Source organism: Dactylosporangium sp. CA-139114 (genome assembly GCF_050955725.1).
Taxonomy (GTDB): domain Bacteria; phylum Actinomycetota; class Actinomycetes; order Mycobacteriales; family Micromonosporaceae; genus Dactylosporangium.
In genome coordinates this window covers 5,807,660-5,915,594 of record NZ_CP192080.1, presented here as the reverse complement: position 1 = coordinate 5,915,594, position 107,935 = coordinate 5,807,660, and the positions used below count along the sequence as shown (strand labels likewise).

The window sequence follows — 107,935 nt, the reverse complement described above, 5'->3', positions numbered from 1 at the left end:
GCAGTGCACCCCGCTGGCCACGAACACCCTGCACGCGGTCGGCCTCGGGCACGCCGCGCGGCTCAAGGGCGAGGACCAGGTCGCCGTGGTGCTGCTCGGCGACGGCGCGACCAGCGAGGGCGACACGCACGAGGCGCTGAACTTCGCCGCGGTGTGGAAGGCGCCCGTGGTGTTCCTGGTGCAGAACAACGGCTACGCGATCAGTGTGCCGCTGGAGAAGCAGACCGCCGCGCCCCGGCTGGCGTACAAGGGCGTCGGGTACGGCATGCGCTCCCGCCTGGTCGACGGCAACGACGCGGCCGCCGTGCACGCCGTGGTCAGCGAGGCGATCGCGCACGCCGCGGCGGGGGAGGGCCCGACGCTGATCGAGGCCCTGACGTACCGCATCGAGGCCCACACCAACGCCGACGACGCGACCCGCTACCGGGAGGCCGAGGAGGTCCAGGCCTGGCTGCGGCGGGACCCGCTGAGCCGCCTCGACGCGTACCTGCGCGCCGCCGGCATCCTCGACGACGCCGTCGCGTCCGACTTCGCCGAGCAGGCCGAGCGGTTCGCCACGACGGTCCGCGAGCAGATGAACGCCGACGCGGTGCTCGACCCCGCCGAGCTGTTCGAGCACGTCTACGCGCAGCCGACCCCGGCGCTGGTCGCGCAGCGGGACGAGCTGCTGGGTGAACTGGCCGAGATCGCGCGGGAGGCGGCATGACCGGCATGGTGGAGCGGCCGACGGAGGTCAGCCTGGCCGGGGCGCTCAACGCCGCCCTGGCCGACGCGCTCGCCGACGATCCCCGGGTGCTCGTCTTCGGCGAGGACGTCGGCACCCTCGGCGGCGTCTTCCGGGTCACCGACGGGCTCGCGGCCAAGTTCGGCGACGGCCGGGTCTTCGACACCCCGCTGGCCGAGTCCGGGATCGTCGGCACCGCGATCGGCATGGCGATGAACGGGATGATCCCCGTCGTGGAGATGCAGTTCGACGCGTTCGCGTACCCGGCCTTCGAGCAGATCACCAGCCACCTCGCGAAGCTGCGCAACCGGACCCGCGGCAAGGTGGAGCTGCCGATCGTCATCCGGGTGCCGTACGGCGGCGGGATCGGCGGCGTCGAGCACCACTGCGACTCGTCCGAGGCGTACTACACGCACACCCCCGGGCTGCGGGTCGTCACGCCCGGCACGGCGTCGGACGCGTACCGGCTCCTGCGCCAGGCGATCGCCTGCCCCGACCCGGTCGTCTTCCTGGAGCCCAAGCGGCGGTACTGGGCCAAGGAGACCGAGCCCCTCACGGCCGACGGCCCCGCGATCGACCGGGCGCTCGTGCGCCGCCCCGGCCGCGACGCCACCGTCATCACCTACGGCGGCACGGTCGCCACCGCGCTCGAGGCGGCCGACGCCGCCGTCGAGGAGGGCTGGGACCTCGAGGTGATCGACCTGCGCAGCCTCTCGCCGTTCGACGACGCCACCGTCAGCGCCTCCGTGCGCCGGACCGGCCGCGCCGTCGTGGTGCACGAGGCCGCGCGGTTCGGCGGGTACGGCGCCGAGGTCGTCGCCCGCCTGCAGGAGCAGTGCTTCCACCACCTCGAGGCCCCGATCCTGCGCGTGACCGGCCTCGACATCCCGTATCCGCCGCCGCACCTCGAGCACCATCACCTGCCCAACGCCGACCGCATCCTCGACGCCGTCGCCAAACTGCAGTGGGACGACCATGCCTGACTTCCGCCTGCCCGACCTGGGCGAGGGCCTGACCGAGGCCGAGGTGCTGTCCTGGATGGTGCGCGTCGGCGACACCGTGCGCGTCGACCAGCCCGTCGTCGAGGTCGAGACGGCCAAGGCGTCGGTCGAGGTGCCGGTTCCCTTCGCCGGTACCGTCACCGCCCTGCACGCCGCCCCCGGCACCATGGTCCGGGTCGGCGCGCCGCTGATCACGGTCACGCCGGTGGAGGGGCTGCAGGAGCCGGGTGTCGTCAGCGGCAACGTGCTCATCGGCTACGGCACCACCACCGAGACCCGCCGCCGGCGCGGGAGCCGCCGCGCCGCGGCCGCCGTGCCGCACCGCGGGCCCGTGCGGGTCATCTCGCCGCTGGTGCGCCGGCTCGCCCGCGAGGGCGGCCTGGACCTGAAGACCGTGGTGGGCACCGGCCCCGAGGGTCTGATCCGCCGGGCCGACGTCGAGAAGGCGCTTGCCGGGCCGGTCGCCGTGGGCGAGCGGCGGGTGGCGCTGCGCAAGACCGCGGCCGAGAAGCTCAGCCGGTCGCGGCGGGAGATCCCCGAGGCGACCGTGTGGGTCGACGTCGACGCGACCGGGTTCCTCGCGGCCCGGGCCGTGCTCAACGCGCGCGACCCCGAGCGGCCGGTCAGCCTGCTCGGGCTGCTGTCCCGCTTCGCGCTGCTCGGCCTGCAGCGTCATCCCGAGCTCAACGCCCGCGTCGAGCGGGACGAGATCGTCATACCGGGGCACGTACACCTGGGATTCGCCGCGCAGACCGAGCGGGGCCTCGTGGTCCCGGTCGTCCGCGACGCGCACCGCCTGGCGACCCGCGCCCTCTCGGCGGCGATGGCCGAGCGCACCCGGGCCGCGCGCGAGGGCACCCTGGCCCCGGCCGACCTGACCGGGGGCACGTTCACGGTGAACAACTACGGCGTCTTCGGCGTCGACGGCTCGGCCGCGATCATCAACCACCCCGAGGTCGCGATCCTCGGCATCGGCCGGATCATCGACCGGCCGTGGGTCGTCGACGGGCAGCTCACCGTGCGCAAGGTGAGCCAGCTGACCCTCGCCTTCGACCACCGCGTGTGCGACGGCGGGGCGGCGGGCGGCTTCCTGCGTTACGTCGCCGACTGCGTCGAGTCGCCCCTGACCGCCCTCGGAGACCTGTGACGCGGGTGTCTTGACACATCGGCACGCATCGCTGAGACTGGCCAGCATTCCGCCAACCCGTCTCCCGGCGCTCACCTCGCCGCCATGATGTGAGCGCTAACAACGGAGGATTCGTGCTGACCTCTCCCATCAGCCGCCGTGCCGTCATGCGCGCGAGCGGCGCCTCGCTGGTCGCGGCCGGCGCCGCCGCGGGCCTCGCCGGGGCGCCCGCCGCCGCGGCGCTCGCGCCCGCCCGAGCCGACATCGGCGTCGCGGCCTACCCGTTCGACCTGAGCCAGGTGCGGCTCACCGCCGGGCGGTTCTTCGACAACCAGAGCCGGACGCTGGCGTACCTGCGGTTCCTCGACGTCGACCGGATGCTCTACAACTTCCGGTCCAACCACCGGCTGTCCACGAACGGCGCGGCGGCGACGGGCGGCTGGGACGCGCCGACGTTCCCGTTCCGCACCCACATGCAGGGCCACCTGCTCAGCGCCTGGGCCCAGGCCTACGCGACGCTGGGCGACACCACCTGCCGGGACAAGGCGAACGCGATGGTCGCGGGCCTGGCCGCCTGCCAGGGCAACAACGCGGCCGCGGGATTCGCCGCCGGATACCTGTCGGGCTTCCCCGAGTCGGACTTCACCGCGCTGGAGTCGGGCACGCTGAGCAACGGCAACGTCCCCTGGTACTGCATCCACAAGACGCTCGCGGGGTTGCTCGACGTGTGGCGGTACATCGGCAGCACCCAGGCCAGGGATGTGCTGCTGGCGCTGTGCGGCTGGGTGGACACCCGCACCGGGCGGCTCAGCGCGAGCCAGATGCAGGCGGTGCTCGGCACCGAGTTCGGCGGCATGAACGCCGTGCTCACCGACGTCTACCAGCAGACCGGCGACGCCCGCTGGCTCACCGCCGCCCAGCGCTTCGACCACGCGGCGGTGTTCAACCCGCTCGCGTCCAACACCGACCAGCTCAACGGCCTGCACGCCAACACGCAGGTGCCGAAGTGGATCGGGGCCGCGCGGGAGTACAAGGCGACCGGCACGACCCGCTACCGGGACATCGCCGTCAACGCCTGGGCGATCACGACGGGCGCGCACTCGTACGTCATCGGCGGCAACAGCCAGGCCGAGCACTTCCGCGCCCCGAACGCCATCGCCGGCTACCTGACGAACGACACCTGCGAGCACTGCAACAGCTACAACATGCTCAAGCTCACCCGCGAGCTGTGGCTGCTGCAGCCCGACCAGGCCGCCTACTTCGACTTCTTCGAACGCGCCCTGCTCAACCACGTGATCGGCGCGCAGAACCCGGCCGACGCCCACGGCCACGTCACCTACTTCACCCCGCTCAAGCCCGGCGGCCGCCGCGGGGTCGGGCCGGCGTGGGGCGGCGGCACGTGGAGCACCGACTACAACTCCTTCTGGTGCTGCCAGGGCACCGGCGTGGAGGTGAACACGAAGCTCGCCGACTCGATCTACTTCTACAACGGCACCACGCTGACGGTGAACCTGTTCGTCCCGTCGGTGCTGACCTGGACCCAGCGCGGCATCACGGTCACGCAGTCCACGTCCTACCCGGCGAGCGACACCACCACCCTGACGGTCACCGGCACCGCGAGCGGCTCGTGGACCATGCGCGTGCGCATCCCCGCCTGGGCCGCCAATGCCACGATCAGCGTCAACGGCACCGCCCAGTCCGTCGCGACCACGCCCGGCACCTACGCCTCGCTGACCCGCACCTGGACCTCCGGCGACACGGTCACCGTGCGGCTGCCCATGGCCGTGGCGGTCCGCCCGGCCAACGACAACGCCAACGTCGTCGCGCTCACCTACGGCCCGGTCGTCCTGGCCGGCAACTACGGCACCACCGCCCTGTCCGCCCTGCCGGCGCTGACCCCGTCGTCGGTCACCCGCACGAGCACGACGGCGCTCACGTTCACCGCCACGGCGAACAACGCCACGGTGGCCCTGGGCCCGTTCCACGACGCCCAGGGCTTCAACTACACCGTCTACTGGAGCACCGGCGCCGCGGCGTCCACGTTCCGGCTCGCCAACGCCGCCAGCGGCCTGGTGCTCGGCGTGCGGGACATGTCCACCGCGGACGGCGGCCTCGCCCTGCAGTGGGGCGACACCGGCACGCCCGACCACAGCTGGGAGCTGGTCCTCGACGGCACCGCGGTCCGGCTGCGCAACCTCAACAGCGGCAAGGTCCTCGGCGTCACCGGCATGTCCACCGCGGACGACGCGAACGTGCTGCAGTGGACGGACAACGGCACCGCCGATCACCGGTGGACCATCGTCGACAACGGCGACGGCACCCACGGGCTGCGCAACGTCAACAGCGGCAAGGTGCTGGCGATCCTCGGCGGCTCGACGGCGCAGGGCGCGCAGGCGGTCCAGTCGCCCGACGACGGCTCGGCGGACAACCGGTGGCGCTTCCTGCCCGACGGCACGCGCCGCATCCAGAACCTGCGCAGCGGCCTTGTCCTCGGCGTCACGAACATGTCCACGGCGGACGGTGCCCTGCTCGTGCAGTGGGGCGACACCGGCACGAGCGACCACCTGTGGACGGCGATCGTGGACACCGGTGGCTACCTGCGCCTGCGCAACGGCAACAGCGGCAAGGTCCTGGGTGTCGAGAACAACGGCACCGCGAACGGGACCCGGGCCGTCCAGCTGCCGGACACCGGCGCGAACGACCGCCGCTGGCGGCTGCGCTACGGCGCGAACGGCTGCTTCCGCATCCAGTCCGCCAACGGCGGCCGGGTGCTGGGTGTCAACGGCGCCTCGACGGCCCAGGGCGCCCAGGTGCTGCTCTGGGACGACAACGGCACCGACGACCACCTGTGGCGGTTCGTGTGAGCGCCGCCGGCCAGTGACGGCGAACCACCATCGCTCGTGTTGGGCGCACGAGCGGTTGCAACCGCAACCAGCGGGGGCCGTGCCGAGTGGTGAGATCCAGCAACGGGTGCGGCGGCACATCGATTCGCTGGTCGGCACCGGTGCGGCGACCGGCTCCTCCGGCCCGGCCACCGGGCGCCCACGCACCTCCGGCGCACCCGTCGTCAGCTTCTCCGCCGGCCGGGCCCGGGATGACGGTGGAGACGTTGGCGAAGCCGGCGTCGTCGCCGGTGGGGGGACGCCGGCCAGAGCCCGGTGCAGCCGGGCCCTGGCTCAGCGGTGGCCGGGGCGGCGGTTCAGGGCGCGGGTCGCCAGCCGCCGCAGCTTCTCCTGGTTGGCCGGCTTGGACAGCTCCCGCCGCCCCAGCTCGACCACGCGGCGACCGTTGGGGCTGTTGAGGAAGCGCATCACGCGCTGCACGATCGACGGCATACGTTCTGGTGTACCCGCGCGGTGAACATGCAATCCCCGGCAGTCGCGCGGGCGCGGCCCGCCCGGTCGCGGCGATGCGGAACGGCCGTGGCCGCCGGAGCGGCCACGGGCCGGACGATGACCCGCGTCGATCGGCTGGTGCACGACGCCGGCGCTGCCCCGTGCCGCGAGGCCGGGCCGTGGCCGGTGGCTACCTGTGCCTGCGCAACGGCAATGCGCACCCGGTCCGCCGACGCGTCTGAGCACCGCCGGGCAGTGATTGCGAACCGCCACCACTCGCCTTAGGCTCACTAGCGGTTGCAAACTGCAATCAGCGGGAGGGGTCGTGCCGAGTGGTGAGATCCAGCAACGGGTGCAGCGGCACATCGATTCGCTGGTCGGCACCGGCGCGGAGACCGGCGTGCAGGTCGCCGTCTACCGCGACGGCGCGCTCGTCGTCGACGCGGTGGCCGGCTCGGCCGACCCGGCCGCCGGGCGGGCCCTCACCTCCGGCACACCCGTCTTCAGCTTCTCCACCGGCAAGAACATGGCGACCACGATCGCGCACGCGCTCGTCGCGCGCGGGTACCTCGGCTACGACACCCGGGTCGCGGACCTCTGGCCCGAGTTCGGCGAGCACGGCAAGGCCGCGACGACCCTGCGGCACGTGCTGACCCACACGGCCGGTCTTCCGGCGATGCCGCGCGAGATCACCCCGGCCGACCTGCCCGACCGGTCCAGGGTGTGTGCCGCGCTGGCCGGCGCCGAGCCGCGCTGGCCGCCGGGCACCGCAGTCGGCTACCACGCCTACACCTTCGGCTTCCTCGTCGGCGAACTGGCCCGCCGCGCGACCGGGCGGCCCATGCGCGAGCTGCTGCGCGAGTGGGTCACGGCGCCGCTCGGCATCGACGGGCAGCTGTACTTCGGCGCTCCCGCGGAGGCGCTGCCGGGCTTCGCGCGCCTGGAGCAGCCGGCGCGGGACCGGCCCGGCGGCCCGGCGGATGACGATGCGATCCTCGCGCCGTGGGAGCGCCGGCCCGGCGCCGAGCTCGGCAACGACGACGAGATCCTGCGCGCGGACATCCCGTCGGTCGGTTCCGCGACCGCGCATGGTCTGGCCGCCATGTTCGACGCGCTGCTGCGGGCCCGGCTCGTGGACCCCGCGCAACTGGCGCAGCTGTCCGCGCTCGCGTTCGAGGGGACCGACCGGGTGTTCGGCACGCCGGCGCGGATGGCGCTCGGCTTCCCGCTCGGCCGGGCCGGCGCCCCGGCCGAGGAGCGCTCGGCGGCCTTCGGCTGGCCGGGCGGCGGCGGCAGTTATGCCTACGCGGACCCCGCGCGGGGCGTAGCCTTCGCGCTGACGAAGACCCGGCTCCGCCCGGACTTCGACACCGCCCTGTCGGTCACCGCGATCCTGGCCGACCATCTCGCCCGAGACGAGGAGCGACCATGACCGGCGACCCGGCACCGCCGCGGACCAGCCTCGGCCCGTACTCCTCCGCCGGCGCCGCCCCGGCGCCGTGGGAGGCGACGGAGTGGGCGCTGCGGCGGATCCAGAAGTTCCAGCTGTGCACCGTGCGCCCCGACGGGCGGCCCCACGTGACGCCGTTGCTGGCGATCTGGGCGTCCGGCGCGATGTGGTTCACCACCGGCGAGGACGAGCAGAAGGCCCGCAACCTCGCCATCAACCGGCACTGCGTGCTGAGCGCCGGCACCGGGACCCTGACCGGCGTGGACTACGTCATCGAGGGCACCGCGAGCCCGGTCACCGACGAGGACGCCCGCGAGGCTGTGGCGACCGCGTTCGAGGAGGCCTACGGCTGGCAGATCACCCGCGAGGACGGGACCTGGCACCATCTGGCCGACGCCGTGCGGGCCGGGACCGTGCGGCTCTACCGGGTCCGGCCGGACAAGGCGTTCGCCTTCGCCGCCGGCCCCGAGGCCTCCGAGACCCGCTACCGGTGGACCTGAACCCCGGCTACTGTACGTGTCGTGACCGCCGCCGAGCCGGGAGCTGACTGGCTGGCCGCCGTGCCCCGCTGGGCGGCCCGGGGCGGCCCGCCGGTGCACGCCCAGATCGAGCGGTGGCTCGCCGGCGTCATCGGGCGCGGGCAGCTCGTGCCCGGGGACCGGCTGCCGCGGGAGGAGGACCTCGCGGCGCGGCTCGGGGTCAGCCGGATGACGCTGCGGCAGGCGCTGGCCTCGCTCGAGGCGCTCGGAACGGTCGTGCGCAAGGCCGGGCGGTCCGGGGGCACGTTCGTCAGCGAGCCGCGCATCGAGTGCGACCTCACCGGGCTCGCCGGCTTCACCGAGCAGATGCGCCGCGCCAACGTGCGCGCCGGGGCGCGGATGGTCTCGGCCGCGACCGTGCCGGCCGGTGCCGCCGTCGCCGCCGCGCTCGGGGTCCGGCCGAACGCCCCGGTGCACGAGATCGTGCGGGTCCGAACGGCCCGGCGCGTGCCGCTCGCGCTCGAGCGCTCCTACTTCCCGGTGCCGCCGTTTCCCGACCTGCTGGAGCAGCGACTGACCGGCTCGCTCTACGAGCTGCTGCGCCGCCGCTACGGGCAGCACCCGCACACCGCGCGCGAGTCGCTGGAGCCGGTCGTCGCCGGGCCGCAGGAGGCCCGGCTGCTCGGGGTGGCCGCGCAGAGCCCGCTCATGCGCATCGAGCGGACCGTGCACACCGCGGCCGGGCTGGCCGTCGAACACGCCACCGACCTGTTCCGCCCCGACCGGGTCCGCATTTCGCTCCGCGTTAATGTCTAGACCTTTTCAGGCCGGGGTAGCGCTGCTAGCGTCGCGGGCATGAGCAGCGCCCTGCCGTCCCGCGCCCGCGTCGTCGTGATCGGCGGTGGCGTCATCGGGGCCAGCGTCGCCTACCACCTGACCAAGCTCGGCTGGACCGACCTGGTGCTCGTCGAGCAGGGGCGGCTCTCCAGCGGCACGACCTGGCACGCGGCCGGGCTCGTCGGGCAGCTGCGCGCAACGGAGAGCGGGACGCGGCTGGTGCAGTACTCCGCCCGGCTCTACAGCGAGCTGGAGCAGGAGACCGGGCTCGGCACCGGCTTCAAGCGCTGCGGCGGCGTCACCGTCGCCCGCACCCCCGACCGGATGGTGCAGCTGCAGCGCACCGCGGCGTCGGCGGCCGCCTACGACCTCGAGTGCGAGCTGATCAGCCCGGATCGGGCGAAGGAGCTCTACCCGATCCTCGCCACCGAGGACCTGGTGGGCGCGATCTGGCTGCCGGGCGACGGCACCGCCAACCCCACCGACGTCACGAACTCCCTCGCGAAGGGCGCCCGCGACCGCGGCGCGACCATCGCGCAGGGCGTGCGCGTGATCGGCGTCGACGTGCGCGACGGCGTCGTCACCGGTGTGCGCACCGACGCCGGCGACATCGAGGCCGAGGTCGTCGTCAACTGCGCCGGGCAGTGGGCCAAGGCCGTCGGCGCGCTCGCCGGGGTCAACGTGCCGCTGCACTCGGCCGAGCACTTCTACGTCGTCACCGAGGCGATCGAGGGCGTGCACCGGATGCTGCCGATCCTGCGCGACCCCGACGGGTACACCTACTGCAAGGAGGAGGTGGGCGGGCTCGTCGTCGGCGGGTTCGAGCCCGAGGCCAAGCCCTGGGTCGCGCCCGACCGGTTGCCGTACCCCTTCGAGTTCCAGCTCCTCGACGAGGACTGGGAGCACTTCGCCATCCTCATGGACAACGCCCAGCGGCGCATCCCGGCGCTGCTGGACACCGGCATCAAGAAGTTCTACAACGGTCCCGAGTCGTTCACGCCCGACAACCAGTTCATCCTCGGCGAGGCGCCGGAGGTCAGGAACTTCTTCGTCGGGGCCGGGTTCAACTCCGTCGGCATCGCCTCGGCCGGCGGGGCCGGGCGCGCGCTGGCGGAGTGGATCGTCAGCGGGGGGCCGACCAGCGACCTGTCCAGTGTGGACATCCGCCGGTTCGCGCCGTTCCACGGCAACAACCAGTGGCTGCACGACCGGGTGGCGGAGGTCCTGGGCCTGCACTACGAGGTGCCGTGGCCCAACCGGGAGCTGACCTCGGCCCGGCCGTTCCGCCGCTCGCCCGCCTACCACCTGCAGGCGGCCGCGGGCGCCGTCTTCGGCTCGAAGATGGGCTGGGAACGGGTGAACGTGTTCGCGCCCGCGGACGCGGGCGCCGAGGTGGAGTACACCTGGGGCAAGCCGAACTGGCTGGACTGGTCGGCCGCCGAGCAGCGGGCGACCCGCGAGTCGGTGGCCGTGTTCGACCAGACCTCGTTCGGCAAGCTGCTCATCGCCGGGCGCGACGCCGAGGACCTGCTGCAGTGGCTGTGCACCGCCGACGTCGCGGTGCCGACCGGCCGCGCCGTCTACACCGGGATGCTCAACGCCCGCGGCGGCTACGAGTCCGACGTCACCGTCACCCGGCTGGCCCGCGACGAGTACCTGCTCGTCACCAGCTCCGCCTCGGTGCAGCGCGACCGCGACTGGCTCCGCCGGCACATCGGCGACCGGCACGTCACCGTCGCCGACGTCACCTCCGCCTACGCCGTCTACGGCGTGATGGGGCCGGACTCGCGCGCCCTGCTGCAGGCGCTGACCCGGGCCGACCTCTCCGGCGCCGCGTTCCCGTTCGCGACCAGCCGCGAGATCGACCTCGGCCACGCCACCGTGCGCGCGACCCGGATCACCTACGTCGGGGAGCTGGGCTGGGAGCTGTACGTCCCGTCGGAGTTCGCCGCCGGCGTCTACGAGCAGCTGGTGGGGGCCGGCGCCACCCAGGCCGGCTACTACACGATCAACTCGCTGCGGCTGGAGAAGGGCTACCGCGCCTGGGGCTCCGACCTGCGCCCGGACACGAACCCCGTCGAGGCCGGCCTGCTGTTCGCGTGCAAGCTCGGCTCGGACATCCCGTTCCTCGGCCGCGAGGCCGTCGAGCGCGCCCGGGCGGACGGCCCGCGGCAGCGCCTGGTGTCGCTCGTCGCCGGCGACCCGGACGTGATGATGTGGGGCGGCGAGCTGGTCCTGTGCGACGGCGAGCCGGCGGGGCAGGTGACGTCCGCGGCGTGGGGCGAGACCCTGGGCGCGTGCGTCGCCCTCGCCTACGTGCGGCCCGGCGACGGCGGCGCCTGGCAGGTCAACGTCGGCGGCACCCTCGTGCCGGTCGCCGTGCACCGGCGCCCGCCGTTCGACCCCGCGGGGGAGCGCGTCAAGCGGTGAGCAGGGCGCGGCCGGCGATCCGGCCGCCTACGCGCGGGCGAGGAGCTCCGCCGTCGCGGCCCACAGCCGCCGCTCCCGGTCCCGGTCGTGCGCGATCGGCCGCACCTCGGTCACCTTGCCGCGCACCACGAACGCGCCGTCGCGCAGGTGCGACCAGCGCTCGTCGAGCGCGATCGACGCGAGCTGCGGACCCGAGCGCCGCGGGGTGGCGACGCCGGGCAGGCGGCCGAGGGCGCGGCCGACGGCCTGGAACGCCGCGGGCGCGTCGCGGCTCAGGGCGGTGCCGGGCATCCAGCCGGGCTCGTACACGGACACCGCGATGCCGGGGCCGGCCTGGCGTTGCAGCTCGTGGGCGTAGTACAGCAGGGCCAGCTTGGCGTTGGAGTACGCGGTGCCGCTCGCCCGCATCCCCGGGTTCTGCCCGCCGGTCGCCGGGCGGGCGATGTCGACGGGGTCGGCCCAGCTCGCCGGGGCCACGCCCAGCAGCCGGCGCCAGAAGTTCTGGTGGTACGTGTTCGAGCCGAGCAGCACGATCCGCGCGGGCTCGGTGAGCGAGCCGAGCAGGTCGCCGATGAGCTGCGCGTGCGCGAGGTAGTTCACGGCGAACGTGAGCTCGTAGCCGTCGGCGGACGCGGTGCGGGTGTCGGCCGACATGGCCCCGGCGTTGGCGACCAGGGCGCGCAGCGGGCCGGCCGCGCCGGAGTCCAGCAGCCCGCGCACCGTCGCGGCGGCGGCCCGCACGTCGGCGAGGCGGGCCAGGTCGACGCCGACCTCGTGCACGGTGACGCCGAGCGCGCGCGCCTCGCGGGCGACCCGCGACAGGGCCGTACCGCCGCGGCCCAGCAGGATGAGATCGGAGCCCTTGGCGGCCAGGGCAAGGGTCGCGGCCCGGCCGAGGCCCCGCGTCGGTCCGGTGATCAGCGTGGTGGTCATGCCCCGACGGTGCGGCCCCGGCGGGGCGTCAGCCAGCCGTCGCGTTGTCGTAGGACTGCCAGGGCCAGGACAGCGGAGGCGTCCGCGCGCAGACTGGACCCATGCAGTCGTGGGAGTTCGGCGCGATGGTGCGCCGCTGCCGGGACCGGGTGACGCCCGAGGCCGTCGGCGTGCCCGTGGGCCGGCGCCGGCGCGCGGCCGGGCTGCGCCGCGAGGAGCTGGCCGCGCTCGCCGGGATCTCGGCCGACTACCTGACGCGGCTGGAGCAGGGCCGGGCGACCGCGCCCTCGGCCCAGGTCGTCGAGGCCCTCGCGCGGGCCCTGCGGCTCGGCGACCCAGAGCGGGATCTGTTGTACCGTCTCGCCGGCCACGCCACCCCCGGGCTGGACGTGGTGCCGTCGCGCGTCACGGCCAGCGTGCAGCGGCTGCTCGACCGGCTCTCGCACACGCCGGTTGTCGTCTACGACGCCACCTGGACGCTCGTGCTGGCCAACGCGGCCTACGACGCGCTGATGGGGGAGACGACGACGTGGCGCGGCCTGGAGCGCAACGCCGTCTGGCGCAACCTCGCCGGCCCGCGCAACCGGGTCGTGCACACGCCGCGGGAGCAGGCCGAGCACGAGGCCCGGCTCGTCGCGGACCTGCGGCTGACCGCATCGCGCTACCCGGCCGACCGCTCCCTGCGCCGGCTCGTCGGCGAGCTCGCCGACGCCTGCCCGCGCTTCGGCGAGCTGTGGAACGCCGAGGCGCCGCCCCCGCCGCCGGACCCCTCCAGGCGCAAGGTCGTCGAGCACCCGGCGGTGGGCCGGGTCACGCTGGACTGCGACACGCTCATCGTCGCCCAGGACGACCTGCGGATCACCGTCTAAACCGCCGAGCCCGGCACCGAGGACGCCGAGCGCCTCGCGCTCGCGATCGTCCTCGGCACCCAGTCCCTCGTGGACTGACGCCCCGGCCCGGTGCTGACGGACACCGCCGACACGGGCTCGACGCCGAACGACTTCAGTGCTCGACGGTGTACCGCAGGTGCGTCACCAGCGACGTCTGCCGGGCCGACACCTGGGTGAGCCCGATCCGGCCGATGCCCTCGAAGAGCCGCTCGCCCCGGCCGAGCAGCACCGGCGCCACGTGCAGCCGCAGCTCGTCCAGCAGGCCCGCGGCCAGGAACTGGTTGACGGTCGAGGCCCCGCCGGCGACGGAGATGTCCCGCTCGCCGGCGACCTTGCGGGCCCGCTCCAGCGCCGACTCGATCCCGTCGGTGACGAAGTGGAACGTGGTGCCGCCGTCCATCTCCAGCGACTCGCGCGGGTGGTGGGTGAGGACGTAGACGGGGGCGTGGTACGGCGGCTCCTCGCCCCACCAGCCGCGCCAGGCGAGGTCCCACGCACCCCGGCCCGGCCCGAACATGTTGCGGCCCATGATGAAGGCGCCCGCGTCGGTGATCTCGGCGAGCTCCGCCGCGTTCTCCTCGCGCGCCTCGAACATCCACGTGTGCAGCACGCTCTGCGGGCCCCCGATGACGTCGTCGCCCATCGGGTGCTCGAGGGTCTGGTTGAGCCCGGCGACGTAGCCGTCCAGCGACGCCGCGATGCTCGTGAAGACCTTGCTCATCCGCGTGGTTCCTCTCCTTGCTGAGTGCCGGTTCACCGTGTGGTCGGAGCCGTTGGCCGATCCTCGACATGCTCGCGCGGCTGTTTTCCGGGCGGCAACTCGGGGCCGGGGGTGGATGAGTTGCACAGGTGAACTGCGCAGGTAGACTGCGGATATGGCCGACGATCATCCCTCGCCATCCGCCCTGGAGGCCTCGCGGGCCGTGCGGGCGGTCGTCGGGCGGCTGCGGCGCCGCATCCGGGCCGCGGGCGACACCGGCGACATCAGTCTCACCCAGGCCACGGTCCTCGCCCGGCTCCTGGACCGTGACGGCCTCGCGAACAGCGACCTCGCCGCCGCCGAGGGCATGCGGCACCAGTCGATGGCGGCCCAGGTCGCGGCGCTGGCCGACCTCGGCCTGGTCGAGCGGCGGCCCGACCCCGGCGACGGGCGCCGCCAGCTCATCGCGCTCACCCCCGCGGGCCGGCAGCGGGCCGAGGCCGGCCGGCAGGCCCGCGGCGAGTGGCTGGCCGCGGAGTTCGAGCGCCGCTGCACCGAGCAGGAGCGCCGGACCGTCATCGCGGCCATGGCCGTGCTGGAGCGGCTCGCCGATGCGTGAGCCGGGCAGCGGGCTCGACCGCCGGCTCGTCCCGCTGATGATGCTCGGCTCGATCCTCAATCCGATCAACTCGACCATCATCGCCGTGGCGCTCATCCCGATCGGCGCCGCGTTCGGGGCCCCGCCGTCGCGGACCGCCTGGCTCGTCTCGGCCCTCTACCTGGCCACCGCGCTCGGCCAGCCGATCGTTGGCCGGCTCATCGACCTCTACGGCCCCCGCCGCCTGTTCCTCGTCAGCACCGGCCTCGTCGGCGTCGCGGGCATCGCCGGCACCCTGGCCCCGGACTTCGGCGTGCTCGTCGCCGCGCGGGTCGTGCTCGGCTTCGGCACCTGCGCCGGCTACCCCGCGGCGATGGCCCTGCTGCGCCGCGAGGCCGAGCGCACCGGCCGGGACAGCCCGGCGGGCGTGCTCGCCGCCCTCGCCGTGGCCAACCAGACCATCGCCGTGATCGGCCCGCTGCTCGGCGGCCTGCTCATCGGCCTGGGCGGCTGGCGGGCCACGTTCGCGGTCAACATCCCGCTGTCGGTCCTCGCGGTGACCCTCGGCGCGCTGCGGCTGCCGAAGGAGCGCGGCACCGGCCGCGAGGCGCCCGGCGCCGACCGAGCCTCGCCCGCCGCCCGGATCGACCTGGCCGGGATGGGCCTGTTCGCGGCCATGCTCGTCGCGCTGCTGCTGTTCCTCATGGACCCGCACCCCGCGGCCTGGTACCTCCCGGTGCTCACCGTCGCCCTCGGCGCCGCGTTCACGGTGCGGGAGCTGCGCGCGCGGACCCCGTTCATCGACCTTCGGGTGCTCGGCGGCAACCTGCCCCTGGTCGCCACCTACGGCCGGTCGCTCGTGGCCTACGTCGTGTCCTACGCCTTCCTCTACGGCTTCACCCAGTGGACGGAGGAGGGCTACGGGCTCTCCCCGCTCGGCGCCGGCCTGGTGCAGATCCCGATGTTCCTCGTCGGCATCGGCTTCTCGGTCACCATCGGACGGCGCCCGGGCGTGCGGTCGAAGCTGCTGCTCGGCGGGGCCGGCCAGGTCGCCGCCTGCGCGCTGATGCTCGCCCTCACCGCGGCGAGCCCGCTGTGGATGCTCGTCGCCGTCTCGGTGCTCTTCGGCGTCCCGCAGGGCGCCAACAGCCTGGGCCTGCAGAACGCCGTCTACTTCCAGGCCGCCCCGGAGCGGATCGGCTCGTCGGCGGGGCTGCTGCGCACGTTCGGCTACCTCGGCTCGATGGTCGCCTCGGCCGCCACCGCCGCGTCGTTCGGCCGGCACGCGAGCACCGGCGGCATGCACCACCTGGCCTGGATCATGCTGGGCGCGGCGGTGCTGTTCCTGATCGTCACGGTGTTCGACCGGAGCCTGCGCCGGGTGACGGCGGCGTAGCGGCAGCCGCCCGTCACAGGCGCCACTGTCGCCCGACGTGACGCGCCGGCGCCATCGGGTAACCGGCCCGACTCGCGGCAACCGCATCGCACCGTCGCGCGAACTGCGGTGCGCCGCGCCTGTCCGACGGTTGGTGAGTCCACACACCGACCGGCCGACAGGAGTCGCCCATGTTCCCCGGAATCCGGCGTACGCTCGCCACCGCCCTCGCGGCGACGTTCGTCTCGCTGGCCGTGGGGGCCGGCGTCGCCGCGGCCGCGCCCGCCGACGGCCCGATGTTCTCGTGCCGCTCGCGCAGCGGCGACTGCCGCCAGCCGGGCTCGCCGCCGGTGATCCTGCCGGAGCCGAACGGCGCCATGGGCCAGGAGGAGTTCATCGCCGCGTCGGTGCCGGGCGCGCAGCAGAGCCAGCGCGAGCACGGCGTGCCGTCGTCGGTGACCCTGGCCCAGGCCATCCTCGAGTCCGGCTGGGGCAAGAGCGCCCTGTCCACTGTGGACAAGAACTTCTTCGGCATGAAGTGCAACGGCCAGGGTTCGTACGCGATCGGCTGCGTGAGCCACAACACGAGCGAGTGCACCACGGCCGGGCAGTGCTTCCCGACCACGGCGTCGTTCCGCAAGTACGGCAGCGCCGCCGACTCGTTCCGTGACCACGGCGCTACGCTCGCGTCGCTGAGCCGCTACGCCGTCGCGTTCCAGTTCAAGAACGACCCGAACCGCTTCGTGGCCGAGATGCACAAGGCCGGCTACGCGACCGACCCGCAGTACACGGTCAAGCTGACCGGGGTGATGGCGAAGTACGACCTCTACCAGTACGATCTCGCGGCCTGACCTGCCGAAGCCTGGCTACCGACGTGGTGGCCAGGCTTCACCGCGAGCGTCACCGCGGGGTGAGGGATCTACTGACGCCGGCCCGCGAGGTCGTCTTCGTCGGACCACTCGCCGGAGTCCTCCGCCGGCTGTGCGGCGGAGTGCGGCTCACCGCTCAACTCGTGCTCCAGCGCCGCGAAGTCGGTCGGCATGCTGAAGTATTTCAGCTCGCGCGCGATCTTCGTCTGCTTGGCCTTGGCCCGTCCGCGTCCCATGGCTGCCCCCATGTGCACAAGTCTCGAAGTCCATTCGTGCCCGCAACAATAGCGCGCCGCTCGCAACCAGGCGACCCGCTCGGGCCGCCCTGCCCACATGCCGGTCGCCCGGACGTCTTTCGCGGTGTGTGCGGAGGTCCGCCCGGGCGGCCGGGGCGCCGCCGGGGCGCGGTAGGGTCGCCGATGGTGATCAACCGGGTGAAAGGACGGGCGATGGGCTGGCTGGGACGCCGGCGGGGCGAGAACGGGGCGGTACACCACGCGCCGGGGGCCTTCGCCGGGCTGCGCGCGATCGAGATCAAGGTGCGGCCCGACTTCCGCAGGACGATCGTGTTCGGGGCGCTCGCGCTCGCCTTCCTCGTCACCGGGCATGACATCGGCGGCGTGCACGCCGCCGAGCTGCGGGTACGGCTGATCGCCTACGGGTGCGCGCTGCTGACGGCGATCTTCGGGGTGGCCGCCAGCCGTACCGCCGCCCGCGAGGTGCAGCGCGTCGCCGTCGCCCGCGCCGGGAACGCCGCCGGCACGCCGCTGCGCCTGTTCGTCCTGCTCGCCGGCTACCTCATCGCCGTCCTGGCGGTGTGCGACCTGCTCGGGGTGCAGCTGCGGCAGGTGCTCGTCGGCGGCGCGATCACCGGCATCGTCGTCGGGCTCGCGGCCCAGCCGATCCTCGGGAACCTGTTCGCGGGGCTGGTGCTGCTCTTCGCCCGCCCGTACGTGCCGGGCCAGCAGGTGCGGGTCATGTCCGGCGCGCTCAACGGGCCGCACCAGGGCATGATCGTGTCGGCGGGGTTGCTCTACACGGTCCTGGAGACCAAGGACGGCCCGCTCAACATCCCGAACTCGGCGCTGCTGGCCTCGGCGGTCGGCCCGGCCCCGGCCGCTGACGAGGACGAGGACGAGCCGCCCGCCGGCGTCTCCGAGCCCGCCCTGGACGGCGCCGCGCTCGCCACCGTCGTCGCCGGGGCGGAGTCCGGCGGCGCCGACGAGCGCAAGCCTCCGGGGACCTGATGACCGTGTTGTGGGAGCAGCACTGCTGCCTGCCGCTGACGGTCGGGGCGGACGTCGGCGAACTTGCCCGCTACGCGCGGCCGGGCGGCAGCTTCGTGTCCGTGAACGTCGGGTACGCGCCGCACAGCGCGGAGCTGGTGTTCGCGATCCTGGACGACTGGCGGCGGCGGATCGCGGCCGACGACCGGCTGCGGCTCGTGTCGGGGGTCGGCGACATCGGCTCCGACGGGGTCTCGGTCGCGTTCGACCTCGAGGACTCCGGGCCGCTGGAGGGCGATCTGAGTCGGGTGCGGCAGTACTACGACCTCGGCGTCCGCACGCTGCTGCCCACGTACAACGAGCGCAACGCGGCCGGCTGCGGGTGCCTCGACGCGACCGACGACGGGCTGAGCGCCTACGGCCGGGACCTGGTCCGGGAGATGAACGCCGTCGGCATGGTCCCCGACGGCTCGCACTGCAGCGTCCGGACCGGCCTCGACCTGTGCGAGGTCTCGGCGCTGCCGGTGGTGTACAGCCACTCGTGCATGCGCGCGCTCTGGGACCATCCGCGCAACATCACCGACGAGCAGGCCCGCGCGTGCGCGGCGACCGGCGGCGTCGTGGGCATCGCGGGCGTCGGGATCTTCCTCGGCCCGAACGACCCCTCGATGGAGGCGCTGGTCCGGCACATCGACTACGCCGTGGCACTCGTCGGCCCCGAGCACGTGGGGCTCGCGACCGACTACTCCTTCGACCACGCGGACCTGAACGCGGAGATGGTCGCGAACCCGTCGCTGTTCCCGGAGTGCTACACCCGCTGGGGCCCGATCAGGTTCATGCCGCCGGAGGGGCTGCTCGGCGTCGAGGCGGCGCTGCTGGAGCGGGGGTATCCGGCGGAGGCGGTCGCCGGGATCCTGGGCGGCAACTTCCGGCGCGTGGCGGCGCTCAGCTGGCGCTAGGCCACGGGATCCGCGGCGAGCGGCAGAAGGTGCTGCCCTGGGCCCGCCGGCGCGGCCCATCCACGGCGCCGGCACCGGCGCCGGGGTCGCGGTGCGCGCGGCGTCAGCCGTAGTAGAGGCTGTCGGCCTCGGCGGTCCTGTTCTTGGCCGGTCGCTTGGCGGCGAGCGCCTGGCCGTGGCCGGCGAACGTGGTCGTCGCGACGAACGTGGGCTTGTCCGTCAGCTCCATCTCGATGTGGATGGAGGTCACGTTGCCCCGGTCGTCGGTCTCCAGCGTGAACGGCGCGTTCTTGGTGTAGAAGGCGATGACGCTCGGGCGCCCGATCGGCAGGAACTGGTCGCCGGTCGGGGCGAAGAGGCCCTTGTACGCGTGCGGGCCGGTCGCCGTCGCCGAGACGACGGTCTTCGCGAATGTGGCCAGGCCGGTGGGGTCGTCCATGTTCACGCCGTACAGCGTCTGGCTCTTGAGCCTCGACAGGTCCAGGTGGACCCACCGCTCCGAGTCCTTGTCCCGGCTGTAGAGGTCGTGGCCGAACACGATGCGGTGCAGGTGACCGTCGCTGTTGCCGGTGCCGCTGATCGTGACGTCCTCCTCGAACACCTGGCCCGCGTGGTCGTAGCCGCCGCTCGCGTTCACCTTGCCGGTGGCCTCGTCGGGCAGGTTGCTCTCGACGTGGTACGTGTACTGCGCCCCCATCAGCTTCGTCAGCAGCGCGACGACGTCGTCCTTGGCCGGCGGCGGCAGGGGCGAGCGGCTGGCGGAGGGCCCGGCGGCCGGGCGCACCGGCTCGGTATCGGACTCCGGCAGGCCCAGGCAGCCCGAGGTGGCGAGGGCGGCGCCGGCCAGGATGAGGGCGGCGAGCAGCGGCGAGCGACGTGGCATGTGACATCCCCCGTGGATCGAAACAGCCGAATCAACGGCCGCGACGATAGCCCAAGTCCGCAACGGCTGCCACACGTTGCGCCGGTTCGCCGCCCGCCGCGGGACCGCGACGGCCGCCGGACCCGCGGCCGCCCGCGACGCGCAGCCGCCGGGCGCAATGGGGCCGGGCGGGCGGCTTTTGTGTGATTTTCCTCAGCCGATCGGATGGCGGCGCCGATGGGACGTACGACCTCATTGCCGGGTGACGCGCGAGGAGCGGCGAGCGATGACGAGCATGTCGACCACGGTCGCGGCGCGCCCGCCGCGGGCGACGATCGGGCGCAAGCTGGGTGTCATCTTCGCCGGCATCGCGGTGGTGTTCGGGGCCGTGTGCACGGTGGCGTACGTCTCCGTCGACTCCCTCGTCGAGAACACCGCCAAGGTGCGGCACACCTTCGAGGTGCTGGGCCGGCTCGAGGCGCTGAACTCCAGCCTCAAGGACGCCGAGACCGGGCAGCGCGGCTTCCTCATCACCGGCGAGGACTCCTACCTGGCGCCCTACACCCAGGCGCTGCAGGACCTCACGGCCGAGCAGCAGGCCCTGCGCACGCTCACCGCCGACAACCCCCGCCAGCAGCAGCGCCTCGACCAGCTCGCCCCGCTCGTGACCGGCAAGCTCAACGAGCTCAAGGAGACCATCGACCTGCGGCGGGCCTCCGGCTTCGACGCGGCGCAGAAGGTCGTGCTCACCAACGCGGGCAAGACCGTGATGGACCAGATCCGCACCATCACCACGGCGATGACCGGTGAGGAGTCGAGCCTGCTGTCGGTGCGCGCCGCCGCGGCGAGCGCCGCCGAGCGCCGCACGAAGACCTCGATCGTGGTCGGCGTGCTCGTCCTGCTCGTCGGCATGACGGTCGCCGGCGTCACGATCACGCGGCAGACCAGCCGGCGCGTGAACCGGGTGCGGGACACGATCGCGGCCCTCGCCGCCGGGAACCTGACCGTGACCACGAACCTGTCCAGCAACGACGAGTTCGGGCGGATGGGGCAGGACCTCGACACCGCGATGGCCTCGGTCCGCGCGACCGTGCGGGATCTGGCCGGCACCGCCGCCACCCTGACCTCGGCCGCGGCGGAGCTGTCGAAGGTCAGCGGCGATCTGCACCTCGGCGCGACCGAGGCCTCCGGCAAGGCGACCGCGGCCGCGCAGGCCGCCGACGAGGTGAACACCAACGTGCAGTCGGTCGCAGCCGGCGCCGAGCAGATGACCGTGTCGATCCAGGAGATCGCCACCACCTCCTCGCGGGCCGCGGACGTCGCCAACCAGTCGCTGGAGATCGCCCGGGGCACCACCGAGCAGCTGACCACGCTCGGCCAGGCCAGCACGCAGATCGGCGAGGTCGTCCGGCTCATCACCTCGATCGCCGAGCAGACCAACCTGCTCGCGCTCAACGCCACCATCGAGGCGGCCCGCGCCGGCGACGCGGGCAAGGGCTTCGCCGTCGTGGCGAGCGAGGTCAAGGACCTGGCCCAGGAGACCGCCCGGGCCACCGAGGACATCACGAAGCGCATCGGCGCGATCCAGGCCGGCAGCGACGGGGCGAGCGCGGCGATGCAGCGCATCGAGGACGTGATCGGCCAGCTCACCGAGTTCAGCCACACGATCGCGGCCGCGGTCGAGGAGCAGTCGGCGACCACGAACGAGATGACCCGCTCGATCAACGACGCGGCCCGCGGCGCCGGCGAGGTGCAGGCGAACTTCTCCGGGGTGGCCGAGGTGACCGCGGCGACCTCGGGCTCGGCGCGGCACAGTCAGCGCGCCGCCGAGGACCTGGCCGGATTGGCGGTGCGCCTCAACGGCATGGTCGCCAAGTTCACCTACTGAGAGGCGAGGCAGCTGTGACCGATGTGAACACGGGGCCGTACGAGATGTCGCGCCCCGACCTCGCCGAGGCCCGCGAGTCCCTGCACCGCCTCTACGGCGCGGGCACCGAGCAGCTGTGGAGCGACCTGTTGCGCGGGGCTCAGCTCACCGGCCGGGAGACGACTCCGGCGGCGCTGGAGCGGGTCATCGCGGCGATGCTCGCCGCCGACCCCGTCACCGCGCTGTGCGGGCGCAGCCTGGCCATCCGCGCGGCGACGTTCGTGCGGCTCTCGGCCGTGCACGACCTGATCCGTGAGCGCGAGCGCGATCTCGACGCGCCGGTCGCGGTTCCGGGCGGAGGGCCCGGGTAACCGTCGGTGAGGAAGGCTTGACCGAGCGAGTAGGCACTGCGGAACGGGGGAACGCGGATGGACCGGCACAGCAAGAAGATCGCCAACCTGGAGCGGATGCGCGCGCTGGCCGCGTACGACCTCTTCAATCCCGGCCTGGGTGAGCGTCTGCAGGCCATCTGCCGGCACAGCGCCGAGCGCCTGGGGATGCCCATCGCCGCCGTGCAGGCCGTGCTGGACACCGCGACCGCCACGCTGGCCGCCACGGCGACGCTCGGCGCCTCGGAAGGCGAGCACCTGGTGGTCGCCACCGGCGGCGGGCCGAACGAGTTCGCGTTCTGCCCGCAGGTGGTCCTCGACGACGTGCCGTTCGTCGCCGACGACCTCGCGCGGCACCCGATCCACGGCGCGAACCCGATCGTGCGGGCGGGCCTGATCCGCTCGTACGCGGGGGTTCCGCTGTGGCTGCCGTCGGGCCACATGCTCGGCGCCCACTGCGTCATGGGCGGGGAGCCGCACGCGTTCACCGACGCCGACCTGGCCGAGCTGGCCGCGGCCGGCGAGCAGGCGGTGGCGGCGATCCGCGACTACGAGCTCGCGCGGACCTGACCCGCCCGGCCGGCGGCCCACCGCCGCCGGGTCTGCCCACCGCCGTGCAAGAGTAGTCCGATGGAGCTCCAGCCACTGCTGCTCGCCGCCATCCCCAGCCCGTCCCGGGGCGTGTGGCACCTCGGCCCGGTGCCGATCCGCGCCTACGCGCTGTGCATCATCGCCGGGATCATCGTCGCCGTCTGGCTGACCCAGCGGCGCTGGGTAGCCTCCGGCGGCCGCCGCGACGACGTCGTGGACGTCGCCATCTGGGCGGTTCCGTTCGGCATCGCCGGCGGGCGGATCTACCACGTCATCACGGACCCGGAGCTGTACTTCGCCGAGGGCCGCAGCCCCATCCGCGCGCTCTACATCTGGGACGGCGGCCTCGGCATCTGGGGCGCCATCGCGCTCGGCGCCCTCGGCGCCTGGATCGGCTGCCGGCGCCTCGGGATCTCGCTGGCGTCGTTCGCCGACGCCGCCGCGCCCGGGGTGGCCCTCGCCGAGGCGATCGGCCGGCTCGGGAACTACTTCAACCAGGAGCTCTACGGGCGGCCGACCAACCTGCCGTGGGCACTGCGCATCGACCCCGCGCACCGCCCGGCCGCGACCCGGGACATCGCCCTGTACCACCCGACGTTCCTGTACGAGGCGCTGTGGTGCCTCGGCGTCGCCGCGCTCGTGCTCTGGGCCGAGCGCCGCTTCCACCTCACGAACGGCCGCGTCTTCGCCCTGTGCGTGGCCGCGTACACGGTGGGCCGGGGGTGGGTCGAGATGCTCCGCGTCGACACCGTGAACCACGTCCTGGGCCTGCGCCTGAACACCTTCACGAGCGCGATCGTCTGCATCGCCGCCGTCGTCGTGCTGTGGCACACCCGCCCCCGGCACGGGCCGGAGGCCGACCTCGTCCCGGCCGGAAGGCCCTCAGCGGATTCGGGAGGCCCGCACCGGGAGGAGTGATCACGAACCGGGCCTGCGCCTCCGCCCGCTGGCCCTCGTCGCGTTCGCGTTCTGGGACCTGGTGCGCGGGCTGCCCGAGTGCGTCGGCGGGGTCGCGGCCCAGGCCGGGGTCGCCCGGCTGGTCGGGCTCGTCACGCACCGCGGCGCGGGCGAGGGCGGCCTGCGGGCGGTCGCCTCCGGCCGGTGGCTCGAGCTGGCGCTGCCGCTCATCCTCGCCGTGCTCGCGGTGCCGGTGCTGCAGTTCGCGTACCAGGCGACGATGCTCGCCTGGCGGGGCGCGACGCTCGGCAAGGTGCTCGCCGACACCAAGGTGGGCGCGGCCGGCGCGGGCACGCGGTTCGCGCTGCGGCGCGCGTTCGCCACGACGCTGGTCGAGACCGGGCTGGTCGGGATCGGGCTGGCCCTGGCGGTGTACGGCGAGTTCTCCTTTGGTGTCCTCGTGCTCGCCGTTGCCACGGTGGTGTGGTGGGTGAACCTGCTGCCCGCCTTTGGCCCCCGGCACCGCACGCTCGTCGACCGCGCGGCCGGCACGGTCGTGCTCCGGCGCGCCCTCTACGCGCAGGTCGCGGCCCGCGCCGCCGAGCTCGCCCGGCGCACCTCCGGCGCCGCGCTGGTCGCCGGCCAGCGGGCCTCCGGCGCGGCCGTGGTGGCCGGTCAGCGCGCCTCGGGCGCGGCCGTCGTCGCCGGGCGCATGAGCGCGGACGCGGCGGTGGTCGCGGCCCAGGTCGCCGCGGAGGCGGCGGCAGCGGCCCGCCGGCGCGGCGCGGAGCACCTGCCGGAGGCGGCCCGGCGGAACTCGGACGCGGCGGCGGCCGCGGCGCGCAAGACGGCCGCGGCGGCAGCGGCCCGCCGGCGCGGCGCGGAGCACCTGCCGGAGGCGGCCCGACGGACCTCGGACGCAGCGGCGGCCGCGGCGCGCAAGACGGCCGCGGCGGCGGCGGACGCGGCGGCGGTCGCGGGGCAGGCGGCGCGGCAGGGCGCGCAGCGGCTCATCCGGACCGCGCCGGTGCAGCAGGCGCTCAACTCGAAGGTCGGGCAGCAGTCGCAGGGCCTCGGCGAGGCCGGGGCGAAGCGGGCGCGGGTGCTCGGGGACCGCACGGCCGGGGTCGCGCGCAAGGTGGGCGGCCGGACGCAGCAGCTGTGGCAGGAGCGCCAGGCCGCCCGCGCCGCGGCGGCGGCCCAGACCCCGTCGCCCGGCTCGGCTCCGGCGCCCTCGGCGAACCCGGACCCGGCGTCCGGCCCGATCTCGGATCCGGCTCCGCGACCGGCGCTGCCCGCTCCTGAGCCGAACCCGGCGACGCCGCTGTGGGCTCAGGCCGAGCCGCGGGATCAGCAGCCGGGGTAGGCGTCGGTCTGGGCCCGTCGGAACCCCCGACCGGAGCTCGACGGGGGTGCCAAGAAGTCCGGGTCGTGCCCGTTCCGTGATTTCCGCGCGGAAACGGCGGCGGTCCGGCGCCCGTCTACTCCGGCATGACATTCAACGGGGAACACAAGCCGCCGCGCGGGTCGGTGCTCGGTGGTGTGCTGTTGTCGCTCGTGCTCTACGCGCTGGCGTTCGCCGGCTCGGTGCTGGCGCTGCCCGCACTGGGCGACCCCATCCCCGCACTGATGTGCGGGCAGGCGACGGCGTTCGTCGCGTCCCTCGCGCTCGGCGCCTGGCGCGGCTCCAGGGGCCGGGACCGGTCGGCCGCCGGCGTCATCGCGGGCGGCGTCGGCTGGCTGCTGGCCGGCGTCGTCCTGGTCTTGCTGCTGCTGCGGGAGATGGCCCGGCGCATGACCATTCCCTGGTGAACGGGGCTCAGGCGTCGGGGAGGTAGTCGTCAAGGTTCAGCTCGGCGTGGGCGAGGTGGCGGACGAACCACTGCGCCGCCGCGCCCGCGACCTCGCCGAGCGTGCCGGGCTCGGAGAACAGGTGTGTCGCGCCCGGCACGACCCACAGCGCCGACTCGCCGCCGAGCCCGCGATCCGCGGCGCGGTTGAGCTCGAGGACCGCCTCGTCGCGTTCGCCGACGATCAGCAGTACCGGTGCCGTGACCTCGGGCAGCCGGGGACCGGCGAGATCGGGCCGGCCGCCGCGCGACACGACCGCGCGCACCTGGCCGGGGCGCTCGGCCGCGGTGAGCAGGGCGGCGGCCGCGCCGGTGCTCGCGCCGAACAGCCCCAGCGGGAGCCGTCCCAGCACCGCCAGGCCGGCGATCCAGTCGGCGACGCCGGTCAGGCGCTCGCCGAGCAACCCGATGTCGAAGCGGGCGTCCAGCGCCGAGGCGTCCTCGTCCGGGGTGAGCAGGTCGGTCAGCACCGTGGCGAGCCCGACGCCGTTGAGGCGCTCGGCGACCATGCGGTTGCGCGGGCTCAGGCGCGAGCTGCCGCTGCCGTGCGCGAACAGCACCAGGCCGCGCGAGTCGGGCGGCACGGTCACGTCGGCGTCGAGCGCGGCCCCGGCGGACTTGATTGCTGTGCTCATACGAGGCGCCTACCCGCCGGCCGACCGATCACGCATGGCCGCGCCCGGAGCGGGTAGAGGATCGCGACCGCCTGAGGAGGCCGCGATGCTCTTCGCCGACCGTACCGAGGCCGGGCGGGCCCTCGCCGCGCAGCTGGAGCGGCAGGGGCTGGCCGGCGATGAGCCGCTGGTGCTGGCGCTGCCTCGCGGTGGGATACCCGTCGCCGTGCCGGTGGCCGAGCGCCTGGGCGCCGACCTCGACATCGTCATCGTCCGCAAGATCGGGGCGCCCGGGCACGCGGAGTTCGGCGTCGGCGCGATGGCCGAGGACGGGCCGCCCGTGTTCGACGACGCCGCGCTGCGCTACCTCGGCCTGACCGCCGCCGATCTCGCCCCGACCGTCGCCGCCGAGCGGGCCGAGCTGGACCGGCGGGTCGCGCGCTACCGGCGGCGGCGGCCGGCCCCGGCGGTCGCCGGGCGGCGCGTGGTGCTCGTCGACGACGGCCTGGCCACCGGGGTCACCGCCCATGCCGCCGTGCGCTGGCTCTCGGCGCGGCGCCCGGAGCGGATCGTCCTGGCCGTGCCGGTCTGCTCGCAGCAGGCCCGTGAACGCCTCGCCGAGGTCGCGACCGTCCTCTGCCTGCACGCGCCCGAGCACTTCGCCGCGGTGGGGCAGTGGTACACCGACTTCGCCCAGCTCACCGACGCCGACGTGGAGGCGGCCCTGGGCCGGCACGCGCGCGCCTGAGCCGGCCCGGCGCGGCGGCGCAGGGCGGCTCGTTGGCCCGCCGCAGCTGGTCCATGGCACTGACGCTCGACCGGCCCGGCCGGCCGCCTCCCGGCTATCGACGGGGGATGGTGAGCTCGCCGTTGACCGCTCTGATCGGCAGCTCCATGCGCAGGGTCGTGCCCCCGCCCGGGGGGCTGCGGAGCTGGATCCGGCCACCGAGCGCCTCGACGCGGTCGTTGAGGCCGAGCAGGCCGGTGCCGCCGGTGAAGCCGGCGCCGCCGACGCCGTCGTCGCGGACCGCGACGCGCAGGACGCCGTGGTCGGCGTCGGCCTCGACGGTGACCGCGACGGCCGAGGCATGCGCGTGCTTGGCCGCGTTGGTCAGCGCCTCGGCCACGACGTAGTAGGTGCTCACCTCGACGTGTTCGGGCAGCCGTACGTCGTTGCGCATGCTCAGGTCGACCGGGATCGGCGAGCGGCGGGCGAGCGTGCGCAGTGCCGGCCGGAGGCCGCCCTCGGTCAGGACCGCCGGGTGGATGCCCCGGGCGATCTCGCGCAGCTGCTCCAGCGCGCCGGCCGCGTCAACGACGGCACGGTCGAGCTGCGCGCCGAGTGTGCCGAGGTCCGGCGGCAGCTCCGCCTGGATCGCGCGCAGCTGCAGTGCCAGCGTGACCAGCTGCTGCTGGGCGCCGTCGTGCAGGTCCCGTTCGATGCGGCGGCGGATCTGGTCGGCGGCGGCGACGATGCGCGCCCGCGACGTGGTGAGCTCGGTGCGGCTCTCGGCGTTGGCGATGGCGGTCGCGACCAACTCGGTGAAATCGACGAGCCGGGACTCGGTGTCGAGCGGGAGCCGTCCGCGTCCCGCCGCGACGCCGATCGCGCCCCAGAGGCGGTCCTCCACCACGATCGGGCTGGCGACCGCGGAGCACGCGTCGCCGGCGGTGGTCCCGGGCGGTGCCGCCCGGCCCGGGTTGTCCAGGTCGTGGCGGGCCGCTCGGCCGGTCGCCTGGACCGCGCGCACGGCCGAACGGGGGTCGAGTCCGCCGTTTCCGTGGCCCTGCGGGTGGCGCAGCGGGTGGCCACCCATGAACGTCGCGTGACCGTCCGGCTCGAACCGGGTGATCGTCGTGTTGTCGGCACCGAAGAGCGTGGCGACCTCTTCAGCGACCGCGGTGAACACGAGGTCCGGCGCCGACCCGCGGGCGATGAGCGTCGCCACCCGCCGCAGCGCGGTCTGCTCGTTGGCGATGCGGCGGTACTCGCTGTACAGGCGGGCCAGCTGTTCCTGCGAGCGCCGCAGCGTCAACTCCCGCCGCTCGCGTTCGGCCTCGAAGTGCTTGTGCTCGGTGACGTCGCGCGCGCTCGCGTAGATCAGGCCCTGCTCCGGCACGCCCAGTGCCGACCACTCCAGCCAGCGCAGCGCGCCGCTCTTGCACCGGTACCGATTCTGGAAGGTCATCCTCTCCTGCCCTTGCGACAGGGCCTCCGCCTCGGCGACGGTGCGTTCCCGGTCCTCGTCGAGCACGAAGTCGATGAAGGGCCGCTCCAGCAGCTCCTCGGTGGAGTACCCGAGGGTCCGCTCGAACGCCGGGTTCACCCGCCGGAAATAGCCGTCGAACCCGATCGAACAGATCAGGGCGGGCGACAGCAGGAAGATGCGGTCGAGCTCCTCCCGGGCCCGCTGCTGGGCCTCCGAGGTCCGCATCGTGTCGAGGGTCAGGTCGAGCACCCTGGCCATGCTGCGCACGAGGCTGATCTCGTCGACGCTGAAGCCGTCCTCACCGGAGCGGGCGACCAGCAGATGCCCGGACGAACCGCCGGCCAGCGACGCGACCACGGTGTGGCAGCGGCCCGCGCCGGGGACGTCGATCGTCTCCCTCCGCCCGTTGGCGACCTCGACGATGTCGGCCAGCGGGAGCTGGCCGGCCGGGAAGCCGACCGAGCTGACCACGCCGTCGTGCCCGAGCACGACGCCGACCTCGCACTGCAGGGCGCGGGCGGCCCGTTCGGCGGCGACCTGGGTCGCCGCCGCCGCGTCGGGTGCCGCCGACACCGCCGCGAGGAACTCGGCGAGGCTCTGGGTCGATAGCGCGACGGCGGACGGCATCATGTCAGCCAACTGCGAGCACGACGAGCGTCTGGTTGTGGTGGCCGGTGATGCCGCGGAGCCGGGCGAATTCGCTCCAGGTGGAGAAGCCGGCGACGGGCGCGCCGCCCGACCGGCCGCGCCTCTCGTCGTGGCCGGCGGCCCGGTCGCGGGTGCCCGCGCTGCCGACCGACAGCCATCGCTGTGCTGGTGATCCGACGGCATGGTCGCCGTCGTGCAGGTGTGGGTCCAGACGAGGGTCCATCCCATCCTCCCGGGCGTGGAACCAAGCGTACTGCGCACGCGACAGATCAACCCGACCGGAAACATGACCCTGAGCCGCGAAACCGCCTACCTGAGCGGTTGCGCGGTGCGCAGTCCCGTGAGCAGGCGCAAGCCACCGTCGCCCGGATCGCCGGGCAACTGGCCGGCCTGGCCCTCCACCGCATCGATACCGTGATCGCTCAGGCCCGCATCCGCCTGGCCGGCGGCAAACCCGACTCCGCGACCCGCCTGGTCGGCCTCCACGACCCGACGCCCGCCCGATCGTCAAGGGATGCCTCGGCAAACCCATCGAGTTCGGCTACAAGGCCCAGATCGTCGACAACGTCCACGGCATCGTCCTGGACCACACGGTCGAGGAGGGCAACCCCGCCGACGCCGCCTCCTCCCGGCGTCACTCACTGTTTCAGGTCGAAGGAGCTAGGTGGCTGGCCAGATCCGGACCAGGTAGCGTTCGATGCCGGCGATGCGCTGCCAGGCGGCGATCCATTCATCGCGGTCGGAGGCTACGGTCTCCTGCTCGACCTGACGGGACTGGTGCAGGTATTCGGCTCGTCCGGCATGGCCGAGTGCTACGTGATAGCTGCCGGGACCTGCGCCGGCGTCGATGTCGAGCAGTGGCTCAGCGATGATGGTGTCGCCGGATTCGACCCGCAGCCGGCCGCTGCGCAGTTCGAGGGTGCCGCGGTAGGCCCAGTCCCAACCGGCCTCGTCCTGGCCGAATTTGGTGTCGGAGATTTCCAGGCGGAGTCGCGGGCGGCTGAGTGGGTGTGCACAGCGGATGAGCAGGACGCCATCGGCGGCGGCGAACTGCAGCGCGCGGCGACTGTTCGGGATGCGGATCGCGTTCCATGCGGGCCGGCGGTCTTGCGGGGCGTCTGCGGTGACGTCGCGCACCATGAGTACACCGTTGTCGGTCGGCACGAGCGCCTCGACTGCCGCGATCATTGGCCTTTGGCTCCCTGGTTCGTGGTGCGGCTGGTCGCCGGGGCAAGGCTGTGGTCATCGGTTGATCGCGACGTAGAACGGGTCTCCGTCGATGATGCGCTGTGCCTGGTACCGCTGCCGCCCGCACCGGCCGGAGCCAACCCGCGGCCGCCCCGCCTGAAGCCGGGAGTTTTGCATATACAAGATACGTGTATATTGAACGCATGCCCCGCTCGCCGCGCCCACCCATGCGCGAACCCTCGTACTTCGTCCTGGCCGCGCTGCTGGACGGTCCCCGCCACGGCTACGTGGTCATTCAGCGGGTCGCCGAGCTGTCCGGTGACCGCGTCCGCCTCGCCGCCGGCTCGCTCTACTCGGTCCTGGATCGGCTGCTCGGCGAGGGGCTGGTCGCCGTGACCGGCGAGGAGATCGTCAACGGCCGGGCGCGGCGGTACTACGCGCTGACCGACACGGGCCGCGAGGCCCTCAACGAGGAGGCGGCCCGGATGGCCGAGGCGGCCCGGATCGTCACCGAGCGGGCCGCCGCCCCGGCACCGCGTACGTTGCGGGTGCGTCCGGCATGAGTGACGTCCTGGAGCGCCGTTACCGGCTTCTGCTGCGCGTCTACCCGGCCGGCTACCGGCGCGAGCGCGCCGGGGAACTGCTCGACACGCTGCTGGAAGCGGCCGAGCCGGGCCGGACCCGGCCGGAGCCGCGGCAGGTCGTGGCGCTGATCCGGGGGGCGCTGCTGGTGCGCGCCGGCGGGACGGGCCCGCGCCGCGCCGCCGTCGTCGGCTGGCAGGGGGCGCATCTGGCCGCCGTCGCGATGCTCGCCGTGGGGGCCGTCCTCGCCGCCGATCGGTTCCTGCGCGAACTGGGCGGGGAGCCCGTGCCCTGGCTGCTGCCCGACGCCGTCGCCGCCGTCGCGCCGCTCGCCGCGCTGGTCGCGCTGCTGTCCGGCGCCGCGCCGCTGGCCGTGCCCATGCTGGTGGCGGCGGTCGCGGTCCCGGCCGTGCTGGACCCGACGGACCTGGTCACCCAGGCGTCGAGCGTTGTCTGGTGGGCGCCGGTGCTGGCCCTGCCCCTCGTCGTCGCCGGGCTTCGCCGCCCGGCCGATGTGCCGGCCCCGACCCGGGCGACGGCGAGCGTGGTCGTCGCCGTCTTCGTCGCCGTCAAGGCGCTGCAGATGTTCGCGACCCGGGCCGGCTCGGACATCCGCTCCGGGCTGCTGATGGCCGTGCTCGCCGCCGTGGTCACCGCGCTGCTCTGGCTCGGCTCGGCCGATCCGCGCCTGCTGCTCGCACTCGCGGGAACCGTCGCGGTCCGGGTCGTCACGGACGCCATCCGGCTGATCCACAGCGCGGCCATGCGCGGTGTACCGGACCTCGACCTGGTCGAGACGGCCGCCGTGTACCCGGTCGCGGGCGCCGTCCTCGTGGCCGCCGCCGTGACGATCTCACGCCGCCAGGCGCGCCTGTAACCGCGGCTCCCATCCGTTCACCGACCCGTGCGCGGCCGGTCGCAGACCGACGCGTCCCTTCCCGAAGGACCCGACGTTGCCGTTCACCCTGAGCCACCCGGCCGCCGTCATCCCGCTCGCCCGGCGCCCCTTGCTCGTCTCCGCCCTGGTCGCCGGATCCGTCGCGCCCGACGTCCCGTACTTCGTCCCGCTGGCGGGTGACAGCGCCGACAGCCTCCGCGGGCGACTGGACATCAACCTGACGCTCACCCACGACCCCGCGTCGGCCTGGTGGATCGACACCGTCCTGGCGGTACTGCTGCTGGTGGCCTTCCACGTGCTGCTGAAGCGGCCGCTCGCCGCCCTACTGCCGGTCGCCGCCGCGGGGCGCGTTCGATCGGCGGCCGCCGGATTCCGGTGGGGCGGCCGGAACCTGGTGTGGATCCCCGTGTCCGTGCTCCTGGGCGTCGCGACCCACCTGGTGTGGGACTCGTTCACGCACGGGGACGGGTTCTTCGTCGAGCATGTGCCGCTGATGCGCACCCCGCTGGCGGGCTCACTCGACGTGGCCCGCGCCCTGCAACACCTGAGCACGCTCGGCGGCGCCGCGGTCCTGGCCGGGTGGCTCGCCCGCTGGTGGCGCCGCACCCGCCCCGAGCCGGTCGAGCCGGGCACCGTCCTCGCGCCACGGCCCCGCTACGCGGTGCTGACCCTGATGACGCTCGCCGGCGCCACCGGTGCCGTGGTGAACGCCGTACGCGGCGCAGGCGACGGCGCGACCCTGGAGAGTCTCGCCGTGGCGGCCGCCGTCGGCGCGGTCGCCGGGCTTGGGCTCTCGCTCGCCCTGTACGCCGTGGGCTGGCAGCTGCACCGCCCGTTCGCCCGCCGCCGGGCCGCCGCGCCGGCACCGGCCGGCGTCGCGAGCCCCTGAGCGAGTCCACGATCGGCGGCCCCGCTACGCGGCGGTCTGGTACGCGGGCACGCCGAGCAGCTCGGCCACCGTCACGAAGCGGTAGCCGCGGGCCAGCAGCCCCTCGATCGTCGCGCGCACCGCGACGACCGTCTCGGCTCGGTCGCCGCCGCGGCCGTCGAAGCCGTCGTGGAAGATGAGGATCGCCTGCGGCCTCGTCCGTCAACGCCCCATTCTTCCTCGGCACCGTCGCCGGGGGGCATCGTGTCGGGCTGCGTCTCCGCCGCAGCGCCGGGCGAGGCGTTGCACGGTCGCGGCGGGGAACGGCGGGCCCGGCGGCGCCGGGCCGCAGGCGGCGATGACGCCTGCGGCGCCCACGACGACCGAGGTCCTCCGCCGAGGATTTATATGCGGCCCCGCGTCGGGTGACATGGGGTGACCAAGGGGAATCCCGGTCGGCCGTAGCGGCGCCGTGATGAACCCGGCCATCGCGCTCGGAGCGCTGCGGCGGTGATGCCGGCGCGCGAGCGACTTGTACTTGCATACTGCAACAATTAGTTTGGGTGGCGTGAAGATGTGATTCTGCCTCGGCGCGGGGTAGCCGCAGGGGCGAACCGCATCGAGACCGCTCTGCTGCGGTCCGGAAGGAGCTGGCTGTGGCTGGGATCGTGGGGCAGAGCCTGGCGAGGCGGCTGATCGCGTGGGGCGTGGACACCGTGTTCGGGCGGTCCGCCACGATCTGCCGATCAAGGTGGTCGTCAACAACAACAACAGCTTCGGGCAGATTCTCTGGGAGCAGATCATCCTGGGCCACCCCGAGTACGCGGTGCGCCACCGCGGCCCCGAGGGCGACTTCGCCGCCTGGGCCCGCGCGTGCGGCGCCCACGGCGTCAAGGTGACCGAGCCCGGCGACGTCGACGGGGCGATCCGGGCAGCGCCGGCGCGCCCTGGGCCGGCGCTGGTGGACTGCGACGTGAACCCGAACGGGCCGCCGATGCCCGGCAAGGTGAAGCGGAAGCACGGGCCATGCGGACTGAATACAAGGTCTTCGGCGTCGTCGCCGCGTTCCTCCTCCTACTCGCCGCCATGTACCGGTGGTGGACCGGCAGCGGCTCGCCGCACCCGGAGGGGGCCGGGAGGCTCGGCCTGTCCGGCGTCCTCGCGCTGCTGAGCACGGGCTACTTCCGGCTGTTCGCTTGCCGGATGCCGCCTCGCCCCGAAGATACGCCGGACGCGGAGATCGCCGACGGCGCCGGGCCGATCGGGTTCTTCGCACCGCCCGGCTTCTGGCCGTTCGGCCCGGTGCTGATCGCCGCGCTGCTGGCCCTCGATGCCGACCGCAAGCTCGGCGCGCACGCCTACGACCAACCACCGGTAGCGGGTTGCCGACAAGGAGGTTTGACGTGAGCCTGCACACCCCGCCGGACACGGCGGCCCGACAGGGCCTGCCTACCTTCCGGCCCGGCCAGAGCCCCGGCCGCGGCGACGCCGAGCGGTTCGCGCCCGTATGACCAGCTCGGATGCGACTGCAACCGCGCCCGCTCCGCAGGTGCTGCGGGAATACGCGCTGCTGGCCGACGGCCGCCGCGGAGCCCTCATCGGTCCGCGGGGTGACGTCGCGTGGCTGTGTGCTCCGGCCTGGGAATCCGACGCGGTCTTCACCAGCCTCCTCGGTGGTGGCGGCGGCTACGCGATCACACCGATCGATGAGCGGTTCGTCTGGGGCGGCTTCTACGAACCCGGCAGTCTGATCTGGACGAGCCGCTGGGTCACCACGGACGCGATCACCCACAGCCGCGAGGCGCTCCTGTTCCCCGGCGACCCGGACACGGTGACCCTGCTGCGTCGCGTCGAAGCGGTCGACGGCGGCGCGGCCGTGGACGTGTGGCTCGATGTGCGAGCCGGGTTCGGCCGCCATCCGCTGCGTGACCTTGTACGCGACGCGCAGGGCTGGACCGGCCGGGCTGGCGACCTGTACGTCCGCTGGCTCGGCGCCCCGCACGCCCGACCGGACCAGGCCGGTGCGCTGCGGGCCGAGCTGCGGCTGCCCTCCGGCGCCCACCACGATCTCGTGCTGCAGCTGTCGACCCGGCCGTTCGCCGGGCCTGCACCGGATCCGGATGCCGCATGGTCGGCCACGCAGACAGCGTGGCGGGCTGCCGTGCCGCCCGGTATCGACGGCATCGCCTGCCGCGACGCCCGGCACGCCTGCGCGGTGCTGCACGGGCTCACCGTGCCGGGCGGCGGGATGGTCGCGGCGGCCACGACGTCGCTGCCCGAACGAGCCGAGGCGGGCCGCAACTACGACTACCGCTACGCCTGGATCCGCGACCAGTCCTACGCCGGGCACGCCGCCGGCGTCGCCGGCGTGGATGGGCTGCTGGACTCGGCCGTGCATTTCGTGTCCCAGCGGCTGCTGGCCGACGGCTCCCGGATGGCCCCGGCATACCTCGCCGGCTCGGGTCGTGCGGTGCCGGACGAGCGCGAGCTCAGCTTCCTGCCCGGCTATCCCGGGGCACCGGTGCGCACGGGAAACTGGGTCAACCAACAGTTCCAGCTCGACGCGTTCGGCGAGGCGCTACTGCTGCTGTCCCTGGCCGCCGGGCGGGACCGGCTCGACACCGACGGCCGGCGGGCGCTGCACATCGCCGCGGACGCCGTCGCCGAGCGGTGGCCGGAGCCCGACGCGGGTATCTGGGAACTGCGGCCCCGAGCGTGGACCCATTCCCGGCTGATCTGCGTTGCCGGTCTGCGGCAGGCCGCGACGCAGGAGAGGGGGCCGGTCGCGGGCCGCTGGCGCGAGCTGGCCGAGCGGATCCTCGCCGACACCACCGCGACCAGCCGGCACCCGAGCGGCCGCTGGCAGCGGGCGCCGGACGACCCCCGCCCGGACGCGGCGCTGCTGTTCCCCGGCATCCGCGGTGCGGTGCCACCCGAGGACCCCCGCACCCGGGCCACGCTGGCTGCGGTGCGCGCCGAGCTGGCCGAGGACGGGTACGTGTACCGGTTCCGCGAGGGCGGCGAGCCGCTCGGGGACGCGGAGGGCGCCTTCCTGCTGTGCGGCTACGGTATGGCCCTCGCCGAACACCAGGCCGGCAACGCCGTCGCGGCCGGACGCTGGTTCGAGCGCAACCGGGCCGCCTGCGGGCCGCCGGGGCTCTTCGCCGAGGAGTACGACGTGCGGCAGCGGCAGCTGCGTGGCAATCTCCCGCAGGCGTTCGTCCACGCCCTCATGCTCGAAACCGCCGCGACACTGCCCGACCCGACCGAATGAGCTGGAGGAGCACGATGGTCGCCGTCCATGTTCCGGCACCCACCCGCCGCCCGGCCGCCGACATCGAAATCGACGTCGACGGCCTGCGACATGAACTCGAACACCGTGTCGACGGGGAGGTGCGTTTCGACGCCGGCTCCCGCTCGGCGTACTCCACCGACGCGTCCAACTTCCGGCAGGTGCCGATCGGTGTCGTCGTGCCGCGCACCGTCGAGGCCGGGGCCGAGGTGGTCGCGGTGTGCCGGGAGTTCGGCGCGCCGATCCTCTCCCGCGGCGGTGGTACGAGCCTGGCGGGGGAGTGCACCAACGTGGCGGTGGTCATCGACTGGTCCAAGTACTGCAACCGGCTGCTGTCTGTCGACGCCGAGCGGCGCACCTGCATCGTCGAGCCGGGCATCGTCCTGGACCACCTCAATGACCTGCTCCGCGATCACGACCTGGAGTACGGCCCGGAGCCGGCCACCCACAACCACTGCACGATCGGCGGGATGATCGGCAACAACTCCTGCGGCGCCACCGCCCAGCGCACGGGCAAGGTCGTCGACAACATCGAGCGCCTCGAGGTACTGCTCTACGACGGCACCCGCACGTGGGTCGGGCAGACCAGCGACGAGGAGTACGAGCGGATCGTCGCCGCCGGCGGGCGCCCGGCCGAGATCTACCGCCGGCTGCGACAGCTGCGCGACGAGCACCTGGAGCAGCTGCGCACCCGGTACCCGCAGATCCCGCGGCGCGTGTCCGGCTACAACCTCGACTCGCTGCTGCCGGAGCAGCACTTCCACGTGGCCAAGACCCTGGTCGGGTCGGAGGGCACCCTCGTCACCGTGCTGCGCGCCGAGCTGCGGCTGGTTCCGCGGGTGCCGGCCCGCAGCCTGGTCGTGCTCGGTTTCCCGGACATCGCCGCGGCGGCCGATGCGGTGCCGGACATCCTGCCGCACAAGCCGATCGCCCTGGAGGGCATCGACCACCTGCTCATCGCCTTCCAGCAGCGCAAGCACCTCAACCCGCACGCCTTGCAGTTCTTCCCGGACGGCCAGGGATTCCTGCTCGTGCAGTTCGGCGGCGCAGACCCGGCGGAGGCCCGGCGGCGCGCCGAGGACATGGTTCGCGCGCTCGGGCGCGACTCGGACGGCAAGGACGTCACGCACTTCGACGATGAGGAACACGAGCGGCAGGTGTGGCAGGTGCGGGAGTCCGGGCTCGGGGCGACGGCTCGCGTGCCCGGGCTGCCCGACACCTGGCCGGGCTGGGAGGACTCCGCGGTCGCCCCGGACCGGCTCGGGGACTACCTGCGGGACCTGCGCCGGCTGTACGACGAGTTCGGCTTCGGCGGCGCCAGCCTGTACGGGCACTTCGGCCAGGGCTGCGTGCACTCCCGCATTCCGTTCGACCTGGTTACCGCCGAGGGCGTGCGGGCGTACCGGACGTTCCTGGAGCGCGCCGCCGACCTGGTCGTCTCCTACGGTGGGTCGTTCTCCGGTGAGCACGGCGACGGCCAGCAGCGCGGCGAGCTGCTGCCGAAGATGTTCGGCCCGGACCTGGTCCGGGCGTTCGAGCAGTGCAAGGCGATCTTCGACCCCGGCAACCGGATGAACCCGGGCAAGGTCGTCACCCCGAACCGGCTCGACGACAACCTGCGCCTCGGCACCGACCTGCGGCATCCGGCCCCGGCCACCCACTTCGCCTACCCTGACGACGAGGGCAGCTTCAGCCGGGCCGTGCAGCGGTGCGTCGGCGTCGGCAAGTGCCGGCGCGAGGGCGGCGGGGTCATGTGCCCGTCCTACATGGCCACGCGGGAGGAGGAGCACTCCACCCGAGGCCGCTCGCGGCTGTTGTTCGAGATGCTCGACGGCACCGCCCGTGGCGGCGCGATCGGTGACGGGTGGCGCTCCGAGGCGGTCCGCGATGCCTTGGACCTGTGCCTGGCCTGCAAGGGCTGTAAGACCGACTGTCCGGTCAACGTCGACATGGCCACCTACAAGGCTGAGTTCCTCGCCCACCACTATCAGGGCCGGCTGCGGCCGCGGCAGCACTACGCGATGGGCTGGCTCCCGCTGTGGGCGGCGCTCGCCGCCCGCGCCCCGCGGATCGTCAACGCGCTGGCCCACGCCGGGCCCGTCGGTACCATGGCCAAGCGCGCCGCCGGTGTCGACGTCCGCCGGGACCTGCCGGTCTTCGCCAACCGGACGTTCCAGCGCTGGTTCCGCCGGCACCGCCCCGCCGCCACCGGCTCCCACGGCGACGTCGTGCTCTGGCCGGACACCTTCACCAATCACTTCGACCCCGCGATCGCCCAGGCCGCCGTCGAGGTCCTGCAGGACGCCGGCTGGTGGGTCGTGGTACCGCAGCAGGCGGTGTGCTGCGGGCTCACCTGGATCTCCACCGGCCAACTCGACACCGCCAAGCGGGTGCTGCAGCGCACCCTGGACATCTTGCGGCCGCACCTGCGTGCCGGCACGCCGATCGTGGGCCTGGAACCGAGCTGTACCGCCGTGTTCCGCAGCGACGCCCACGAGCTCTTCCCCGGCGACGAGGACGTGCAGCGGCTGCAACGGCAGACGTACACCCTGGCCGAACTGCTCCACGAGCACACACCCGGCTGGCAACCGCCGCGGGTGCACCGCAAGGCGCTCATCCAGACCCACTGTCACCAGCACGCGATCATGGGCTTCACCGCGGACCAGGCGCTGCTGCACGACGCCGGCGTGGATGCGCAGGTGCTGGACTCCGGCTGTTGCGGCCTGGCCGGGAACTTCGGCTTCGAGGAAGGGCACTACGAGGTATCCGAGGCTTGCGCCGAACGCGTGCTGGTACCGGCCGTCCGCGACGCCGACCCCCACGACGTGGTCCTCGCCGACGGGTTCAGCTGCCGGACCCAGATCGCGCAGAGCGCGACCGGCGGCCGGCGCGGCATGCACCTGGCCGAGCTGCTACGTGCCGGATTGCACGACGATGACGGCCGGGCCGCCCCCGAGCGATCCTGGGCGCCGCGACCCGCCCCACCGCGCATCCGCGCCACCGCCGTTACCGCGATCGCTGTCGGCGGCGCGGCCGTGGCGGCCGGTTTCGCGCTGGCCCGCCGCCGGCGGTGAGTGATCGGGAGCAACGGAATTCGTCATGGTGCCGACCTGGCTGACCATCCTGGCCTGGGCCGCGCTGGGCACCGGGGTGGTCTGCGCCGCGTGGATGCCGTGGGACATCTACGTGGCCGGGTACCGGCAGCGCATGCCGATCATGGAGGCGGTGTGGCCGGTGAACGCCCTGTACCTGGGGCCCTTGACGGTCTGGGCGTACCTGCGGTGGGCGCGGCCGATGTCACGGCGCTGGCAGGCCGAGCACGGCGACCCGCCCGGCAAGCCGCGTTGGGCGACCACGTCGGTCGGCGTGCTGCACTGCGGCGCCGGCTGCACGCTCGGCGACATCGTCGCCGAGACGGCCATCTTCCTGCTGGGCATCAGCATCGCCGGCCGGGCGATCTGGGCCGAGTACATCGGCGACTTCGTCCTCGCACTGGCCCTGGGCATCGTGTTCCAGTACTTCGCCATCGCCCCGATGCGTGGCCTGCCGCTCGGCAAGGGACTCGTTGTGGCCGCCAAGGCCGACGTGCTGTCCCTGGCCGCCTTCGAGGTCGGACTCTTCGCCTGGATGGCACTCATGGCGTTCGTCTTCTTCCCCGGACCGCATCTGCATCCCGACCATGCCGCCTACTGGTTCCTCATGCAGGTCGGCATGGCGGTCGGGTTCCTCACCGCCTACCCGGTCAACGCCTGGCTGATCAGGCGCGGCATCAAGGAGGCGATGTAGGTCAGGGGCACCCGCCCGCTCACGATGTGGTGCCCGTGCCCAGGCGCGTCGTAGACGGCGACAGCGGGGTGTCCTTACAGCGTCGTGCGACGCAGTTTGAGCTTGCGGGTGTCCCGTAGCTGGAAGTAGGGCGATCCGCCAGACCGTCAGAGCGGCGGTGCCCAAGCCGAGGGCCGACCCGGCTGTGCGAGCGGACCGGTGAAGACCACCAGCAGCACTGACCCCGGAGGCGCTGAGCCGGGTGGCGTGAACCACCGGTCCGCTGCCGGTTCCGTCCGGTGTTTGACCGATGGGGCGGAGGGTAGGCGATCCGGCGGAATGCGACTTCTCCTGTCGTGAGGCGGCCATGGGCGGATCACCGACGGTCGAAGACATCGACGCGCACGCATTCAGCGTACCCACGGCCGGCCCGGACGGTGCCGAGGAGGACGGCACCGCCACGACCATGGTGCTTGTGCGGGCCCGCGCCGCCGGCGTTACCGGGTTTGGCTACGCCTACGGCTCCGCCGCCGCGGCCCACTTCGTGGACTCCGAGATCGCCTCGGTGGCCGTCGGCCTGGACGAGATGGCACCGCCGGCCGCCGCGGCGGCGATGGGTGCCGTGATCCGCAACGCGGGACGGCCGGGTGTGGGCTGGATGGCGTTGTCCGCGGTGGATGTGGCGCTGTGGGACCTGCGGGCCCGCTTGGAACGGCTGCCGCTGTTCCGTGCGCTGCCGTCGAGCCACGACCACGTTCCGGTCTACGACAGGCAGGCGGATGACACCCGCTGCGGCGGCATCACCGGGCTGCTGGCCGTGGCCGGGCTGGCCGCCGGGCACGGGGTGGACCTGTCGGGGCACTGCGCGCCGGCGGTGTCGGCGCACGCGTTGCGCGGCGTGCCGCGGCGGCGTCACCTCGAGTGGTCGCGTTCTCCGTCATTGTGCAGGGCGCGTTGGTGCCGTCGGTTGCGCGCTGGTGCCGGGTGCCGATGCAGGTCGTGGACCCGGCGCCGTGGGCGCTCGGCATGCGTTTTCGGCATCAGCCGACCGGTACCAGCGTCTACCGGGTCGCCTCGGGCGCACCGGCCGACGGCCTGCGCATCGCCGAGCTGCCCAAGAGGGCGGGCTGTGGGTGAGCCTGGTGAGCCGCGACGGACGGCCGCTGCAGGTCGACCGGGACCTGCAGCTGCGGGAGTGCGATGAGGTGCGGGCCATCGTCGGCCAGGACGATACCGCGGCCCAGCGGGCCTTCTGCGGCCAGAAGTGAGTCACGTGGCGACGATGCTGGGCGTCGGGTCGTTCGCCGCCGCCACCACGGCGGCCGGCAAGGCGCTGGTGTTGTTTCTCGTCGCAGCGGTGGTCTTCCGGTTCACCCAGCGACGGGCCCTGGCCGATCTCGCCCCGTTCGACTGGGTGGTGGCCGCCGCGATCGGTGCGGTGATCGGGCGCACCGCGACTGCCCGCGACACCGCTTGGACTACTGGGGCCGCGGCGCTGCTGGCGCTGCTCGCCGCGCATGCGGTTATCGAGAGGCTGCGGTTCGCCGCCCCGCTGCGCCGCCTGCTCGACCCGCCGACGCGGGTGCTGATTCGCGACGGACGCGTCGACGAACGGGCCCTGCGTCGCAGCGGACTCACCCGCAGCGACCTGGATGCGGTGCTGCGCAGCCATGGCCATACGAGCGTGGCGACGGTCCGGCTGGCTGTCTTCGAGGCTCAGGGCGGCATCTCGGTGCTGGCCCGGCCGGTGCCTCCACCGAGTTCCGGCGAGCGGCAGTAAGCACGGCGGCCGGACGATCCGTCCGGCGCGGTCATAGCGTCACTGGCGCACACGAGCCCGGCCGATGGCCGAGCCCGTACAGTCGGCCTCGGGCGGTCTGCCGGGTCCTGCGGGGCCGTGGTGAGCTGGGACGAGGCCTGGCGCCTGTTCCGCCTCGACGGCTGGACCGGAGCGAAGCTTGCCGTCGGCCCGCACTCCTGCGGCCGGTGCCGATCGCCGGCCCCGCCGGCCGGAATCGTGGCCCGATCGCTGGACACTGCATCGGTGAAGCCGGCCGGACGGGGATCGGCGCGGCTCGTGGTGCAGGTGATGTCGGACGTCAGGGCGGTGTACCTGCGCGGTGACCTGGTCCGGGCCGACGATGCCCGGCTGTGGGACCTGCTCAGCGAGGACCCGGCCCGATGCATGCATCTCATGGTCGACGTCGGCTGGGTCGGCCGGCTCACCGCTGCGACCATCGACGTCCTCGTCCGCTCGGCACAGGACCGCGCAGCGGGGCGGCCGGACCTGCCTGGTCGGCGCCGCTGAACCTGTCCGCTCGGCATTGCGGTTGTGCGCGGGACGCCTCCATACTGCGGTGATTGCACTGTGCAGCTTTCTGTGCGCGTGCCCAGCTTGTCGCCCGGATCAACGGCACGCACAGTGCCGTCGGCCGCCCGGCCGTGCACTACGTGCATCGCCGGCTTGAGCCGGTCGACCTCGTGGCGCTGTTCCGGCTCGCTGACGTCTTTCTCGCGACGCCGTTGCGTGACGGGGTGAACCTGACCGCGAAGGCGTTCGTCGCTGCCCGCATCGACAACTCCGGCGTGCTCGTCTTGAGCGAGTTCAGTGGCGCCGCCGGCGATCTGGCCGATGCTGCCATCGTCAATCCGTATGACGTCGGGGAGCTCAAACGGGCGATCGCCGCTGCCGCCGACGCCGGCCGCGCGGTCGGCGACGATTCGGCGATGAGACGGATGCGTCAATCGGTACACCGGCAGGATGTGCGCTGGTGGGTCAGGCGCATGCTCGAAGTCCTGGACGGCGACCGGCCTCCGGTTCCCCGCCAGCGGGAAGCGGCCGTGGAGCTGGGCTGACAACTGGTCGCCAGTGGCGTGGCGATGCACAGCCGCTACAACATGTGAATGATTCGACACGAGCGAAGTGTTGTGACTGAGCAAATATTGCATACAGTGTGTTCGAGCCATTCGAGTGCTAAGGCTGGCCGGTCATGACGCTGTCGATCGACGTCCGGTCACGGACGACCGGCGAGATGGTGGTCGTCGTCCGCGGCGACCTCGGGACCGCGACCTCTGCGCAACTGGTGGGCTCGATCGACGCGCTGCTGCGGGCCCGGCCGGCCGCCATCAGTCTGGACCTCGGTCTCGTCACCTACGCCGATGCCGGCGCCGTCGGAGCGCTGCTGCAGATCCAGCGCAACTGCGTCGGCGTGGCCTGCCGGTTCAACGTCGAGCGGTTCAGTCCGGCATTGGAGCGTACGCTCGCGTCGACCGGCATGTCGGGGGCCTTGCCGCGCTTCCCGTGACGCTGGGCCGGATATGTGCAGATCGCAAGGGCTGCTGTGTGCTCTCGGGTCGAGTCGTCGATGGGGACCTGGTGACAGTCGTGTGACAATACTGTTCGGTTGCCAGTCTGCGCTGGAAGAGGATCCGCCTTCGTGGGCATGATGCTGCCATGGCTGGCGTGCTCCTGATCGAGGATGATGACCGCATCCGGCTGGCGCTGACGCTCGCGCTCGAGGACGAGGGCTATGCGATGCGGGGAGCCGGCAGCGCCGAGGAGGGACTCGAGGCGCAGGGCGCCGAGCCCGCCGACATCGTGCTGATGGACCTCATGCTGCCGGGTATGGACGGCTTCGCGGGCGTGCGTGCGCTACGTCGCCACGACGACGTGCCGATCGTCGTGGTGAGCGCGCGCGACGACACCCATGACATCGTCGCCGCCTTGGAGGCAGGTGCGGACGACTACGTGGTCAAGCCCATCGCGGTGAAGGAGCTGTCGGCGAGATTGCGCGCGTTGCAGCGCCGGTCCCGCGTCGCGGCGGCGGCGACGACAACCAAGGTGGGTGCCCTGGACATCACGCAGGAGGCCGCCGAGGTCCGGTTGCACGGTGAGCTGGTGGCGTTGACCCACACCGAGTTCTGGTTGTTGTGCGAACTGGCCGACCGCCCGGGTCAGGTCTTTTCACGGCAGCAGTTGCTGCGGCAGGTGTGGGAGTACGAGATCGGCGACGAGCGACTGGTGGATGTACACGTCGGCCGGCTGCGGCAGAAGATCGAGGACGACCCGCGGCGGCCCCAGCGCCTCGTCACGGTCCGTGGCATGGGCTACAAGCTGCAGCGATGAGACGGGCCGGACTTCAGACCCGCGTGGTCAGCGGGTTCGCCGTCGGCGCGCTGGTGCTCTCGGCGTCGATGGCGTTCGCGACATACCAGGCGACCCGCCGCTCACTGCTGGAGGGTCGCGAACGGGTGTCGGTCCGCACGGTCTCCTTCGATGCGCAGATCCTGCGCGAAGGTGTCCTCTCGGAGCACGCCGATCTGGTAGAACTGCTGCGTTCGCTCGACACCGGTGGCAATCGCCGGGCGGTGCTGTACCGAGACGGCGGCTGGTTCAGCCGGGCCGCCGACGACGGCGCCACCAAGGCGGTGCCCGAGAGCCTGCAGCAGCTGGTCCGGCACGGACAGGCCGGCAAACAGCTGGTCCGGGTCAATGGCGTTCCCGCCATCGTCGTAGGCGTGCCGCTGTGGGAGTCGACCGCCCTGTACGAGGTCGACCTCCTCCGTGAGCTCGACCGGACCCTCCGAGTGCTCAGCTGGGTGCTGACCGTCGTCGCGGCGATGACCGCGGCCGCCGGCGCTGCCCTCGGCTGGTACGCCGCCCGGTACGTCGCACGGCCCCTGCGATCGGTGGCGGGCGCGGCGCAGACCATCGCCGCGGGCGACCTCTCGGCGCGCCTGGACCCCGCCGTCGAGCCCGACCTTGCCCGGCTCACGGTGTCCTTCAACGACATGGTGGATCGACTGGCGAAACGGGCGGAACAGGACCGACGGTTCGCCGCGCACGTCAGTCATGAGCTTCGGTCGCCGCTGCAGACGCTCGCCGCCTCGGCCAGCGTCCTGACCCGGCGGCATGAGGCGCTGGATGACCGGACCACGACGGCGCTACGACTGATCGCCGAGGAAGTGGATCGATTCCAATGTCTCGTTGACGACCTGCTCGAACTGGCCCGGAGCGACCAACCGGCCCAACGCGCGGATGTCGACGTCGCGGCGGTCGCGCAGCGAGCCTGCCGAGCCCGCAATCTGCCGACCGGCCTGGTGACCGTCGAGGAGGGAACGTCCCCGTGCTGGCGCGTCGACGAGCGGCGGGTCGAGCAGATCATCGGCAACCTGCTCGACAACGCGGCGCGATACGGCGGCGGCGCGACGGCTGTACGCCTCACCACGGCCGCCGGCCGGTGCGTCATCGAAGTGGATGACGAAGGGCCGGGTGTGAGCTCGGATGACAAGGCCATCATCTTCGACCGCTTTGTCCGGGGCTGAGCCGCCCGCGCCCGTACGGCCGACAGCGGCACCGGCCTCGGGCTGGCGCTCGTCGCCCAATATGCGGCCGCGCATGGGGGTCGTGCGTCGGTGCTCGACCGGCCTGGCGGGGGCGCCCGATTCCGGGTCGAGCTCGACGGATACGGCTCATGACCGTTCCGAACCGTGCTCGTCTGATCGCAGTGGTGCTGCTGATTGCGCTCACCGCGGGGTGTGGCGTGCCGAGCGAGCGCACCCCGCGCCCGGTCACGGTGGCGGATCGGCCGCCGAGCGTCACGACTGGGACTTCGGCGGCCAGCCCTGCTCCCGGTGTCCCGGTCGAACTGCTCTATCTCATCCGCGACGCGGACCTGGTCGCCGTCCGCCGGCAGGCGGAGCGGGCCCCGACGATCGACCAGCAGATGCAGGATTTGCTGTCCGGTCCGACGGCGCGGGAACGTAACGATGGATACGTCAGCGCTCTCACCGGCATCACGGTCGCCGACGTGACGGTTGCGCACGACGGGAAGGTGACCATTGACGTCGGCGACCGGTCCGACGGTGCCGGGCGCAGCGACGAGGTGTTGGCATACGGGCAAGTGGTGTGCACGCTCACGAGCCGGGCCGATGTCGATGGCGTCGTGTTTCGCCATGACGGACAACCGCTGAAGGTCCCTCGAGCCGACGGATCGCTCACCGACGGCCCGCTCACCGCAGCCGACTATGCCCCACTCGTTGCGCCGTCCTGACCGATCGCCGACGACACCGACCGTCTTGTGTGGACAGTCGACAAGGGTGAGCGGCATGTCGGCGAAACTGTACCGGCTCTTGGCCATCGCCCGCGTGGACCGCGTCCTGCAGACCGCCAACGCACCGGTCGGTTGCCAGCCCCAGCACCGCGCCGACCGTCGGAGCCGGTCGGCTCCCGACACCGTCGATGGTGCCCGCGCGGCTGTCGCGGACGCCGAGCAGATCCGTCAGCGCGAAGCCTCCGCGCTCGGCTGATGCCGGGGACGGGCGATGGTGGGCGCATCCCCGGCGTCCATTGTCGCCTCCAATCCGAAACGGCGACCTTGAGTGTGCTCCCCAGGCGAGCTGACCCCGGACCCTGCATCAGCTGTGAAGCGTGATCCGGCCCTGCGGGCGCACCGCACAGTCATCGGATGACAACGCAGCATTACGCTCGTGCGCCGTGGCGCGTCTGACCAGGTACGCCACGGCGATGCGAGCTGGTTCGCAGGCCTCGCAGGAACTCAAACACCGGACGCTCCCTGAGCGCTCTCAGAAGAACTTTCGCCGGCGAAGCCGCGTCGCGGTGCCGAAGGCGCTGGCCGGCCCTCCCGATCGGCTGTACGTGGAGTGCCGGTATCCGGTGTCCGTGCGGCACTACCCGACGATGACCCCGCTAACCGGTGCGGTCATTGCCAGGCGGTATCGGGTAAGGGTGGAACGACGAAGGGCGGTGGGTGGTGGGTGTGTCGACAGGGCGCGGGCAACGGGAGCGAACGCGGCACCGTAGGGACTATCGGTGAGCCGGTTGTCACCGCTGCTCCGCTGGTGCGAGTCGGCCTTCGGCGGGCCGGCGCGGACTGGGATCGTGCTGATGTTCGGGGGAGTGCTGGCACTCGCCTCGGCGGACATCGGCATGGTTGGCGCGCTCGCCCGGCCGCTGGAGGCCGAGTTCGGCATCAGTCACGCCGAGCTCGGCCTGCTCGCAACGGTGTCCTCTGGTGTCGGGGCGCTTGTCGCACTGCCGATGGGGGTCTTCGCCGACCGTGTGGCCCGGGTGCGGCTGCTCGTGCTCACCGTTGCACTGTGGAGCGTCGCCCTGATCTTCGGGGGGATCGCGCCGTCGTACCTGTGGCTGCTGCTGTCCCGGCTTGCGCTCGGCGCCGCGGTGGCGGCGTCAGGGCCGCTGCTCGCCTCACTGCTGGGGGATCTCATCGTGGCGGAGGATCGGGCGAAGGTGTACGGCTGGATCCTCACCGGCGAGATGATCGGCGCCGGCGTCGGGCTGATCGTCGGCGGCGGTGTCGGCCTCGCGCTGTCCTGGCGTTATGGGTTCTGGCTGCTGGGTTTGGCGGGAGCGGGACTGGGCGCTGCGTTGTATCGATGGTTGCCCGAGCCGGCCCGTGGAGGCCCCAGTCGTGTGCCGCCTGGGGCCGTTGAGATCCCACAAGCTTCGCCCGTGACCCTGCGGGGCGCCGGCGCCGGAGCGGATCGGAGTGAGGCCGGGCAGGCGTGGCGTTCCCTGGCCGGGACGTTCGGCCTGTTGCTGCGCGTGCGGACCATCCGGCTTCTCGTGGTCGCCTCGTCGATCGGGTACTTCTTCTTCGCGGGTCTGCGCACATTCGTCGTTGTGTTCGTCATGGAGCACTACGGAGTCGGCGTCGGGGAGCTGATCGGCCTGGTCGTCGCTGTCGGGGCCGGTGGTCTGACCGGTGCGGTGCTCAGTGGCCGGCAGACGGACCGATGGCTGGCCCGCGGCCATAGCAACGCCAGGATCATCGTCCCTGCCGTCGCCTACGCCGCCACAGCGGTTCTGTTCGCCCTCGGCCTGCTCGCCAGCACCGTGCCGGTGGCTCTGCCGCTCTTCGTGGGCGGCGCGTTCATGCTCGGTGCAGCGAATCCGCCGCTGGACGCAGCGCGGCTTGACATCGTCGCGCCGTGGATGTGGGGACGCGCGGAGAGCATCCGCACGGTGCTGCGCCTGTCCGCCGAGGCTGGGGCACCCGTGCTGTTCGGCCTGCTCGCTGACTGGCTCGCCGGCGTGGTAGGCACCACCTACGGGGTCAACCTGCGCGACACCTTTCTGCTGATGCTGTGGCCCCTTCTCGCCAACGGCCTCGTTATGCTTCTGGCTCGGCGCACCTACACGGCGGACAAACAAGCTGCCGACGCGGCCGCGCGTGCCCGGGGCGCGCCCTGACAAGAGCTGATTCATTTGGGCCGTAAGCCATGCCGGCGGCGCACCGCGCCTCGAAACGCCCGGGAATGGCAGCGCCTCAGCATCGGCCGGCGACCGGCCAACGGCCGGGGTCATTGGGCAGTCGACACTCGCCCAGGGTCGTTGTGTTCCACCGCCTCGATAAGCACGTTAGGACCAACCAGACCGTTGGGGACGGTGCGCGCCTCTTCCAGTACGGCGGCGCCGTCGTTGACCCGCCACAGCACCTCAACCAGAATTTCCGCCGCCGTCGGTAGCCCCTCCACACCGAGTAGCGAACCATCCGTGCGCCGTTCCCCGCCGCCTTCCTCGGCCGGTTCACCTTGGCCCTCACCACGATCGACGCCAGGTGAGGCTGCGGAGCGGTTGATGAGGGGTCCGGCGTGGCCTGGATCGGCGAAGGTGGTGGACAGCACGATGTCGTAGCGGCAGTTGGTGGCTTTGGCGATGGACATGCGCAGCCAGCGTCGGGTGTAGGCGGGGGCGGAGCAGTCGTCGGCGAGGCGAGTTGGTCCTAGCGGGGCCGTGGTGCGCGGGGGCCGGGAGCCAGCGGACTCGAGGTGACACTGCCGGGAGCATTGAGATGGGTGCGGACGTCGCGGAGGGATCGTCCGGTGTTGGCCTCAGCGGCCGGTCGAACAGGCTGGCGCCGGCCAGCGAGAAGTCGCGTGAGTGTTCAGCAGGAGGTGGACGAGGTCGCGTTGGGCGTCTGTCGCGCACGCCTCGGGGGTGGTTTAGATGCGGATCTCGGTGGCCATGGCGGCCAGGACGCGCGCCTGTGGCAGGAGCGCTCGTGGTCCGCGGCGCAGGAGCGCCCGCGCGTCGGCCAGCAGCTGGCCCTCGATCGAGGGCAGCGTCCCGGCGACCACCGCGGCGGCGGCCCGCGCGAATGCTTGCGGGTGACCCGGTCGGCCTCGACGTGACCATAGCTGACGGTGCCGATCCGGGCGGCGACGGGGAGGCGGTCGTGGCGTCCGTCGGCGTCGTCGAACAGGTGCGGGCCGTCCACGATCCTGGGCCGCTCCAGGGACAGCCCGAGCCAGAACTGCCGCTCGGCGCGGACGCTCTCCAGGAACCAGGCGAGGCGCTTACCACCGACCTGCATGGCGGTGTCGCTCATGGCGAGCGCCGCATCGAACGCGGCGCGCTGGGCCGGGCCGGCGCCGACTTCGTCCGCCCGGATGCGCCGCGGGAACACGAGCACGACGCACACACGCGTGATCTTGGCCCATTCAGGGTGAAGTGCCCGGGGCAGATGCCCCGGCCCGGGAGGCGCTGCGGCACCCGCGGCGGCGCCGGCCGGGTGGGTGCGATCCGGTTGTTCGACGGCGGTGGCGTGGTGTCATCGGTTCGTCATGTGTCCTCGGTGTGTTCGTCATGGCCGGCCCGGATGCTGGAGGCTCGGGCCGGCTGCGCGCTCTGCGAGACGCGTCGCCGGGCGGGTTGCTGCCGTAGGCTCGTGTCTGGTGTGCCGGGAAGTCTGGTCGGCGTGTTGGTGCCGATCGACCCCGGAGGATGGTTGTGAACGGTGTGTCTGTGCGGTGGGTTCCGTCCCGCCGGGTTGCCGAGGTGCTGCGGACCGAGACTGCGGGCGGGGTGTTGTTGCTGCTCGCCGCGGTTGTGGGGTTCGGGTGGGCGAACTCGCCGTGGGCCGGTGCGTACGGTCGGCTCGGCGGGTGGCGGGTCGGGCCGGCGGTCTGGCATCTGGACCTGAGTCTGGCGGCGTGGGCGGCTGACGGGCTGCTCGCGGTGTTCTTCTTCGTGGCAGGTCTGGAGCTCAAGCGCGAGCTGGTGGCCGGGCAGCTGCGCGATCCGCGCCGGGCGTTGGTGCCGGTGGCTGCGGCGGTCGGCGGGATGGCGGTGCCGGCGCTGCTCTACGTGGCGGTGAACGCCTCTGCGGCCGCGGGGGATGTGGGTGGTTGGGCGGTGCCGACGGCCACCGACATCGCGTTTGCGCTGGCGGTGCTGGCGGTGGCCGGCTCGCGGGTGCCGCCGGCGTTGCGGATGTTTCTGCTGACGTTGGCGGTCGTCGACGACCTGCTGGCGATCGGGATCATCGCGGTCGCCTACACGGCCGGGCTGGCGGTGGTGCCGCTGCTGGCCGCGGGGTTGCCGCTGGCGGCGTTCGCGTGGCTGGCCCGTCGGGACGGCCGGGCGGCCGGCATCATGCTCGGGCCGCTCGCGGTGGCGGTGTGGCTGTTGGTGCACGCGTCCGGGGTGCACGCGACGGTGGCGGGGGTGCTGCTGGCGTTCACGGTGCCGGTGTCGCGTACAGGTGGGCCGGACGCGGCGGGGCGGCTGGAGCACCGCTGGCGGCCGGTGGCGGCTGGGTTCGCGGTGCCGGTCTTCGCGCTGTTCGCCGCCGGGGTCCCGCTCGGGGGCGCCGGGTCGCTGGGGGCGGCGCTGCGGGAGCCGGTGACCGTTGGGGTCCTGGCCGGGCTGCTGCTGGGCAAGCCGGCGGGGGTCCTGGCGGCGACGTGGCTGGCCCGGCGGGTGACCGGCGGGCCGTTGCCGGGCGGGCTCGGCTGGGTGGACCTGGCCGCGGCCGGGTTGCTGGCCGGGATCGGGTTCACGGTGTCGCTGCTCATCGCCGAGCTCGCGTTCGCGGCCGGGGCGGCCGCCGGTGCGCAGGCTCGGCTGGCGGTCCTGCTGGGCTCGTGCCTGTCCGCGGCTGCGGCGATGGCGGTGCTGGCGCTGCGTCGCCGCCGCCGATCGCCGGCGGCGGCCGGCGAGCGGGTCGCGGTCGGCGGGGGTGCCTGAGATGGGGCGGGATGAGGCCGGAGCGGCCGGTGGTCAGGACCGGTCCGGCGCGGGTGGCGGCGGGACGGTGCGGCGGCCGACCGAGGTCGGTTCGACGGCGCACGGGCCGGTGGAGTACCGCCTGGAGCGCCGCGGCGACGACGTGTTGCTCGTGTTGCACGGTGGGCACATGCGGGCCGGGCTCGCGCTGGGCGAGGACGCGTTCGCGGCGGCCGGGCTGAGCATCCTGGCGCCGTCGCGGCCGGGCTACGGCCGCACGCCGGTGCAAACAGGCCCGACGACCGAGGCGTACGCCGATGCGGTCGCCGAGCTGTGCGACGGGCTCGGCGTCGCCCGGGTGGCGGCGGTGGTGGGGATCTCCGGCGGCGGGCCGACCGCGGTGGTGATGGCCGCCCGCCACCCGCAGCTGGTGCGGCGGCTGGTGCTGATCAGTGCGGTCGGGCCGCTGCCCTGGCCGGGCGCGCGGACCCGGGCCGGTGGGCGGGTGGTGTTCGCGCCTGGGGCGGAGGCGGTGACCTGGGCCGGCGTTCGGCTGATGCTGCGGGCCGGTGGCCGTCCGGTGTTGCGGAGGCTGGTCGCCGGGGTCTCGTCCGCGCCCGGGGCGGCGGCTTGGGCCGGGATGTCGAGCGCCGACGAGGTGATGCTGCTGGAGCTGTTCGGGGCGATGCGATCCGGTCGCGGGTTCGTCCGCGACCTGGAGCCGGCCCCGGACCTGTGCGGGTCGGTGACGCAGCCGGCACTGGTCGTGGCGTCTCGAACCGACGGCGGTGTCCCGTTCACGCACGCCGAGGCCCTCGTCGCCGCGCTGCCCGCAGCGGACCTGGTGGTGAGCTGCGCGGCCGGGCACTTCGTGTGGTGCTCGCCGGACTGGCCGGGGATCGCCGAACAGATCGTCGCGTTCGTCCGCGCCCCCTTCCGGTAGCGGCCGGTCAGGCGAAGGCGAAATAGCGCAGCCACAGGTACACCGCGGAGATGCCGACGGTGACCCCGGCGGCGACGAGGCCGTACTTCGTGAACTGCCAGAAGCTGATCCGCTGCCCGGCCCGTTCGGCCAGGCCGAGGATGACGACGTTGGCCGCGGCGCCGACGGCGGTGGCGTTGCCGCCGAGGTCGGCGCCGAGCGCGAGGGCCCACCACAGCACGTGCGGCCCGCCGGTGCCGCCCTGGGCGGCGGCCAGGTCGGCGACGATCCGCGGTCACCACGACGAGGATGACCATGACCGGGAACGGCCGCCCGCGGGCGCGTTTGGCCGCCCAGATGGCCAGGTACTCGAACGCGAGTTGAAGAGCATGGCCGCGGAGACAACGTCGGCCCGCAGCTCCTCGGCCGCCGGCCTGAATACGCCCCCGCTTGCGCCAGATCTGGCCGATGAGCGTGCGTCGAACGGCGGTCTGGAATACTCCTTCGATGGCGCAGGTACCGACAGACCCCTTCGCCGGAGTTGACACGTCGTGGCGTACGTGTTTCCTCCTGGCCTGGGAGGCATTTCAGGCAGGCAGCATTCCGGTCGGTGCTGTTCTCGTCGACGCAGACGGCAAGATGGTCAGGTCCGGTCGCAACCGTTGTAATGACAAGACGGGACCGGCCGGGCACATCGCCGGCAGCTACATCGCCCACGCGGAGATCAACGCACTGGCCACATTGCCGCCCGGCGACTACACCGATCACGTCCTTTACACGACGCTTGAGCCTTGTTTCCTTTGCACTGCGGCGTTGCGGCACAGCCATGTCGGCGTCGTCCGGTTCGCCGCCCCCGACCCCGTGTGGAAGGGCGTCGAGCGACTGCCGGATCTCAACCATCAGATGGCACGACGGTGGACGCACCGAGAAGGCCCAATCGGTGGCCACCTGCAAACATGGGCGGTCCTGCTGCCCCTCATCTCAGCGGTGGAACGGGAGGTTCTCTCTGTCCAGCAGGAGCACGCCGTCGCCATGCCGGAGATGCTCTCGCTCGCGCGCGAGTGGGCTGGAACAACGGCCGACCGCCTTCGTGATCTCGACCTCGACTCGGCACTCGCGCAGGCATGGCGAACAATCACGTCCCGCCGACGCTGAGTTGGTCCTGCGGGTCCGCGGTAGGCATCCGCTCATCGCCGCAAGTCCCGCGGTCATGTCGAATCGGATGCCGTCACGGCATCAGGCTGATCCGCCGGGCCGAGTCTCGGCCGACGGCGAAGGCGAGGTACAGCTACGTGGGGCCCCCTGAGCTGCGCGACCGAGTATCGAGCGACCCTTGCGGCCGCGGGTGACCATCCCGTCCGGGTCGTCGCACGCGAGCGGGACCGGGAGCGGCTGCCCGACGCCGTCCCCCCGGCTCTAGGCGAGCGGGCCCGCAACACCATCAGCAGCCCTGATACCGAACGCTGACAGCCGGACAGTGTCCCGTTGCCGACGGACGGTCACGAATCGGTCAACATAATTGGAGGGCATGTCCGATACTCAGCGCCACGCCATCGTGCTCGGGGGCAGCATCGCGGGGCTCACCGCCGCCCGCGCCCTGCTCGACTCCTTCGAGCGCGTCACTGTATTCGACCGTGACACCCTGCCCGACGGCCCCACGCCGCGCCGCGGCGTCCCCCAGGCCGAGCACGCCCACGGCCTGCTCGCGCGCGGCCGGCAGGTCATCGAGGAGCTCTTCCCCGGCATCGTAGACGAGCTCGCCGAGCAGGGCGCGGTCCCGCTCGACCTGCAGCGCGACGGCGTCTGGGTCTTCGGCGACCGGCCCGCACCCCGCGCCGTCTCCGGCCTCGCCGGGCTCTGCGTCAGCCGGGCGCTGCTCGAGTCCGTGCTGCGCCGGCGCGTCGCGGCGCTGCCCGGCGTCGTCGTGCTCGACGGTCACGAGGCCACCGGTCTGCTGTATGACGGCGCCCGGGTCACCGGCGCGACCGTGCGGCCCGCGCACGGCGCCGAGCACGAGGTCCACGCCGATCTCGTCATCGACGCCACCGGGCGCGGCAACCGGGGCGTGACCTGGCTCGCCGCGCTGGGCTTCGAGCGGCCGGCCGAGGAGCGCATCGACGCGGGCACGGCGTACGTCTCCCGCGACTACCGCCGCGTGCCCGGGCGCGAGGACTTCGCGGCGATCCTGAACGCGCCCGGCGGACCCGCGCGGCCCTACGGCGGCATCGCCCTCGGCGTCGACGGCGACCGGTGGATGGTGACGCTGCTCGGCGTCGGCGCCGAGCAGGCCCCGCCCACCGACCCCGACGAGTTCCTCGCGTTCGCCGCCAAGCTGCCCGACCCGCGGCTGCACCGGCTCCTGGCCGAGTCGGAGCCGCTGGGCGACCCGGTGCGGCTGCGGCTGCCCGGCAGCGTGCGGCGCTACTACGAGCGACTGACCCGGCTGCCCGAGCGGTTCGTGTCGATCGGGGATGCGGTGTGCGCGTTCAACCCGGCGTACGGCCAGGGGATGACGGTCGCCGTCGCGCAGGCCCGCGCGCTCGGGCTCGCGGCCCGCGACGGCATCGACGGGCTGCCGCGCCGCTTCTACGCGCGGGCGGCCCGGATCGTCGACGTCCCCTGGGACATGTCGGCCGGCGGGGACCTCGCCTACCCGGACGTGGAGGGGCCGCGGACGCGGCGGATGGCGTTGCTGAACGCGTACGTCGCCCGGGTACAGCGCGCGACCGGCGTCGACGCGGCCGTCGCCCGGCGCTTCCTCGAGGTCTCGAACCTCATGCGGCCGCCGCAGTCGCTGCTGACCCCGGCGATGGTCGCGCGGGTGCTCCGGGCTCAGCGCGCCAGCACGGCCCAGAGCGCGACGAGCGCGAGCAGCAGGGCGACCGCCACGATCGGCCAGTAGGTGCGGGAGACGCCGGCTTCGGGTGCCGGCTCGGGCTCGGGGGCTCGGACCGGCACCGGGGGCGTCTCCACGGCCGGCCGGGGAGCCGGTGCCGGGACCGACATCGGCACGGGCGCCCGGGCCGGCACCGGGCCCGCCTCCTGGGCGCGTCTGATCAGGCGCGCCACGCGCTCGCTGGCGGCGCGCAGCCGGGCCGCCTCCTTGCCGGTCAGCTTGCGCCCCGAGATGATGCCGCAGGCCTGGGCGACGGCGACGACCAGCACCGGGTTGCCGACCAGCTCGCGGTGCCCGGTGAACAGCGCGGCGATCATGTTCCGGTCGACCCGCAGACCCGGCGCGAGGCGGTGCGAGCGGATGACCTCGGCCAGGTAACGACGGGCGCTCTTGGTGCGCCGCTTCGGCAGGTCCCGGCCCCGCGGGCGCTTGCGGCTGCCGCGGTGCTCGGCCCGGGCGACCATGGCGCTCAGGGCGGCCACGAGCGACTCGACGGCGTCGTCCGCTTCCTGCCACCGCCGTGTTCCAGCATCCGACAACCCCCGCGCCCCCCTTTCCCCGGTCAACCTTCCAGATTCGGGGGCGTATCGCCAATCGGCAGCCACATCAGAGTGGCGGGGTAGAGGGCCTCGGCGGTGGTGAGGGCGTCCTGTGCGGAGCCGAACACGGCCACCTCGATGCGCCCGTCGGCCAGGAACCAGCTCGTCACCGCGTGCCCGGCCAGCTCGTGCCCCCAGGCGACGATCGAGGGGTGGCCGTCGTCCTCGGGATCGGCGACGATGCCGAACAGCCGCGGCGTCTTGTCCAGCACGTTCACGCTCGTCATCCCGTTCGTCTCGGCAGAATGCACATGCAGGTGCAGAGTACGACGGGAATTCGGCTGCGGGCCGCCGCGCGGGCGGGACGCGGCGCGCTGGAGTAATGCGTGTCCCTCTCACGTGTCCGCGCATCAGTAACCACGGTGCCCCGGCTGCGAGGCCTCAGGGCAATGCGCGCGGCCCGCACATGACCACGAGCGGCCCGGCCGGCGTGGCGGCGATGAGCCGGGGTCGTACGGGTGCCGATTTCCCCGAGTTCGAAGCGCGTCAAGACAACTCGGGGCGGGTATCGATGGGTGCATGGCAGAGAGCGAGAGCAGCAGCACCAGGACCGTCGTCGTGGCCGCGGGCGCGAACCTGGCGATCGCGGTGGCGAAGGCGGTGGCGGCATTGGTCACCGGGTCGGCCGCCCTGTGGGCCGAGACCATGCACTCGGCGGCCGACACCGGCAACGAGGTGCTGCTGTGGCTCGGCCTGCGCCGCTCCAAGCGCGAGCCCGACCGCCGGCACCCGTTCGGCTACGGGCAGGAGCGGTACTTCTGGGCGTTCCTGGCCGCGCTCGGGATTTTCCTCGTCGGCGGGCTCCTGTCGATCGCCGAGGGTGTGCGCAGCTGGCTCGTGCCGGAGCCGCTGGAGAGCCCGTGGGTCGGCATCGGGGTGCTCGTGGTGTCGGCGGGGTTCGAGGGGTACAGCTGGCTCACCGCCCGGCGCCAGCTGCGCTCGGACGCGCGGGCCCGCCGCCGCTCGGTCCGCGAGCACCTGCGGCACGCGTCCGACCCGAGCGCCACGACCGTCTACCTCGAGGACTCCGCCGCGCTCATCGGCATCGCCCTGGCCCTGATCGCGCTGGTGCTGCACATGGTGACCGGTTGGGCCTGGTGGGACCCGGCGGCGAGCATGGCGATCGGCGTCCTGCTCGCGGTGGTGGCGTGGCTGCTCGCCCGCCGCTCGAAGGCGCTGCTCATCGACGCCGCCGCGCCCGACGACGTGATGGAGACCCTGCACGAGGCGATCGGGCCGCAGCCGTGGATTCACGAGGTGCGCGAGCTGCGGGCCGTGTACGTGGGCCCGTCCCAGCTGCTCGTCACCGTGAACGTCGAGCCGTGTGCGGATGTGCGCGCCCGCCCCGGCGCCGAGCTCGTCGGCCACGTCACCGAGCTGCGCACGCGGCTCCTGCGCAACCCGGCCGTCGCCGACGCGGTGATCACCGTCGTGTGACCGCCGCGTGGTATCTCTAGCCGATGCCACAGACGGTCCTCTATCTCGTGCTGCTCGTGACCGCCGGCGTGGCGGGCGCCGGCCTGCCCCGCGGGCGCCGGCTCCCGCCCGCGACCGCCGCGCTGTTCGCGCTGGTCGCCGTCGTCTCCGGGCTGCAGCTGACGGCGGCGCCGGCCCTGTTCGACGCGCTGCGCCGCGACCGGACCGCGATCGCGCACGGCGAGGTGTGGCGGCTCGTGACGTCGTGCCTCGTCCAGGACGGCGGCTGGCCGGGCACCGTCTTCAACCTGCTCGCCCTGGCCGTGCTCGGCACGATGGCCGAGCGGCTCTGGGGCACGGCCCGGTGGCTGCTGCTGGCCCTCGTGGTCCAGGTGCTCGGCGGCCTGTGGGGCCTGGTGGTCCAGCCGGTCGGCGGCGGCACCTCGCTCGTCGACTTCGGCCTGGCCGCGTCCCTGGCAGTCGCGGCCCTGACGCTCGGATCTGTGCCCGGGCGGCGCGTGGCCGCCGCCGTGACGCTCCTCGCCGCGCTGGCGCTGCTGGTGCTGGGCGACATCCACGGCGGCGCGGCGACGCTCGGGGCCGCGGGCGGTGCCCTGCTCGCCCTCCAGCGCCGCCGGACTACGCTGACGCGATGGCCGAGATCACCGGGGCGTTCGAGATCCACGTGACCGTCGAGGCGCGGCACGGCGCGGATCTCGCCCGGTTCGCGCAGCGGCTCAGGCCGGACGGGTCATGGCGCGCCGGCCATAGTGTTTGCGCAGGTCCAAGCTGGTCATGCGGTCGAGGACCCGGTCGGGCAGGAACCGGGCGGCGCCGATCAGGAACGACGCCGTCCGGCCGATCGTGTAGCGGGTGCGGGGATTGCGGTCGGTGACCGCCTTCGCGATCCGGCGGGCCGCGACCTCCGCGGTGACGCCGGCCGCCGTGAACGCGGCGGCGTGCGAGGGCAGCGCCCGCATCATGTCGCCGTAGCGGGCGGCCAGATCCGGGGTCATCCGCCCGCCGAGCCGCTCGATGCCCGCGATGCCGTGCCCGGCCATCGCGGTCTGCACGCCACCCGGTTCGACGACCACGACCCGCACGCCCTGCGGGCCGAGCTCGTTGCGCAGCGCGTCGCTGATCGCCTCGAGGGCGAACTTGGTGCTGGCGTACGGCCCGTAGCCGGCCATCGAGATCCTGCCGTTCAGCGAGGTGATGTTGACGATCCGGCCCTTGCTGCGCAGGAGCAGAGGGATCAGCGCCTGGGTGATGGCGACGTGCCCGAGGACGTTCACCTCGAACAGGCGCCGCCAGTCGTCGAGCGGTGTCACCTCGACGGGCCCGGCCCCCGGGATGCCCGCGTTGTTGACCAGGGCGGCCAGCGGCCGCGGGTCCTGGGCGAGGCGCTCGGCGAGCGCGGCGATGTGGCCGGGGTCGGTGATGTCGAGGATCACGGGCTCGACGCCCGCGGCGCGCAGTGCGTCGCCGTCGCGCTCCTTGCGCACGCCGGCGAGCACGTGGAGTCCGCGGCGGGCGAGCTCGCGGGCGGTGGCCGCGCCCATCCCGGTGGAGGCGCCGGTGACGACCATGAGCTGCCGAGTTTCAGATGACATTGTCACCTGAACCAGGGTGCCGGATTGAGATGACATTGTCAACTGAGGCGGACGACAGGCACCGAAGCGTCGGTGCCGGTCGCCATGCATGCCATCATGTGCGGGTGCGTCGGGCCTGCATTGCGGCATTGGTACTGCTCGGCTCGGCCGGATGCGACGGGGCGCAACCCGCGGGCAAGCCGCCCGCGATCGCCACGTCGGCATCGCCGTCGAAGCTCGCCCTGCCGGCTGTGGGCATGTGCCACGCGGGCCAGGCGCTGGACATGCACGACTACCGCGCGGTCACGCTCAACCCGACCGACTGCGCCAACGAGCATCAGGCCGAGATCGTGCGCGTCGGCCGCCTCACGACACCGCCGGAGAACAAGACGCGTGAGGTGTACGCCGACTGCGACACGGCCGCCCGCGAGTACGTCGGCGGGGACTGGCACGAGGGCCGCCTGGGTATCGCGGTCATCGTGCCGTCGACGGACGAGTGGAACGCGGGCGCCCGCGAGTACCGCTGCGCGCTGTTCGAGTTCGCCGCCGACGACTTCACGTCCCGGCAGCGCACCGGCAGCCTGAAGGACGGCCTGCGCGGCACCCGCCCGCTGGCCCTGACGTGCGTGGACGTGCTCGCGATCCCGGACGGGCAGGGGTGGTACGAGAGCATCGACCGTCTGGTGACGCAGGCCTGCGACACCAAGGCCGCGGCGTTTCTGGGCGAGTCGAAGGCGAAGTTCGAGAGCCGCACCGACCTGCGCGTCGTGCCGACGGGCGGCAACCCGGACCGGTGGGGACTCGGCGATCGCACGTCCCACTGCTACGTCGTGACCCGCCCCGACAACCGGGTGACGAAGTCCCTGAAGGGCAGCGCCCCGCACTGAGCGCTGTCCACCGGGCCGTGCGTCGTTCGTCGAGCACGACCTGAGCCCGTCGACAGCGTCGCCCACGCCGGCACGATCCCGGGGCTCTCACGCGTTGCGGTGGCGCTGGTAGTGGCGGGCGACGCGGGCGCGGTTGCCGCACGACGGCTTGCACCAGGCCTGGCGCGGATCGTCCTGCAGAAAGTAGCGCACGCAGCGCGGGGCCGGGCACGCGCGCAGCCGGGCGACGTCGGGCCCGGCGAGGAACCTGATGGCCGCCTCGGCCAGTGTCGCGAGCAGGCGGTCCTCGGCCGTGGTCGCGGTGATCTGCAAGGTCAGGCGCGGCGCTTCGTCGGGCGGCCACTGCAACATCGGTGGTCCGAGGCCGGCGGCGGCCGCGTTCAGCCGGGCCAGCGCCGTTTCGACGTCGATGAGGTTCCGGGCGTCCGCCCGGCTCGGCTCCGCGGGGCGGACGGCCCGCGCGAACAGCGACCGGACCGCCGCGCGCAGCTGCGTCACCCGCAGGCGCAGGTCCTCGGTCGCGGGCGCGGCGCCGAGGTCCGGTTCCGCGGCGAGCCAGCCGGCCAGGCCCTCGACGGTGTCGAGGTCGTCCGCCATGCCGCCGTCGCCGTCGTGGCGGATCGTGCTGACCAGGGAGAGCGAGAGATTCCAATGTCTCACACGACAATGGTACGGTACCTAACGTCAGAACGTATCGAAGCCATTAGGCAACGGGGGTAGACCGTGCTGCTGCTTGCGCACATCAGTGACCTGCACCTCGACGGCTCCGAGCGCAGCCTCGTCCGGGCCGGCAACGTCATGGACCACCTGCGCGGACTGCCGCGGCCCGTCGACGCGCTCCTCGTCACCGGCGACATCGCCGACAACGGCGCCGAGGGCGAATACGAGGCCGCCGCCCGGCTCCTGGCCGCGCCGTTTCCGGTGCTCACCTGCCCGGGCAACCACGACATCCGCGCCGCGTACCGCAAGGCGCTGACCGGCGAGCCCGCCGCCGACGGCCCGATCAACCGGCGTCACCGGGTCGGCGGCCTGGAGGTCCTGATGTGCGACTCGACCATTCCCGGTCGCGACGAGGGGCTGCTGGACGAGGAGACCCTCGCGTGGCTCGGCGGCGCGCTCGACGAGCTCGGCGACACCCCGGCGGTGATCGCGCTGCACCACCCGCCGGTGCCGCTGCACCACCCGCTGCCCGACTCGATGCGGCTGCAGCGGGAGTCCGCGCTGGCGGACCTGCTCGGCCGCCACCCGAACGTCCTCGCCGTCCTCGCCGGTCACGCGCACACGGCGGCGGCGGCAACCTTCGCCGGGCGGCCGGTGCTGGTCGCGCCGGGCGTGACCTGGACGCTGCGGCTGCCGTGGGAGAGCGAGCACCTGGCGGATCTCGACGCACCGCCCGGGCTGGCGTTCCACGCCCTCGACGACGCCTGGAACATCGTCACCCACTACCGCGTCGTGCGCTGATGCGCGCGCACGTCGCCGCCTTCCTGGTGGCGATCCTGCCGCTGATCGCCATGCCCGGCGCGAGCCTGACGCTGCTCACCCAGCGGGTCGCCCGCGACGGCGCACGGCACGCGACGCCCGTCATCCTCGGCACCGTCACCGGCCTGTACGTCCATGCCACCCTCGCCGCCGCCGGGCTGTCCGCGCTGGTGATGCGCTCCAGTGCGGCGTTCGCGGCGGTACGGCTCGCGGGCGCCGCCTACCTGATCGGGCTCGGCATCTGGACCTGGCGGGCCAGGCCGGTCGCCGCCGCGGCCGGTGAACCGGGGCGGCGCCCGGCCTATCTGCAGGCGCTGCTGGGCAACGTGCTCAACCCGAAGGCCGCGGCGATCTTCCTGACCCTGGTGCCGCAGTTCCTCGACCCCGCCGCGGCCCTCCTCCCGCAGCTCCTCGTCCTCGCGACCGCGCAGGCCGCCCTGATCACCGTGTGGCTGCTCGGCTGGGCCGTGCTCATCGGCCGCGCCCGCCGGTCGCTGCGCTCGGACACCGCGAGCACGATCGTCCGGCGGATCGCGGGCGCGGTGCTCGTCGGCCTCGGCATCCGCGCCGTGCTCGCGTGAACGCTCCCGCCTTCGACCGATCCACAAGGCGGGGTCAGGCGAGCAGTGCGGCGCAGACGGCGAGCAGCCCCAGGGCCTGGTACAGCGTGTAGTCGTTCACCGAGCCCGTGGCCAAGCGGGCGAAGCGGCCCCGCAGGCCGTCCGCGCGCGGGCCCACCCACGCCGACAGCACCACGCCCAGCGCCACGCTCGCGCCGGTGCTCACTAGCTCGATCGCGTCGGTCCAGGGCGCGCCGCTCACCCAGTGGAAGGCGACCCCGGTGGCGAAGCAGGCCGCCGCGAGGGTCGCCAGCGCCGCGGTCAGGCCCGGGCGCAGGTGCTCGTCGCGGGCGAAACGCGGGTCCTCGGTGCGCGCGAACATGGCCCGCACGACGCGGGTCAGGGCCGCGACCGTCACCACCTGGGCGGCGAGCACCGCGGCCAGCGCGGCGGGCGTCGGGCGCAGGGCGGTGTGCAGCAGGCTCAGGGAGACGTACCCGTTCAGCGGCGGCACCCCGGCGATCGCGGCCGCCCCGACGAGGAACAGCAGCACCAGGGTGCGGCTGCGGCGGAACAGGCCGGACAGCTCGGGCAGGCTTGTCGCGCCGGTGTTGTGCACGACGGCGCCCGCGATCAGGAACAGCAGGGCCTTGAACAGCGCGTGGCCGACCAGGTGGTAGACGGCCGCCCGGGTGCCCGCGGCGCTCGCGGCGGCCAGGCCGGTGGTCACGATGCCGATCTGGGAGATGGTGTCGTACGCGAGCAGCCGCTTGAGATCGTCCTGCACCGCGGCCGCGGCGGCGCCGATGAGCGCCGAGGCGCAGCCGAGCGCCATGAGCGCGCCGTGGCCGGGCATGCCCGCGTCGAGCAGGCGGGCGATGCCGATGACGCCGAAGTTCACCAGGATGCCCGAGAAGAGCGCGCTGATCGGGCCCGGCGCGGCGGTGTGGGCGTCGGGCAGCCAGCCGCTGAACGGGACCAGGCCCGCCTTCGTGGCCAGGCCGGCCAGCAGCAGGCCGGCGGCGATGCGGTCCAGCACGCCGGGCCGGCCCGGGAACAGGGCGCTCATGGCGACGGCGCCGTGGGACTGGTACAGCAGCGCCGTCCCGATGAAGATCAGGAACCCGGCCACGGACGTGAGCACGACGACCTTGAAGGTGGCCTCGACCGCGTGCGGGCGCTCGAGGAAGAACCCGGTCAGCGCGTAGCTCGCGAGCCCCGCCACCTCGAACCAGACGAACAGGTGCAGCAGGTCGACGGTCAGCGACCCGGCCACGACGGCCGCGATGAGCAGCAGCGACAGGCACGCGTAGCCGCCCAGCTCGCGCGGGCCCAGGTCGGCCAGGCCCGAGAGCGTCGCCAGCATCGCCAGCGCGCCGACGACGGCCGCGGTCAGGGCCATGGTGAGCCCGAAGGCGTCGGTGACGTAGGCGATGCCGATGGGACGCCAGCCGCCCAGGTACACCGTCCGGCCCCGGGCGGTGAGGGCGCACGCGGCCAGGACGGCGACCGAGGCCACGACAGCCAGCAGGGCGGTGGCGAGTGCGAGGCGGGCGGAGAACCGGGCCAGCAGCGGGGCGAGGACCGCGCCCGCGACCGGGGCGAGCACCGCCAGCGGCAGCACCTCGGCGGTGAGCACCTCAGCCGCGCAGGTCGCGGATCCGGCCGGCGTCCACGCTGCGGTGGTGCTGGGCGAGCCGCACGACGACGGCGAGGAACACCCCGGTGATGGCGACGCCGATGACGATCGCGGTCAGGCAGATGTTCTGCAGCATCGGGTCGGCGACGTTGCCGGCCTGCCCGGGCGCGGGGTCGATGCGCACGGGCGCGGTGGAGCCCGCGCGGTAGGCCATGGACAGCAGCAGGAGGTATCCGGACGCCTCCATGAGCGAGAGTCCCATGACGATCTTCACGAGGTTGCGCCGGGTCACGGCCGCGTGCAGCCCGATGCCGAAGAGCATCGCGGCCGTGAGGTGGTTGACGACGATCACGACTCGGTGGCCCAGTCGTGGCCCATGGTGAGCAGCGCGAACACGGCGAGGGTGAGCCCGGTGCCGACCTCGAGCAGCTCGCCGAAGGAGAACGCCTGCAGGATGCCGCCGCTGCGGATCGTGCCGGGCGGCCCGAGCGGCAGGAAGTTCGCCGACACCGACCCCGCCAGCGGCAGGCCGAGCGCGCCGACGGCGACGATCGCGAGGCCCCCGGCGAGCTCCGCGGGTTCGAGGCGGTCCGCGCGGATCAGCGGTTCCACGCGGTCGTACCCGTACGCCACATACGCCAGCAGCACCACCCCGAGCGCGACGGCCCCCGCCGGGAACCGCCGCCGGGGGAGTAGCCCCACGCGACCAGATACAGCCCGGCCACCGCGAGCACGGGCGCGACGACCCGCACCCCGCCCCGCACGACGACGGTCATCGCGGGCGACCCGGGAGCCGAGCCGGACTCGGCCGCCTCGCCGCCGCGCGCCCGCCGCTGCGCGCCGGTGGTGCCGTGCTCGCCGATCCGCACGCCCCGCTGCTCCCGCTCCCCGGCGGCCGCCTCACCGACGAAGCCGCGGCGCGGTTCCCGGCGCCGGGCCAGCAGTCCGATTCCGACGACCGCGGCGAGCAGGATGAACGTCTCGCCGAGGGTGTCGAAGCCGCGGTAGCCGTAGACGATCGCGGCCACCGGCTCGGGGCTGTGCCAGTCGCGCAGCGCCCCGTCGTAGGCCTGCCGGGCCAGCGCCGAGAGGGCGGCGTGCTCGCGGGGCAGCAGCCACACCGCGGCGGCGAGCACGAGCATCACCGCGCCGGCGACCGCGAGCCCGAGGCGGGGCCGGTGCGGCGGCGCGGCCGGCTCGTCCTCGACCGCGGTGCGGATCTTGCCCAGCGCGATGAGGTACAGCGTCGGCAGCGCGATCGCCCCCACCACGATCTCGGCGTGGGCGTCGTCGGGCGCGCCGAGCAGCACGAACAGCAGCGACAGGACCAGCCCGAGCGCGGACAGCGCCATCACCGACCCGACCGGGCTGCGCAGCCGCACGACCGCGACCCCGGCGACGAGCAGCAGCGCGCACGCGAGGTAGTCGGCGACCCAGAACACGGTCAGTCCCGCTTCGCGCAGACGCGGGCGAGGGCATGGGCGGCGAGCGGGTTCATGACGAGCACGAGCAGCGCGACGATCAGGGCGCGGGAGGCGTACACGCTGTCGAGCCCGGTCGCCACGACGACCGCGAGCAGCGTCGGCAGCACGCCGAGGGTGACGGTCTTCGACGAGGCCTGGATGCGCAGCTGCGTGTCCGGCATCCGCAGCACCCCGACCGCGCCGGAGAACGCGGTCAGCAGCCCGATGCCCAGCAGCACGCCCGCGATCACGGTGCTCACAGCAGCCCCCGTTCGAGGTACCGCGCCCAGACCAGCGCCCCGAGGTAGCTGAACGAGCACAGCCACAGCGCGGTGTCGGTGTAGATCGCCCGCCCGGCGACGACGGCGAACGCGAACACGGCCAGGGTCAGCTGGGTCGAGATCATGTTGAGCGCGACGATCCGGTCGCCGGTCTCCGGGCCGGCCAGCACCCGCACGAGCAGCAGCCCGCAGATGACCAGCTGCCCGATGGTCGCCACCCAGAACACGGCCGTCATCGGCGGGTCACCCCCAGGACCAGGGCCTCGATCGGCCCGTTGATGTCGTCGCGCCCGGCGCCGGGCTCGGCGGTGTGGTACCGCAGCCGATGCCGGCCCCGGTCCACGTCGACGAGCTGCGAGGTGACGATGAGGGAGGTGAGCAGCCCGACGGCGGTCAGCTCGGCGTCGGAGCGGGCGCTGGTCGGGACCGTCACCATCGCGCTGCCGGGGCGCCGGTGGGACCAGATCATCCGCGTGAGGCGCAGGTTGGCCACGACCGCGCGGACCGCCACGGACGCCGCGAGCGCGAGCAGCGGCCCGAGGCGCCGCGGCCGCAGCAGCCGCCACGGCCCCGCGACCGGGCCGAGCGGCGCGCAGGCGAGCGCCGCGATCAGGCTCACGGCCGCGCCCACCGCGATCTGTTCGACGGTCGCCGTGAACGACAGCAGCGTCCAGATCACCTCGCACCAGCAGAACAGGGCCGTCACCCGGGACACGTCCCGCCCGCTACCCGTCCGGCATCCGGTCAAACCGGAACGTGGCCGGGCAGCGGGCCGGCGGTGTGGCAGTTTGACCTGATGGATGCCGGGTAGCGGCTCGCGCCATGGGTGCGATAACGGCTGAGGTACTGGTCTCCCGGCTCGCGGAGTGGGGCGTCGACACGGTGTTCGGGCTGCCCGGCGACGGCATCAACGGCATCATGGAGGGGCTGCGCCGCAACCAGGACCAGGTGCGGTTCGTGCTGGTCCACCACGAAGAGGCGGCGGCGTTCATGGCGACCGCCTACGCCAAGACCACCGGCAGGATCGGCGTGTGCCTGGCCACGTCCGGGCCGGGCGGCGTGCACCTGGCCAACGGGCTCTACGACGCCAAGCTCGACCACGTCCCGGTGCTCGCGATCACCGGGATGCAGGAGTCCAGCGTGCTGGGCACGGCCTACCAGCAGGAGGTCAACCTCGACCGGTTCTACGCGGACGTCGCCGAGTACGACCAGGTCATCATGAACCCGGCGCAGCTGCCGGCCCTCGTCGACGTGGCGATCCGCACCGCCTACGCCCGCCGCGGCGTGGCCCACCTGACCATCCCGAACGACATCCAGGTCGCACCGGCCGGCAAGGACCCGTACCAGACCGTGGCCCCCGTCGTGCCGCCGACGGCGGCGCCCGTCTACCTGGCGCCGGCGGTCCGGCCCCGCGACGCCGACCTGCGCGTGGCGGCCGGGCTGCTCAACGCGGCGCGCAAGGTCGGGATCCTCGCGGGGATCGGCGCGCGCGGGGACGGGCCGCTGGTCGAGCGGGTCGCGGACACGCTCGGCGCACCGATCGTCAAGACGCTGCCGGGCAAGATGGTGCTGCCGGACGACTCGCCCTACGTGACCGGCGGCCTCGGCCTGCTCGGCACCAAGCCGAGCGAGGAGCTGATGGAGGACATCGACGTCCTGCTGATGCTCGGGACGAACTTCCCCTACACCAAGTTCCTGCCGAAGCCCGGCAGCGCCAAGGTGGTGCAGGTCGAGATCGACCCGAGCCGGGCCGGCACGCGCATCGCCACGGACGTGCCCCTCGTCGGCGACGTCGGGGCCACCCTGGAGGCGCTGCTGCCCATGCTCGAGCGCAAGGACCAGGCGCACCTGCGTCGGTACCAGGAGAAGGTCCGCGACTGGCGGGAGCAGATGGCGGCGCTGGAGTCGCCCGACCGTGACCCGATCGCCCCGCAGTATCTCGCGTCCCAGCTCGACGCGCTGGGCACCGACGACGCGATCCTCACCTGCGACTCCGGCACGATCGCGACCTGGGCGGCGCGGCACTGGCAGATCCGCGGCGGCCGCGAGTTCTACCTCTCCGGGACGCTCGCCACCATGGCGCCGGGGCTGCCGTACGCGATCGCCGCCCAGCACGCCCACCCGGACCGGCAGGTGATCGCGTTCATCGGCGACGGCGGCTTCGCGATGCTCATGGCCGAGTTCAACACCGCGGCTCGCTACGCGCTGCCGATCAAGGTCGTGGTCAGCAACAACAACGCCCTGGGCCAGATCCTGTGGGAGCAGATGGTGCTCGGCTTCCCCGAGCACGGCGTGCGCTTCGGCGAGCCGGCGCCCGACTTCGCGGCGATCGCCCGCGCCTGCGGCGGCTTCGGCGCCCGCGTCGAGCGGCCCGGCGACCTGCCCGGCGCGCTGCGAGAGGCGTTCGCCTACGACGGTCCGGCGCTGGTCGACGTGGCCGTGGACCCGAACGAGCCGCCGCTGCCGGCCAGCGTCACCTACGAGCAGGCGAAGAAGTTCGCGGCGGCGTTCCTGCGGGGCCAGCCGCACCCGGCCGCGATCGCCACCACGCTGTTCAAGGACAAGATCCAGAAGCTGAAGGGCTGAACGATGGCGGTCGTCTCACTCCCGGCTCCGACCGCGGCCCGAAGCGCCCCGCCGCGCGCCCCGGCCGGGCTCGAAGCGGCGCTGTGCCAGGCGGTCCGGGGCGATGTGCGCTTCGACGCCGGGGCCCGGGCCGCCTACTCCACCGACGGCTCCAACTACCGGCAGGTCCCGATCGCCGTGGTCTGCCCGCGGGACGTCGACGACGCGGTGGAGGCCGTGCGGGTCTGCCACGAGCACGACGTGCCGATCGTGTCCCGGGGCGGCGGCACCAGTCTGGCCGGGCAGTGCTGCAACGTCGCGGTGGTGCTGGACTTCTCGAAGTACGTGCGGGGCGTGGAGTCCGTCGACCCGCGGGCCCGCACCGCGGTGATCCTGCCGGGCACCGCGCTGGACGACGCCAACGCCGTGCTGGCCCGCCACGATCTCGTGATCGGGCCCAGGCCCGCGACCCACTCGCACTGCACGATCGGCGGCATGATCGGCAACAACTCGTGCGGGGCGACCGCGCAGTGGTCCGGCACCACGGCGGCCAACGTCGAGCGGCTGGAGGTGCTAACCTACGACGGCACCCGGATGTGGGTGGGCGCCGGGCACGACCGGGACGAGGGCGGCATCTTCCGGGCGCTGCACGAGCTGCGGGACCGCTATGCCGAGCCGATCGCGACCCGCTTCCCGGACATCCCGCGGCGGGTCTCCGGCTACAACCTGCCCGAACTGCGCGAGGACCACGGCTTCAACGTCGCCCGCGCGCTCGTCGGCACCGAGTCCACCTGCGTCGTCGTGCTGCGGGCCGAGATGCGGGTGCTGCCGAAGCCGAAGAACGTGGCGACGGTGGTGCTCGGCTTCCGCGGCATCGCCGAGGCCGGGGACGCGGCCCCGGGCGTGGGCCGGCACGGGCCGATCCAGCTGGAGGGGCTGGACGAGAAGCTGCTGCGGTACGAGCGCGAGGAGCACCGGCCGACCGAGATCCTCAAGGTGCTGCCGGACGGGCAGGCCTGGCTGATGGCCGACTTCCCCGACCTCGGCACGGCGCGGGCCGTCGTCGCCGAGCACGACGGGCCGGGCACCATCCTCGAGGACGACGCCATGCGGCAGCGGCTGGCCAAGGTGCGGGAGGCGGGGCTGGCCACCACCGCGCGCACCCCGAACGGACCCGACGCGTGGCCCGGCTGGGAGGACTCGGCGGTCGACCCGGAGCGGCTCGGCGACTACCTGCGCGCGCTCATCGAGCTGCTGGACGAGTTCGGCTACGGGGCCACCAGCCTGTACGGCCACTTCGGCCAGGGCTGCGTGCACTGCAGCATCCCGTTCGACCTCACCAGCGAGCCCGGGATCGCCCGCTACCGCGCGTTCGTCACGCGCGCCGCGAAGCTGTGCGTCGAGCACCGCGGCTCGCTGTCGGGGGAGCACGGCGACGGGCAGGCCCGCGGCGAGCTGCTGTCCATCATGTACGGCGACGAGGTCGTCCGCGCCTTCGAGGAGTTCAAGGCCGTCTTCGACCCGACCGGCCGGATGAACCCCGGCAAGGTCGTGCACGCCCGGCCGCTCGACGGCGATCTGCGCCTCGGCGCCGACTACGCCCCGGCCCAGCCCGCGACCCGGTTCGGCTACTTCGAGGACGACGGCAGCTTCGCCCGGGCCGCCCTGCGCTGTGCCGGGGTCGGCGACTGCCGGCGCACCGGCCCCGACGGCGGCGTGATGTGCCCGAGCTACCAGGTCACCCGCGACGAGGAGCACTCGACCCGCGGCCGCGCCCGGCTGCTGTTCGAGATGGTCAACGGCGGGGTCATCGGCGACGGGTGGCGCAGCACCGCGGTGCACGACTCGCTCGACCTCTGCCTGGCCTGCAAGGGCTGCCGCAGCGACTGCCCGGTGCAGGTCGACATGGCCACCTACAAGGCCGAGTTCCTGCACCACCACTACGCGGGCCGGATACGCCCCCGCGACCACTACTCCCTCGGCTGGCTGCCGCTGATCGCGCGGGCCGCGTCCGCGGCGCCGGACCTGGCCAACGCCCTGGCGAAGATGCCCGGGGCCAAGCGCCTCGCGGGGATCGACCCGAAGCGCCCGGCACCGCGGTTCGCCCCCGCCCGCATCGACCGCTGGCTGCGCCGCCGCACCCCGCGCGGCACCGGCGAACGCGGCCGGGTCGTGCTCTTCCCGGACTCGTTCACCACCGCGTTCGCCCCCGCCATCGCCGCGGCGGCCGTCGGCGTGCTGGAGGCGGCCGGCTTCGGGGTCCTCGTCCCGCCCAAGCCGGTCTGCTGCGGCCTGACGTGGATCTCCACCGGCCAGCTCGGGGTGGCCGAGCGGGTGCTGCGGCGCACCGTCGGCACCCTCGCCCCGTACATGCGCGCCGGCCTGCCCCTCGTCGGGCTGGAGCCGTCGTGCACCGCGGTGTTCCGCTCCGACCTCGGCGAGCTCTTCGGCCGCGACCAGGACGCCGGCCGCCTCGCGCGGCAGACCGTCACCCTCGCCCAGCTGCTCGCCGAGCGGGCCCCGGACTTCGCGCCCCAGGTGCCCGGCGGCGTCCGCGCGATCGTCCAGCGCCACTGCCACCAGCACGCCGTCCTCGGCGCCGACGCGGACGCCACGGTCATGAAGGCGATCGGGCTGCAGGCCGAGGACCTGGACTCGGGCTGCTGCGGGCTGGCCGGGAACTTCGGCATGACCGCCGGGCACCGCGACGTCTCGATCGCCTGCGCCGAGCAGGCGCTGCTGCCGGCCGTGCGCGCCGCGGACCCGGGCACGCTGGTGCTCGCCGACGGCTTCTCGTGCCGCACCCAGATCGAGGACGCCGACACCGGGCGCCGGGCCGTGCACCTCGCCGAGGTCCTCAACGCCGCGGTGCACGGCGAGGTCCTGGGCGCCTATCCCGAGCGGCGCATCGCCCACCGGCCCGGCGACCGTGTCCGCTGAGATCGATGGGTTGCGCTGGGCGGCGTACCGCATCCCGACCGACGGCCCCGAGGCGGACGGCACCCTGGAGTGGGACGCGACCACCATGGTCGTCGTGCACGCCACCGCCGAGGGGGTCGCCGGCCTCGGCTGGACCTACGCGCCCGCGGCCGCCGGGCACCTGATCGGCGAGATGCTGCGCGCGCACGTGGTGGGCCGCCCCGCGTTCGACGTGCCGGGGCTCAACGCGGCGATGGTCCGGGCCGTGCGCAACGCGGGCCGGCCGGGGGTCGCGGGCACGGCCGTCTCCGCGGTGGACACGGCCCTGTGGGACCTCAAGGCGCGGCTGCTCGGCGTGCGCCTGGCGACCCTGCTGGGCCCGGCGCGCCCGTCGGTGCCGGTGTACGCCAGCGGCGGCTTCATCACCTGGGACGACCGCCGCCTGCGCTCGTGGCTGGACGACAATGCGGCGATCCCGCGCGCGAAGATCAAGATCGGCGGCCCCCGGGACCGTGAGCGGACCCGGTTGCTGGTGGGCTCCGGCCGGGAGCCGTTCGTGGACGCCAACGGCGCCTACACCGCGAAGCGGGCGATCCGGCTGGCGGACGAGTTCCCGCAGCTGCGCTGGTTCGAGGAGCCGGTGTCGTCGGACGACCTGGACGGCCTGCGCCGGGTGCGCGCCGCCGTCGGGGCGGACGTCGCCGCGGGGGAGTACGGCTACGACCTGCCGTATTTCGCCCGCCTCCTCGGCTCCGTCGACTGCCTGCAGGCCGACGTCACCCGCTGCGGCGGCATCACCGAGTGGCTGCGGGTCGCGGGCCTGGCCGCCGCGCACGGGCTCGAGCTGTCCGGCCACTGCGCGCCGGCCCTGCACGCCGACGCCGCCCTGGCCACCCCGAACCTGCGCCACCTGGAGTGGTTCCACGACCACGTCCGCATCGAGTCGATGCTCCTGGACGGCACGACCAGCCCGGGCGAGGGCGGCGAGCTGCGCCCGGACCTGTCGGCCCCGGGGCACGGCCTGACGTTCAAAACCGCCGACGCCGAGCGGTACCTGGTCGCCGCAGCCCCGCGACCGTGACGGCCCCGAACACCAGGTGCGGCACGATGTCGCTCGCCCAGTCCTTGGCCGTCCACGTCTTCGGGTCGCTGACCCGGAAGACCTTCAGCGGCACGTCGGCGAGGGCCATCGCCGCCCCGCCGATGAGCGCGGCCTCCAGCGCCGCGGGCATCCGGTAGCCGCGGCGCGCGAGCGCCTGGTCCAGCAGCCCGGCGAGCGCCCCGACGGCGATGCCGGTCCCGGCGCCCACGAGCGGCCCGAGCCCCTGCAGCCGGTTCTCGCGGGTGTGCTCGTCGCCGGGCACGGACACGCCGGCGTCCTCGGCGAACCGCGCGACGAGCTCCTGCGGCGCGCCGCTGGCGGCCCGCCCGCGCACGGCCATGTCGGCGTAGGTGACGGCGTTGAGCGCGGTGGTCCCGGCCGCGCCGGCGAGCGCTCCGCGAAGCAGTCCAGTTCTCATGCCCCGGCCCCTACCCGCCGGGACGCCCCTCACGCGTGGCCGGTGTCCTGGCCGCGCGGTCAGCTGGGCGCGACCAGGTCCAGGTGGCCCGCGACGAACGACTGGACCCGCTCGGTGCGGACCGCCTCGAGCAGGTCCAGCGTCGTCTGGTCGAGGGTCTCGGCGTTGGACACGCCCGGCGCGTTGTTGAAGGTGCCGTTGTTCGTCTTGATCGTGAGCAGGTCGTCGGCGCCGATGCCGCGCATCGCGTAGAGCCAGTCGGCCAGGTCGATGCCGCCGCTGTCGATGGTCATCGCCTTGCCCACGACCCGCAGGACGTCGTTGAGCCGGGCCGGGTCGGTGAGCACGTCGGAGCTGAGGATCTTCTTGAACAGCGCCTTGAGGAACTGCTGCTGGTGGCGCTGCCGGTCGTAGTCGCTGTTGGGCAGCAGCTCGCGCTGGCGGACGTAGTCGAGGGCCTGCCAGGGCTCGAGGTGCTGGTAGCCGACGTGGTACACCTGCGGCGTCACGCCCGGCACCGGGGACAGGCCCTGGCCGCCGTCGGAGCGCGTGAACTGCCGGAACGGCACCGCGTAGTCCCCGTTGGCGGTGTGGCCGATGTGCACCGAGGTCGTCTCCTCGTCGACGTACATGTCGACGCCCCCGAGCACCTCGACGACCTGCTGGAAGCCGGTGAAGTCGACGATCGCGGCGCCGTCGAAGGTGATGCCCCACAGCGACTTGATGGTCAGCGCGAGCAGCTCGACGGCGTGGGCGCGCTGGTTGGCGCCCGCGAGCCCGTCGCCGCCCCAGGCGTAGGCGCCGTTGATCTTGTCGTGGCCGCCCTCGTACCGCTTCGCGCCGTTGTCGTACGGCGGGATCTTCACCCAGGTGTCGCGCGGGATCGACACCAGGTAGGCCTGGTCGTGGCTGGCCGGGATGTGCAGGATGATGATCGAGTCCGCCCGCACCAGCTCGGCGGGGTCCTGGCCGGGCCGCGCGTCGACGCCGATGAGCAGGATGTTCTTGGCCCCGTCGATGTCGACGTGCCCGCGCTGCTCGGCCTGGCGCCCGCTGTCGCCGAGGAGGTTCTCCTGGGCGACGCTGCGGGTGGCGTACTTGAACAGCGCCTCCTTGCCCGCGAGCGCCCCGCCGGCCACGAGCGTGAACACGAGCCCGAACGCGATGAGCAGCCGCGCCCACACGGGATCCCGGCCGGGCAGGCGCCGGGCGCCGCGGCTTCGGGCGGGTGCATCCGGAGTGCTCACGGGCCGGCTCCTGCTGGTCAAGGGGGCTTTCACTGTACAAGATCACTCCCCGGGGCTCCTCACACTATTGACGCAATCGCACGCGTCCACGTTGCATGGGCGTCGTGGGCACTACGGCACGGCGCATCGCCATCGGGGCCGGGGCCGCGGCGATCGCGCTGCTCGGGATCGCGTACGCCACGACCACCGCGACACTCGTCCTGGCGGCGGTCGCGCTCGCCGTCGCCGGGCTCGTCACGCTGACGCCGGGCCAGGACCACGCCCCGCCGCGCCGCGACCGCCTGCTGTTCCCGCTCGCCGGGGCGGTCGCGCTCTCCTCGCTCGCCGCCGTCTGGGTGGTCTGGGCGGCCGTCACGCCCGCGGGGCCGATCCCGTGCGTCGGGCCGTCGAGCACCGCCCGGCTCGCGCTCGCCGCCGCGCTCGCCGCGCAGCTCGCGGCCGGGGTCGCGACCGGGCGCGCGGCGAACCGGGACCGCGGGGCGGCGTCGTGGCGGGCGTACCTGCGCCACAACCCGAGGATCCGCGCGTCCCTCGGCGCCGCCCTGCACGTAGCCGCGCCCGCCGCCACGCTCGCCGTGCTCGCCGGGGCGACCGCCTGCCACCTCAGCCACACCCGGCTGCTCGACACCGTCGCCGCCGGTACCGTCGCCGCCGCCATCGCCGCCGTCGACCTCGTCCTGGCGCTGCGCCTGGCCGGCCTGGTCGCCCTCGCGCCGGCCCGGGCCGTGGACACCGACGGGATCGAGCTCGCGCTGCTGGCGGCCGACATCCGCTCGGTCAGCCGGCTCAGCGTCGTGCACCTCGCGCACGACGAGCTCATGGTCACGGCCAGGGTGGGGGTGCCGGCCGGGGCCGACGTCGCCGCGGCGCTGCACGAGGCCCGCGCGCACATCCGCGACTTCGTGCCGGCCGCCCGGCACATCTACCTGCAGCCCGAGATTCCTGGGGGCATCCCTGGGGGCGCGACCTGAGACATTCGACGCCTTGAATGTCGCGGCCGAACCGCATAACCTGCCCGGGACTTGACAAATCTGACAAACGGGGAGGACCCATGGCGATGGGCATGAGCCGCCGGGCGGCGCTGGCGGCGAGCGCCGGGGCGACCGCCGCGCTGGTCGCGGGCGGGACGGCCGCCGCGGCGCCGGCGAAGGAGGACGACCTCGCGAAGCTGCCGCCGGCCGAGAAGATCCGGCGGGTCTACGCGCGGCAGAAGGCGAAGGCCGGCGGCACCTGGCACTCGCACGTCACGCGGGTCAACGCCGCGGGCGCGATGGAGAACGTGGTCGAGGACGACGCCGACCACGTCGTCAACGGGTACAGCGTGCAGAAGCTGGCCGTCGCGACCGCCGTCATGGACAAGATCGACCGGGGTCAGCTGAGCCTCGGGCAGAAGCTGGACCTGCAGGCCGACATCATCCTCGGCGGCACCGGGATCTACTTCCTGCACACCGTCTGGGGCGACGACATCACCGTGGCGAACTTCCTCACCGCCATGCTGCTCGTGTCCGACAACACGGCCGTGCGCATGTGCGGGCGGGTGGTCCCGGCGCTGGAGATCAACGACATCCTCGCGGCCAAGGGGTTCGTGCACACCCGGGTCGAGCCGGTGGCCAACCCGAACCGCTTCTTCCTCGGCACCACCACCCCGCACGAGATCACCGACCTGCTGACCCGCCTGGCCAACGGGACGCTGCTGTCGGCGGGCTCGTGCGCGTTCCTGCTCGGCATTCTGCGGTGGATCAACGGCTACCACGACGGTATCCGCCGCAGCATGTCCTCGGAGGAGCGCAGCCGGGTGGCGACCAAGTACGGCGCCGACTTCAACACGCTCGGCGCGGCCCGGCACGAGGCCGGCATCATGTTCGGCGCCGACGGCTCCCCGGCGCTGGTCTACGGGTTCTTCGCCGAGGGCCTGGGCGACCTCGACAACTACGGCGCCACCCATCCCGCGGTCGAGGCGCACGCGGTGCTCGGCCGCGCGATGTTCGACACCATCCGGAGCACCACGAGCGCGGCCGCCCGCACGAAGACGGTGATGCCGAAGTTCCGCCCCAACAACGGCGGCTGATCCTAGCGTCCTGACAGAGCGTCGTGACAGAGTATCGCCCGCGCGCCGCGGTGCTGCGGCTGCCGCAGCGCCTGGCCGCGGTCGTGCCGGTCGCTGCGGTGACCGGCGTGGTGCTGGCCGCGCCCGCGAGCCTGGCGGGCCACCGTACGGCGCTGCTCCACGGCGCCCCGATCCGCCTCGGTCTGATCGTGCTGGCTTTGGCGTTCGCCCTCGCCGACCGTGCGGAGCCCGCGCGCGTGCGGTCGGTGCGGGCGTGAGGCTCGGCCGGGCTCACCAGTCGGGGTCGGGGCCGTCCAGCGAGAGGTAGCGTGGCGAGCGCGGGTCGGGGCTGTCGAGCAGCTCGGCGAGCCGGGCCGCGGCCGGCTCGGGCGGGGTCGTCGCGTCGGCCGCGCCCATGGCCGTGGTCAGGCTCCCGTCGACCGCGTGCAGGACCGACTCGGGGTCGCACTCGGCGAGGGGCCGGCCCGGCGCGCCGACGCCGGCGTTGTTGACCAGCGCGTCGACCGGCCGCCCGCCGATCGCGGCCAGCAGTTCGGCCCCGACCGGCTCGCACACGTCCTGCACGACGCTCGCCCCGCCCGTCCTGGTGCGCGAGCAGCCGACCACGTCCCATCCGCGCTCGGCGAGCACGTCCACGAGCGCCGCCCCGAGCCCCGGCCCGGCGCCCGTGACGACGGCGAGGCGGCTCAGCTGATCGCGGCGGTCGTCGCCGCCGAGGTGGCCGCGGTGATCGCGGCCGTCGACCCGATGACGGCCTGGATGCGCCGCACCGCCTGCCGCACGGCGTCGGTGGCCTGGTTGCCCGCGGTGATCGCGTGCAGGCGCGCCTGCAGCCGCTCCTTGGGCCGGCCCGGGAACACCTCCTGCGCGAGCCCGCTCACCTGCACGAGCCCGATCAGCGCGGCGGCGCGGGCGGGCACCTCGCCGTCCCCGTCGCCGTCTGCGGCGCCGTTGCCGTCGACGGCCGCCGTCAGCTCGGCGCGCACCGCGGTCTCGGCGGCCGGCTGCGCGCCCGTCGCCGACGCGAACCGGGTGCGCGGGAACACCCACAGCACGCGGTCCTGCTCCCTGCGCAGCACGCCCGCCTCGACCTGGCGGTCGAGCACCTTGGCCCGCAGCCCGTCGGCGAGCGGCTGCATCCACGCGTCGGCCTTGCGCGGCCGCTCCTCGGCCGCGATGCGGGCCAGCGCCTCGTCCGCCACCGGGTCGCCCGTCGGCGTCGGGTCGGTCACGGTGACCCGGTCCTCGGCGAGCTCGATGCGCCCGGCGAGGGCCAGATCCAGCAGGACCGCCCCGGCGAGCCCGTAGTTCAGGCGCAGGTCGCCGATGAGGTTCTTGCCGTGGTCGTCGAGCGCGAGCAGCAGGAAGTCGTCAGCGAGGCCGGTGTGCATGGGTCCTACGGTAGCGGTGCCCGGCACTACGCCCGGCCGCATGACGCGGTCCCGCCGGTGCCGCGCCGCGGCCGGCCGTGGCCGGAACCGTGGTCGCGCCGCCGGGCAGCGCCGGCTGCCTGAGGTCGCGATCCGGTCGAGGCGCCACGCCGGTCCTGGACTTCAGGACCGGGTCCGGGCCGTGGCGGGAGGGCGAGCGCCCGGTCCGCGCGCTCGCCGCCCCGGCCGGGTGGACCTGACTACTCGGGCCGGGTCTCGCCGGCGTCGTGGTAGGTCTTGGGGTCGCCGCCCACGACCGTTGCCGCCACGACCGTCGTCGCTACGACCGTCGCCCCCGAGGCCGGTGCGGCCCCGTCCCGGGCCACGATGGGGGCGCCCACCATCAGCAGCGCGAACAGGACCGCCATCGAGCGACGCATCTCGTCCTCCTTCGAGCATCGACGCCCGCGACTGTAGCGGCTGCCGGCGCCCGCCGTTGCCCCGCAAACATCCCGCAACCGTCCGGGACGTTCACGAGGCGGCGGCGACGGGTACACCTGCGACATGGCCCTTCCCATCGAGGACTACGCGATCATCGCCGACACGCAGACGGCCGCGCTCGTCGGGCGGGACGGGAGCATCGACTGGCTCTGCGTGCCACGGTTCGACTCCGCCGCGATCTTCGCCGCGATGCTCGGGTCCGAGGAGAACGGGCGGTGGGTCCTCGCGCCGGAGGGCGGGGTGGTCACCGTCAGCCGGCGGTACCGTGACGACACCCTCGTCCTCGAGACGCTGTTCGAGACCGAGGACGGCGCGGTCCGCCTCATCGACTTCATGCCCCCGCGGGCCGAGGCGCCGCAGATCGTGCGGATCGTCGAGGGCGTGCGCGGGCGCGTGCCGATGACGATGGACCTCCGGCTGCGCTTCGACTACGGCAAAGTGGTCCCCTGGGTGTACCGCGAGCAGGACGCCCTGGTCGCCGTGGCCGGGCCGGACGCGGTGTGGCTGCGCACGCCGGCCACGACACGCGGCGAGAACCTCTCGACCCGCGCGGACTTCACGGTGGAGGCCGGCGAGCGGGTGCCGTTCGTGCTCACCTGGCGCCCGTCGCACCTGCCCCCGCCCGAGCCCATCGACCCGGTCGAGGAGCTCGGCGTCACCGCCGGCTACTGGCGCGGCTGGGTCTCGGCGTGCACCTACGAGGGGGAGTGGCGCGACGCCGTGGTGCGCTCGCTGCTCACGCTGAAGGCCCTCACGTACGCGCCGACCGGCGGGATCGTCGCCGCCGCGACCACCTCGCTGCCCGAGAAGCTCGGCGGGGTGCGCAACTGGGACTACCGGTTCTGCTGGCTGCGCGACGCCACGATCACGCTGCAGAGCCTGCTGTACTCCGGCTTCCAGAGCGAGGCGACGGCCTGGCGCAAGTGGCTGCTGCGGGCGATCGCGGGCAACCCGGCCGAGCTGCAGATCATGTACGGCGTCGCGGGGGAGCGCCGACTCGACGAGTACATCGCGACCTGGCTCACCGGCTACGACGGCAACCCGGTGCGCATCGGCAACGCGGCCGCCGAGCAGTTCCAGCTCGACGTGTACGGCGAGGTCATGGACGCCCTGCACCAGGGCCGCCGGGCCGGGCTCAAGGCCGACGACCCCGCGTGGGGGCTGCAGGTGAAGCTGATGGAGTTCGTCGAGCGGCACTGGCGGGACCCGGACGAGGGCATCTGGGAGGTGCGCGGCGGCCCGAAGCAGTTCGTGCACTCGAAGCTGATGGCCTGGGTCGCGGCCGACCGCGCCGTCAAGGCCACCGAGGAGTTCGACCTCGACGGGCCCGTGCAGCGCTGGACCGAGCTGCGTGAGGCGATCCGGGCCGAGATCCTGCAGCAGGGGTACGACCCGAAGCGGCGCACGTTCACGCAGTACTACGGCTCCGAGGAGCTCGACGCGGCGATGCTCATGGTCCCGCTGGTCGGCTTCCTGCCGGCGACCGACGAGCGCGTGGTCGGCACCGTCGCCGCGATCGAGGAGCACCTCATGGAGGACGGGTTCGTCCAGCGGTACACCCAGCACGAGGACACCGACGTCGACGGGCTGCCGCCGGGCGAGGGCGCGTTCCTGGCCTGCACCTTCTGGCTCGCCGACAACTATGCGCTCATGGGGCGCCACGAGGAGGCCCGGGAGACGTTCGAGCGGCTGCTGGCCCTGCGCAACGACGTCGGGCTGCTCTCGGAGGAGTACGACACCCAGGAAAAACGGCTCGTGGGCAACTTCCCGCAGGCGTTCAGCCACGTGCCGCTCATCGACACCGCCCGGACCCTGTCCAGCGCCCTGGCCGCGACCGAGGCGCGGGCCTCGGAAGGACTCGCATAGGGCTACGCCCGCTCACTCCCGCGGTGCGCACCCTTGGCGGCATGGCGAAGATCCTGTTCGTGCTCACGGGGGCGAGCTACTGGACGCTGCGCGACGGCACCCGGCACCCGACCGGCTACTGGGCGGAGGAGTTCGCGGCGCCGTACCGCGCCGTGACCTCGGCCGGGCACACCGTCGAGGTCGCAACCCCCGGCGGCGTCGTCCCCCACGTCGACGTCATGAGCCTGCGCCCGTCGATGGCCGGCGGCGAGCGGGCCGCGCTGGACCAGGAGGGCGTGCTGCGCTCGGCCGAGGAGCTGCGCCGCCCGCTGCGGCTGTCCGACGCCCGCCTGCAGGACTACGACGCCGTGTACTACCCCGGCGGCCACGGCCCGATGCAGGACCTGTGGGACGACGCCGACTCGGGCCGCCTCCTGGTCGCGGCCCTGGCCGCGGGCAAGCCCCTGGCGATCGTCTGCCACGGCCCGGCCGCGATACTGGCGACCCGCCGCGACGGCCGATCCCCGTTCGCCGGGTACCGCGTCACGGCATACACGAACGAGGAGGAGGACGCGGTCGGCCTCGCCGCCCGCGCACCCTGGCTGGTGGAGAACGAGCTGGTGAACCTGGGCGTGCACTTCGAGCGCGGCGAGATCTGGAAGCCCTACACGGTCGTGGACCGCAACCTCTTCACCGGCCAGAACCCGGCCTCGGCCGCGCCGCTGGCCGCCGAGCTGCTCGAGGCCCTCGGCGCTTCGGGGTGAGGCCCGCGCCGCCCGGGTGCGCGCTCACCGCACCGATCTCAGTGCGGGCCACGTCCGGGCGGCTCAGCTCGCGAGCCGCTGCCGGCCCCGACGCGCAGCAGCCGCAGCTGCTCGGCGCTCTGGGCGCCCGTAGTAGTCGGCGGACATGCCCGCCAGCTGGGCCACCTCCTCGCGGCGCAGGCCCGGAGTGCGGCGCCGCGCACCGCAGGACAGGCCCACGTCCTGCGGCTGCAGGCGCTCGCGGCGGCGGCGCAGGAAGTCGGCGAGCTCGCGACGGTGCATGTCAGCCATCATGGCCGCCTGCCGGGTGGCGTAGCCAAGGATCAGTTGTCCTCCTCAACACCCGGAGCAGCCACGGGCTCAGGGACGAAGGACCACCCGGCGGCCGCGCAGCTCGCCCCGTTCGATCATGCGGTGCGCCTCCGCGGTGGCCGACAGCGGCAGCTCCACCGTCGCCCGCGGGCGCAGCCGGCCCGCGGCCAGCAGCCGGTTGATCGTCACCGCCGCCTCCGCGAGCTCGGCCGCGGTCGCGTGCGAGATGACGAAGCCGGTCACCGTGCGGTCGTGCGTGTAGAGCGCCCCGGCGGGCAGCACCGGCCGGGTCCCGGCCCCGGCCAGCAGCACCGCGCGGCCGCGCACCGCCAGCCGCTCCACGATCGTCTCGAGGTCGTTGCGGCCCGCGGTGTCCAGGTACACGTCGACGCCGTGCGGGCACGCCGCCGCCAGCCGCGCGTCCAGGTCCGCCGCGCGGTAGTCGAGGACCTCGGCGGCGCCCAGCGCCGCGCAGTGCTCGGCGTCGCGCGCCGACGCGATCGCCACGACCCGGGCGCCGGCCTCCGCGGCCAGCACCACCAGCGCGGCCCCGACGTTGCCGGCCGCGCCCGCCACGACGACCGTCTCACCCGGCCGCAGCCGCCCGTGGGTGAACAGCCCGAGGTAGGCGGTGCCGGCCGGGTGCACCACGGTCGCCGCGGTCTGCGGGGCGACGGCGGGCGGCAGGCGGTACAGCCGCTCGACCGGCACGACCGCGAGCTGGGCGTTGGCCCCCTGCCGGCCCGCGTGGCCGAGGCTGTTGCACCACACCGCGTCGCCGGGCGCGAACCCGGGCGCCCCCGCACCGGCCGCCGCCACCACCCCGGCCAGGTCGCGGCCGACCACGAACGGCATCGGCAGCGGCGTGCGGAACAGCCCCGAGCGCACGAACGTGTCGACCGGGTTGACCGTCGTCGCCCGCACCTCGACCAGCACGTCGGTCGGGCCCGGGACGGGATCGGCCAGCTCGCCGAAGCGGATGACGTCCGGCGCTCCCAGCTCGTGCAGGTAAGCGGCGCGCATGAGCCCCGATTCTGCGCCGGGCGCCGATCCGGCCGCGCGCGTTTCGTCAGGTTCACCCGCCCAGCCCAGGGTTGGCGATCCTGGGCAGAACCGTCCGATGCACACCCGGCCCCGCCGGTGCCACGGTCGTCCTGTCCGGATTCGACAAGACCGTTCAAGGAGTGACCATGGCCCGTGTCGTGCGGTTCGACCGCTTCGGCGGCCCCGATGTCCTGCAGGTGACCGACGAGCCGGCGCCGGTGCCGGGCGAGGGCGAGGTGCTCGTCCGCGTCCGCGCCGCCGGGCTGAACCCGGTCGAGTCGGGCATCCGCGGCGGGTTGCTCGACAAGGTGTATCCCACCACGTTCCCGTCCCGCCAGGGCCGCGACGTCGCCGGCGTCGTGGAGGGGACCGGCCGCGAGGTCATCGGCTGGACCGACGAGCGCGGCACCCACGCCGAGCTCGCCGCCGTCCCCGCGAGCCACCTGACCGACCGTCCCGCCGGGGTGCCGTGGGAGGTCGCCGGCGCCCTCTACACCGCGGGCGCCGCCGCCTACGCCGCCGTCCGCGCGATCGGCGCCGGCACCGGCGACACCGTCGTCGTCGCGGGCGCCGCCGGCGGGGTCGGCACGATCGCGGTGCAGCTCGCCCGGCTCGCCGGCGCCACCGTCATCGGCCTCGCCGGCGAGGACCACCACGAGTGGCTGCGCTCCCACGGGGTCGTACCGGTCGCCTACGGCAACGGCGTCGAGGAGCGCGTCCGCGCCGCGGCCGGCGAGCAGGTGGACGCGTTCATCGACGCGTTCGGCGCCGACTACGTCGACCTCGCGCTGCGCCTCGGCGTCCAGCCGGACCGGATCGACACCCTCATCAACTTCGCGGCCGTCGCCCAGCACGGCGTGAAGGCCCAGGGCAGCAACGACGCGTCGCGGCCCGAGGTCCTGGCCGAGCTGGCCGCCCTCGTCCCCGACGGGCGCCTCGAGGTGCCGGTGCGGGCGTTCCCGCTGGAGCGCATCGCCGAGGCCTACGAGCTGCTCGAACGCCGGCACACCCTCGGCAAGCTCGTCGTCGTCCCGTAGGGAGATCCCTGCCCGGCGACGGTGGTGCTCAACCCGGCCCGCCGCCTCATCTCCACCACGATGTTCGCCGCGGCGACCGGGATCAGCCGCGGGAGCGGCGGGCGAGGTGCCGGGCCCGCACGCGGGCCTGGGTGAGCCGTGCCGCCAGGCGGCGCTGCTTGGCCAGGCCCCGCTCCGTGCGGTAGTAGCACTGCGGGGGCTGCAGGCGAGCGATCCGCTCCTGGTATCGCAGACCCGGCCGGGCCGAGGTCAGGATCGGCCCGGCCGCCGGTCGCACGGCAAGGTTGTCGGCGGTCCACGGCATCAGCGACTGCGGCCAGAGGTCGGCGAACATGGTGCGCATTCTGCCGCCGTAGATCCGCCCGGGCCACCGAAATTGCCGAGACGGTGATCCGGGACGGTGACGCCGTTCCGTGACCGGCGGGCCGGCCTCGTCAGGCGGTCGGCACCCAGAAGCGCAGCTTGCCGTCGCGCTCGTCCTCCAGCACGCCGCCGTTCGCCTCGATGACACGCCGCGAGACGGTGTTGGTCGTGTCGCAGGTGAGCAGGGCCGTCTCGATGCCCAGGGCGCGCGCGATCGGCAGCGCCGCCCGCAGCATCCGCGTCGCGTGGCCGCGGCGCCGAGCCGTCGGGCGGACGTCGTAGCCGATGTGGCCGCCGCCCTCCAGCAAGCGCGGGGTGAGGCGGTGGCGGATCGCGAGCCGCCCGTAGTACTCGGCGCCCTCGGCCCACCACAGGGAGGTCGACGGCACAAAGCCCTCGGGCCGGGGCGTCTCCTCCAGCGCTCGCGCGCGCAGCGCCGACACGTAGCCGGCGAAGCCCGCGGGCGAGGCCCAGGACGAGGAGAACTCGCGCAGCTCGTGGGCGATCATGCTGTTGTCGTCGGGGCCGCCGCGCCCCTCGGCGACGAACTCGGCCATGGCGGCCAGGAACGACTCGTGGACGTCGACGGTGGGCGGGCTGAGCGCGGGCACGACAGCACGATATCGCTCAGTGCCAGTCCGGCGGGGGCGCGCGGTGCAGCGCGGGGTCGTCGGCCTTGAAGGTGCGCACCGGGCCCGGGGGCGTCAGCGGGCCCTCGAAGCGCACGGTCACGCGGCCCAGGCCCGCGCCCCACACCCAGCCGGGTCCGTGCTCGTCGTGGCGAACGTCCTGGCCGGTGCGCCACGCGGTGTCGACGGGCTCGGCCGCGACGGGCTCGGGGGCGGCCGGGTCCACGACCTCCGGCGCCGTACCGATGGGGAAGAGCGTGTCCTGGGCGAACTCCGACAGCGCGGAGACCCCGACGCCGAGCAGGCGCAGGCCGCCGGTCACCTCGATGTCGGCGAGCAGGCGCCGGGCCAGCTCCACCACCGCGCGCGGCTCGTCGGTCGGCTGGTCGCGGGTCGCCGAGCGGGTGATCGTGGTGAAGTCGAAGTAGCGGGCCTTCACCGTCACCGTCCGGCCCGACAGGCCCGCGGCCCGCAGGCGCTTGGCCACGCGGTCGGCCAGCAGGTCCAGCTCGCGCTCCAGGCGGGCACGGTCGGCCACGTCGGTGCCGAAGGTCTCCTCGGCGGAGACGGACTTGGTGTCGCGCTCCGGCACCAGGGCGCGGTCGTCGTCGGCCCGGGCCAGGCGGAACAGGCCGTTGCCGTGGGCCTGGCCGAACCACGCCAGGAGGTCGACCAGGTCGCGGGCGGCCAGCTCGCCGATGGTGCGGATGCCGGCCTGGCGCAGCCGCTCCGCCGTCGCCGGGCCCACGCCCCACAGCTTGGTCACGGGCAGCGGGTGCAGCACCGCGAGTTCGCAGCCGGGGCCGACGACCGTCAGGCCGTCGGGCTTGTCGAGGTCGGAGGCGATCTTCGCGACGAGCTTCGAGGTGCCGACGCCGACCGAGCCGGTCACCCCGCCGGTCGCGGCGGCGATGCCCGCCTTGATGCCGCGGGCCAGCTCGGTGACGGCGGGCACCGCGCAGTCGTGGCCGCCCGCGGCCAGGTCGACGAACGCCTCGTCGATCGAGACCTGCTCGACCAGCGGGGAGACCTCGCGCAGCAGCTCCATCACGACCTGGCTGGTGCGCCGGTACGCCTCGAAGCGCGGCGACAGGTAGGCCGCCCCGCTCGGCAGGCGCCGCCGCGCCTCCGACATCGGCATCGCGGAGCGGACGCCGAAGGCCCGCGCCTCGTACGACGCGGTCGCCACCACCCCGCGCCCGGCGATCCCGCCCACGACGACCGGCCGGCCGCGCAGCGACGGCTTGTCCCGCTGCTCGACGCTGGCGAACGCGGCGTCGAGGTCGAGATGCATGATGCTCGCCTCGCGCCTCACCAGGCCATTCTGTCAGGCGTGGAACCCTTCGACGGCGGCCCGCGCCGACGCGTGCACGGCCGGGCCGTCCGGCGCGGGCGCCGCGAGGTGGGCGGCGCAGGACGCTACGGGGCGGCGCGCGGGGCGTGAACGACTACCTCACTGCAGGCCGGTGCGCACCGAAGTGATCCGCTGGGTGTTGAAGCCGAGCCAGTGCATGCGCCCGACGTACCGCGCATGCTCGATCTTCACGCAGCGGTCCACGACCACGTCCAGCCCCGCGTCCGCCGCGATCCCCGAGCCCTCCTCGCTGATCACGCCGAACTGGCACCACAGCGCCTTCGCGCCCACGGCCACCGCCTCGCGCGCGATGCCCGGCACGGCGGCCGGGGCGCGGAACACGTTCACGACGTCGATCGGCACCGGCACGTCGGCGAGGCTCGGGTAGCTCGTCTCGCCCAGGATGCGCGGCTCGCGCGGGTTGACCGGGATCACCGTGTAGCCGTGGCGCTTGAGGTAGTAGCCGACGAAGTAGCTCGCCCGCAGTTCGTTGGCGGACAGCCCGACGATCGCCACGGTGCGGGCGGTGTGCAGGACGCGCTGGATCGTGGTCGGGTCCTGGAAGCGCTGGAGGTCCATCAGGCCGCCTTGCTGACGTAGGTGAAGCCCTGCTCGAGGTCCCAGAGCAGGTCCGCGACGCTCTCGGTGCCCACCGACAGGCGCACCGTGCCGGGACCGACCCCGGACGCGGCCAGCTCGGCGTCGCTGAGCTGGCGGTGGGTCGTGCTGGCGGGGTGGATGACGAGGCTCTTCGCGTCGCCGACGTTGGCCAGGTGCGACCAGAGGGTCACGCCGCGGATGAGGTTCTGCCCGCCCTCGCGGCCGCCGGCGCAGTCGAAGGAGAACACCGCCCCCGCGCCGCGCGGCAGGTACTTGTCCACGAGTGCCTTGTACCTGCTGCCGGGAAGGCCCGCGTAGGTCACGTTGCTCGCCAGCTCGTGCGCCTGCAGGAACTCCGCGACCGCCAGCGCGTTGGCGACGTGCCGCTCCATGCGCAGCGAGAGCGTCTCCAGGCCCTGCAGGAACAGGAACGCGTTGAACGGCGAGAGCGCTCCGCCGAGGTCGCGCAGGGTCTCGGCGCGCAGCTTCATGAGGTACCCGTAGGCGCCGAAGGTCTCGTGGAACTGCAGCCCGTGGTAGGCCGGCGACGGGTCGGCGACCACCGGGAACCGCCCGTTGGACCAGTCGAAGGTGCCCGCCTCGACGACCACCCCGCCGATGCTCGTGCCGTGCCCGCCGATGAACTTCGTCGCCGAGTGCACGACGATGTCGGCGCCCCACTCGATCGGCCGGCACAGGTAGGGCGTGGCGAACGTGTTGTCCACGATGAGCGGCAGCCCGTGCTCGTGCGCGATCCCGGCGACGGTCTCGATGTCGAGCACGTTGCCGGCCGGGTTGCCGATCGTCTCGGCGAAGAACGCCTTTGTGTTCGGGCGCACCGCGGCCCGCCACGCGTCCGGGTCGTCGGGGTCGACCCAGGTCAGCTCGACGGTCATCTTGCGCAGGAGGTGCTTGAGCTGGTTGACGGTGCCGCCGTACAGCGCCGAGGACGACACCACGTGGTCCCCGGGCTCGAGCAGCGTGAACAGGGCGGCGGCCTGGGCCGCGATCCCGCTGGCGAACGCGACCGCGCCGGTGCCGCCCTCCAGGTTGGCGACCCGCTCCTCGAAGACGGCGACGGTCGGGTTCATGATGCGGGAGTACGTGTTGCCGTACTCCTGCAGGTTGAAGTACGCGGCCGCGGACTCGGGGTCCTCGAACACGTAGCTCGTCGTCTGGAAGATCGGCACCGCGCGGGCGCCCGTGTTCGGGTCGGGCCGCTGCCCGGCGTGCAGCTGTCGGGTCTCGAAGCCGAACTCGTGCTCCCGCTCGGTCCTCAAAGCGCTGAATTCGTCGCTCACTCGCCTGTGCCTTCCTCGCCGAGGAACCGGCGGATGATGGGCGTCTGCCGGGCCTCTTCCAGCAGGAAGCAGTCGTGGCCGTAGGGCGCCTCGATCAGGTGGAACTCTACCGGCAGGCCGTGCTCGCCCAGGGCCGCCTCGATGTCCTGCGAGGCGCTCGGGGGATACAGCCAGTCGGAGCTGAACGCGATGAGCAGCGTGCGCGCCCGCACCCCGGCCAGCGCCTTGGCCAGCGAGCCGTCGCCGTGCTCGCGGGCCAGGTCGAAGTACGTCAGCGCCCGCGAGAGGTAGAGGTAGGTGTTGGCGTCGAAGCGCCGCACGAACGAGCCGGCCTGGTGGCGCAGGTAGCTCTCGACCTGGAACTCCGGCTCGGCGATGGTGTGGCGGATGTCGTCGGCGACCTGCAGCCGGCGGCCGAAGCGGTCCTCCAGCGCGGGCGCGGACAGGTAGGTGATGTGCCCGACCATCCGCGCCACGCCCATGCCGGCGTCGGGCGCGCGGCCGGTGCCGTAGTAGTGACCGCCCTGCCACGCCGGGTCGCCCATGATGGACTCGCGGGCGATGAAGTTCCAGGCCACGCCCTGGGGGTGCAGCCCGTGGGTGCTGGCGATGACGACGATCGCGTCGACCTCGTCCGGGTAGAGCACCGCCCACTCCAGGGCCTGCATCCCGCCCAGCGACCCGCCGGCGACCGCGGCGAGCCGCTCGATGCCGAGCTCGCGCAGCAGGGCCCGCTCGGTGCGGACCATGTCGGCGACCGTGATGACCGGAAAGTCCGATCCGTACGGCCGGCCGGTCTCCGGGTTCACCGAGCCCGGGCCGGTGGTGCCGCGGCAGCCGCCGAGCAGGTTCGTGCACACGACGAAGTACCGGTCGGTGTCGAACGCCTTCCCGGGGCCGATCATGCCGTCCCACCATCCGAGCGCTTTCCCGGCGGCGCCGTCGCGATCCTCGGCCGCGAAACCGTCCCGCGTGCCGGCCTCGGACGGGCTCGCCGACAGGCCGGCCGCGTGCGCGTCGCCGCTCAGGGCGTGGCACACGAGGATCACGTTGTCCCGTCCGGGAGCAAGGTTGCCGTATGTCTCGTACGCGACCCGGACCGGGTGCAGCTCCCGGCCGCAGTCAAGCTGGACCGGGTGCGGCAGGTCGAGGTACTGCGTCTCGACGATCAGTGTATTGTCCATCGCCCCAGTGGGTGTTATAGGTAATCGGACCAGCATCATGGGTAGCTCGGTACCGTAGAGGAGAGCACACGATATGACGACAGCCGACAACGGTGTCAACGTCCAGGCGCTGCTGGACGCCCGCCAGGCGCTCAAGGACGCGCCCGAGGCGGCGCAGTTCACCTGGCGCGCGTCCTCGCGCTGGGACCACGGCGTGCACAGCACCACCACCATCGAGAAGTTCTACGGCCTCGGCCAGGAGCAGACCCACAAGGCTCGGTCGACCTTCGAGGCCGACCACCCCGCCGTCTTCGCCGCCGAGGACAACGGCATCACCCCGATCGAGTATCTCCTCGTCGGCCTCGCCGGGTGCCTCACCGCGGGTGTGGCGAGCGTCGCGCAGAACCGGGGCATCCAGCTGCGCTCGGTCGAGGCCCACGTCGAGGGCCAGCACGACATCCGGGGCATCCTCGGCGACGGTGACGTGCGCAACGGCTACGAGGGCATCAAGGTGACGTTCAACATCGACGCCGACGCCTCCCGCCAGGAGATCGAGGCCCTCGTCGCGCAGTCGCAGAAGCGCTCCGCCGTCTTCGACGCCCTCACCAACCCGACCGACGTCACGGTCGAAGTTGCCTGAGCACGTCACCGCGGTCGTCGTCGGGGCCGGTCACGCCGGCCTCGCGGCGAGTCACTTCCTGGCTCGGCGCTGCATCGACCACGTCGTGCTGGAGCGCGGCGAGGTCGCGAACTCGTGGCGGCACGAGCGGTGGGACTCGCTGCGGCTGCTGACCCCGAACTGGCTGACCCGGCTGCCGGGCCAGTCCTACGACGGCCCGGACCCCGACGGCTACATGACCAGCGCCGAGGTGGCGTCGTTCATCGACCGGTTCGCCGAGCCCGCGCCGGTGCGCACGGGCTACGAGGTCACCTCGCTGCGGGCCGACGAGGACGGCTTCTCGGTCAACGGCGAGCTGCGGGCCCGGGCGGTCGTCATCGCCAGCGGCGCCTGCAACACGCCGGTCGTTCCGGCGTTCGCGGCCGCCCTGCCGTCCTCGATCACGCAGATCACGCCGCATTCGTACCGCGGGCCGGCCGACCTGCCCGACGGCGGCGTGCTCGTCGTGGGCGCGTCGGCGACGGGCGTGCAGCTGGCGGCCGAGCTGCACCGCTCCGGCCGCAAGGTGACCCTCTCCGTGGGCGAGCACGTGCGCATGCCCCGGCTGTACCGCGGCAAGGACGTCCTGTGGTGGATGGACGCGGCCGGCGTTTGGGACCAGCGCCACGACCAGATCGACGACCTGGACCGGGCCCGCAAGCTCTCCTCGCCGCAGCTCGTCGGCGACGAGAAGCGCCGCACCCTCGACCTCAACACGCTGAGCGACATGGGCGTCGAGCTCGTCGGGCGGTGGGCCGCGCTGCGCGACGGCCGGGCGCTGTTCTCGGGCGGCCTGCGCAACCTGTTCTCCCTCGCCGACCTCAAGCTCGCGCGGCTGCTGGACACGTTCGACGCGTGGGCCGGCGACGCCTGCGACGAGCGGCCCGAACCGACCCGGGTGCCGGCCCGGCCGCGCCTGCAGCTCGATCTCACCGGCGGGGAGATCCGCACGGTGCTGTGGGCGACCGGCTTCCGGCCCGAGTACGGCTGGCTGGACCTGCCCGTGGTCGACGCCAAGGGCCGGCTGCGCCACGACGGCGGGGTGGTCGACGGGGTCCCCGGGCTCTACGCGCTGGGCCTGCCCGTCCTGCGCCGGCGCAAGTCGACCTTCATCCACGGCATCGAGGACGACGCGCGGGAGGTCACAGATCATCTTGCCGATTTCCTACTAGGCCGGTCGACTTCATAGGCATAGGCTGGTCGCCATGGACCTCTTCGTGTCCGGTGACGTCTACCTCGACATCGTCTTCACCGGGCTGCGGCGGCTGCCGCGGCCGGGGGAGGAGACGTGGGCGCCGGGCATGGGCTCGTCGCCGGGCGGCATCGCCAACCTGGCGGTCGCGGCCGCACGCCTGGGCCTGCGCACGGGCCTGGGCGCGGCGTTCAGCACCGACGCCTACGGCGAGTTCTGCCGCGACGTGCTGCGCGAGCAGGGCGTCGACCTGGGCCCGTCGCGCAGCTTCGAGGACTGGCACTCGCCGGTGACCGTGTCGCTGGCCTACGAGCGCGACCGCAGCATGATCAGCCACGCCCACCCGGCCCCCGCGGGCCCGGACGGGCTCGTCGGTGAGCTGCCCGCGGCCACGGCGGCCGCGGTGAGCCTGACCGGCGAGCGGCTGCCGTGGGTCCGCCGCGCCGCCCGGGCCGGCACGCTGGTCTTCGCCAACGTCGGCTGGGACGACACCGCCGCCTGGCCGGCCGCGGCCCTGGACCTGCTCGAGGACTGCCACGCCTTCCTGCCCAACGCGGGCGAGGCGATGCACTACACCCGCACCGACACCCCCCGGGCGGCGCTGCGCCGGCTCGCCGACCGGGTGCCGCTGGCGGTGGTCACCTGCGGCGCGCAGGGAGCCCTCGCCATCGACGCGTCGACCGGCGAGATCGTCGCCGCCCCGGCGGTACCGGTGGAGGCCCTCGACCCGACCGGCGCCGGCGACGTGTTCAACGCCGGCTTCATCGCCGCGACCCTGTGGCAGCGCCCGCTGCGCGAGCGCCTCGCCTTCGCCAACCTCGTCGCCGCGCTGTCGGTGCGCCACTTCGGCGGCTCGCTGTCGGCGCCGGGCTGGGGCGACATCGCCGCGTGGCGGGCGGCGACGCGCGAGGAGGCCTACGACTTCCTCGACGAGCTCATCCCGAGCGGCGACCTGAGCCGGACCCGCCGCGCGAGGGCCACCATCGCCCGGCTCCCCGATGCCGCATGAGGCTCACGATCCTCGGCGGGGGCGGCTTCCGGGTGCCGCTCATCCACCGCGCGCTGCTGCGGGACCCGCTGGTCGACGCCGTGACGCTGTTCGACACCGACGCCGGCCGGCTCGCGGCCATCGAGCGGGTCCTGGCCGCGCAGGCGCTCGGGGTCGCCGCCGCGCCCCGGGTGACGGCGAGCACCGACCTCACCGCCGCGCTCACCGGCGCCGACGTCGTGTTCTCGGCGATCCGCGTGCACGGGCTCGCCGGCCGGGTCCTCGACGAGCGGATCGCGATCGCCGAGGGTGTGCTCGGCCAGGAGACCGTGGGCGCGGGCGGCCTGTCGTTCGGCCTGCGCACCGTGCCCGTGGCCGCCGGCATCGCCCGCCGGATCGCCCAGGTCGCCCCGCGGGCGTGGGTCGTCAACTTCACCAACCCGGCCGGCCTGGTGACGGAGGCGATGGCCGCACACCTCGGCGACCGGGTGATCGGCATCTGCGACTCGCCCGCTTCGCTGTGCCGCCGGTTCGACGCGTTCGACTACGCGGGCCTCAACCACCTCGGCTGGCTGCGCGTGGACGGGCGGTCGATCCCGAACGAATACCTGCACTACTACGAGGACCCGGCCGCGCCGCCGACCGGCCCGACCCGCGGCGAGTTCCTCCAGGAGCAGCAGCGGCGGCTGTACCGCCGGCTGGCCGACCCGGCCGCCGACGCGCTGTCCACCTGGGACAGCGTGCGGGCGGAGCGGGACGCCACGTATTTCGCGGCCGGCCCGGCGACCGGCGGCTACGAGGACATCGCGCTGGCCCTGATGCGCGCCCTCACCGGCGGCGGCCCGGCCCGGCTCATCCTCGACGTGCGCAACGGCGACACCCTGCCGCACCTGGACCCCGACGCGATCGTCGAGGTGCCCTGCGCCGTGGACACCACCGGTGCCCGGCCGCTGCCCGTCACCCCGCTGGACGCCGGCCAGGCCGCGCTGACCGCCGCGGTGAAGGCGAGCGAGCGCGCGGTGCTGGAGGCGGCGGCGACGGGCTCGGCGGCCGCGGCCCGCCGGGCGTTCGCCATCCACCCGCTGGTCGCCTCCGACGCGATCGCCGAGCGCCTCCTGGCGGCGTACCGGGGCGCCTTCCCGGAGCTGGCGTACCTGCGCTGAGATCTCCCTATCTACTCTGTCGATGTTGTAGGTGCAGCAACGCGCCTGGGCACTGCCGGCCGGCGCGGTCGTGCCCGCGCTCCTGCTGGGCGCGTGGCAGGTCGCGACACGGCGGAGCGGGGTGGTCGGCGCGCGGCGGCTTCGATAGAGTCCGGCAAATGCGGGGGCCGAGATTGCGGCCCGGCGACCGCGTCCGCGTGGTGTCGCCGGCCAGTGCTCCGGGCGAGGAGTGGGCCCGGCAGGTCATGGCGACGCTGGCCGGCTGGGGGCTGCGGCCGGAGCTCGGCGACCACGCCCTCGACCGCCGCGGATTCATGGCGGGCACCGACGCCGACCGGCTCGCCGACCTCAACGACGCCCTGCGCGACCCGGGTGTGCGAGCGGTCGTGGCCACGCTGGGCGGCGCGGGCGCGTATCGGATCGTGGACGACCTGGACATGGCCGCCGTGCGCGCCGACCCGAAGCCCGTCGTGGGCTTCAGCGACATCACGAACCTGCACCTGGCGCTGTGGACGGCGACCGGAGTGGCCGGCGTCCACGGCTGCGTAGGCACCGGCGGGCGCACCGACGACTCGTGCCGGCGGCTGCTCTTCGAGACCGGACCGATCACCGTGCGCGCCGAGGCGTCGCCGGTGACCGTCCCGGGGCGTGCGACGGGGATCCTCGTCGGCGGACTGGCCGGCGCGGTGGCCAACTTCCTGGGCGCGGGCCTGCCCCGGCTCGACGGCGTGATCCTGTGCCTGGAGGGGCCGCAGAACCCGCACTTCGATCGCATGCTGTGGGGCATGCTGCGCGCAGGCAGGCTCGACGGGACAGCCGGCTTCGCGATCGGCGACCTCACCGGCCTGGATCCCGGTGTCGCCGAGCCCGGCCCCGACCACGCGGTGACCGTGATCCGCCGGCGGCTGGGCGGCCTGGGCGTGCCGATCCTCGGCGGTCTTCCCTTCGGGCACACCGAGGACCAGGTGTGCCTGCCGGTCGGCGTTCCCGCGACGCTCGACACCTACGCGGGCACCCTGACCGCCGCATCGGCGGTGTGCTGATGGACACCGCACAGCTCAACGCGGCGCTGCGGGACCCGGCCGTCCGGGTGATCGCGCTGGACGGGGACCATCGCCTGCTCGACGGCCTCGACCTCGACGCCGTGCGGGCCGATCCCAAGCCGATCGTCGGCACCGGCGGCACGACGTTCGTGCATCTCGAGCTGTGGCGCGAATGCGGCCTGGTCGGCTACCACGGCGAGGGCGAGATCCGGCACGGCCCGCTGCGCGTGGCCGGACGGACCCGGGTGCCCGGCCGGGCCGAGGGTGTGCTGCTCGGCGGCAGTCTCGGCCCGCTGCGCGCGATGCTCGGCGCCGGCCTGCCGTCGCTCGACGGCGCGATCCTGCTGCTCACCGGGGAACGCACCCAGGGCCTGGGCCAGGTCGACCGGCAGCTCACCCATCTGATCCGCGCCGGCGTTCTGGGCGGCGTCCGGGGCGTGGCAGTGGGCCGCTTCGCCGGGTTCGAGGGCCTCGTCGACCGCGGGTGGAGCCTGGACGATGTCCTCGCCGACCGCCTCGACACGCTCGGCGTACCCGTACTCGGCGCGCTCCCGATCGGTCCCGGTGCGCCAACCGTGCCGGTCGGCGTTCCCGCGATCCTCGACGCGACCGAAGGTGTGCTCGCGCTCGCCCGGGCGTGAGCGGCGACGGGCGGGTCCTCGCGGGAGTGCCGCACGGTCACGGCATGCGGCACCCCTGTCGCGGGGGTCGTGCGCTCAGACGGGGCGCACGTTCTCGGCCTGAGGGCCCTTCGGACCCTGGGCGACCTCGAACTCCACCTTCTGCCCGTCCTCCAGGCCCCGGTAGCCGGTGCCGACGATCGCCGAGAAGTGGACGAAGACGTCCGGGCCGCCGCCATCCTGCTGGATGAAGCCGAAGCCCTTCTCAGAGTTGAACCACTTCACGGTACCGCTGGCCACGCTGTCCTCCTGATGCCTGGGATCTTCACGCTACCGGCCGCCCGGGCGCCCCGGCTTCCCCACTGCGGGGGAAACGTCCCGGCTCAGCCCCGCGTGAGCTGGCCGCGCAGGATCTGCAGGGACTTGGTCAGCAGGCGCGAGATGTGCATCTGGGACAGGCCGAGCTCGGCGGCGATCTGGCTCTGGGTGCGGTTGCCGAAGAAGCGCATCGCGATGATCCGCTGCTCGCGCTCGGGGAGGCGGGCCAGCAGGGGCCGCAGGGCCTCGCGGGCCTCGAACTGCTCGATACCCGCGTCCGGCTCGCCGAGCAGGTTGCTCAGGTCGGTCGGGCCCTCGGTCTCCGTCGTGGCGGGGGCGTCGAGGCTCAGGGCGCGGTACGCGCGGCCGGCGTCCAGGGCCTCGATCACGTCCTCCTCGCTCGCGTCGAGCTCCGCGGCCAGGTCGGCGACCGTGGGGGAGCGGCCCAGGCGCTGGGTCAGCTCGCCGGCCACCCGGTTGATGCGCAGGCGGGTGTCCTGGATGCGGCGGGGCACCCGCACGTCCCAGCAGCGGTCGCGGAAGTGGCGCTTGAGCTCGCCGGTGATGGTGGGGATCGCGTAGCCGATGAACGCGGCGCCGTTGGCGGGGTCGAAGCCGTCGACGGCCTTGATGAGCCCGACGGTCGCGACCTGGACGAGGTCGTCCTGCGGCTCGCCGCGGTTGCGGAAGCGGGCGGCGAGGTGGTGGGCCAGCGGCAGGTAGAGCTCGATGACCCGGCCGCGGACCCGCCTGCGGTCCGGGCCTTCGGGCAGGTCGGCGAGGAGGCTGAGCAGGGCCAGGGCCTCGGCGTCCTCGGCCCGGCGGCGCGCGGCGGCCGAGGCGGGGACGGCATCGTGGTGCATCTCGATGGTCATGAAACAGAGACCTCACGCGGAGCGGGGGCTGCGAAAAGGGCCCGCTGCTTGAGCGCCTTCTGGATCGACCGTAACGCCGATCTTGGAGCATTACAACTGTTGCGTCGAATTATGCGTCGATTCCGAACGGGTGGTAACCTGCGGCATTCGCGCGGGCCCGGGCCCCGCACCAGGAGAATCGCGGGCATGAAGCGGCGCTGGCTGTTCGCGGACCAACTGGGGCCGCACTTTCTCGAGGACGCCGCCCAGCCCGTCCTGCTCGTGATCTCCAAGGGCGTGTTCCGGCGGAAGGTGTACCACCGGCAGAAGGCCCACCTGGTCCTGTCCGCCCTGCGCCACCGGGCCGCCGAGCTCGGCGACCGGGCCGAGCTCGTGGTCGCCGAGCGCTACCGCGACGCGGTCGGCACCGAGCCCGTCGAGGTCTGCCACCCGACCTCGCGCCCGGCCCGCGACCTGGTCCGGGGCCTGGGCAACGCCACGCTGCTGCCCCCGCGCGGGTTCATCACCGAGCCGCGCGACTTCGTGCGCTGGGCCGACGGGCGGCCCCGGCTGCTGCTCGAGGACTTCTACCGCGAGGCCCGGCAGCGCCACGGCATCCTCATGGACGGCGCCGAACCGGCCGGCGGGCGCTGGAATTTCGACGCCGAGAACCGCGAACCGCCGCCGCGCGGGGCGGTCCGGCTCGGCGTGCCGCCACCGCCGCCGATCACCGAGGACGAGATCGACGAGCGGGTCCGCGCCGAGCTCGACCGCTGGGAGCGCGACGACGGCATCGCGTTCGTCGGCCGGGACGGGCCGCGGCGGTTCCCGGTCACCGCGGCCGAGGCCGAGGCGCGCCTGGCCCACTTCCTCGAGCACCGGCTGCCCGCGTTCGGCCCGCACGAGGACGCGATGCTGCGCGACGACCCGCTCATGGCCCACTCGCTGCTCTCGGCGAGCCTCAACCTCGGGCTGCTCGACCCCCTCGACGTGGTGCAGCGGGCCGAGGCCGAGTTCCGCCGCGGCGCCGCCCCGCTCGCCGGCGTCGAGGGGTTCGTCCGGCAGATCCTCGGCTGGCGGGACTACGTGTGGCACTGCTACTGGTACTTCGGCCCGCGGTACGCCCACCGCGACGCGCTCAAGGCCCGCCGCCGGCCGCCCGCCTGGTTCACCGGCCTCGACCCGGACGCGGTCACCTCGGCATGCCTGCGCGACGTGCTCACCCGCGTCCGCGACACCGGCTGGGTGCACCACATCCAGCGGCTCATGGTGCTGGGCAACCTGGCGCTGCAGCGGGACTGGCACCCGGGCGCGGTGGCCGACTGGTTCGCGCGGTGCTTCGTCGACGGCTACCCGTGGGTGATGACCCCCAACGTGATCGGGATGAGCCAGTACGCCGACGGCGGCCGGCTCGTCACCAAGCCCTACGCGGCCGGCGGCGCCTACATCAACCGCATGAGCGACTACTGCGGCGGCTGCGCGTTCGACCCCCGCCACCGCGACGGCCCCGACGCGTGCCCGTACACCGCCGGCTACTGGGCCTTCCTGCACCACCACCGGGAGCAGCTGGCGGGCAACCACCGGCTCCGCCGGCCCCTGGCCCAGCTGGACCGCCTCGGCGACATCCCGGCGATCGCGGCGGCGGAGAGCCGCCGCCGCGTCTTCTAGCAGGCTTCTAGAAGCCGTCCAGCAGGTGCTGGAGGCCGAACTCGAACAGCTCCGTGTCCGCGTCCGCCTCGGCCCGGCGCGCCTTGCGCTCCTGCTGCTCGAGGCTCATCGCGCTGCCCCGCACGAAGTTCACGAGCGCCGCCGCCAGCGCTTTCGCGTCGGCCCGGCCCTCCAGGGCCCGCTGCGCCCAGGCGAGGTGGGCGGCCGGGCCGAGTTGCGGGTGCGTGAACGAGACGGTGAGCGCGAGCCAGGCGTGCTGACGGTACAGCCGCCAGTGCAGCCGGGCGAGCCGCTCCAGCTGCGCCCGCCACGGGCCGGCCGGCTTCGGCGGCGGGTGCCTGGCGAAGACCGCGTCGGCCATGAGCAGCTCGAGCTCGGCCCGGTCCTGCACCCACTTGTAGAACGTGCCCGTGACGAGGCCGCCGGCGCGCTGGCCGATGAGGCGCAGCGAGAGGTTCCCGAGCCCGTCGGCGTCGGCGAGCTCGATCGCGGCGTCGACGATCCGGGCCCGGGTCACGTCGCCGTGGGCCGGCGGCGGCTGCCACGCGGCGGCGACGGTGGGCGCGTCGGCGGTGACGATGAGCCCCGGCCCGCGGTGCTTGGCCGCGAGCCCCTCCTCGCGCAGCAGGGTCATCGCCTTGTACGCGGTCGCCATCGTCGCGTCCCACCCGGCCATGATGTCCTTGGCGCTGGGGATGTCCTCGCCCGGCCGGAGGTCGCCGTCGAGGATGCGCCGGCGAAGATCCGCGACGATGTCGGCCGCAAACCGCGTCACGCCCGTCCCCCTCTGCCCGCACTCGCGCCCCGTCGGACTGCGCGGTCGAGAAGTCTAGCCGAGGCGCGCACCGCGGACGCCGACCGGCGGGAGCCGGAGCCGGCGGGGCGATGCCGCGGCCGGGCGGCGCTCAGGACCGGCGCTCGACCTCGCGGGCCATCTTGCGCAGGGCCTGGCCGAACCCGGCCCGGCCGACGGCCGCGACGAGGGCGCCGCTCACCCGGTCGAGGCGGTGCGGCACGACGGTCACGTCCTCGGACCAGTCGACCCGGCAGCGGCCGGCCTCCAGCGGCAGCACGCTGAACCACGCCCGGCCCCGGATCACCCGCCCGTGCTTGTCGATGTCGCACCGCCCCGGCCGCTCGCCGTCCGGCGGCTCCCAGCGCACCACGGTCATCGGGTCGTCGAAGCCGATCGGCCCGAGACGGGACCGGGCGACGAACCCGGCACCGGGCCCGTCCATGCGTGCGGTGGTGAGCCGCACCGTGGTCAGCGGCGCCCAGCGGGCGTGGTTGCGCCAGTCCACGAGCGCGGCCCAGACCTCGGTGGCCGGCGCGCGGACCTCGACGGAGACGGTGAAGAGCGCCATCCGCTCGACGATAACCGGTACGGCGCCGCGGGGCCGGGCAGGCGGAGAAGTCGTGACCGGCAGAGCTCGAAGCGGCCGGCCGCGCGCGAGGTCGGCCGCCGGGCGTGGACGGGCCGCTCAGAGCTTGAAGCGGCCGACCTCGCGCTGCAGGTCGGCGGCCAGGCGCGAGAGCTCCGTGACGGTGGTGTCGGCCTCGGCCAGGGTCGCCGAGGTCGCCTGGGCGGCCTGAGCCACGCCGGAGATGTTCCCGGCGATCCCGGTCGCCCCGTGCGCGGCCTCACCGACGCTGCGGCTCATCTCCGCGGTCGTGGCCGACTGCTCCTCCACCGCGGAGGCGATGGTGAGCTGGTAGTCGTTGATCCGCGCGATGATCCGGCTGATCTCGCCGATCGCGTCGACGGCGTTGCCCGTGTCGGCCTGGATCGCCTCCACGCGGCGGGAGATGTCCTCGGTCGCGCGGGCGGTCTCCTGCGCGAGCTCCTTGACCTCGTTGGCGACGACCGCGAAGCCCTTGCCCGCCTCGCCGGCGCGGGCCGCCTCGATGGTGGCGTTGAGCGCGAGCAGGTTCGTCTGCTCGGCGATCGAGGTGATCACCTTGACGACGTTGCCGATCTCGGCCGAGGAGTCGCCGAGCTTGGAGACGGTCTCGTTGGTGGTCTGGGCGACGCCGACGGCCTCGGCGGCGACCTGGGCGGCCTCGCCGGAGTTGCGGGCGATCTCGCGGATCGAGGCGCCCATCTGTTCGGCCCCGGCCGCGACCGTCTGCACATTGTGCGAGACCTCACCGGCCGCGCCCGCGGCGACGTCGGACTGGCGCGCGGCATCCTGCGCGTTCGCGGCGATGCGGCCGCTGACCACGGTGAGCTGCTGGGAGCTGTCGCCGAGGGTGCGCGAGCCGCTGGTGATGGCCACCACGGTGCCGCGCAGCCCGTCGCGGGCGTCGTTGACGGCGGCGGCCATCTCGCCGAGCTCGTCGCGGGCGTAGACCTGCGCGGGCTTGGTCAGGTCGGCCGCGGCGAGCGCCCGCAGGGCCTCGGACACGCTGGCGAGCTGGCGGCGCACGATCGCGGCGACCCAGGCGCCGGCGGCCAGGGCGATCAGGAGCCCGCCCACGAGCAGCGCGACGATGGACAGGCGCGCCTCGGCGTACTGCTGGTCGGCCTTCGCCGCCGTCGCGCTCGCCTCCTGGTTCTCCAGCTGCTGCAGATCGTCCAGCGCGGCGGCGACGCCGTCCTCCAGCTTCGTGGAGACCGCGACGAGCTGGTCCTGGGGCGGCAGGGTGTAGCCGGCCGGCGGGGCCTCGTGGAACACCACGACGTCGCGCAGGGTGCGGTACTGGCCCAGGTCGTCGGTGGCGTGGTTCAGCGCGGCGATCCGGGTGCCGGAGCCGGCCGCGAGGGTGCGGTAGGCGGCGACGGCGGCATCGACGCGCTGGTCGGCGGTGGTGGCGGCGGCGCGGTAGGGGGCCGCCTGGCTCTGCGCGCCGCCGGCGACGAAGAGCGAGAAGATGAGCATGTTGCGGTACATCTCGGCCATGCCGGCCCGCATCTCGGTCAGCTGCGCGGTGCTGTCCAGGTGGCGGCTCTTCATGTCGTGCAGGTCGGCGTTGAGCCTCGACATCCGGGCCAGCGACACCACGGCCCCGGCGGTGGCCACGAGCGTGACGAGCAGCACGGCGAGGAACGCCTTGGTGATCACCCCGCGATCGGCGACCGCGGCCGTCAACCGCCCGCGTGCGACCGTGACCTGCACGACCCGCTGCTGTGCCACCGTAGAACCCCCCGACGACTCCGATACGGCGCAAGGAGCGCCGCTCGGTTCATCGGCGCACGGTCGCGGAACCTGAGGCGACCCGGGCCGCAACTGTGCGGACCCCGGCGCCGCGGCGCAGCTGCCGGCGGTCCCAGGCGAGCAGGAGCCACCCGGCCCCACGCAGGGCGACGGCACCGGCAAGCACCCACAGGACCCATGGCATGGCCTGTCTATGCCCCGCGCGGGTCCGCCTCACACACGCGGATGCGCACGATCCGTCCCGGCGGGCACGGCAGCACCACGGCCAGGGCCACCACGGCCAGGGCCACCACGGCCAAGGCCACGGCGGCGCCGGGCGTCAGGCGGGGACGAGGGCGGGCAGCAGCGTGGCCGCCGTGCCGCGCAGGTTCACGGTGCTCACCGCGTCCAGCGGGGTCGCGTCCGGGTTGACCTGGATGACCGCGGCGCCCGCGCGGGCCGCGATGCGGGGGATCTCCGCCGCCGGGTACACCACGCCGGACGTGCCCACGGTCAGCAGCACGTCGCAGCCGGCCGCGGCCGCCACCGCGGCGTGCAGCGCGGGCTCCGGCAGCGCCTCGCCGAACCACACCACGCCGGGCCGGACCAGCGCGCCGCACGTGCCACAGCGCGGCGGGGCGATGCGCCGCCCCTCCTGCGGCTCCTCGGTGTCGGCGAGCGCGGCCGGGTGCGCGCCGTCGCCGACGCACCGCGGCGCGAAGAGGCTGCCGTGCAGATGGATCGGCGCCGTGCTCCCCGCGCGCTCGTGCAGGTCGTCGACGTTCTGCGTGACGACCGTCGTGGCCGGGTTCGCCGCCTCGAGCGCGGCGACCGCGCGGTGCCCGGCGTTCGGCTCGGCCGCGCGGGCCCGGGCGGCGCGCCACGCGTACCAGCCCCACACGAGATCCGGGTCGGCGTGGAAGGCCTCGGGCGTCGCGAGCCGCCCGGCGTCGTACCGCGCCCACAGCCCGGTCAGGTCGTCGCGGAACGTGGGCACGCCGCTCTCGGCCGACATCCCCGCCCCGGTGAACACCACGACGTGCCGCGCCGCGGCCACCAGCGCCGCGGCGCGCTCCAGGCTCACGTCAGGCCCTCGGCGCCCAGGCGGGCGTGGAACTCGCCGGCCACGTCGACGTAGGCGTCCATGTCCGTGACCAGGTTCGACACCGTCAGGAACACGTGAGTGACGCCCGCGTCCGCCAGGGCCGCGATGTCGCGCACGATCTGCTCGACGCTGCCGGTGTAGGGCGGGCGCCCCTCCTGCGGCACCGCGTCCAGGGTGCCGGAGAGCCCCACCTGGAACGTGCAGGCGATCGCCGAAGGGTCGCGGCCGAACTCGGCGGCCATCTCCCGCAGCCGGGCGAGGGTCGCGGCCACGGCGGCGGGCGGCATCCCGGTCGGCAGCCAGCCGTCGCCGCGGCGCGCGACGCGGCGCAGGGCCGCGTCGGAGAACCCGCCGAGGAACACGGGAATGCGGCGGGCCGGCTTCGGGCCCACCTCGGCCGGGGCGATCGTCCAGCGCTTGCCGGAGTACGACACCGGGTCCTGTCCCCAGACGGCCTCGGCGATGTCGAGGAACTCGTCCAGCGCCGCGCCCCGCTCGGCGTGCGGGCGCGGGGCGAGCGCGGCGAACTCGTCGATGCTCCAGCCCGCGCCGACGCCCGCGACGACGCGGCCGCCGCTGACCGCGTCGAGGCTGGACAGCGTGCGGGCCAGGCGCGCGGGCACGTGCAGCGGCGCCACCAGCACGCACGTGCCGAGCTCGACCCGCTCGGTGACGGCGGCGGCGAGCGTGAGCGCGACGAGCGGGTCGAGCACCCCGCCGTACCGGACCGGCCAGGGCGCGTCGGGCACGCTGTAGAGCCCGTGGGGGCCGGTCTGGTCCTCGGGGAGCAGGAAGCGTTCGAACACCCAGACGCTGTCGTAGCCGATCTCCTCGGCGGCCCGTGCGGCGCGGGTGACCGCGGTGCGCGGGTCGAAGTCCTTGAGCTGGGGCAGGCCGATCCCGACTTTGAGCGCCACCGGGGCATCCTTTCCAGGTCCGTGATCACGGCGACCCTATGCCATCGGCGGTGGCGCGCAGCGCAAGGTGTACGTCGAGCCCACGAAGGACCAGATCGAGCACTCGCCGGAGTCCGTGCTCACACCGCCGAGCCGCGCTCCACGGGCGCCGGTGCCGCGAGCGACCCGAGCAGCGCCAGGGCCCGCGCGCTGTCCGATCCGGGCTCGGCGTGGTACACCACCAGCAGCTGCCCGCCGGAGTCGCCGATCGCGAGCTTCTCCCGGCGCAGCTCCAGCAGGCCGACCTCCGGGTGCCGCAGCCGCGTCGGCGCGCCCGCGAGGGGCTTCACGTCGTGGCGCGCCCACAGCCGGCGGAACGGCTCGCTGGCCAGGGAGAGCTCGCCGACGAGCCGCTCGACCCGCGGGTCGGCCGCGTCCGCGGCGATCGACGTGCGAAACGCCGCCACCATCCCGCCGAGGGCCTGCTCCCACTCGGGCAGCAGGTCGCGCTCGTCGGGGTCGAGGAAGGTGTCGCGCAGCCGGTTGGCGCCGGGGCGGATCCGCGGCGAGAGCGCGGTCGCGAGACGGTTCGCGGCGAGCACCTCGAAGAGGCGGCTCTCCACGAACGCGGGCAGCCCGATCACGTCGAGCAGCTGGCGGACGCCGGCCGGGACGGTCTCGCGGCGCGGCCGGCGCGGGGCGCGCGGACGGGCGGCGGTAAGGCTCAGCAGGTACTGCGTCGCCTCCGCGTCGAGCCCGAACACCCGCGCGATCGCCTCCAGCACCGGCGGCGACGGGTTGCGGTCGCGGCCCTGCTCGAGGCGCAGGTAGTAGTCGGCGCTGATGCCGGCGAGGGTGGCGACCTCCTCGCGGCGCAGCCCCGGCGTGCGCCGGACGCCGACGACGCGCAGGCCGGCGTCGGCGGGGTCGACGAGCTCGCGCCGGGCCCGGAGGTATTCGCCGAGCGCGTTCGTGCTCACGAACCCAGCCTACGACCGCGCGGCGGCCCGCATCCTGGTCCTGTCACTCCCAGGAAGCGTGCGGCGCTGCCTGATTCCGGGCGCCGCGGGCATGGTGGAGCCATGACAGCGAACACCCTTCCCGGCGGCGTCTACCGCACCGGCGACCTCGACCTCACCCGGTTCGGCTACGGCGCCATGCAGCTGGCCGGCCCGGGCGTCTTCGGCCCGCCGAGGGACCGCGCGGCCGCCGTGGCCGTGCTGCGCGAGGCGGTCGGGCTCGGCATCACGCACATCGACACCGCCGACTTCTACGGCCCGCACGTCACCAACGAGATCATCCGCGAGGCGCTGCACCCGTACCCGGCCGGGCTGCACATCGTCACCAAGGTCGGCGCGCGCCGCGACGAGCAGGGCGGCTGGCCGCACGCGCGCACCCCCGACGAGCTGCGCGCGCAGGTCCACGACAACCTGCGCAACCTCGGCCTGGAGGCGCTCGACGTCGTCAACCTGCGCGTCGGCGGCTTCGACGCGCCCGAGCCCGGCTCCATCGCCGAGCAGTTCGGGGCGCTCGCGCAGCTGCGGGAGCGGGGGCTCATCCGGCACCTGGGGCTGAGCACCGTCAGCGCCGAGCAGCTCGCCGAGGCGCAGGCGATCGCGCCGGTGGTGTGCGTGCAGAACATGTACAACATCGCCCGCCGCGACGACGACGCGCTCGTGGACATCACCGCGGCCCAGGGCATCGCCTACGTGCCCTACTTCCCGCTCGGCGGCTTCTCGCCGCTGCAGTCGGAGACCCTCGGCGCGGTCGCGAAGCGCCTGGGGAGCACGCCGCTGTCGGTGGCGCTGGCCTGGCTGCTGCGGCGCTCGCCGAACATGCTGCTGATTCCCGGCACGTCCTCCGTCGCCCACCTCCGGGAGAACGTCGCCGGCGCGGCGCTGGAGCTGCCCGCCGACGCGCTCGCCGAGCTCGACGCGATCTAGCCGCCGGAGGGCGCCGCCGGTCGACTGTATATTGTCGCGGTGGGCAGCGACCTGACCGCGGACCGAGAGGTCGGCCGCGACGCCGGCGGCCGGGCGACGGTGACCGTCCGCCTGCGCGGCCTCGTCGACCTGGGCACCCAGCCGATCCTGGAGCGGGCCCTGGACGAGGCGCTCGCCGTGCGCGGCGTCTCCGACATCGTGGTCGACCTCGACGGGCTGACGCTGCTCGACTCGACCGGGATCGCGACCATGCTGCACGCGTACCGTCGCGGCGCCGCCGCCGGCGTCGGGCTCCGCGCGATCGGCGCGAACGGCATGGTGCACCGGGTCCTGGACATCACCGGCGTGCTGAAGGTGCTCACCGGCGAGGATTGATCGCCATGGTTCGCGGGCATGCACGTGTCATGACCCCGTCCCGTTTCACCGATGACAGCGTGCCCGAGACCGGCATCCGCAAGCTGTTCACGACGGCGGGGCACTGGCAGCGGTGGCTGGACGTGGAGGCCGCGCTCGCGCTGGCGGAGGCGGACGCCGGGGTGGTGCCGCCGGACGCGGCCGCGGCCATCGCCGCCGCGGCCCGCCTGGACCGGCTCGACAAGGGCCGCATCCGGGCCGGGATCGCCACCACCGGGCACCCGCTGATGCCCCTCATCACCGAGCTGACCCGGGCCGTCGGCGCCGACTACGGCGGCTGGGTGCACTGGGGCGCGACCACCCAGAACATCACCCAGACCGGCGACGCGCTGCTGCTGCGCGACGCCCACCGGCGGCTGCTGGGCCTGCTCGGCCGGGTGCTCGAGGCCGCCGCCGGGCTCGCCGAGCGCGGGGCGCGGATGCCGATGGCCGGCCGTACGCACGGACAGCACGCGGTGCCGGTCACCTTCGGCTTCAAGGCGGCCGTGTGGATCGACGAGCTCCTGCGCCACCTCGACCGCCTGCGCCGGTGCGAGCCGGCGGTGTTCGTCGCCATGCTCGGCGGCGCGGTCGGCACCCACGCGGCCCTCGGCGCCGACGGCCCGCGCGTGCAGGCCCGCCTCGCCGAGCGCCTCGGGCTGTGGCCGATGGCGGTGCCCGCGCGCAGCACCGCCGACGGACTCGCCGAGTACGTGTGCGTGCTGGCCCTGCTCGCCGGCACCGGGGGCAAGATCGGGCGGGAGCTGTACTCGCTGATGCAGACCGAGTACGGCGAGGTCCTCGAGCCCGCCGCCCCGGGCGACGTCGGCAGCAGCACCATGCCGCACAAGCGCAACCCCAAGCTCTCCCAGGACATGATGACGATCTCGGCGCAGATCCGGGCGCTGGTGCCCCAGGCGCTCGAGGCGATGCACGCCGACCACGAGGCCGACGGGGCGTGCACCGCGATGCTCGACGACGCCGTCACCCGCGCCTGCGTCCTGGCCGGCGACCAGCTGGTCCGGCTCGCCGTCGTCCTCGAGGGCCTGGAGCTGGACCCGTCCCGCATGCGCGCGAACCTCGGCCTCACCGGCGGCCTCATCGTCTCCGAGGCGGTCATGCTGGCCCTGGGCAAGGTGATCGGCCGGCAGGAGGCGCACCGGGTCGTGTCGGACGCCGCGCACCGGGCGGCCGCCGGCGAGGGCACGTTCGCGGGGCTGCTGGACACCGACCCGCGCGTGACCACCTACCTGTCCGCGACCGACCTGCGGGCGCTGCTCGACCCGACCCGGCACCTGGGCCTGTCGGCGGAGCTGGCCGCGGCGGGCGCCGCCCGCGCCCGCGCGGCCGTTCAGGCCAGCTGGGACGTCAGCCCGGCGGCGAGCACCTCGGCCTGCACGTCGGTGATCTCCTCGCCGTAGTCGCGCACCAGCTCGGCCTTGGTGTAGACGATGTGCTCGCCGGTCGCCGTGGCCTCGGCCACGAGCCGCACCCCGTCCTGCGCCACGGCGAGCGCGGGGTCGGCGTCGGTCGACTGCGCGAGCGCGCGGATGTCGTCAGCGGTGATGGTCGTCATGGGCACATGGCTGCCCGGCCCGCTCACCCGACAAACATGGCCGATGCGCGCCGCGCCGCAGCAGCGGCGACCGCGTCGCGTTAGAGTCGCAGCAATGACGCCGCCGACCTGGGACGCCTTCGCCGAGGCCCTGACGCGCGAGCTGGCCGGCCTCGCCGACGGGGTGCTCCTCGTGATCCGCTCGAAGGACCGCAGCTGGGATTTCGCGCAGTTCGCGCAGGACGGGCGCGAGCTGCGCGCCGAGGTCTCCGGCGAGCGCGTGAACCTGCCGCCCCTCGCACGGCAGGACACGCCCGAGGGGCGCCGCATCCTGCAGTCCCACGGCTGGCAGCCGCCGGACGAGGACGCGGGCTTCCTGTGGCACCGGGTCCTGCCGCGCCCCGCTCGCGAGGCCGAGCTGCGCGCCGTGGCCGCGGGCGTGGTCGCCGCCCTGCGGGACGTGAACGGGATCGCGGGGCCGCACCGGCTGCAGTACGACGCGTGGAACCAGCAGGCCGGCAACCGCCACTGGCCCGTCGACCTGCCGGGCGTCGAGTACCAGCCGACCTGACCCGCGGCCGGCCCGCGCGCCGGGCCGGGCCGCCGGCCGTCACACGCGCAGCGGCGCGGCGGGGGCCGCGGCTCCCTCGACGATGAGGCCCTCGATGCCGGCCGGGGCCATCGGGCGGGCGAAGTGGTAGCCCTGCGCGGTGCGGTACCCCATCGCCGCCAGCCGGTCCGCCTGCGACTGCAGCTCCACGCCCTCGGCGACGATGTCGAGCCCGACGGCCCGCGCCAGGGCGAGCACCGCGGCCGGCATGATGCCCCGGCGGCCGGACTCGTCGCGCTGGACGAACGAGCGGTCCAGCTTCAGCTCGTCGACCGGCAGGTCCCGCAGCAGCGTCAGCGAGGACTGGTCGGTGCCGAAGTCGTCGAGGGAGACGCGCACCCCGAGCCGGCGCAACTCCTCGAGCCGGGCCACGGCCGGGCCGAGGGAGACCGCGGCGCTCTCGGTGATCTCGACGGTGAGCCGGTGCGGGGGCACCCCGAAGTCCGACAGCGCCGCCGCCACCGTGTCGGTGAACGCCGCCACGGCCAGCTGCCGGGCCGAGACGTTGACGTGCACGACGCCGGGCGCCCGCGGCCCGAACTCGGCGATCCACGCCGCCAGCTGCCGGCACGCCTCGCGCAGCACCCACTCCCCGAGGGGGACGATGAGCCCGGTGCGCTCGGCGACGGGGATGAACTCGCCGGGCGGCACGGGCCCGCGGGCCGGGTGGTTCCAGCGCACCAGCGCCTCCACGCCCCGCAGCCGCCCGTCGTCGAGCGTCACGATCGGCTGGTACTCCAGGAAGAGCTCGCCGCCGAAGATCGCCTGGCGCAGCTGGGCGCCGAGCGCGGCCGAGCCCGCGACCGCCCCGGCCATGCCCGGCTCGTAGCGGCGGTAGCCGCTGCCGCCGTCGTGCTTCGCCGCGTACATCGCGATGTCGGCGAGGCGCAGCAGCTCCCCGGCGTCGTCGCCGGTGCGGCCGTCGGCGATGCCGATGCTGGCCCGCACGAGCAGCTCGTGGCCGTCGGCGAGGACCGGCTCGGCCAGCGCCGCGACCATGCGCTGCGCCACGAGCTCGGCCTCGGCGGGGTCGATCGCGTCGAGCAGGACGACGAACTCGTCGCCGCCCAGGCGGGCCACCAGGTCGCCGGGGCGCACGCCCGCGGCCAGCCGCGCGGAGACCGCCACGAGCAGCGCGTCGCCGGCCCTGTGCCCGAGGGTGTCGTTGACGAGCTTGAAGTCGTCCAGGTCGACCAGCGCCACGCTGACCGGCCGCGGGGCGCCGCCGCGGCCCAGGACGGCGGCGAGGCGCTGGTTGAACAGCGCCCGGTTCGGCAGCTGGGTGAGCGCGTCGTGGGTGGCGTTGAAGTCCAGGCGCTCCATCAGGGCGGTGTTCTCGCCGAACGCGCTCACCTGCCGCCACACCACCAGCCCCGTCAGCACCACGGCGGCGACCGCGGTCACGCCCAGGTCGGAGGAGCCGTCCGCGATCGAGGTGAGCAGCAGGCTGTCGATGGCGGCGACGGCGAGGTAGGGCAGCACGCTGAACGGCCGCCGCGCCGCCGCCCGGGGCGCCTCCGGCTCGACCAGGGTGCGCTGCTGCCGCCGCGCGCCCAGGGTCGCGCACACGAGCACGAGGGGCACGGTGACCTGGGGCACGCTCAGGTGCGGCTGGTCGAGGAGGAACCGCTGCGCCACGCCGCTGAACGCGCCGGCGAACATGCCCAGCGCCATCAGCCGCAGCGCGCCCCGCGCCACGAACGCGTGGCCGGACAGCGCGACCTTCACGATGACGAAGACCGCGACCAGTTCGAGCACGAGCGTGAAGCCCGCGACGGCCAGCGAGGCGATCCGGTACCCGTTGGAGGCCAGCAACGGCTCGGTCTGGTAGTGCCACATGAACACCGCGGCCGCCACGAGCACCGTCGAGGCGTCCAGGCCGATGCGCAGCCGCTCGTGCGCGCTCGTGGTGCCCATCGGCAGCCGCCAGAGGGCCCACAGCAGCGTCAGCACCGCCGAGCCGTACACGGCCATGGTGAGCGGCGAAAGCCCCTGGCTCGGCGTCGGGCCGCCGATCGCGTCGACGGTGTTGGAGACGGTGCCGAGGCCGGCGAGCGCGGCGACGACCGCCAGGTGCCGCCAGAACCGCCGGGTGGGCGTGGCGAACGCGCCGGAGCGCGCGATCCGCAGTGCGACCCACACCGGGATGAGCACCGAGATCGGCGTCGCCAGCCACATCAGCACCAATGGCGTGCGCTGCTCACCGAAGTTGGCCGCGAAGAACGCGACGGCGTACACGGCCAGCAGTGCCGAGCCGAGCACCGCGCGGTCCAGCTTCTTGCCCACCATCGCGAAGTTCACGCCGTCCCATCGGCGGCCGGCGCGACGTAGTTGAGCGCACAACGGTTGCGGTGCGGTACCCGTTGCGTTTCGGCTGTCCGTTCCGTTTCGGCGGCCGGTTCCTGGGCAATCGGCCGCCATGGCTACATTGCTCGCCCGCCTGGAGGCCGCCCACCCGCTCGACCGGATCGCCGACGCGCTTCGCCGCGCCGCCCTGGCCACCGCCGGCCGCGGCCGCCTCGGCGCGCTGCTGCACGGCGTCGGCTTCGGCCACCCGCTGCACCCCGCGGTCGTGCAGTTCCCCGTCGGCGCGTGGATGAGCACCGCGGTGCTCGACGCGCTGCCCGGCCGCGACACGCCCGGGTCCCGGCGCGCCGCCGCCACGCTGCTCGCGGCCGGCACCGCCGGGGCGCTCCCGGCGACCGTCACCGGGCTCGCGGACTACGCGACGCTCTCGCGCCAGCAGCGCCGCGTCGCGCTGGTGCACGTCGCCGCGAACCTCACCGCGCTGGGCTGCTTCGCCGCGTCGATCGTGGCACGCGCCCGCGGCGACCACCGCCGCGGCCGGGCCCTGTCCTTCGCGGGGCTGGGGGCCGCCGGTGCGGGGGCGTACCTGGGCGGCCACCTGGCCTACGCCCAGGACGCCGGGGTCAGCCACGCCGCGGCCGCCCTGCCGCTGGTGCCGCACGGCTGGCACCGGATCGACGCGGTGTACGCGATCGAGGAGGGGCGCGTG

General features: G+C 73.9%; 116 protein-coding genes and 4 pseudogenes (2 of these 120 cut by a window edge). 73 read left to right on the top strand and 47 right to left on the bottom strand.

Annotation, left to right across the window (positions count from 1 at the left end):
* From pdhA to ACQP2P_RS26055, 4 genes are all read left to right on the top strand, one after another.
* A protein-coding gene (pdhA, locus tag ACQP2P_RS26070) for a pyruvate dehydrogenase (acetyl-transferring) E1 component subunit alpha (RefSeq protein ID WP_433604960.1) crosses the window boundary here: on the top strand, positions 1–706 show its 3' portion. Its footprint begins 386 nt before the window's first position; 706 of the gene's 1,092 nt are visible here — the last part of the coding sequence; its start codon lies beyond the left edge, outside the window; its stop codon occupies positions 704–706.
* 5 nt (positions 707–711) lie between these two features.
* Entirely contained in the window at positions 712–1,707 is a 996-nt protein-coding gene (locus ACQP2P_RS26065; RefSeq protein WP_433619272.1) for an alpha-ketoacid dehydrogenase subunit beta, read from the top strand.
* Complete coding sequence (locus ACQP2P_RS26060) at positions 1,700–2,872, top strand: dihydrolipoamide acetyltransferase family protein (RefSeq protein WP_433604958.1); 1,173 nt, start codon at positions 1,700–1,702, stop codon at positions 2,870–2,872. Before ACQP2P_RS26065 ends, ACQP2P_RS26060 begins: the two co-directional genes overlap by 8 nt.
* A gap of 146 nt (positions 2,873–3,018) precedes the next feature.
* Positions 3,019–5,715 carry a beta-L-arabinofuranosidase domain-containing protein gene (locus tag ACQP2P_RS26055; RefSeq protein WP_433619270.1) on the top strand — a complete coding sequence of 899 codons (2,697 nt, stop codon included), beginning with the start codon at positions 3,019–3,021 and terminating at the stop codon, positions 5,713–5,715.
* 312 nt (positions 5,716–6,027) lie between these two features.
* Here the strand turns inward: ACQP2P_RS26055 and ACQP2P_RS26050 are convergent, their stop codons facing one another.
* Entirely contained in the window at positions 6,028–6,186 is a 159-nt protein-coding gene (locus ACQP2P_RS26050) for a hypothetical protein (protein WP_433604956.1), read from the bottom strand.
* Between the two features lie 325 nt (positions 6,187–6,511).
* Between ACQP2P_RS26050 and ACQP2P_RS26045 the strand changes: the two genes are divergently transcribed.
* Genes ACQP2P_RS26045 through ACQP2P_RS26030 form a run of 4 tightly spaced genes read left to right on the top strand, consistent with a single transcriptional unit; the run spans position 6,512 to position 11,382 of the window.
* Positions 6,512–7,618, top strand: coding sequence for a serine hydrolase domain-containing protein (locus ACQP2P_RS26045; RefSeq protein ID WP_433604954.1), 1,107 nt, complete (start codon positions 6,512–6,514; stop codon positions 7,616–7,618).
* Positions 7,615–8,136: a pyridoxamine 5'-phosphate oxidase family protein gene (locus ACQP2P_RS26040; RefSeq protein WP_433604952.1), complete on the top strand. Its 522-nt coding sequence runs from the start codon at positions 7,615–7,617 to the stop codon at positions 8,134–8,136. Before ACQP2P_RS26045 ends, ACQP2P_RS26040 begins: the two co-directional genes overlap by 4 nt.
* A gap of 21 nt (positions 8,137–8,157) precedes the next feature.
* The gene (locus ACQP2P_RS26035; protein WP_433604950.1) at positions 8,158–8,931 is read left to right on the top strand and encodes a GntR family transcriptional regulator; all 774 of its coding nucleotides are present in this window, start codon (positions 8,158–8,160) and stop codon (positions 8,929–8,931) included.
* 39 nt (positions 8,932–8,970) lie between these two features.
* Entirely contained in the window at positions 8,971–11,382 is a 2,412-nt protein-coding gene (locus ACQP2P_RS26030) for a GcvT family protein (protein WP_433604948.1), read from the top strand.
* Between the two features lie 27 nt (positions 11,383–11,409).
* Here ACQP2P_RS26030 and ACQP2P_RS26025 read toward each other — a convergent pair whose 3' ends face one another.
* Positions 11,410–12,315 (bottom strand): SDR family NAD(P)-dependent oxidoreductase, encoded by a 906-nt coding sequence (locus ACQP2P_RS26025; RefSeq protein WP_433604946.1) that lies wholly within the window; start codon positions 12,313–12,315, stop codon positions 11,410–11,412.
* A gap of 101 nt (positions 12,316–12,416) precedes the next feature.
* Here ACQP2P_RS26025 and ACQP2P_RS26020 point away from each other — a divergent pair, with 101 nt between their 5' ends.
* Positions 12,417–13,184, top strand: coding sequence for a helix-turn-helix transcriptional regulator (locus tag ACQP2P_RS26020; protein ID WP_433604944.1), 768 nt, complete (start codon positions 12,417–12,419; stop codon positions 13,182–13,184).
* 133 nt (positions 13,185–13,317) lie between these two features.
* On the opposite strand, the gene ACQP2P_RS26015 is transcribed toward ACQP2P_RS26020, so the two are convergent.
* Entirely contained in the window at positions 13,318–13,926 is a 609-nt protein-coding gene (locus tag ACQP2P_RS26015) for a dihydrofolate reductase family protein (RefSeq protein WP_433604942.1), read from the bottom strand.
* A gap of 154 nt (positions 13,927–14,080) precedes the next feature.
* On the opposite strand from ACQP2P_RS26015, the gene ACQP2P_RS26010 reads away from it, so the two are divergent.
* The 3 genes from ACQP2P_RS26010 (at position 14,081) to gsmA (ending at position 16,729) form a co-directional block, all read left to right on the top strand.
* Positions 14,081–14,524, top strand: a complete 444-nt coding sequence (locus ACQP2P_RS26010; RefSeq protein WP_433604940.1) for a MarR family winged helix-turn-helix transcriptional regulator — start codon at positions 14,081–14,083, stop codon at positions 14,522–14,524.
* Positions 14,517–15,899, top strand: coding sequence for an MFS transporter (locus tag ACQP2P_RS26005; protein WP_433604938.1), 1,383 nt, complete (start codon positions 14,517–14,519; stop codon positions 15,897–15,899). Before ACQP2P_RS26010 ends, ACQP2P_RS26005 begins: the two co-directional genes overlap by 8 nt.
* 170 nt (positions 15,900–16,069) lie before the next feature.
* The gene (gene gsmA, locus ACQP2P_RS26000) at positions 16,070–16,729 is read left to right on the top strand and encodes a sporangiospore maturation cell wall hydrolase GsmA (protein WP_433604936.1); all 660 of its coding nucleotides are present in this window, start codon (positions 16,070–16,072) and stop codon (positions 16,727–16,729) included.
* A gap of 68 nt (positions 16,730–16,797) precedes the next feature.
* Here the strand turns inward: gsmA and ACQP2P_RS25995 are convergent, their stop codons facing one another.
* On the bottom strand, positions 16,798–16,983 hold the full coding sequence (locus ACQP2P_RS25995; protein ID WP_433604934.1) for a DUF3073 domain-containing protein: 186 nt from the start codon (positions 16,981–16,983) through the stop codon (positions 16,798–16,800).
* 213 nt (positions 16,984–17,196) lie between these two features.
* Here ACQP2P_RS25995 and ACQP2P_RS25990 point away from each other — a divergent pair, with 213 nt between their 5' ends.
* Both ACQP2P_RS25990 and ACQP2P_RS25985 read left to right on the top strand, forming a co-directional pair.
* Complete coding sequence (locus tag ACQP2P_RS25990) at positions 17,197–17,994, top strand: mechanosensitive ion channel domain-containing protein (RefSeq protein ID WP_433604932.1); 798 nt, start codon at positions 17,197–17,199, stop codon at positions 17,992–17,994.
* Positions 17,994–18,932 (top strand): dipeptidase, encoded by a 939-nt coding sequence (locus ACQP2P_RS25985; RefSeq protein ID WP_433604930.1) that lies wholly within the window; start codon positions 17,994–17,996, stop codon positions 18,930–18,932. Before ACQP2P_RS25990 ends, ACQP2P_RS25985 begins: the two co-directional genes overlap by 1 nt.
* A 103-nt stretch (positions 18,933–19,035) precedes the next feature.
* Here ACQP2P_RS25985 and ACQP2P_RS25980 read toward each other — a convergent pair whose 3' ends face one another.
* Entirely contained in the window at positions 19,036–19,815 is a 780-nt protein-coding gene (locus ACQP2P_RS25980; RefSeq protein ID WP_433604928.1) for a hypothetical protein, read from the bottom strand.
* Positions 19,816–20,080: 265 nt separating this feature from the next.
* On the opposite strand from ACQP2P_RS25980, the gene ACQP2P_RS25975 reads away from it, so the two are divergent.
* The 6 genes from ACQP2P_RS25975 (at position 20,081) to ACQP2P_RS25950 (ending at position 25,350) form a co-directional block, all read left to right on the top strand.
* Positions 20,081–21,682, top strand: coding sequence for a methyl-accepting chemotaxis protein (locus ACQP2P_RS25975; RefSeq protein WP_433604926.1), 1,602 nt, complete (start codon positions 20,081–20,083; stop codon positions 21,680–21,682).
* A 14-nt stretch (positions 21,683–21,696) separates the two neighbouring features.
* The gene (locus tag ACQP2P_RS25970; RefSeq protein ID WP_433604924.1) at positions 21,697–22,032 is read left to right on the top strand and encodes a hypothetical protein; all 336 of its coding nucleotides are present in this window, start codon (positions 21,697–21,699) and stop codon (positions 22,030–22,032) included.
* A gap of 57 nt (positions 22,033–22,089) precedes the next feature.
* Complete coding sequence (locus tag ACQP2P_RS25965) at positions 22,090–22,620, top strand: GAF domain-containing protein (RefSeq protein ID WP_433604922.1); 531 nt, start codon at positions 22,090–22,092, stop codon at positions 22,618–22,620.
* A gap of 60 nt (positions 22,621–22,680) precedes the next feature.
* Entirely contained in the window at positions 22,681–23,559 is an 879-nt protein-coding gene (gene lgt, locus ACQP2P_RS25960; protein ID WP_433604920.1) for a prolipoprotein diacylglyceryl transferase, read from the top strand.
* Positions 23,560–23,620: 61 nt separating this feature from the next.
* Positions 23,621–24,904, top strand: a complete 1,284-nt coding sequence (locus ACQP2P_RS25955; RefSeq protein ID WP_433604917.1) for an RDD family protein — start codon at positions 23,621–23,623, stop codon at positions 24,902–24,904.
* A 125-nt stretch (positions 24,905–25,029) separates the two neighbouring features.
* Positions 25,030–25,350 carry a hypothetical protein gene (locus ACQP2P_RS25950; RefSeq protein WP_433604915.1) on the top strand — a complete coding sequence of 107 codons (321 nt, stop codon included), beginning with the start codon at positions 25,030–25,032 and terminating at the stop codon, positions 25,348–25,350.
* 7 nt (positions 25,351–25,357) lie between these two features.
* On the opposite strand, the gene ACQP2P_RS25945 is transcribed toward ACQP2P_RS25950, so the two are convergent.
* Positions 25,358–26,023 (bottom strand): dienelactone hydrolase family protein, encoded by a 666-nt coding sequence (locus tag ACQP2P_RS25945; protein ID WP_433604913.1) that lies wholly within the window; start codon positions 26,021–26,023, stop codon positions 25,358–25,360.
* A gap of 85 nt (positions 26,024–26,108) precedes the next feature.
* On the opposite strand from ACQP2P_RS25945, the gene ACQP2P_RS25940 reads away from it, so the two are divergent.
* The gene (locus tag ACQP2P_RS25940; RefSeq protein WP_433604911.1) at positions 26,109–26,750 is read left to right on the top strand and encodes a phosphoribosyltransferase; all 642 of its coding nucleotides are present in this window, start codon (positions 26,109–26,111) and stop codon (positions 26,748–26,750) included.
* Positions 26,751–26,844: 94 nt separating this feature from the next.
* Here ACQP2P_RS25940 and ACQP2P_RS25935 read toward each other — a convergent pair whose 3' ends face one another.
* Together ACQP2P_RS25935 and ACQP2P_RS25930 are read right to left on the bottom strand one after the other, a co-directional pair.
* Positions 26,845–28,842 (bottom strand): PAS domain S-box protein, encoded by a 1,998-nt coding sequence (locus tag ACQP2P_RS25935; protein WP_433604909.1) that lies wholly within the window; start codon positions 28,840–28,842, stop codon positions 26,845–26,847.
* Between the two features lies 1 nt (position 28,843).
* Positions 28,844–29,083, bottom strand: a complete 240-nt coding sequence (locus ACQP2P_RS25930; RefSeq protein WP_433604907.1) for a hypothetical protein — start codon at positions 29,081–29,083, stop codon at positions 28,844–28,846.
* Between the two features lie 95 nt (positions 29,084–29,178).
* Here ACQP2P_RS25930 and ACQP2P_RS25925 point away from each other — a divergent pair.
* Positions 29,179–29,480: pseudogene (locus ACQP2P_RS25925) on the top strand (ISNCY family transposase); the annotation flags it as partial.
* A 40-nt stretch (positions 29,481–29,520) separates the two neighbouring features.
* On the opposite strand, the gene ACQP2P_RS25920 reads toward ACQP2P_RS25925, so the two are convergent.
* Positions 29,521–30,048, bottom strand: a complete 528-nt coding sequence (locus ACQP2P_RS25920; protein WP_433619584.1) for a hypothetical protein — start codon at positions 30,046–30,048, stop codon at positions 29,521–29,523.
* Between the two features lie 203 nt (positions 30,049–30,251).
* Between ACQP2P_RS25920 and ACQP2P_RS25915 the strand changes: the two genes are divergently transcribed.
* The 20 genes and pseudogenes from ACQP2P_RS25915 to ACQP2P_RS25820 all read left to right on the top strand — a co-directional run bounded on the left by ACQP2P_RS25915 (position 30,252) and on the right by ACQP2P_RS25820 (position 47,686).
* Positions 30,252–30,611, top strand: coding sequence for a PadR family transcriptional regulator (locus tag ACQP2P_RS25915; RefSeq protein ID WP_433604905.1), 360 nt, complete (start codon positions 30,252–30,254; stop codon positions 30,609–30,611).
* Positions 30,608–31,507, top strand: coding sequence for a hypothetical protein (locus ACQP2P_RS25910; protein WP_433604903.1), 900 nt, complete (start codon positions 30,608–30,610; stop codon positions 31,505–31,507). Before ACQP2P_RS25915 ends, ACQP2P_RS25910 begins: the two co-directional genes overlap by 4 nt.
* Positions 31,508–31,583: 76 nt before the next feature.
* Positions 31,584–32,417 (top strand): DUF4184 family protein, encoded by an 834-nt coding sequence (locus tag ACQP2P_RS25905; protein WP_433604901.1) that lies wholly within the window; start codon positions 31,584–31,586, stop codon positions 32,415–32,417.
* Between the two features lie 679 nt (positions 32,418–33,096).
* Positions 33,097–33,306 (top strand): annotated as a pseudogene (locus ACQP2P_RS25900) (thiamine pyrophosphate-dependent enzyme); the annotation flags it as partial.
* Between the two features lie 116 nt (positions 33,307–33,422).
* Entirely contained in the window at positions 33,423–33,803 is a 381-nt protein-coding gene (gene ctaF, locus ACQP2P_RS25895; protein ID WP_433604899.1) for an aa3-type cytochrome oxidase subunit IV, read from the top strand.
* Positions 33,804–33,903: 100 nt separating this feature from the next.
* Positions 33,904–35,670, top strand: a complete 1,767-nt coding sequence (locus ACQP2P_RS25890) for a glycoside hydrolase family 15 protein (protein WP_433604897.1) — start codon at positions 33,904–33,906, stop codon at positions 35,668–35,670.
* 14 nt (positions 35,671–35,684) lie between these two features.
* Positions 35,685–38,762: an FAD-binding and (Fe-S)-binding domain-containing protein gene (locus ACQP2P_RS25885; RefSeq protein ID WP_433604895.1), complete on the top strand. Its 3,078-nt coding sequence runs from the start codon at positions 35,685–35,687 to the stop codon at positions 38,760–38,762.
* 25 nt (positions 38,763–38,787) lie between these two features.
* Complete coding sequence (locus ACQP2P_RS25880) at positions 38,788–39,474, top strand: DUF4396 domain-containing protein (protein WP_433604893.1); 687 nt, start codon at positions 38,788–38,790, stop codon at positions 39,472–39,474.
* Positions 39,475–39,763: 289 nt separating this feature from the next.
* Positions 39,764–40,336 (top strand): annotated as a pseudogene (locus ACQP2P_RS25875) (hypothetical protein); the annotation flags it as partial.
* A gap of 38 nt (positions 40,337–40,374) precedes the next feature.
* Positions 40,375–40,590: a hypothetical protein gene (locus tag ACQP2P_RS25870; protein WP_433619582.1), complete on the top strand. Its 216-nt coding sequence runs from the start codon at positions 40,375–40,377 to the stop codon at positions 40,588–40,590.
* Between the two features lie 5 nt (positions 40,591–40,595).
* The gene (locus ACQP2P_RS25865) at positions 40,596–40,721 is read left to right on the top strand and encodes a hypothetical protein (RefSeq protein WP_433619581.1); all 126 of its coding nucleotides are present in this window, start codon (positions 40,596–40,598) and stop codon (positions 40,719–40,721) included.
* A 14-nt stretch (positions 40,722–40,735) separates the two neighbouring features.
* Positions 40,736–41,233 carry a DUF421 domain-containing protein gene (locus tag ACQP2P_RS25860; protein WP_433619268.1) on the top strand — a complete coding sequence of 166 codons (498 nt, stop codon included), beginning with the start codon at positions 40,736–40,738 and terminating at the stop codon, positions 41,231–41,233.
* A 120-nt stretch (positions 41,234–41,353) separates the two neighbouring features.
* Positions 41,354–41,761, top strand: a complete 408-nt coding sequence (locus ACQP2P_RS25855) for a hypothetical protein (RefSeq protein ID WP_433604891.1) — start codon at positions 41,354–41,356, stop codon at positions 41,759–41,761.
* Between the two features lie 134 nt (positions 41,762–41,895).
* A complete protein-coding gene (locus ACQP2P_RS25850; RefSeq protein ID WP_433604889.1) occupies positions 41,896–42,309 on the top strand; it encodes a trehalose-6-phosphate synthase in 414 nt (137 codons plus the stop codon).
* Between the two features lie 134 nt (positions 42,310–42,443).
* Positions 42,444–42,758, top strand: a complete 315-nt coding sequence (locus ACQP2P_RS25845; protein ID WP_433604887.1) for an STAS domain-containing protein — start codon at positions 42,444–42,446, stop codon at positions 42,756–42,758.
* 149 nt (positions 42,759–42,907) lie between these two features.
* Positions 42,908–43,579: a response regulator transcription factor gene (locus ACQP2P_RS25840; protein ID WP_433604885.1), complete on the top strand. Its 672-nt coding sequence runs from the start codon at positions 42,908–42,910 to the stop codon at positions 43,577–43,579.
* Positions 43,576–44,931 (top strand): annotated as a pseudogene (locus tag ACQP2P_RS25835) (ATP-binding protein). The gene ACQP2P_RS25840 and the pseudogene ACQP2P_RS25835 overlap by 4 nt, the downstream one beginning before the upstream one ends.
* Positions 44,928–45,506: a GerMN domain-containing protein gene (locus ACQP2P_RS25830; RefSeq protein WP_433604883.1), complete on the top strand. Its 579-nt coding sequence runs from the start codon at positions 44,928–44,930 to the stop codon at positions 45,504–45,506. Before ACQP2P_RS25835 ends, ACQP2P_RS25830 begins: the two are co-directional and overlap by 4 nt.
* A 55-nt stretch (positions 45,507–45,561) precedes the next feature.
* Positions 45,562–45,762, top strand: coding sequence for a hypothetical protein (locus tag ACQP2P_RS25825; RefSeq protein ID WP_433604881.1), 201 nt, complete (start codon positions 45,562–45,564; stop codon positions 45,760–45,762).
* A 523-nt stretch (positions 45,763–46,285) separates the two neighbouring features.
* Complete coding sequence (locus ACQP2P_RS25820) at positions 46,286–47,686, top strand: MFS transporter (protein WP_433604879.1); 1,401 nt, start codon at positions 46,286–46,288, stop codon at positions 47,684–47,686.
* Between the two features lie 110 nt (positions 47,687–47,796).
* Here ACQP2P_RS25820 and ACQP2P_RS25815 read toward each other — a convergent pair whose 3' ends face one another.
* Together ACQP2P_RS25815 and ACQP2P_RS25810 are read right to left on the bottom strand one after the other, a co-directional pair.
* On the bottom strand, positions 47,797–48,159 hold the full coding sequence (locus ACQP2P_RS25815; protein WP_433604877.1) for a hypothetical protein: 363 nt from the start codon (positions 48,157–48,159) through the stop codon (positions 47,797–47,799).
* Between the two features lie 279 nt (positions 48,160–48,438).
* Complete coding sequence (locus ACQP2P_RS25810; protein ID WP_433604875.1) at positions 48,439–48,573, bottom strand: hypothetical protein; 135 nt, start codon at positions 48,571–48,573, stop codon at positions 48,439–48,441.
* Positions 48,574–48,671: 98 nt separating this feature from the next.
* Here ACQP2P_RS25810 and ACQP2P_RS25805 point away from each other — a divergent pair, with 98 nt between their 5' ends.
* From ACQP2P_RS25805 to ACQP2P_RS25795, 3 genes are read left to right on the top strand one after another with little or no spacing between them, the layout of a single operon-like run.
* Entirely contained in the window at positions 48,672–49,229 is a 558-nt protein-coding gene (locus ACQP2P_RS25805) for a hypothetical protein (RefSeq protein ID WP_433604873.1), read from the top strand.
* Complete coding sequence (gene nhaA / locus ACQP2P_RS25800; RefSeq protein ID WP_433604871.1) at positions 49,220–50,464, top strand: Na+/H+ antiporter NhaA; 1,245 nt, start codon at positions 49,220–49,222, stop codon at positions 50,462–50,464. Before ACQP2P_RS25805 ends, nhaA begins: the two co-directional genes overlap by 10 nt.
* Position 50,465: 1 nt before the next feature.
* Complete coding sequence (locus tag ACQP2P_RS25795) at positions 50,466–51,386, top strand: alpha/beta fold hydrolase (protein ID WP_433604869.1); 921 nt, start codon at positions 50,466–50,468, stop codon at positions 51,384–51,386.
* Positions 51,387–51,393: 7 nt separating this feature from the next.
* Here ACQP2P_RS25795 and ACQP2P_RS25790 read toward each other — a convergent pair whose 3' ends face one another.
* Positions 51,394–51,606 (bottom strand): hypothetical protein, encoded by a 213-nt coding sequence (locus ACQP2P_RS25790; protein ID WP_433604867.1) that lies wholly within the window; start codon positions 51,604–51,606, stop codon positions 51,394–51,396.
* Between the two features lie 266 nt (positions 51,607–51,872).
* On the opposite strand from ACQP2P_RS25790, the gene ACQP2P_RS25785 reads away from it, so the two are divergent.
* Together ACQP2P_RS25785 and ACQP2P_RS25780 are read left to right on the top strand one after the other, a co-directional pair.
* A complete protein-coding gene (locus ACQP2P_RS25785) occupies positions 51,873–52,520 on the top strand; it encodes a nucleoside deaminase (RefSeq protein ID WP_433604865.1) in 648 nt (215 codons plus the stop codon).
* A 373-nt stretch (positions 52,521–52,893) separates the two neighbouring features.
* The gene (locus tag ACQP2P_RS25780; RefSeq protein ID WP_433604863.1) at positions 52,894–54,267 is read left to right on the top strand and encodes an NAD(P)/FAD-dependent oxidoreductase; all 1,374 of its coding nucleotides are present in this window, start codon (positions 52,894–52,896) and stop codon (positions 54,265–54,267) included.
* On the opposite strand, the gene ACQP2P_RS25775 is transcribed toward ACQP2P_RS25780, so the two are convergent.
* Entirely contained in the window at positions 54,198–54,800 is a 603-nt protein-coding gene (locus ACQP2P_RS25775; protein WP_433604861.1) for a hypothetical protein, read from the bottom strand. The genes ACQP2P_RS25780 and ACQP2P_RS25775 overlap by 70 nt on opposite strands.
* Positions 54,801–54,823: 23 nt before the next feature.
* A complete protein-coding gene (locus tag ACQP2P_RS25770) occupies positions 54,824–55,078 on the bottom strand; it encodes a hypothetical protein (RefSeq protein WP_433604859.1) in 255 nt (84 codons plus the stop codon).
* Positions 55,079–55,379: 301 nt separating this feature from the next.
* Here ACQP2P_RS25770 and ACQP2P_RS25765 point away from each other — a divergent pair, with 301 nt between their 5' ends.
* Both ACQP2P_RS25765 and ACQP2P_RS25760 read left to right on the top strand, forming a co-directional pair.
* Positions 55,380–56,297: a cation diffusion facilitator family transporter gene (locus tag ACQP2P_RS25765; protein ID WP_433604857.1), complete on the top strand. Its 918-nt coding sequence runs from the start codon at positions 55,380–55,382 to the stop codon at positions 56,295–56,297.
* A 23-nt stretch (positions 56,298–56,320) separates the two neighbouring features.
* Positions 56,321–56,965: a rhomboid family intramembrane serine protease gene (locus ACQP2P_RS25760; RefSeq protein ID WP_433604855.1), complete on the top strand. Its 645-nt coding sequence runs from the start codon at positions 56,321–56,323 to the stop codon at positions 56,963–56,965.
* Between the two features lie 48 nt (positions 56,966–57,013).
* On the opposite strand, the gene ACQP2P_RS25755 is transcribed toward ACQP2P_RS25760, so the two are convergent.
* The gene (locus tag ACQP2P_RS25755; protein ID WP_433604853.1) at positions 57,014–57,889 is read right to left on the bottom strand and encodes an SDR family oxidoreductase; all 876 of its coding nucleotides are present in this window, start codon (positions 57,887–57,889) and stop codon (positions 57,014–57,016) included.
* Positions 57,890–57,993: 104 nt separating this feature from the next.
* Between ACQP2P_RS25755 and ACQP2P_RS25750 the strand changes: the two genes are divergently transcribed.
* Positions 57,994–58,755: a septum formation family protein gene (locus tag ACQP2P_RS25750; RefSeq protein WP_433604851.1), complete on the top strand. Its 762-nt coding sequence runs from the start codon at positions 57,994–57,996 to the stop codon at positions 58,753–58,755.
* A gap of 87 nt (positions 58,756–58,842) precedes the next feature.
* Here ACQP2P_RS25750 and ACQP2P_RS25745 read toward each other — a convergent pair whose 3' ends face one another.
* Positions 58,843–59,415: a CGNR zinc finger domain-containing protein gene (locus ACQP2P_RS25745; protein ID WP_433604849.1), complete on the bottom strand. Its 573-nt coding sequence runs from the start codon at positions 59,413–59,415 to the stop codon at positions 58,843–58,845.
* Between the two features lie 63 nt (positions 59,416–59,478).
* Between ACQP2P_RS25745 and ACQP2P_RS25740 the strand changes: the two genes are divergently transcribed.
* Both ACQP2P_RS25740 and ACQP2P_RS25735 read left to right on the top strand, forming a co-directional pair.
* On the top strand, positions 59,479–60,216 hold the full coding sequence (locus ACQP2P_RS25740) for a metallophosphoesterase (protein WP_433604847.1): 738 nt from the start codon (positions 59,479–59,481) through the stop codon (positions 60,214–60,216).
* Positions 60,216–60,815, top strand: coding sequence for a LysE family translocator (locus tag ACQP2P_RS25735; protein WP_433604845.1), 600 nt, complete (start codon positions 60,216–60,218; stop codon positions 60,813–60,815). The genes ACQP2P_RS25740 and ACQP2P_RS25735 overlap by 1 nt, the downstream gene beginning before the upstream one ends.
* Positions 60,816–60,849: 34 nt before the next feature.
* Here ACQP2P_RS25735 and ACQP2P_RS25730 read toward each other — a convergent pair whose 3' ends face one another.
* From ACQP2P_RS25730 to ACQP2P_RS25700, 7 genes are read right to left on the bottom strand one after another with little or no spacing between them, the layout of a single operon-like run.
* The gene (locus ACQP2P_RS25730; protein WP_433604843.1) at positions 60,850–62,433 is read right to left on the bottom strand and encodes a complex I subunit 5 family protein; all 1,584 of its coding nucleotides are present in this window, start codon (positions 62,431–62,433) and stop codon (positions 60,850–60,852) included.
* Position 62,434: 1 nt separating this feature from the next.
* Complete coding sequence (locus tag ACQP2P_RS25725; protein WP_433604841.1) at positions 62,435–62,785, bottom strand: sodium:proton antiporter; 351 nt, start codon at positions 62,783–62,785, stop codon at positions 62,435–62,437.
* Entirely contained in the window at positions 62,782–63,066 is a 285-nt protein-coding gene (locus ACQP2P_RS25720) for a hypothetical protein (protein WP_433604839.1), read from the bottom strand. Before ACQP2P_RS25720 ends, ACQP2P_RS25725 begins: the two co-directional genes overlap by 4 nt.
* A complete protein-coding gene (locus tag ACQP2P_RS25715; protein ID WP_433604837.1) occupies positions 63,033–63,875 on the bottom strand; it encodes a hydrogenase subunit MbhD domain-containing protein in 843 nt (280 codons plus the stop codon). The genes ACQP2P_RS25720 and ACQP2P_RS25715 overlap by 34 nt, the downstream gene beginning before the upstream one ends.
* A 2-nt stretch (positions 63,876–63,877) precedes the next feature.
* Positions 63,878–64,156: a cation:proton antiporter gene (locus ACQP2P_RS25710; protein ID WP_433604835.1), complete on the bottom strand. Its 279-nt coding sequence runs from the start codon at positions 64,154–64,156 to the stop codon at positions 63,878–63,880.
* Entirely contained in the window at positions 64,153–64,413 is a 261-nt protein-coding gene (locus ACQP2P_RS25705; protein ID WP_433604833.1) for a monovalent cation/H+ antiporter complex subunit F, read from the bottom strand. The genes ACQP2P_RS25710 and ACQP2P_RS25705 overlap by 4 nt, the downstream gene beginning before the upstream one ends.
* A complete protein-coding gene (locus tag ACQP2P_RS25700) occupies positions 64,410–64,892 on the bottom strand; it encodes a Na+/H+ antiporter subunit E (RefSeq protein ID WP_433604831.1) in 483 nt (160 codons plus the stop codon). The genes ACQP2P_RS25705 and ACQP2P_RS25700 overlap by 4 nt, the downstream gene beginning before the upstream one ends.
* A 107-nt stretch (positions 64,893–64,999) precedes the next feature.
* Between ACQP2P_RS25700 and ACQP2P_RS25695 the strand changes: the two genes are divergently transcribed.
* From ACQP2P_RS25695 to ACQP2P_RS25685, 3 genes are read left to right on the top strand one after another with little or no spacing between them, the layout of a single operon-like run.
* The gene (locus ACQP2P_RS25695) at positions 65,000–66,763 is read left to right on the top strand and encodes a thiamine pyrophosphate-dependent enzyme (RefSeq protein WP_433604829.1); all 1,764 of its coding nucleotides are present in this window, start codon (positions 65,000–65,002) and stop codon (positions 66,761–66,763) included.
* 3 nt (positions 66,764–66,766) lie between these two features.
* Positions 66,767–69,682 carry an FAD-binding and (Fe-S)-binding domain-containing protein gene (locus tag ACQP2P_RS25690; protein WP_433604827.1) on the top strand — a complete coding sequence of 972 codons (2,916 nt, stop codon included), beginning with the start codon at positions 66,767–66,769 and terminating at the stop codon, positions 69,680–69,682.
* Positions 69,672–70,742 carry an enolase C-terminal domain-like protein gene (locus ACQP2P_RS25685; RefSeq protein WP_433604825.1) on the top strand — a complete coding sequence of 357 codons (1,071 nt, stop codon included), beginning with the start codon at positions 69,672–69,674 and terminating at the stop codon, positions 70,740–70,742. Before ACQP2P_RS25690 ends, ACQP2P_RS25685 begins: the two co-directional genes overlap by 11 nt.
* On the opposite strand, the gene ACQP2P_RS25680 is transcribed toward ACQP2P_RS25685, so the two are convergent.
* Together ACQP2P_RS25680 and ACQP2P_RS25675 are read right to left on the bottom strand one after the other, a co-directional pair.
* A complete protein-coding gene (locus ACQP2P_RS25680; protein WP_433604823.1) occupies positions 70,690–71,181 on the bottom strand; it encodes a hypothetical protein in 492 nt (163 codons plus the stop codon). The genes ACQP2P_RS25685 and ACQP2P_RS25680 overlap by 53 nt on opposite strands.
* A 59-nt stretch (positions 71,182–71,240) precedes the next feature.
* On the bottom strand, positions 71,241–72,428 hold the full coding sequence (locus ACQP2P_RS25675) for an LCP family protein (RefSeq protein WP_433604821.1): 1,188 nt from the start codon (positions 72,426–72,428) through the stop codon (positions 71,241–71,243).
* Positions 72,429–72,532: 104 nt separating this feature from the next.
* Between ACQP2P_RS25675 and ACQP2P_RS25670 the strand changes: the two genes are divergently transcribed.
* From ACQP2P_RS25670 to ACQP2P_RS25660, 3 genes are all read left to right on the top strand, one after another.
* Positions 72,533–73,399, top strand: coding sequence for a hypothetical protein (locus ACQP2P_RS25670; protein ID WP_433604819.1), 867 nt, complete (start codon positions 72,533–72,535; stop codon positions 73,397–73,399).
* A gap of 80 nt (positions 73,400–73,479) precedes the next feature.
* Entirely contained in the window at positions 73,480–74,496 is a 1,017-nt protein-coding gene (locus ACQP2P_RS25665; RefSeq protein WP_433604817.1) for a serine hydrolase, read from the top strand.
* A gap of 23 nt (positions 74,497–74,519) precedes the next feature.
* Positions 74,520–74,753 carry a hypothetical protein gene (locus tag ACQP2P_RS25660; RefSeq protein ID WP_433604816.1) on the top strand — a complete coding sequence of 78 codons (234 nt, stop codon included), beginning with the start codon at positions 74,520–74,522 and terminating at the stop codon, positions 74,751–74,753.
* A 13-nt stretch (positions 74,754–74,766) separates the two neighbouring features.
* On the opposite strand, the gene ACQP2P_RS25655 is transcribed toward ACQP2P_RS25660, so the two are convergent.
* The 3 genes from ACQP2P_RS25655 to ACQP2P_RS25645 all read right to left on the bottom strand — a co-directional run bounded on the left by ACQP2P_RS25655 (position 74,767) and on the right by ACQP2P_RS25645 (position 76,306).
* Positions 74,767–75,132, bottom strand: a complete 366-nt coding sequence (locus ACQP2P_RS25655; RefSeq protein ID WP_433604814.1) for a hypothetical protein — start codon at positions 75,130–75,132, stop codon at positions 74,767–74,769.
* A gap of 50 nt (positions 75,133–75,182) precedes the next feature.
* On the bottom strand, positions 75,183–75,887 hold the full coding sequence (locus ACQP2P_RS25650; protein ID WP_433604812.1) for a GOLPH3/VPS74 family protein: 705 nt from the start codon (positions 75,885–75,887) through the stop codon (positions 75,183–75,185).
* A 239-nt stretch (positions 75,888–76,126) separates the two neighbouring features.
* Entirely contained in the window at positions 76,127–76,306 is a 180-nt protein-coding gene (locus ACQP2P_RS25645; protein ID WP_433604810.1) for a hypothetical protein, read from the bottom strand.
* A 124-nt stretch (positions 76,307–76,430) separates the two neighbouring features.
* Here ACQP2P_RS25645 and ACQP2P_RS25640 point away from each other — a divergent pair, with 124 nt between their 5' ends.
* Together ACQP2P_RS25640 and ACQP2P_RS25635 are read left to right on the top strand one after the other, a co-directional pair.
* A complete protein-coding gene (locus ACQP2P_RS25640; RefSeq protein ID WP_433604808.1) occupies positions 76,431–78,233 on the top strand; it encodes a glycoside hydrolase family 15 protein in 1,803 nt (600 codons plus the stop codon).
* A gap of 41 nt (positions 78,234–78,274) precedes the next feature.
* The gene (locus ACQP2P_RS25635) at positions 78,275–78,976 is read left to right on the top strand and encodes a type 1 glutamine amidotransferase domain-containing protein (protein WP_433604806.1); all 702 of its coding nucleotides are present in this window, start codon (positions 78,275–78,277) and stop codon (positions 78,974–78,976) included.
* Positions 78,977–79,039: 63 nt separating this feature from the next.
* Here the strand turns inward: ACQP2P_RS25635 and ACQP2P_RS25630 are convergent, their stop codons facing one another.
* Together ACQP2P_RS25630 and ACQP2P_RS25625 are read right to left on the bottom strand one after the other, a co-directional pair.
* Positions 79,040–79,258: a hypothetical protein gene (locus ACQP2P_RS25630; RefSeq protein WP_433604804.1), complete on the bottom strand. Its 219-nt coding sequence runs from the start codon at positions 79,256–79,258 to the stop codon at positions 79,040–79,042.
* A 78-nt stretch (positions 79,259–79,336) separates the two neighbouring features.
* Entirely contained in the window at positions 79,337–80,311 is a 975-nt protein-coding gene (locus tag ACQP2P_RS25625) for a zinc-binding dehydrogenase (RefSeq protein WP_433604802.1), read from the bottom strand.
* A 167-nt stretch (positions 80,312–80,478) separates the two neighbouring features.
* Between ACQP2P_RS25625 and ACQP2P_RS25620 the strand changes: the two genes are divergently transcribed.
* Positions 80,479–81,369, top strand: a complete 891-nt coding sequence (locus ACQP2P_RS25620) for an NADP-dependent oxidoreductase (protein ID WP_433604800.1) — start codon at positions 80,479–80,481, stop codon at positions 81,367–81,369.
* Between the two features lie 82 nt (positions 81,370–81,451).
* Here ACQP2P_RS25620 and ACQP2P_RS25615 read toward each other — a convergent pair whose 3' ends face one another.
* From ACQP2P_RS25615 to metX, 6 genes are all read right to left on the bottom strand, one after another.
* Positions 81,452–81,703 carry a hypothetical protein gene (locus ACQP2P_RS25615; protein WP_433604798.1) on the bottom strand — a complete coding sequence of 84 codons (252 nt, stop codon included), beginning with the start codon at positions 81,701–81,703 and terminating at the stop codon, positions 81,452–81,454.
* Between the two features lie 100 nt (positions 81,704–81,803).
* Entirely contained in the window at positions 81,804–82,343 is a 540-nt protein-coding gene (locus tag ACQP2P_RS25610; RefSeq protein WP_433604796.1) for a GNAT family N-acetyltransferase, read from the bottom strand.
* Positions 82,344–82,359: 16 nt separating this feature from the next.
* On the bottom strand, positions 82,360–83,676 hold the full coding sequence (locus ACQP2P_RS25605; RefSeq protein ID WP_433604794.1) for a DNA polymerase IV: 1,317 nt from the start codon (positions 83,674–83,676) through the stop codon (positions 82,360–82,362).
* Between the two features lie 138 nt (positions 83,677–83,814).
* Positions 83,815–84,294: a CoA-binding protein gene (locus tag ACQP2P_RS25600; RefSeq protein WP_433604792.1), complete on the bottom strand. Its 480-nt coding sequence runs from the start codon at positions 84,292–84,294 to the stop codon at positions 83,815–83,817.
* A complete protein-coding gene (locus tag ACQP2P_RS25595; protein WP_433604790.1) occupies positions 84,294–85,616 on the bottom strand; it encodes an O-acetylhomoserine aminocarboxypropyltransferase/cysteine synthase family protein in 1,323 nt (440 codons plus the stop codon). Before ACQP2P_RS25595 ends, ACQP2P_RS25600 begins: the two co-directional genes overlap by 1 nt.
* Positions 85,613–86,800 (bottom strand): homoserine O-acetyltransferase MetX, encoded by a 1,188-nt coding sequence (gene metX, locus ACQP2P_RS25590; protein ID WP_433604788.1) that lies wholly within the window; start codon positions 86,798–86,800, stop codon positions 85,613–85,615. The genes ACQP2P_RS25595 and metX overlap by 4 nt, the downstream gene beginning before the upstream one ends.
* A 73-nt stretch (positions 86,801–86,873) precedes the next feature.
* Here metX and ACQP2P_RS25585 point away from each other — a divergent pair, with 73 nt between their 5' ends.
* From ACQP2P_RS25585 to ACQP2P_RS25560, 6 genes are all read left to right on the top strand, one after another.
* Entirely contained in the window at positions 86,874–87,419 is a 546-nt protein-coding gene (locus ACQP2P_RS25585; protein ID WP_433604786.1) for an OsmC family protein, read from the top strand.
* Complete coding sequence (locus tag ACQP2P_RS25580; protein ID WP_433604784.1) at positions 87,412–88,626, top strand: NAD(P)-binding domain-containing protein; 1,215 nt, start codon at positions 87,412–87,414, stop codon at positions 88,624–88,626. The genes ACQP2P_RS25585 and ACQP2P_RS25580 overlap by 8 nt, the downstream gene beginning before the upstream one ends.
* Positions 88,627–88,642: 16 nt before the next feature.
* Positions 88,643–89,638, top strand: coding sequence for a carbohydrate kinase family protein (locus tag ACQP2P_RS25575; RefSeq protein WP_433604782.1), 996 nt, complete (start codon positions 88,643–88,645; stop codon positions 89,636–89,638).
* Positions 89,635–90,780, top strand: a complete 1,146-nt coding sequence (locus tag ACQP2P_RS25570; protein WP_433604780.1) for a 6-phospho-beta-glucosidase — start codon at positions 89,635–89,637, stop codon at positions 90,778–90,780. Before ACQP2P_RS25575 ends, ACQP2P_RS25570 begins: the two co-directional genes overlap by 4 nt.
* Before the next feature lie 158 nt (positions 90,781–90,938).
* Positions 90,939–91,823 carry a S66 peptidase family protein gene (locus tag ACQP2P_RS25565; protein ID WP_433604778.1) on the top strand — a complete coding sequence of 295 codons (885 nt, stop codon included), beginning with the start codon at positions 90,939–90,941 and terminating at the stop codon, positions 91,821–91,823.
* Positions 91,823–92,464, top strand: coding sequence for an LD-carboxypeptidase (locus tag ACQP2P_RS25560; protein WP_433604776.1), 642 nt, complete (start codon positions 91,823–91,825; stop codon positions 92,462–92,464). Before ACQP2P_RS25565 ends, ACQP2P_RS25560 begins: the two co-directional genes overlap by 1 nt.
* Before the next feature lie 75 nt (positions 92,465–92,539).
* On the opposite strand, the gene ACQP2P_RS25555 is transcribed toward ACQP2P_RS25560, so the two are convergent.
* The gene (locus ACQP2P_RS25555) at positions 92,540–92,743 is read right to left on the bottom strand and encodes a cold-shock protein (protein ID WP_433604774.1); all 204 of its coding nucleotides are present in this window, start codon (positions 92,741–92,743) and stop codon (positions 92,540–92,542) included.
* 83 nt (positions 92,744–92,826) lie between these two features.
* Positions 92,827–93,636 carry an RNA polymerase sigma factor SigF gene (locus tag ACQP2P_RS25550; RefSeq protein WP_433604772.1) on the bottom strand — a complete coding sequence of 270 codons (810 nt, stop codon included), beginning with the start codon at positions 93,634–93,636 and terminating at the stop codon, positions 92,827–92,829.
* A gap of 186 nt (positions 93,637–93,822) precedes the next feature.
* On the opposite strand from ACQP2P_RS25550, the gene ACQP2P_RS25545 reads away from it, so the two are divergent.
* Positions 93,823–95,283, top strand: a complete 1,461-nt coding sequence (locus ACQP2P_RS25545; RefSeq protein ID WP_433604770.1) for a cryptochrome/photolyase family protein — start codon at positions 93,823–93,825, stop codon at positions 95,281–95,283.
* A gap of 7 nt (positions 95,284–95,290) precedes the next feature.
* On the opposite strand, the gene ACQP2P_RS25540 is transcribed toward ACQP2P_RS25545, so the two are convergent.
* The 7 genes from ACQP2P_RS25540 to ACQP2P_RS25510 form a co-directional block, all read right to left on the bottom strand.
* Positions 95,291–96,058 carry a GntR family transcriptional regulator gene (locus ACQP2P_RS25540; RefSeq protein ID WP_433604768.1) on the bottom strand — a complete coding sequence of 256 codons (768 nt, stop codon included), beginning with the start codon at positions 96,056–96,058 and terminating at the stop codon, positions 95,291–95,293.
* Positions 96,059–96,188: 130 nt separating this feature from the next.
* Positions 96,189–96,647 (bottom strand): SRPBCC family protein, encoded by a 459-nt coding sequence (locus ACQP2P_RS25535; RefSeq protein WP_433604766.1) that lies wholly within the window; start codon positions 96,645–96,647, stop codon positions 96,189–96,191.
* Between the two features lie 117 nt (positions 96,648–96,764).
* Positions 96,765–98,417: a methyl-accepting chemotaxis protein gene (locus ACQP2P_RS25530; protein ID WP_433604764.1), complete on the bottom strand. Its 1,653-nt coding sequence runs from the start codon at positions 98,415–98,417 to the stop codon at positions 96,765–96,767.
* Positions 98,418–98,466: 49 nt separating this feature from the next.
* Entirely contained in the window at positions 98,467–98,622 is a 156-nt protein-coding gene (locus ACQP2P_RS25525; protein WP_350623786.1) for a hypothetical protein, read from the bottom strand.
* 135 nt (positions 98,623–98,757) lie between these two features.
* Complete coding sequence (locus ACQP2P_RS25520) at positions 98,758–99,501, bottom strand: SIR2 family NAD-dependent protein deacylase (protein ID WP_433604762.1); 744 nt, start codon at positions 99,499–99,501, stop codon at positions 98,758–98,760.
* Positions 99,498–100,439: an LLM class F420-dependent oxidoreductase gene (locus ACQP2P_RS25515; RefSeq protein WP_433604760.1), complete on the bottom strand. Its 942-nt coding sequence runs from the start codon at positions 100,437–100,439 to the stop codon at positions 99,498–99,500. The genes ACQP2P_RS25520 and ACQP2P_RS25515 overlap by 4 nt, the downstream gene beginning before the upstream one ends.
* A 119-nt stretch (positions 100,440–100,558) precedes the next feature.
* A complete protein-coding gene (locus tag ACQP2P_RS25510; protein ID WP_433604758.1) occupies positions 100,559–101,398 on the bottom strand; it encodes a helix-turn-helix domain-containing protein in 840 nt (279 codons plus the stop codon).
* A gap of 102 nt (positions 101,399–101,500) precedes the next feature.
* Here ACQP2P_RS25510 and ACQP2P_RS25505 point away from each other — a divergent pair, with 102 nt between their 5' ends.
* Genes ACQP2P_RS25505 through ACQP2P_RS25495 form a run of 3 tightly spaced genes read left to right on the top strand, consistent with a single transcriptional unit; the run spans position 101,501 to position 104,175 of the window.
* On the top strand, positions 101,501–102,361 hold the full coding sequence (locus tag ACQP2P_RS25505; RefSeq protein WP_433604756.1) for an aldo/keto reductase family oxidoreductase: 861 nt from the start codon (positions 101,501–101,503) through the stop codon (positions 102,359–102,361).
* 39 nt (positions 102,362–102,400) lie between these two features.
* On the top strand, positions 102,401–102,736 hold the full coding sequence (locus ACQP2P_RS25500; protein WP_433604754.1) for an STAS domain-containing protein: 336 nt from the start codon (positions 102,401–102,403) through the stop codon (positions 102,734–102,736).
* A 29-nt stretch (positions 102,737–102,765) separates the two neighbouring features.
* Entirely contained in the window at positions 102,766–104,175 is a 1,410-nt protein-coding gene (locus ACQP2P_RS25495) for a class-II fumarase/aspartase family protein (protein WP_433604752.1), read from the top strand.
* Here ACQP2P_RS25495 and ACQP2P_RS25490 read toward each other — a convergent pair.
* Positions 104,106–104,330, bottom strand: a complete 225-nt coding sequence (locus tag ACQP2P_RS25490; protein ID WP_433604750.1) for a hypothetical protein — start codon at positions 104,328–104,330, stop codon at positions 104,106–104,108. The genes ACQP2P_RS25495 and ACQP2P_RS25490 overlap by 70 nt on opposite strands.
* Positions 104,331–104,424: 94 nt before the next feature.
* On the opposite strand from ACQP2P_RS25490, the gene ACQP2P_RS25485 reads away from it, so the two are divergent.
* Positions 104,425–104,880 carry a TY-Chap domain-containing protein gene (locus tag ACQP2P_RS25485; protein ID WP_433604748.1) on the top strand — a complete coding sequence of 152 codons (456 nt, stop codon included), beginning with the start codon at positions 104,425–104,427 and terminating at the stop codon, positions 104,878–104,880.
* Between the two features lie 39 nt (positions 104,881–104,919).
* On the opposite strand, the gene ACQP2P_RS25480 is transcribed toward ACQP2P_RS25485, so the two are convergent.
* Entirely contained in the window at positions 104,920–107,220 is a 2,301-nt protein-coding gene (locus tag ACQP2P_RS25480) for a putative bifunctional diguanylate cyclase/phosphodiesterase (RefSeq protein ID WP_433604746.1), read from the bottom strand.
* Between the two features lie 118 nt (positions 107,221–107,338).
* On the opposite strand from ACQP2P_RS25480, the gene ACQP2P_RS25475 reads away from it, so the two are divergent.
* Positions 107,339–107,935: the 5' portion of a DUF2231 domain-containing protein gene (locus ACQP2P_RS25475; protein WP_433604744.1), read on the top strand. The gene runs 282 nt beyond the window's last position; 597 of the gene's 879 nt are visible here — the first part of the coding sequence; the start codon lies at positions 107,339–107,341; its stop codon lies beyond the right edge, outside the window.

What these genes read in the sequence shown, in the direction of transcription:
- ACQP2P_RS26065 (WP_433619272.1), top strand. Translation starts at nt 712, where the DNA reads ATGGTGGAGCGGCCGACGGAGGTCAGCCTGGCCGGGGCGCTCAACGCC.
- ACQP2P_RS26060 (WP_433604958.1), top strand. Translation starts at nt 1,700, where the DNA reads ATGCCTGACTTCCGCCTGCCCGACCTGGGCGAGGGCCTGACCGAGGCC.
- ACQP2P_RS26055 (WP_433619270.1), top strand. Translation starts at nt 3,019, where the DNA reads ATGCGCGCGAGCGGCGCCTCGCTGGTCGCGGCCGGCGCCGCCGCGGGC.
- ACQP2P_RS26050 (WP_433604956.1), bottom strand. Translation starts at nt 6,186, where the DNA reads ATGCCGTCGATCGTGCAGCGCGTGATGCGCTTCCTCAACAGCCCCAAC.
- ACQP2P_RS26040 (WP_433604952.1), top strand. Translation starts at nt 7,615, where the DNA reads ATGACCGGCGACCCGGCACCGCCGCGGACCAGCCTCGGCCCGTACTCC.
- ACQP2P_RS26030 (WP_433604948.1), top strand. Translation starts at nt 8,971, where the DNA reads ATGAGCAGCGCCCTGCCGTCCCGCGCCCGCGTCGTCGTGATCGGCGGT.
- ACQP2P_RS26025 (WP_433604946.1), bottom strand. Translation starts at nt 12,315, where the DNA reads ATGACCACCACGCTGATCACCGGACCGACGCGGGGCCTCGGCCGGGCC.
- ACQP2P_RS26020 (WP_433604944.1), top strand. Translation starts at nt 12,417, where the DNA reads ATGCAGTCGTGGGAGTTCGGCGCGATGGTGCGCCGCTGCCGGGACCGG.
- ACQP2P_RS26015 (WP_433604942.1), bottom strand. Translation starts at nt 13,926, where the DNA reads ATGAGCAAGGTCTTCACGAGCATCGCGGCGTCGCTGGACGGCTACGTC.
- ACQP2P_RS26010 (WP_433604940.1), top strand. Translation starts at nt 14,081, where the DNA reads ATGGCCGACGATCATCCCTCGCCATCCGCCCTGGAGGCCTCGCGGGCC.
- ACQP2P_RS26005 (WP_433604938.1), top strand. Translation starts at nt 14,517, where the DNA reads ATGCGTGAGCCGGGCAGCGGGCTCGACCGCCGGCTCGTCCCGCTGATG.
- gsmA (WP_433604936.1), top strand. Translation starts at nt 16,070, where the DNA reads ATGTTCCCCGGAATCCGGCGTACGCTCGCCACCGCCCTCGCGGCGACG.
- ACQP2P_RS25995 (WP_433604934.1), bottom strand. Translation starts at nt 16,983, where the DNA reads ATGGGACGCGGACGGGCCAAGGCCAAGCAGACGAAGATCGCGCGCGAG.
- ACQP2P_RS25990 (WP_433604932.1), top strand. Translation starts at nt 17,197, where the DNA reads ATGGGCTGGCTGGGACGCCGGCGGGGCGAGAACGGGGCGGTACACCAC.
- ACQP2P_RS25985 (WP_433604930.1), top strand. Translation starts at nt 17,994, where the DNA reads ATGACCGTGTTGTGGGAGCAGCACTGCTGCCTGCCGCTGACGGTCGGG.
- ACQP2P_RS25980 (WP_433604928.1), bottom strand. Translation starts at nt 19,815, where the DNA reads ATGCCACGTCGCTCGCCGCTGCTCGCCGCCCTCATCCTGGCCGGCGCC.
- ACQP2P_RS25975 (WP_433604926.1), top strand. Translation starts at nt 20,081, where the DNA reads ATGACGAGCATGTCGACCACGGTCGCGGCGCGCCCGCCGCGGGCGACG.
- ACQP2P_RS25965 (WP_433604922.1), top strand. Translation starts at nt 22,090, where the DNA reads ATGGACCGGCACAGCAAGAAGATCGCCAACCTGGAGCGGATGCGCGCG.
- lgt (WP_433604920.1), top strand. Translation starts at nt 22,681, where the DNA reads ATGGAGCTCCAGCCACTGCTGCTCGCCGCCATCCCCAGCCCGTCCCGG.
- ACQP2P_RS25950 (WP_433604915.1), top strand. Translation starts at nt 25,030, where the DNA reads ATGACATTCAACGGGGAACACAAGCCGCCGCGCGGGTCGGTGCTCGGT.
- ACQP2P_RS25945 (WP_433604913.1), bottom strand. Translation starts at nt 26,023, where the DNA reads ATGAGCACAGCAATCAAGTCCGCCGGGGCCGCGCTCGACGCCGACGTG.
- ACQP2P_RS25940 (WP_433604911.1), top strand. Translation starts at nt 26,109, where the DNA reads ATGCTCTTCGCCGACCGTACCGAGGCCGGGCGGGCCCTCGCCGCGCAG.
- ACQP2P_RS25935 (WP_433604909.1), bottom strand. Translation starts at nt 28,842, where the DNA reads ATGATGCCGTCCGCCGTCGCGCTATCGACCCAGAGCCTCGCCGAGTTC.
- ACQP2P_RS25930 (WP_433604907.1), bottom strand. Translation starts at nt 29,083, where the DNA reads ATGGACCCTCGTCTGGACCCACACCTGCACGACGGCGACCATGCCGTC.
- ACQP2P_RS25920 (WP_433619584.1), bottom strand. Translation starts at nt 30,048, where the DNA reads ATGATCGCGGCAGTCGAGGCGCTCGTGCCGACCGACAACGGTGTACTC.
- ACQP2P_RS25915 (WP_433604905.1), top strand. Translation starts at nt 30,252, where the DNA reads ATGCCCCGCTCGCCGCGCCCACCCATGCGCGAACCCTCGTACTTCGTC.
- ACQP2P_RS25910 (WP_433604903.1), top strand. Translation starts at nt 30,608, where the DNA reads ATGAGTGACGTCCTGGAGCGCCGTTACCGGCTTCTGCTGCGCGTCTAC.
- ctaF (WP_433604899.1), top strand. Translation starts at nt 33,423, where the DNA reads ATGCGGACTGAATACAAGGTCTTCGGCGTCGTCGCCGCGTTCCTCCTC.
- ACQP2P_RS25890 (WP_433604897.1), top strand. Translation starts at nt 33,904, where the DNA reads ATGACCAGCTCGGATGCGACTGCAACCGCGCCCGCTCCGCAGGTGCTG.
- ACQP2P_RS25885 (WP_433604895.1), top strand. Translation starts at nt 35,685, where the DNA reads ATGGTCGCCGTCCATGTTCCGGCACCCACCCGCCGCCCGGCCGCCGAC.
- ACQP2P_RS25880 (WP_433604893.1), top strand. Translation starts at nt 38,788, where the DNA reads ATGGTGCCGACCTGGCTGACCATCCTGGCCTGGGCCGCGCTGGGCACC.
- ACQP2P_RS25860 (WP_433619268.1), top strand. Translation starts at nt 40,736, where the DNA reads ATGCTGGGCGTCGGGTCGTTCGCCGCCGCCACCACGGCGGCCGGCAAG.
- ACQP2P_RS25845 (WP_433604887.1), top strand. Translation starts at nt 42,444, where the DNA reads ATGACGCTGTCGATCGACGTCCGGTCACGGACGACCGGCGAGATGGTG.
- ACQP2P_RS25840 (WP_433604885.1), top strand. Translation starts at nt 42,908, where the DNA reads ATGGCTGGCGTGCTCCTGATCGAGGATGATGACCGCATCCGGCTGGCG.
- ACQP2P_RS25830 (WP_433604883.1), top strand. Translation starts at nt 44,928, where the DNA reads ATGACCGTTCCGAACCGTGCTCGTCTGATCGCAGTGGTGCTGCTGATT.
- ACQP2P_RS25825 (WP_433604881.1), top strand. Translation starts at nt 45,562, where the DNA reads ATGTCGGCGAAACTGTACCGGCTCTTGGCCATCGCCCGCGTGGACCGC.
- ACQP2P_RS25815 (WP_433604877.1), bottom strand. Translation starts at nt 48,159, where the DNA reads ATGTCCATCGCCAAAGCCACCAACTGCCGCTACGACATCGTGCTGTCC.
- nhaA (WP_433604871.1), top strand. Translation starts at nt 49,220, where the DNA reads ATGGTTGTGAACGGTGTGTCTGTGCGGTGGGTTCCGTCCCGCCGGGTT.
- ACQP2P_RS25795 (WP_433604869.1), top strand. Translation starts at nt 50,466, where the DNA reads ATGGGGCGGGATGAGGCCGGAGCGGCCGGTGGTCAGGACCGGTCCGGC.
- ACQP2P_RS25785 (WP_433604865.1), top strand. Translation starts at nt 51,873, where the DNA reads ATGGCGCAGGTACCGACAGACCCCTTCGCCGGAGTTGACACGTCGTGG.
- ACQP2P_RS25780 (WP_433604863.1), top strand. Translation starts at nt 52,894, where the DNA reads ATGTCCGATACTCAGCGCCACGCCATCGTGCTCGGGGGCAGCATCGCG.
- ACQP2P_RS25765 (WP_433604857.1), top strand. Translation starts at nt 55,380, where the DNA reads ATGGCAGAGAGCGAGAGCAGCAGCACCAGGACCGTCGTCGTGGCCGCG.
- ACQP2P_RS25760 (WP_433604855.1), top strand. Translation starts at nt 56,321, where the DNA reads ATGCCACAGACGGTCCTCTATCTCGTGCTGCTCGTGACCGCCGGCGTG.
- ACQP2P_RS25755 (WP_433604853.1), bottom strand. Translation starts at nt 57,889, where the DNA reads ATGTCATCTGAAACTCGGCAGCTCATGGTCGTCACCGGCGCCTCCACC.
- ACQP2P_RS25735 (WP_433604845.1), top strand. Translation starts at nt 60,216, where the DNA reads ATGCGCGCGCACGTCGCCGCCTTCCTGGTGGCGATCCTGCCGCTGATC.
- ACQP2P_RS25705 (WP_433604833.1), bottom strand. Translation starts at nt 64,413, where the DNA reads ATGACGGCCGTGTTCTGGGTGGCGACCATCGGGCAGCTGGTCATCTGC.
- ACQP2P_RS25695 (WP_433604829.1), top strand. Translation starts at nt 65,000, where the DNA reads ATGGGTGCGATAACGGCTGAGGTACTGGTCTCCCGGCTCGCGGAGTGG.
- ACQP2P_RS25690 (WP_433604827.1), top strand. Translation starts at nt 66,767, where the DNA reads ATGGCGGTCGTCTCACTCCCGGCTCCGACCGCGGCCCGAAGCGCCCCG.
- ACQP2P_RS25680 (WP_433604823.1), bottom strand. Translation starts at nt 71,181, where the DNA reads ATGAGAACTGGACTGCTTCGCGGAGCGCTCGCCGGCGCGGCCGGGACC.
- ACQP2P_RS25665 (WP_433604817.1), top strand. Translation starts at nt 73,480, where the DNA reads ATGGCGATGGGCATGAGCCGCCGGGCGGCGCTGGCGGCGAGCGCCGGG.
- ACQP2P_RS25650 (WP_433604812.1), bottom strand. Translation starts at nt 75,887, where the DNA reads ATGCACACCGGCCTCGCTGACGACTTCCTGCTGCTCGCGCTCGACGAC.
- ACQP2P_RS25645 (WP_433604810.1), bottom strand. Translation starts at nt 76,306, where the DNA reads ATGCGTCGCTCGATGGCGGTCCTGTTCGCGCTGCTGATGGTGGGCGCC.
- ACQP2P_RS25640 (WP_433604808.1), top strand. Translation starts at nt 76,431, where the DNA reads ATGGCCCTTCCCATCGAGGACTACGCGATCATCGCCGACACGCAGACG.
- ACQP2P_RS25635 (WP_433604806.1), top strand. Translation starts at nt 78,275, where the DNA reads ATGGCGAAGATCCTGTTCGTGCTCACGGGGGCGAGCTACTGGACGCTG.
- ACQP2P_RS25630 (WP_433604804.1), bottom strand. Translation starts at nt 79,258, where the DNA reads ATGCACCGTCGCGAGCTCGCCGACTTCCTGCGCCGCCGCCGCGAGCGC.
- ACQP2P_RS25625 (WP_433604802.1), bottom strand. Translation starts at nt 80,311, where the DNA reads ATGCGCGCCGCTTACCTGCACGAGCTGGGAGCGCCGGACGTCATCCGC.
- ACQP2P_RS25620 (WP_433604800.1), top strand. Translation starts at nt 80,479, where the DNA reads ATGGCCCGTGTCGTGCGGTTCGACCGCTTCGGCGGCCCCGATGTCCTG.
- ACQP2P_RS25615 (WP_433604798.1), bottom strand. Translation starts at nt 81,703, where the DNA reads ATGTTCGCCGACCTCTGGCCGCAGTCGCTGATGCCGTGGACCGCCGAC.
- ACQP2P_RS25600 (WP_433604792.1), bottom strand. Translation starts at nt 84,294, where the DNA reads ATGGACCTCCAGCGCTTCCAGGACCCGACCACGATCCAGCGCGTCCTG.
- metX (WP_433604788.1), bottom strand. Translation starts at nt 86,800, where the DNA reads ATGGACAATACACTGATCGTCGAGACGCAGTACCTCGACCTGCCGCAC.
- ACQP2P_RS25585 (WP_433604786.1), top strand. Translation starts at nt 86,874, where the DNA reads ATGACGACAGCCGACAACGGTGTCAACGTCCAGGCGCTGCTGGACGCC.
- ACQP2P_RS25575 (WP_433604782.1), top strand. Translation starts at nt 88,643, where the DNA reads ATGGACCTCTTCGTGTCCGGTGACGTCTACCTCGACATCGTCTTCACC.
- ACQP2P_RS25570 (WP_433604780.1), top strand. Translation starts at nt 89,635, where the DNA reads ATGAGGCTCACGATCCTCGGCGGGGGCGGCTTCCGGGTGCCGCTCATC.
- ACQP2P_RS25565 (WP_433604778.1), top strand. Translation starts at nt 90,939, where the DNA reads ATGCGGGGGCCGAGATTGCGGCCCGGCGACCGCGTCCGCGTGGTGTCG.
- ACQP2P_RS25560 (WP_433604776.1), top strand. Translation starts at nt 91,823, where the DNA reads ATGGACACCGCACAGCTCAACGCGGCGCTGCGGGACCCGGCCGTCCGG.
- ACQP2P_RS25550 (WP_433604772.1), bottom strand. Translation starts at nt 93,636, where the DNA reads ATGACCATCGAGATGCACCACGATGCCGTCCCCGCCTCGGCCGCCGCG.
- ACQP2P_RS25545 (WP_433604770.1), top strand. Translation starts at nt 93,823, where the DNA reads ATGAAGCGGCGCTGGCTGTTCGCGGACCAACTGGGGCCGCACTTTCTC.
- ACQP2P_RS25535 (WP_433604766.1), bottom strand. Translation starts at nt 96,647, where the DNA reads ATGGCGCTCTTCACCGTCTCCGTCGAGGTCCGCGCGCCGGCCACCGAG.
- ACQP2P_RS25525 (WP_350623786.1), bottom strand. Translation starts at nt 98,622, where the DNA reads ATGCCATGGGTCCTGTGGGTGCTTGCCGGTGCCGTCGCCCTGCGTGGG.
- ACQP2P_RS25505 (WP_433604756.1), top strand. Translation starts at nt 101,501, where the DNA reads ATGACAGCGAACACCCTTCCCGGCGGCGTCTACCGCACCGGCGACCTC.
- ACQP2P_RS25495 (WP_433604752.1), top strand. Translation starts at nt 102,766, where the DNA reads ATGACCCCGTCCCGTTTCACCGATGACAGCGTGCCCGAGACCGGCATC.
- ACQP2P_RS25490 (WP_433604750.1), bottom strand. Translation starts at nt 104,330, where the DNA reads ATGACGACCATCACCGCTGACGACATCCGCGCGCTCGCGCAGTCGACC.
- ACQP2P_RS25485 (WP_433604748.1), top strand. Translation starts at nt 104,425, where the DNA reads ATGACGCCGCCGACCTGGGACGCCTTCGCCGAGGCCCTGACGCGCGAG.